Source organism: Bradyrhizobium lablabi (assembly GCF_001440475.1).
In the GTDB taxonomy this organism is placed as follows: Bacteria; Pseudomonadota; Alphaproteobacteria; order Rhizobiales; family Xanthobacteraceae; genus Bradyrhizobium; species Bradyrhizobium lablabi.
In genome coordinates, this window is record NZ_LLYB01000081.1 from 343 (window position 1) to 89772 (window position 89430).

An 89430-nucleotide genomic window follows, 5' to 3' on the forward strand; every position below is an offset into this window, starting at 1 on the left:
CGCTGGTCTATGGCTTTGCCCGGATGAATATCGACGGCCATTTTCCGCGCTGGGGCGTCGGCGCCGCCGAGGCCGAACGGACCGCCGAGGCGATCCTCGATCTCTTCATCGAGGGCATTGCCAAGCGGCCCTGACGCATCCCGTCATTCCGGGTTCGCTTAGCGCTCGGAATGACTACCTCTCCGTATTCACCACTGCGTAGTCCATCGGGGGCAAATTCATTGCGCGTTCATGACGATTCCACTACGTTTTTATGACACGGCGCGGGTTCCGGCTGGGTCGTGCGCCTCCTGGCCCGTCGCCAGCCAAGGCTTTGCATTGCGCCGGGGTCATGTTGCGTATCTCAGATGGCGCCCGCGCCAAATTCAGGGCCTTCCGCCACCACACTTGCCGCCGGCCTTGCCGCGATCGGCTTCTGGCGCCTTTCGGCCGTTGCTGCACCGCACATGGCCGCGCTGGCGATCCTGCTGCACACCGAAGCCGATTTCGGCGGCCGCCTGGGCTTTGCACTGGCCTGGGGAATTCTGAACTTCTTCTTCATTGCGCTGCTGCGGCGTCCGGCGCTGTCGGGCGCCTTGTCGCTGACGCTGGTCGTCGTGCTGGTGCTGCTGTCGCGGCTGAAGCACGACGTCGTGCAGATGACCGCGAACTTCGTCGACCTGATGGTGATCGACCGCGACACCGCGGCCTACCTGTTCACGATCTTCCCGAACCTGCGCTGGAGCGTGGTCGGCGCATCCCTCGTCATCCTGCCGCTGATGTATGCGCTGTGGTGGCTCGATCCGTTCCGCATCCGCCGCCTGCCGGCGGCCGCCGGCCTCCTGGCCTGTCTCGCCGCGCTGACCGGCTATTCCGCCGCCTGGCCCGATGAGGCCTGGCGCGGCTATTACGACGACGGCTATCTCTCCAAATTCGCCCGCTCGGGCGTGACGGCGGTTTCCGACTTCGCCAAATACGGCTTCATGGAATCGGACGCGGTGGTCGCTGAGCGGTTGAAGGTGCCGCTGGAGGATTCCTGCGGTGCCGCCGGCCGCCGCCCGCACATCATCATGATCCATGACGAGTCGAGCTTCGACATCCGTCAGGCCAATGGCGTCAAGGTGCCGCCGGGCTATGGCAGCCACTTCAAGTCGTTCGACGGCCGCGAGCGCAAGTTCATGGCCGAGAGCAGCGGCGGAGCAAGCTGGATGGCCGAATACAACGTGCTGGCCGGCCTGTCGTCGCGCTCGTTCGGCCGCTTCTCCTATTTCGTCACCCGCATCGCGTCGGGAAGGGTGGAGCGCGGACTGCCGCTGGCGCTGCGCCGCTGCGGCTACAGCACCCTCTCGCTCTATCCCGCCTATGGCGCCTTCATGGGCGCGCGCGGCTTCCAGACCTCCACCGGCATCCAGCATTTCTATGATGCGCGCGACCTCGGCGCGAAGGGCATCGAGCCGGACAGCTTCTTCTACGACAAGGCGGTGAGGCTGATCGCCGAGCAGCCGGCCAACACGCCGCTGTTCACCTTCGTCTACCTTGCCGCCAATCATTTCCCCTGGGAAACCAAATTCCGCCCCGACCTGCTGCCGTCCTGGCGCAAACCGGGCAACGAGCCCGTGGTCGACGAATATCTGCGCCGCCAGACCATGAGCGCCAACGATTACGCGGGCTTCGTCGCCAGCCTGAAGAAGAAGTTTCCGGCGCAGCCGTTCCTGATCGTGCGTTACGGCGACCACCAGCCGGAGTTTTCCTCGAACCTGCTGGACCCCGGTCTCGATGAAGCCAAGCTCGTCCGCAAGTTCGACACCTACGACCCGCGCTACTTCACCACCTACTACGCAATCGACGCCATCAATTTCGAACCGGTGAAGAGTTCCGCGGTGATGGACACGATCGACGCGCCCTATCTGCCGCTGGTGATCCAGGAGGCCGCCGGCATTCCGCTCGACCCGTCGTTCGAGGAACAGAAGAACATCATGCTCCGTTGCAAGGGTGTATTCTACGCCTGCAAGGACGGCGCCGAAGCGCGCAGGTTCAATCGGTTACTGATCGAGGCGGGATTTATAAAAGGGCTTTAGAGAACATGTCGGCCGTTGCGGGACCCGGAAGGAGCGAAGGCTCACGCGCCGAAACGCGCGGCGTCCGGTTCTTTGCTCTGGCGGGTCTGGTGGCGGCCATCCACCTGGCGGGGCTCGCGGTCCTCCTGACCACCGAATACGGACCATTTGCGATCATGCTGTCGGTGCTGGCATGGGTCTTCGTGAATTGCTTCCTGCTGGTCGTGCTGCAGCGGCCCGGCGTCTGTGCGGCGATTGCACTGGCCTTCATCGTGGTCCTCATCACGCTGTCGCACTTCAAATTCGGAATTCTGCAGTTAACGCTGACGTTCCTCGACTTCCTGATCATCGACCGCGATACGTTTTCGTTCCTGCTCTCGGTGTTCCCGAAGCTGCAGATGCAGTTGATCGTGGCGGGCGGCGTTGCTGTTCCGCTGTTGTGGCTGATCTGGCGTTTCGATCCGTTCCGCGTGCGCCGCCGCTTTGCGCTGACGGGAGTGGCTGCGTCAGCCGCATTGATCGCGACGATGGCCGTCGCATCGCCCGAGCTGGCATGGGAGCCGTTCCAGGGCGTCAATCATATCTCCAATCTGGCGCGCTCGGGTGTGGTGGCGGTGTCGCGGCTGGCGTCGACAGGATGGATCGAGGCCGATCCGCCCGCGAACCGCCTCAGCCTTGCGCGGGACGCGCGCGCAGCCGGCCTGCCCGCGCTGCCGTCAGACGAGGCCTGCGACGCCACGACCAAGCGGCCGCACATCATTATGCTGCTTGACGAGTCGAGCTTCGACGTCACCTCGGCGCCTGATATCAAGGTGCCGGCGGGATATTCCGACTACTTCAAGTCCATCGACGGCAAGCAGCGGACCATGATCGCGGAATCGACCGGCGGCCCGACATGGTACACCGAGTATAACGTGCTGACCGGCCTGTCGGCGCGCTCGTTCGGCGATCTGAAATTCTACGTCACACGCATCACCGCCGGTCGCGTGACGCGCGGACTGCCGCAGGCCCTGCAGCGCTGCGGCTACAAGACCGTCTCGCTCTATCCGACCTATGGCGACTTCCTCAGCGCGCGCGCCTTCCAGAAGGGAACCGGCATCGACCAGTTCATCGACATGGCCGAGATGGGCGTGAATGAGGACATGCAGCCGGACAAGTTTTATTTCGATCAGGCATTGAAGGTGTTCGCGCGCGAGCAACCGCAGCAGTCGCCGGTCTTCATGTTCGTCTACCTCACGGCCAATCATTTTCCCTGGTGGAGCGTTTATCGGCCCGATCTGACGCCTGCGGGCTGGACGCCGCCGGGCAACACCGACGAGGTCGACGAGTACATCCGCCGCCAGATCATGACGGCACACGACTATCGCGAGTTCACCGAGCGGCTGAAGCGCGACTATCCGGACGAGTCGTTCCTCGTGCTGCGCTTCGGCGATCACCAGCCGGCGATCTCGCAGAAAATGCTCGAGCCGGGGATCGATCGCAAATCGCTGGCGAAGCGCCTGATGGCCACCGACCCGCGTTATTTCTCCACTTATTATGCCATCGACGGCATCAACTATTCCCCCGCCAACCTGTCGTCCGCGCTCGAAACCCTGGACGCGGCCTACATTCCCCTCGTGCTGCAGGAAGCCGCCGGCATCCCGCTCGATCCGACGTTTGCCGAGCAGAAGAGCATCATGCTCCGCTGCAAGGGAACGTTCTACGCCTGCAAGAAAGGTGCGGAGGCGCGGAGGTTCAACCGGATGCTGATCGACGCGGGGCTGATCAAGGGGCTGTGACGTTCGCGAATAGAAGGGTGGGCACGCTTCGCTTTGCCCACGCTACGACGGCAATGACGGGGAGGGCCCGCGGCAACCTCACTTCTTCCCGACCTTCTCCCACAGCCATTGCGCCACCGCATCCGGTGAACTCGCCGCATCGTTGCCGGCGGCGCGCAAATTCGCCTCGCGCATGGTGGCGATGTCGATCTTGCCGAGCAGCGGCGCGAGCGCTTTCTGCAAGCCGTCGTCATCGGCGCGCTTCGGCGCCAGCAGCACGATGGCGTCGTAGGGCGGGATCGCATGCCTGACGTCGCCGAGCGTGACCAGGTCGTATTTCGCGATCAGCCCGTCGCTGGTGTAGCCGGCGATGACGTCGACTTCGCCGGAGGCGACCGCCGCATACATGAAGTCCGGCTGCATCTGCCGTTGCCCGCGAAATGACAGGCCGTAAGCCTTGCGCAGAGCCGTCCATTCGGGGCGCGAGAAGAATTCATAGTCGCCGGCGATCGTCATGTTGGGGGCGCGCGCGACGAGATCGTTGATGGTGCGGATGCCGAGCTGTTCGGCGCGCTGGCGCGGCATCACCAGCGCATAGGCGTTCTCGAAGCCGAGTTCGCCCAGCAGCGTAATGTTCTGCTTTGCCAGCATCGTCTTCAGTTCGGCCAGCAGCTCCTGGCGCGGCCTGATATCGTTGCGCTGGAACTGGTTGGCCCACAGCGTGCCTGAATAATCGACATAGACATCGATATCGCCAGCCTTCAGCGCCTCGAAGATCACGTTGGAGCCGAGTCCTTCGCGCGTCGTCGCGGAATGCCCGGCAGCCTTCAGCCGCTGTCCGATCAAGGCGGAGAGAACATATTGCTCGGTAAAGGTCTTGGCGCCGATGACGTAGCTGGTTTGCGGTCGCGTCATCGCCGGCGCCAGCGTGGCGACGACCAGCGCCGCGATTCCCGCGCCGCCAAGAATCGCCCGCAGACGGCTGCGGTTGCGAAGGCCGCTCTCGATCAACGCCAGCAATTGATCCACCGCCAGCGCCAGCACCGCGGCGGCCACGCAGCCGAACAGCACGAACACCCAGTTCTGGGTCTGCAACCCCGCAAAAATGTAATTGCCGAAGCTGGTCTGGCCGATCGGCGTCGACAGCGTCGCGGTGCCGATCACCCAGACTGCGGCCGTGCGAATGCCTGCCATCATCACCGGCAGCGCCAGCGGCAGTTCGACCGTGAACAACGATTGCCGCGGCGTCATGCCGACGCCCTGGGCTGCTTCGAGAATCGCGGCGTCGACGCCCTGCAGGCCAGTGATGGTGTTGCGCAGCACCGGCAGCATCGAATAGAGCGCCAGCGCCAGCACGGCGGGCAAAAATCCGAAGGCGGAAAAACTGACCCCGAACCACGACAGCGACAGTGCCGCGAGCGCCAGCAGCAGCGGATAGAACAGCGCCAACAGCGCCAGCCCGGGCACCGTCTGCACGATGCTGGCCAGCCCGAGCAGTGCCCCGCGCAGCACCGGCCGGTGGCGCGCAAGGATCGCGAGCGGCAGGCTGACGAGCAGGCCCAGAGCCAGTGCGGCGAGGCTGACGCGGACATGGCTGCCGAGATAGTCGGGCAGGTGGCCCCATGCTTCCGCCAGGCGTGGATCGGCTGACATGTTCATGCCGCACCATCCTGCGGCAGCAGCACGCCCAATCGCTCGGCCTGCCGCCGTGGCGTGCGCAGGAGTTCGCCGACGTAAGCGTCGTCGGAGGAGGACAGTTCCGTCGGCGTGCCCTGAGCCAGCAGTTTTCCGCCACGCATGACGGCAATGCGATCGGCAAGCAGGATCGCTTCCGTCATGTCATGGGTGATCATGACCGTGGTCAGGCCGAGTTTCTTGTGGAGTTCGCGATAATCGTCGCCAAGCGCATCGCGGGTTAAGGGGTCGAGCGCGCCGAACGGCTCGTCCATCAGCACGATGCGCGGCCTTGCGGCGAGCGCCCGCGCCACGCCGACGCGCTGGCGCTGGCCGCCGGAAAGTTCGTGCGGCAGGCGGTCGCGATATGGCGCACGATCGAGCCGCACGAGGTCGAGCAGCTCATCCACCCGCGCGGAAATTTCCTCAGGCGGCGTGCCTGTTAGTTTCGGCGTGATGCCGATATTGCCGGCGACGGTGAGATGCGGAAACAGGCCGCCGCTCTGAAACACATAGCCGATCCGCCGCCGCAGCAGGATCGGATCGACGTTCCGCACGTCCTCGCCTTCGACCGTGATGGTGCCGGTGTCCGCCTCGATCAGCCGGTTGGCGAGCCGCAACAGCGTGGTCTTGCCCGAGCCGGAGCCGCCGACAATGGCGAGGAATTCGCCCTCGGCAACGTCGAGCGAGACATCGTCGACAGCCAAAACGCGGCCATCGTCAAACGTCTTGGCGACACGCGCGTAGGCGATCAGTGGCGTGGTCGGCATTCGGTGCGGTCCCAACCCTTGAGCGTTTCCTCAGGCGATTCCTTGGGCGATTCCCAACGGCTACAGTGATAGCCGATAAATGGCCGGCCGTGAGCCGCACGCGGATCTTTTATGCCGACGGGAGCGCCGGAAGCGAGTCCATCCAGAGGGTCTCTTACGCCAAACCTTGCGGTTCACCCCGCGATGAATGGCTTTGACTTCCGGCGATAACCTACACATCATCCCCGGCCAGGATAGTCGGCAAATCAGCCCTGATGATTGAGCGAACGGGCGTTTGATTCGATGTCAGAGGTCTCAGATACTCCTTTTGGTCGTGTGCTGGATCCGATGGAACGGATCTCGGAGACCTTGTTCGGCCTGATCATGGCACTCACCTTCATCTGCAGCCTCGGTATCGCGACCTCCGGCAACATCAGGATTCAAACGATGCTGATCGGTGCGCTCGGCTGCAACCTGGCCTGGGGCATCGTTGACGGCGGCCTTTATTTGCTGGCGCGCATCAATGAGCGGGGCGGCAAGAACCTGACCCTGCGCGCCATACGGCAGGCCCCGGATGCAAAGACCGCACAACGCGTCATCGCCGACGCGCTGCCGCCGGAACTGGCGTCGGTCTTGCCTGCGGAGCAACTGGAGTTGATGCGGCAAAAGGTGCTGCAGTCGCCTGAGCCCGAGCGTCCTAAGCTGACCGGGCGCGACTGGACCGGAGCGCTGGGGCTTTGCTTATTGAGTTTCCTTGCGACTTTCCCGGTCGTTATTCCCTTCATCTTCATCAGCGACGCCAAATTGGCGTTGCGCGTCTCCAACGCCGTCGCCCTCGCGATGCTGCTTTGCTGTGGTTACGCATTCGGACTGCGTAGCGGAATCAACCCCTGGGCCGCCGGTCTTTCGATGGTGGCCGTTGGCAGTGCGCTGGTCGGCATCACGGTAGCCCTTGGAGGATAGTCGTGCGACAGCGAGGCGCCGCAAGAGTCTGGCACGTCAGCGGCAGCTCGATTGCCGCGTTCGTTGCCCTGTCGCTGGCGCCGATGACCGGCGGCATGGCGCGCGCGCAAACCTCCGAGGTCAGCCCGGGCGGTGCGATCGGCCTTGGCAATCGCGGCTGGTCCGCCTCCGATCCTAACCGCACAACGCCTGCCAATGAGCTCGAATTCAGCGCCCGCGTGGGGGCTGCATCCGACTACATCTATCGCGGCACCACGCTGTCCGATCACGGGCGCGCGGCCGGGGCCGCCGTTGAAGCGCGGTTTGGCGCTCTCTACGCCGGCACCACGGTGGCCACCGTCAAGCTGCCGACCCAGCCGCTCGCGGAGTTCACTTATGCGGCCGGCATCCGCCCGACGATTGCAACGATCGATTTCGATTTCGGTGTCACCTATTTCGCCTATCCCGGCGAGCGGCTTCCTGGTGAGACCGGCGGCATCAATTATTGGGAGGCGGTTTTCCGTGGCGACCGAAAAATCGGCGAGCAGGTCCGCGTCGCCGCCGGCTACGCCTATTCGCCAAATGTCTCAAACACCGGCGCCTGGAGCCAATACGTCGCGGCCGGTGTGGGCTACGACGTGCCGGGCCGTCTGCTCCCGCCGAACCTTGGCGTATCCTTCACCACCGCGGCCGGCTATTCCTGGTTCGGCAATCAGGCGCTGGCCCTCGGCGGCTTCCCGCTACCCGCCTATCTCAATTGGCAGGCGGGCGTGACCTTCACTCACAAGGCCTTCAACCTCGATCTGCGCTATTACGACACCAATCTGTCGAAAGAGAACTGCTTCATCTTCACCGGCGATCCAAACGCGCGGCCGGGCGGCCGTGTCGATCCCGTTACCAACCCGGCCGGCCTCATCTCGAACTGGTGCGGCGCGACGTTCGTCGCCAAGGCCTGGTTTGCGTTCTAGATGATCGACACATTTGTGGTCCCGGTTTCCCTCACGTCATGACGCCGCGTTGAACTTATCCCTGGTAACCGCTAAAGGCATCTCTCCAAATCCTGGGAGGAAAACATGGCGGATACCGCACAGCCGCAATGGCGGCGTCCGAAATGCCACGGTGGCGTTCGTCAAGCGTCCGGCAATTCGCGCTCGAACTGCTCAAGCCTTAGCTTGAGGTTGGTGCGAGTCCAAATGTAAATGACGATGAAGCCGCAGACGAAGCCATAAGCCATCGCCGATATGGCAATAAGTTTGGCGCCCTGAGCCGGACCAATCGCTTTGGCTGCCTCGTTGCCTAGCGTGTCAACAAACCGGATGACATTTTCCATATGCACAAGACCGAGGCCGAGAATTATCTTGGTAAGCCAATCGGATATTTCCTCCAGATTCGTGTTGATCTTGTATCGATTGGCGATCGGCGGGCTCGGCGTCATGGTTGGGTTCGATATGAATTTCGGCACGCCGAACAAAAAGCCTCCGGTCGTGCCGGCGAAGAACGCTGCTGCTGATGCAAACCAGAGCAAAGAGAACGTGCGGAGACCGGACCGCAGGTCAGATTCGGCGGNTGAGCGCATACAGGAGTTCGATAACCCAGCCGAGTGCTACGGCTAACAGAAANGCCTCTGCCGGCAAACGTCGCACCGCCGAAAATTGCGCTAAGTGCACTTAGGAAGCGCGATAACTGGGTTAGGAAGCGCGATAACAGGGAAGGTGGCCGATCCGTCGTATCGTTCTCTGTCATCTGTCCCTCACCGAAACTGCCGACACGATAGTAGTCGCTAGGGAAAGCACCTCAAGATAGCACGAGTCTGGCACGCCGTCCGCACGCATCCGGAGGGGCAAGAACCGTTTTCAGGAATGTCGCTTTATCGCAACAGGGCTTCACCTCAATTACTGGTAGCTTAGCGGAAGGCTGCCACGGGACCGCGTTGAACTTGTCTGTCGTACCCGCTAAGGCATCCCTCCAAACCTTGGGGAGAAAACATGGCGGATACCGCACAGCCAACGGCGGTCGCGCTCGACGATGCGACGGTGGCGTTTCGCGTGGCCGGGGACCGTGTCTATACGGCGGTGGAACGCGCCAACCTGAACGTGGCCCATGGCGAATTCGTCGCCATCGTCGGGCCGACCGGATGCGGTAAATCGACGCTGCTCAATGTCGCCGCCGGGCTGCTGAAGCCTGCGGCGGGATCGGTGAAGATCTTCGGCCAGCCGCTCGCCGGCCTCAACCGCGATGCCGGCTATCTCTTTCAGGCCGATGCGCTGTTTCCGTGGAAGACCGCGCTCGACAACGTCGCGATCGGACTCGAGATCAAGGGCGCGCCGCGCCAACAGGCGCTGCAGCGGGCGCAGGGCTGGCTCACCTCGGTGGGGCTTGGCGCCTTCGCCAACCGCTATCCGCACATGCTGTCGGGCGGCCAGCGCAAGCGCGTCGGCCTGGCGCAGGTGCTGATCCGCGATCCGAAAATCCTCCTGATGGACGAGCCGTTCGGCCCGCTGGATGCGCAGACCCGGCAGATCATGGGCAATCTGCTGCTAGAATTGTGGAACGCCGACCGCAAGGCCGTACTGTTCGTCACCCACGATCTCGAAGAGGCGATCGCGCTCGCCGACCGCGTCGTGATCATGTCGGCAGGTCCCTCGGCGCGGATCATCGGCGACTGGCGAGTGACGCTGCCGCGCCCGCGCGACATCTCGGAAGTGCGGATGGAAAAACAATTTCACGAACTGCACCGCGAAATCTGGAGCGTGCTGAAGGACGAAGTAATGAAGGGTTATGTACAGTCGACGCAAGCGGCGGAGGCAAGCTGATGTCGCGTCTGACGCTGTTGTCGCTGCAATTGCTGGTCGCGGTCGTTGCGCTGGCGATGTGGCACGTCCTCACCACTGTCCCGCTGTTCGGCCGCATTCTGTTGCCGCCGTTCTTCTTCTCCAACCCGATCGATGTCTTCAGCCAGGTCTACAAATGGTTTTCGTCGGGCGTGATCTGGAAGCACCTGATCATCACATTATGGGAATCCGTCCTCGCCTTCGTGATCGGCTCGGTAGGTGGCGTACTGGTCGGATTCTGGTTCGCGCGCAAGCCGCTCGTCGCCGCGGTGTTCGATCCCTATGTCAAGATGATCAACGCGCTGCCGCGCGTGGTGCTGGCGCCGATCTTCGCGTTGTGGTTGGGGCTCGGCATCTGGTCCAAGGTCGCGCTCGGCGTAACGCTGGTGTTCTTCATCGTGTTCTTCAATGTCTATCAGGGCGTCAAGGAAGTCTCGAACACGGTACTTGATAACGGTCGCATGCTCGGCATGAACGAGCGGCAATTGACGCGCCACGTCTACTGGCCGTCGGCGCTGTCGTGGATGTTCTCGTCGCTGCATACGGCGGTCGGCTTTGCCGTGGTCGGCGCCGTCGTCGGCGAATATCTGGGATCGGCGGCAGGCCTCGGCTACCTGATCCAGCAGGCCGAAGGCGTCTTCGACGTCGCCGCCGTGTTCGCCGGCATGTTCGTGCTGTCCGTCTTCGTCATCCTGATCGACATGGGCGTGACGGTGGTCGAACGGCGGCTGCTGGTGTGGCGGCCGGCGGCGGCGGAGGGCAGGGGGTAGGTCTCTCCGCCGTCATTGCGAGCGAAGCGAAGCAATCCATTTCTCCGCGGAAAGAAAGATGGATTGCTTCGCTTCGCTCGCAATGACGGGGAGAGAGCCATTTCTGAGGCGTGACTGCCGGGAACGGAGCGAACTGGGGATGGAACTCAAGCCTGACCTGCAAGTGTCCATATCGATCGCGCAGTCCATTGTGGAGCAGGTCGTCTCCGACCGCACCGTTGCAACGGTCTCCCGGCTCTACGGAGGCGAGATCGCGGCCATCCACGAGATCGCTTTCACGGACCCTGCGCATCGGCCGCTCGTCCTGAAGGTCTATCCCGACGATCTGCGCTGGAAGATGCAAAAGGAGGTGACCGTCACTGGCCTGATCCAGGGCCGTCTCAGCGTGCCTGCGCCGGATATTTTGCTTGCGGACGATTCGAAGAGGCTGCTCCCGCTCAACTTCATTCTGATGACCATGCTCGACGGTTCGAGACTGGGCCAGCTGGAGGAAGACCTGACGCCGGAACAACTCGCTTCAGCTTACGCCCAAATCGGCCGATTGCTCCGCGAGTTTCACCACATTCCGATGGAAGCCTTCGGCTATATCGGTCCAACCGGCATCTGGACGGCGCATTCGAGCAATCACGATTACCTGACCCATCAGTTTCCACGGAAGCTCGCGGAATTCGCCGAGCGCGGTGGCAGCGCCGAGCTTGCGCAACGGATTGCGGGGCACGTCGCGGAGCGCGCTCACCTGTTCAAGGACTGCTCACAAGCCGTGCTGTGTCACAATGACCTGCATGCTGGCAATCTGCTGGCGACGATTGGAAACGAAGGGCTGCGCCTCACGGGCGTTGTGGACTTTGAGGGCGCGCTGGCCGGCGATCCGCTGATGGACGTCGCCAAGGCGCTTTATTACCTGGACGAGGCGTGCACGCACGCGCTGCTTGACGGATATGGAGTGTTGGATCGAGGACATTGGTCCGAGACGCTCGATGTTTATCACCTGTATTTCGTGCTTGAGCTGTGGTGCTGGATGGCCCAGATCGGCAAGAAGGAGCGGCTCGACGAGTTGGCCCTGGAATTGGAGGCCTGCAGCGCAGCGTAGAAATCGTAGGGTGGGCAAAGCGAAGCGTGCCCACCGTCAGGCGATGCGGATGGATGGTGGGCACGGGCGATGCGCCTTTGCCCACCCTGCGATTCTGCCGTCATTGCGAGGAGCGCAGCGACGAAGCAATCCATTTCGCCGCGGAAAGAAAGAATGGATTGCTTCGCTTCGCTCGCAATGACGTGGAGAGAGCTGGCGCCCTCAATTCAGCATCTTCGTATCGTCCGGCGCCTGCGGCGGCGTCTTGATCGCAATCGCCTTCAGCGTGCGACCGTCGGGCTTGGTGCCGCCATGCGCGGTGCCTTTGGGGATCACCACGAGGTCGCCCGGCTTGACCCGCACTTCCTTGTCGCCCAGCCAGATCGTGCCGGTGCCGTCGAGGATGTACTGGATCTCGTTGGTGTTGGGATGCATGTGCTTGCCGACATTGCCGTCCTGGATCGAGATCGTCATGCCGTCGGCCGACACGAACATCTTCGAGCGCATGCCGGTGCCCGAGGCCATGCCGAGCGCGTCGCCTTCGAGCTCGCCGGTGTGGATGACCTGCGCGGTGATGTTCTCGGCGGCGATTGCCGGACGCAGCAGATGGGTGACGCTGCAGCCGGCGGCGAAGGCGGCGGCGAGCGATAAGACGGTGGCGATGCGGTTCATTGGATAGTCCTCCCCTGTTGCGGTTATTGTGGAACGGATGCTAATCCGGCGCCCCACGCCTGACCAGCGGTCGGAAAGTCGCCTTCTCAAGGCGGGTGTGCTGCTTTATCTTGCCGCGCAACGAATGGAGGAAATCATGAAGAAACTGCTCGGCCGGCTGGCCGCCTCGCTGCTGGCGCTGACACTCACGACCGGCCTTGCCGCAGCGCAAAGCAAGGTCACGGTCGCGGTCGGCGGCGGCGCCTGCCTGTGCTATCTGCCGACCGTGCTGGCCAAGCAGCTCGGCGAATATGAAAAGGCCGGGCTGGCCGTCGAACTGGTCGACCTCAAGGGCGGTTCGGATGCGCTGAAAGCCGTGCTCGGCGGCAGCGCCGACGTGGTGTCGGGCTATTTCGACCACTGCGTCAATCTCGCTGCCAAGAAGCAGGAACTGCAGTCCTTCGTGATCTACGACCGCTATCCCGGCCTGGTGCTGGTGGTCTCGCCCTCGCGCACGAACGAGATCAAGTCGGTCAAGGATCTGGCCGGCAAGAAGGTCGGCGTCAGTGCGCCGGGCTCCTCGACCGATTTCTTCCTGAAGTACCTGTTGAAGAAGAACGGCCTCGATCCGACCAGCGCCGCGGTGATCGGCGTCGGCCTGGGCGCGACCGCCGTGGCGGCAATGCAGCAGGGACAGATTGACGCGGCGGTGATGCTCGATCCCTCCGTCACCGTTTTGCAGGGCAGCTATCCGGATTTGAAGATACTGGCCGACACCCGCACGCAGAAGGACACACTGGCGCTGTTCGGCGGCGAATATCCGGGCGGGGCGCTCTACACCACCACGGCGTGGATCAAGTCGCACGAAAAGGAAGTGCAGGCGCTGACGACCGCGATGGTCAACACGCTCGCCTGGATTCATTCGCACTCGGCCGAAGAGATCATGGCGAAGATGCCCGAGGAAATCGTCGGCAAGAACAAGGAGCTCTATCTCGCCGCGCTGAAGAACACGATCCCGATGTATTCGCAGACCGGATTGATGGACCCGAAGGGTGCGGACGCGGTGCTCGCGGTGTTCAGCGAGGGCTCGCCCGAGGTGGCCAAGGCCAATATCGATGTCACCAAGACCTGGACCAACAAATATGTCGAGCAGGTCAAGAAAACCACCGGCTCCAGTGCGAAGTAAGTGCAGATAGCGGGCGGAGCGAAGCGATGAGTGGCGCGAGAGTTCCGGTCATTCATCGCGTCCGCGCGCTCGATCTTGTCGTCGAGGCGTGGACGTGGCCGTTTGCCGAAGCGCGTCGCGCGGAGATATCGGCGCACTTCGCCGACAAGCAGCGCGAAAAGCCGGCGATGTGGAACGGCCGCGTCCTGTTGGGGCGCAATCCGGTGTTTGCCGGCGACCGTCTCAGCGCCAGCTATTTCGAGACTGACTTCGCAAGTTTTCTGGCGTGGCGCGACTGGGGCTTTCCCGATCCATCCGTCTTCAACGGTTTCGGCATGGGCGCCGTGCGCTGTGCCGACGGCGCCTTCGTGCTCGGCGAGATGGGCCAGCACACGTCCAATGCCGGGCGCATCTATTTTCCATCGGGGACGCCTGACCTCGACGATATCAGGGACGGCGCGGTAGATATCTCCGGCAGCGTCGCGCGCGAGCTGGAGGAAGAGACCGGCCTCGCGCCCGGCGAATACGATAGCGAGCTGCACTGGCACTGCGTCTACACCGGGCCGGCGCTCGCCATGATCCGCGTGTTGACCGTCAACATGGCTGGCGATGCGGTGCGCGAGCGGATCGAGCGAGGTCTCGCCGCGCAGGATCAACCGGAGCTATCCGCCATTCACCTCGTGCGCAGCCCGCGCGATCTTAACCCCGCCATGCCGCGCTTTGTCACGGCCTTTCTCGAAGCGCAGTTCGCAGCCTGACTTCGGCTTACGGGCGCGCGCGATCGGCCTACTTCTTTCTCTTGATGTTCGTCTTCTTGACGACAGCTCGCTTCGTTGACGTACCCGTGGCCGACCGTCGCTCGGCGGCGGCGATCGTCGTCCGCCGGTTCGACAGTTTCAGCTTCGTATAATCAAGCACCCGTTCCATCGCGATCCGCGCCTTGTCGGCGTCGCCGCTCTCGATCGCGCGCGCGGCGGCGGCATGATTGGGCAGGTTGTCCTTGAACCAGCCGACGCTGCCGACCGCGACGTCGAAGACCGTGTTCAGGATTGTGTCGATGGCGCCGCGAAAGCCCTGCAGCACCGGGTTGTGCGTGGCGTCGAGGATCGCAAGATGGAACGCCTTGTCCGCCGTGATGGCGCTCGCCTCGTCCTGCGCGGTCTCCATCGCGGCCAGTGCGGTATTGATCCGCCAGCGGTCGTTCCTGGTGGCGCGCTCGGCGGCGAGCGCTGCGGCCGCCGGCTCGATGATCGAGCGGACTTCCTGGATGGCGAGCAGGAGATCGCGGTCCGGCTCCTTCTGGCCGACCAGCCAGCTCAGCACGTCGCGGTCGAGCAGGCTCCATTCGGCGCGCGGCAGCACATGGGTGCCGTGGCGCGGACGGACGCTGACCATTCCCTTGGCGGCGAGCGTCTTGACGGCTTCCCGCACCACGCCGCGTCCGACGCCGAAACGGGCTTCGAGATCGGGCTCGGGTGGAAGCGCGGTGCCGACCGGAATGAGATCCTGCGCGATTTCGCGGCCGAGCGTCGTCAGTACGCTGCGAATGCGCCTTGGCTTGATGCGCCTGTCGGCGGTCCTTGGCTTGGCCACCCCTTCTGCTCCTGATCTCTCACGGGAATTCGCGATTGCCTAACACGCGCCTGCTGTGATACGCAATCATCCGATGTTTAACATCCGATGTTTGCGAGGAACACTCGTGCATCGTTCGGACGGGAGATTGCTACTTTTGGGTGCCGAGGCGCCGCGACAGTGTGGCCTCGGTTATTCGGCTTGACATCGCACGGCGCTGCCCGTGTGATGAGAATAACAACGACAAAAAATAAAACGATAAAAAACAAAAGGTGCATTGCACCATCCAGGGAGGGTTTGATGCCGGGGCGCAAAGCTGCACGCCTGTTCGTTGGGCTGTCCGCCGCAATCGCGGTGCTGGGGATGGCGGTTACCGCCCAAGCCCAGGAAAAGAAAATCAAGATCGGCGTGATTTACGACCTGACCGGACCGCTCGCGGGCGGCGGTTCGGAGCTGCAATATATCGGCGCCAAGATCATGCTCGACCAGTACGCCAAGACCGGCGTCGAGGGTTACAAGGTCGAAGCCGTCTACGCCGACGCCCAGAGCAAGCCTGATGTCGCCATCAACGAGGCGGTGCGGCTGATCGAGCAGGAGAAGGTCAACATGCTGCTCGGCTTCTTCTCCTCGGCGCAATGCGTGCCGGTGGCTGCGCGCGTCGAGCAGCTCAAGAATTTCATGTGGATCACCACCTGCATCTCCTCCGCGGTGCTGGCTGACAAGAACTTCAAATACGTGTTCCGTCCGCAAGCTTCCGGCGATCAGTTCGGCATGATGACGATGGATTTCATCGCGCAGAATTCCAAGGAGAAGCTCGGCAAGGAGCCGAAGGATCTGCGCGTTGCCATCATCCATGAGGACGGCGCCTATGGCGTCGACGTCTCCAAGGGCAACGAGGCCGGTGCCAAGAAGGCCGGCTTCAACATCGTGCTGAAGGAAGGCTATTCCGCCACCGCGCCGGATCTCTCCGCGCTCGTCACCAAGCTGAAGCGCGCGCGGCCCGACGTGGTCTTCCACACCGGCTATAATCCGGACATCACCTTGTTCGGTCGCCAGGCGCGCGAGCAGGGCCTGAAGTTTGCGGCGCTGGTCGGTCACGGCGCGGGCTATGGCGTCTACGAGAAGCTGAAGGAAGGTCTCGGCGCCGATGTCAATTATGTCTTCAACACCGATCCGATCTCGATCTGGCTCGCCAACCAGAAGAGCATGGATTCGAAACTGCCGCCGGTCATCAAGATGGTCGGCGAGGAGTTCGACAAGGCCAAGCCGGGCGTTGCGATCCGCTCTGCCCATGTCGGCATGGCCGCATCCAACACCTATCTGTTCCTGACCGAGGTGCTGCCGCGCGCCATCAAGAAATATGGTGGCGTCGATCCCGATGCGCTGCGCAAGGCAGCCCTCGAGACCGATATTCCGGAAGGCGGCACCATGCTGGGCTTCGGCGTCAAGTTCCACGGCGAGGGCACCCAGATGGCCGGCCAGAACGAACGCTCGTTCCCGGTGGTCATCCAGTATGTCGACGACAAGTCATACGTGGTGTGGCCGAAGAGCCAGGCGCAGCGCGAGGCCGTGCTGCCGCTGCCGAAGGGAACGACGTTCAGCAACCAGTAAGAGCCAGGCAAACGGCTAAGCGGAGGTTCTGGCGTGCTGACGGTAGAAGGGTTGGTGAAGCGTTTCGGTGGCTTCACCGCTGTGAACAACGTGTCGTTCCGGGTCGAGCAGGGCGAGATTCTCGGCCTGATCGGCCCGAACGGTTCCGGCAAGAGTACGATCTTCAACATGCTGTCGGGCACGCTGATTCCGACGGCGGGATCGATCCTGTTCAACGGCGCGGAGATCGCAGGCCACGCGCCGCACCGCATCATCAATGGCGGCATTGGCCGCACTTTCCAGATTCCACGGCCGTTTCACCGGCTCAGCATTTTCGAGAATGTTGCGCTCGCCGGCTATTACGGCCAGGGCCGCCATAGCCGCGCCAGGGCGGATGAAGCCGCCGAGCGCGCGCTTGCCATGGTCGGCCTGCCCACGGACCGTCACGCCAGCGTCGATGGCTTGGGCGCTGCCGGGCTGAAAAAGCTCGAACTGGCGAAAGCGCTCGCCACCGGGCCGAAACTTTTGCTCGCCGACGAAAGCCTCGGCGGGCTCGACGAGCACGAGATGGATCAGGCCGCCGACATGCTGCGCAAGATCCGCGACGAGCTCGGCATCACCATCATCTGGGTCGAGCACATCATGGGCGTGTTGATGCGGGTGGTCGACCGCGTGATGGTGCTGGATCACGGCGAGAAGATTTCGGAAGGCTTGCCGAGCGCGGTGGCGAGCGATCCGCGCGTGATCGAGGTCTATCTCGGCACGGACGCGGATTCGAGCCAGGCTGCGGCGGCGGAAGCGCGCCGGAAGGCGGGAGTCTGACGGATGCTCGAACTGAAATCGCTCGATGCGGGTTACGGCACCTTCCAGGCATTGTTCGGCATCAATCTCGACGTCAAGGCGGGCGAGGCGGTCGGTGTCATCGGTCCCAACGGCGCCGGCAAGACCACGCTGATGCGCGTGATCTCCGGCCTGATCCGCCCCGTCAGGGGCAGCATCACGATGGAAGGCCACGACGTGCTGGCGACGCCGGCGCATCGCATCGTCGATCTCGGCATCGCCCATGTGCCGGAGAACCGCCGGCTGTTTCCGCGGCTCACCGTCGACGACAATCTGAAGATGGGCGCCTACATGCCCGGCGCACGGGCCAAATATGCCGAGCGTCTCGAATTCGTGTTCGATCTGTTTCCGCGCATGAAGGAACGGCGCAGCCAGATGGCCGGCACCATGTCCGGCGGCGAGCAGCAGATGTGCGCGATCGGCCGCGCGCTGATGTCGGACCCGAAATTGCTCCTGCTCGACGAGCCGTCGGCGGGGCTGGCGCCGGTCGTGGTGCAGCAGGTGTTCGAACTGGTGAAGCGCATCCGCGCCAGCGGGCTCACGGTGCTGATCGTCGAGCAGAACGTGCAGCAGGTGCTGAAGGTGGTCGACCGCGCCTATCTGCTCGAAGCCGGCAGCATCCGCGCATCGGGCACGTCGGAAGAGATGATGAAGACCGACACCATCAAGCAGGCATATCTCGGGGTCTAGAGCATGATCCGAAAAAGTGGAAACCGGTTTTTCGAAGAGATCATGCTCAAAAAATAGGGCAAGCGATGCAAGGGTTCCTCGATATCTTCGACATCTATCTGCTCGAGGCCGTGGTCAACGGCATCCTGCTCGGCGGCGTGCTGGCGCTGCTCGCGCTCGGGCTCAACCTGATCTTCGGCGTCATCGACGTCACCTGGATCTGCTACGCCGAGCTGGTCATGATCGGCATGTACGGCATGTACTACATGGTGCAGGTGTTCGGCCTGCCGTACTGGGTGGCGGCGCCGATCGCGATCATGCTGGTGGCGGCGCTCGGCGCGCTCCTGCATTACATCGTCATCGAGCCGCTATTGACCGCGCCGCCGATCAACCAGTTGCTCGCGACCGGCGGCGTGCTGTTCATCCTGCAGAGCTTTGCCACCGTCGCCTTCGGCATCGACTTCCGCAATCTCGGCATCCGCCTGCCGGTGCTGGCGATCGGCGACATGCATTTCAGCTATTCGCGGCTGCTCGCTTTCGTCGCCGCCTTGCTGGGTATGCTGGCGGTCTATTTCTTCATGACGCGCACCTATACCGGCACCGCGATCCGCGCGATCTCGCAGGACCGCCAGATCATGTCGCTGATGGGGGTGGATACCAGGCGCATCTATCTCATCACCTCGGCGCTCGGCGGCGCGCTGGCCGGCCTCGCGGCCTGTCTTCTGGTGCTGCAGTATGACGTCCATCCCTTTGTCGGGCTGTCATTCGGGCCGATCACCTTCCTGATCTGCGTGCTCGGCGGCCTGGGCAATTTCGTCGGCGGCTTCCTCGCGGCCTTCGTGTTCGCCCAGATCATTTCGCTGGGCGGCCTGTTCTCGGACCTCGAATGGGGCTACGTGCTGGCGTTCGCCTTCTTCATCGTCATGATGTTCATCCGGCCCGCGGGCCTTTTGGCGAGGCGCTCGTGAATTTCCGTAACGCTGCCTGGGCCACAGGACTCGTCGGGCTGGTCGCGCTGCCCTTTGTCTATCGCGAGCCCTATCATCTGCACATCCTCGTGCTGATCCTGATCTGGTCGTTTGCCTATACCGCATGGTCGATCATGGGCCGCTTCGGGCTGGTGTCGCTCGGCCATGGCGGCTTCATGGGTGTCGGCGCCTATGTCACCGCGCTGTTGTGGAACCATCTCGGCGTGTCGCCATGGATCGGCATTCCCGTCAGCATGGTGGCGGCGGGGATGTTGGCGCTGGTCGTCGCCTATCCCTGCTTTCGCTTCCGCATCACCGGGCATTATTTCGTGCTGGTGACGCTGGCGCTGTCAGGCATCGTGCTGCAGGTCATCACCGCCACGCGCGATTACACCGGCGGCTCGCTCGGCTACACGCCGAACCGCGCACCCAGTGGCAAGGGGCTGATGGCGCTGCAGTTCGACGACAAGACGACGTGGTACCTGATTGCGCTCGGCATCTGGGTGCTTGGTTTGTTGATCTGGCGCTGGGTCGATCGCAGCATGAGCCGCTACGCCATGGAGGCGATCTCGGAAGACGAGGACGCCGCGGCTGCGGCCGGCGTCAACGTGACGGCCGAAAAGCTCAAGATCACGCTGATCTCGGCGCTGATGACCGCGCTCGCCGGCGCGCTCTACTGCCAGTACCAGATGTTCATCTCGCCCGACACGGTGAGCGGCATCGCGGTGTCGTTGCAGATGGTGTTCGCCGTCATCGTCGGCGGGCTCTATGTCTCGCTCGGCCCGACTGTCGGCGCCGTCATCACCATCCTGCTCGCGGAAGTGCTGCGCATCGGCTTCGGCACCAAGGCGGTGGGCTGGGACAACCTCGTCTATGGCCTTCTGCTCGTCATCTTCATCATCTTCCTGCCCAAGGGCATTCTTGGTAGCATCCTCGACCGATTGAAGACGCAACCGAAGCCCTCCGGGATGAAATGAACAAGAAACCGTCGAAGTCGCTGGCCGATGACCTGAAGTCCTATGTCGCCCCGTTCCGCTACGACGGTGAGGGCGAATTTCACCTGAAATCGCACAAGACCAATGAGAAGGGCGGGCTCGACAAGGAGAGCGCGACCAGGATCATCGAAGCCAACCGCAAGCGGCTCAACGATTTTCAGGAAAGACTTTATGCACAAGACCGCTGGTCGCTGCTGCTGATCTTCCAGGGCATGGACGCGGCCGGCAAGGACTCTGCGATCAAGAGCGTGTTCGAGGGCGTCAACCCGCAAGGCTGCGAGGTCACCGCGTTCAAGCAGCCTTCGACGAAAGAGCTCGACCACGATTTTCTCTGGCGCAGCATGATCGCGCTGCCCGAGCGCGGCCGGATCGGCATCTTCAACCGTTCCTATTATGAGGAATGCCTGGTGGTGAGGGTGCACCCGGAGATTCTTGCGAAGCAGAAGATCCCGCCGCAGCTGGTCACCAGGGACATCTGGACGGAGCGCTTCGAGGACATCTCCGCGATGGAGCGCTACCTCGCGCGCAACGGCACCGTGATCCTGAAATTCTTCCTCAACGTGTCGAAGGAAGAGCAGCGCGAGCGCTTTCTGGAGCGGCTGGAGGATCCCGCCAAGAACTGGAAGTTCTCGATGGCCGATATCGGCGAGCGCGCGCTATGGGCGAAATACCAGGCCGCCTATCAGGACATGATCCACCACACCGCGACCAAGGCCGCGCCCTGGATCGTGGTCCCCGCCGACCACAAATGGTTCGCCCGCGTCGTGATCGGCTCGGCGATCGTTTCAGCACTGGACGAACTCGATCTGCATTTCCCGAAAGTCGACAAGGCCGACCGAAGCGAATTCGCCAGGGTGCGCGAGGCGCTGCTGGCGGAAGAGAAGGGCGGAAAAGGGACGAAGAAGTAGGATGGGTAGAGCGAAGCGAAACCCATCATCCCAATCCCGATGGGGGAGAGCGATGGGTTTCGCTTCGCTCTACCCATCCTACAGAACCCGACGAGTTTCTGGATCGGCCGGCTTCTTCAGAAGGCGGCAGCCAGGCGGCAAGCCGGCATCGTAAACAAATATTAACCAAACAGGGGCGTTGTAAACGAATTATTAACCAATTGGGTTCGGGATTGGTCATGCGACAAACCCGCACCAACGGAGAAGCTGATGGATACCCCAACATCTGCCGCACCCGACGAAAAAGCGCCCTCGGCGGAACCGGCTTTGGCGACACACCCCGGCAAATCGGAACCGCAAGAGAAGTCGAAAGCCTCCGGCCCGCTGGAGGCCAGTGCGGAACGGATCAGCTCTTCCGTCGCTCAGCTGACCTCGAACTCGATAAACGAACTTCAGGGGCTGGTTTCCGAGCTGCAAAAAATGCAGGACTTCCTGAAGTCCGAGGTCAACAACGTGCAGCGCCAGATCGATAGCGCGTTGGCCGGAATCAACATTATCGTCGAGACGATCAGTCCGTGGAAAACTATCGCGGCCTCACAAGCGCATCCATCGGCCATGCGCAATGTCCGCGTAGGGGGACCGGCGGCCAGTGTTGAGCAACGCATGCGCGTCGGAATTTGACGTGTACGGTGCGCACCGGGGAATGAACGCCGGATCGCCACCGCCACGTCACCAAATCGCCTAACGACTCACCGATACTTGTTGCAGCGGGCTGCGGGGCGACGCGCACGAGTGTAGTGATGACGCGCTTTGAGTCCAATCTGTATCGAACTCCGGTCTTTAGCGGGCTGATCGTGGTAGCGCTGCTCGTGTTTGGCGCGATCGTCGTTCGAAGTGTCGGACCGGCCGAGAGAGGTGACACAGTCATCACGGCGTCCGATCACGGCAGGGACCGCACGCGCACCACTGCCGAGAACGGTGGCCGTGTTCCTCCGGATATCGGTGGCATCAAAGGCCTGAGAGGTTCGCTGCCGTAGGATAATTGTTGGACGGTAGCGCGCCATCCTGACGACCGCTGCAGAATGCCGCGACTTTCCGGTGCCCGCAGGGATCGGAATATTTGGGGCATTGAAGCGAGGCGAGAGTCGCGTGAGCGGACCCGTTCGAGGCTTGGAATTGCGCTGGTCCCTCGACGAGTCCGCATCACCGCGCCGCGGGACAAGCCAAAGCCATCCTTCATTCTTCGTCTGCACATTGACGAACACAAAGGAGCGGAACTTCGCTGGTGTGGCAATGCGGTTACGCATGCTCTTCATTCCATTCCCGGCAACTGAAAGGGATGGGCTTCGCTGCGCTCTACCCATCCCACGAGGCTCTACGGATTTTCGCTCACGAAAACGCCGCCAGTGTCACCCGGCGGCTTCCCCGAAAACCATCTGCCAACCCTTTCGCGTGTCCATATACTCGCGAACCTGCTTGATGCGGCCATCCGCGACGACAAAGATGAAACAGTAGTCGTTGTCATATGGTCGTCCTTCCGGAAGCGTCGCCCGCATCCGCTCCTCGATGATCACTGCGTCGCCATCGGTGTGGACGGCGCGGAACGAGATGTCGATTGCGGAGAACAGGCGGTGCATCTCGGTGGCGATGAAGCGCGCGATCTGGTCGGGGCCGATCATGTGATCGGTATGTACAAGCGCCACCGCCGTCGCGTTGTTGCGAGGGGCGATCCATTCGGCGTCCGCCGTGAACAGGGAGGCGATCTGGCCGGCGTCTCGCGTCGAGAATGTCTTCCATGCGTTGAGAACGACGTCCTTGGCTGTTGGATTATCCATGTTGTTGCCTTCCGTGGAGAGAAATCATCGCCGCCGATCTAGGACACTCCCGCCGCCGTCGCTGGCCGGAATCGGACCTCATCATCTGCGCCCGTTTGTCTCCGCCGCGCGATACGCTAGAATCCGGTCATGCTGAGCTTCGACGTCTGCAACGCCGCGCGGCTGAGGCGCGACGCGCGCTATGATGGCCGTTTCTTCACGGCGGTGCGGACCACGCGGATCTACTGCCGTCCGGTCTGCCCGGTGAAACACCCGTTGACGCGCAACGTCAGCTATTACCCGACGGCGGCCGCGGCGGAAGCGGCGGGATACCGGCCATGCCTGCGCTGTCGCCCGGAGACCGCGCCGTTCTGCCCGGCCTGGAACGGCACGCGCTCGACCGTTGCGCGCGCGCTGAAACTGATCGACGGCGGCGCGCTGGATCAGCACTCGGTCGCTGCGTTGGCAGAGAAACTCGGGATCACCCAGCGCCATCTCGCCCGCCTGTTCGAGCGCCATGTCGGGGCAAGCCCGCAACAAGTTGCGACCACGCGTCGCTTGCAGCGGGCGAAGCGACTGCTGGACACCACCAACGATACGATGACGGAAATCGCCTTCCGCGCGGGCTTCGGCAGCTTGCGCCGCTTCAACGCTGCCTTCGCCGATCTTTACGGGCGCTCGCCGTCGAGCCTTCGCGCCAAAGTGCGGGCGCGGCGGGATGGATAAGCGATCGCAAGCGATGGCAGCCCGGATAGGTGTGTGCCGGCAGCATCAGCCGGGCCCGGAAATATGGTGTAGCACCCGCAGTTCCTTTGCCGCGGCTTTCATGAGCGGCCTTGCCTGCTCATCCTCGCGGCCAACGATGATCCCGGAAACATAGGCGCGGGCGCGCCTGTCTTGCGGTGGCGCCTTTAGCGCGGCCTCAGCCGCCATCTTTCGATCGGCAATGAAGTCGTTCAGCGAGCCCAGGGCATCCTGGATCTTCTTTGCATGTTTCGATAGACGCGCGAGCGCCTTTCGGTCGCGTTTGCCGGGAAAAAGACTTTCGAAGAACTCCGTCGCGTACCGGATCTTCTTCATCCTGATCCGGAACTTGTGCCGGTCGGGTGCCGTCATTTCTTGCAGCTTTCCTGCCTCCTTCTGTGCCTTGCGGATGCGCCGATCCAAGAGCTTTGCGGCGAATTCGCCAAGATCGCTGTTTGCGGCGTCCGTCCGGCCGCGCTGTGCCTCGATCCACGCGAGCACATCGACGAGCAGCGCGCGGCATCGCGGCGAATCGACCGCCTTCCTGGCCTGCGCGAGCGCCTCAGCGCGTTTCTCGGCAAACTGCCTGGCGATGGCTTTGCCGCCCCGGCGCGGGGTTATTTCGCGGGCGACAGGACCAATCTTCTCTTCCAGGAACACGTCAAGCTCGCGCGCGCGGGCAAGTTCGTTTGTCAGCCACCTGAGTTCTGTCTTGATCGCTTCGGTTTTCGTCTCGGGCAATGCCTTCGAAAACAGCGAGATGGCGGCGCGCAAGCGGCGCAAGCCTACGCGCATCTGATGCACGCCTTCCGGATCAAGGCTGCGGACGGCATCAGCGTTTCCCGAAAAATGGCGAAGGGCGGAGTGGGCGATGGTTCGGAAGCCCTCGATCGCGGTTGTTCGCTTCCCGAACTCGATTGGCTCGGCAAAAACAGCTTGAGCACGCTTGCCGTCGATGAGATCGTAGCCCTGGTCTGCCTTCGCTCTCAACCAAAGCTCGGCCGAGAGCTTTCGCTCCAACGCCTTCGCGACGCGAAACAGATCGCTCGCCGGTCCGCTTTTTAATTCGAGTTCGACCTCCTCGATGCGGCTTGTGTGGCCGGCCGCGGTAATCCTGCCGCGATCAATGGCAAGTTCCAGTTCGCTCCGTTTGGTGCGGACCGGCATGGTGATGCGATGCACCGAAGTCTCGAAGATCGGCTTCAACTTGCGCCGCAGCTTGTTTGAGGCCAGCTGCTCCAGCGGCGTGCCGTTCGCCTCGTCGAGGTCGGGAGTGCGACCTCCTATTTCGGTTTCCCACTCGCCGCGGCCGAACTGCGCCCCAGAGGTCTTCTTGATCGTTTGAACGTGCTTGCCGTCCGTTTGCCTCACCCGGAGCAGAAGGCCGCGCCGCTTCAGCTTGTGTTTTCGCGTGTCGAAATAGGTCGAGAGCAGATCGCGCTCCGAGCGCTTGCCGATTTTGCAGCCGGGCACCGTCAATCTGGAAGAGGGCCCGAGATTGCGCTTGGGCATACGGAACTTGATTTCGGTCTCAACGCCCATCGGCTGCTCTCTTCGGAGCGATGGGCTGGTAACGCCGGAAAGTGCTTTCTGCTCCCGGCCACTTCGCCGCCCCGTTAGGTCACCTATCCTGACCATCTTTTGGCATTGCGGCCGGCCTCAATTCTCGTCTAGAACAGCCCCGGAACGCCCCGCGGCAACGGACCGTCAATGGTTTTGGCCGAGGATTTCGCGTCCACAAGGGTCTGGCAATGCTGATTCGCAGCGAAAAGTCGGGAGTTTTGGGTGGAGCCGCCAAGGCTGCCCCCGCTCGTCCGGCTGCGTCCGCGCCCACCCTGCTTCTTGGCGGGCTTCTGCTTCTTATCGGCCCCTGAGGGCCGTCTGGGCATTTGCGCCTGGGCACTCAGGGGTTTTGAGCGAGATCACCAGACCCTTCAGCGCCGCTTGAACCGGCGCAAGACCCAAAGGAATACAGAACCATGACCACCGCCAACAAGTCCGAGAAGGACCGCGTCATCATTTTCGACACCACGCTGCGTGACGGCGAGCAGTGCCCCGGCGCGACCATGACATACGAGGAAAAGCTCGAGGTCGCCGAGATGCTGGACGACATGGGTGTCGACGTCATCGAGGCCGGCTTCCCGATCACCTCGGAAGGCGATTTCCAGGCGGTCAGCGAGATCGCCCGCCGCTCCAAGAACGCCGTCATCGCCGGCCTGTCGCGCGCGCACCCGAAGGACATCGACCGCTGCGCCGAGGCGGTGAAGTTTGCAAAACGCGGCCGCGTCCACACCGTGATCGCGACTTCGCCGCTGCACATGCGCGTAAAATTGAACATGACGCCGGAGCAGGTGGTCGAGCTCTCGATCGCCAACGTCACCCGCGCCCGCAACCAGATCGACGACGTCGAATGGTCGGCGGAAGACGGCACCCGCAGCGAGATGGATTTCCTCTGCCGCATCGTCGAGGCCGTCATCAAGGCTGGCGCCACCACGGTGAACATTCCCGACACTGTCGGCTACACGGTGCCGGAGGAATACACCCATTTCATGCGCACGCTGATCGAGCGCGTGCCTAACTCCGACAAGGCGATCTTCTCCGTCCATTGCCATAACGATCTCGGCATGGCGGTGGCGAACTCGCTGGCCGGCATCGCCGGCGGCGCGCGCCAGGTCGAATGCACCGTCAACGGCATCGGCGAGCGGGCGGGCAACGCCGCGCTCGAAGAGATCGTGATGGCGATCAACGTGCGCAACGACAAGTTTCCGTGGTGGAACAAGATCGACACCACGCAACTGACGCGCGCCTCAAAGCTGGTATCGGCGGCGACCTCGTTTCCGGTGCAGTACAACAAGGCGATCGTCGGTCGTAATGCGTTTGCGCATGAGAGCGGCATCCATCAGGACGGCGTGCTGAAGGACGCCTCGACCTACGAGATCATGCGGCCCGAGATGGTCGGCCTGAAGCAGTCCTCGCTGGTGCTGGGCAAGCACTCCGGCCGTCATGCCTTCGTGCACAAGCTGGAAGAGATGGGCTACAAGCTCGGCCCGAACCAGTTGGAAGATGCCTTCGCGCGGATGAAGGCGCTCGCCGACCGCAAGAAGGACATCTACGACGAGGACATCGAGGCGCTGGTCGACGAGGAAATGGCGGCCTCGCACGATCGCATCAAGCTGACCTCGCTGACTGTCATCGCCGGCACCCATGGTCCGCAGCGCGCCACCATGAAGCTCGACGTCGACGGCCAGACCAAGATCGAGGAAGCCGAAGGCAATGGCCCGGTCGATGCCGTCTTCAACTGCATCAAGGCGCTGGTGCCGCACGAGGCCAAGCTGGAGCTGTACCAGGTCCACGCCGTCACCGAAGGCACCGACGCGCAGGCTGAAGTCTCGGTGCGTCTCTCGCATGAGGGCCGCTCGATGACGGCCCGCGCGGCGGACCCGGATACGCTGGTCGCTTCGGCAAAAGCCTATCTCGGCGCGTTGAACAAGATCGTCATGAAGCGCCAGCGCGACATGCCCGCGCAGGCGGCGGGGTGAGACCCAACGTCATTCCGGGGCGATGCGCAAGCATCGAACTATGATACGCAATTGCACATCTGAGAATCTCGAGATTCCCCGATGCGCAACTGCGCATCTGAGGTCTGGTCCTACGGACCATCCCGGATTGACGTCGGAGAGCAATAATAAAACGCGGCGCCGTGGCACCGCGTTTTTTTGTTGAGCGCTCCTTGATGGTGGGCACGCTATCGCTTTGCCCAACCTACGATCCTTACCGCGTCTTTACGTCCGGCTCGCGCCGGGCAACTGGACGGGAATGTGCGGCGAGGTGCTGATGACCCTCGGGCTTCCGTCGGAATTGGCTGGGCCGCGCTCGGCCAGGCTGCGGATGGTTTCCAAAAGCAAAATATATTTTTCGGCTAACATTGGCATTTCCAGTTCTGAAATGGCCTCGCCGCTGGTCTGGCGAGACACAGGCAATTCACGAGCCTCGCATGCTGCCGGACTTCGATTTCAGGAAGTTTTCGTGGAATCAGAAAAATGGCTTCGGCGGTCGGATGAAATGTTTCGTCGCGCCGGCCTGCACGAAGCCGAGATTACCGAATCGTTAATTGCTGCGACGCGGCGTGCCGCCGCCCATGCGCCTCGAGAGCGTCTCGGCGGTTGCCAAGCTCAAAACTGAAGAAAAATTGGAACGAGCAGCACGCTCACGATCGCAGCAACAACCGTGAACGGCACACCCACCTTCACGAAATCGCCGAAACTATATTGTCCAGGTCCCACGACCAGCGTGTTTACCGGCGAGGAGATAGGCGTCATGAAAGCCGCAGACGGGAACATCGCGATTGCGGCCGCAACCGTCAGCAGGATGAGGGCGAGATCGAGGTTCATCAAGACCTCTTTCCATCGGTGGCGGCACCTAGCCACTGATCTGTAAGATGGCTACCGTTGTCCACCGTAGCGGGTGTGCGGTGCCCGGTAAATCGGGCCCGTTCGGTCTCATGGAGTCAATCCAATCGGAGGAGGCTCGTATGGCGAAGATCGGCATCGTCCACACCACCGAATACACCTACCGCAACCCGGTAGGCCTGCTGCGGCACAAGCTGATGGTGCGGCCGGACGAGAGCCACGACCTTCGCCTGCACAGCGCGATGCTGAAGGTCGAACCGGAGCCGAATGCGATCTACTGGAAGCATGACGTCTTCAACAATTCCGTCTGCTACCTCGAATGGCCGGAAGCACTCAGGACCGAGCGGCTCAGCATCGTGTCGACGCTTGACATGACACATCACCCCGACGGCCAGCCGCTGCCGGTCTACAGCCTCGACGCAACCGCCGAGCAGTTTCCGTATTCCTACGCCGCTCATGAGATTCCCGACCTGGCGCGCCTCGCCGAACGCCAGATGCCGGACCCCGAGCGAAAGGTCGACACTTGGGCCCGCCGTGTCGTGTCGGAAGTGGAAGGCAAGCAGACGCTACGCGTACTGGAAGCGATGACGCACGCCATCAAGCAGGAGTTCAATTATCGCGTCCGCTACGAGCAGGGCACGCAGACGGCCGCCCAGACACTGGCGTTAGGCTCCGGCACCTGCCGCGACTTTGCGGTATTGATGATGGAAGCGCTGCGCAGCTTCGGCCTCGCCACGCGTTTTGTCACCGGCTATTTGTACGATGATTCCTCGGGCACGACCGTGGGTGGCGGCAGCACGCACGCATGGTGCAGCGTCTATCTGCCCGGTGCAGGCTGGATAGAGTACGATCCGACCAATGGTTTGATTGCCGGCGCCAACCTGATCCGTGTGGGCGTGACCAGGGAGGCGGAACAGGCCATCCCGATATCGGGTGGCTTCGTCGGCAACTCGGATGATCCGACCGGACTGCATGTGGATGTATCGGTCCACGCCATACCGATACTCTAAGCGCGTGGGGTAGGCAAAGGCGAGCTTCGCGCCGTGCCTACCATCTGTCCCCGATCGCGCGTCTTGATGGTCGGCACGCTTGCGCTCTGCCCACCCCATGGGCTCTCGCAATGACGATATGTGGAGGCAGCAAGTGCGACAAATCAACACGACGCGCAAATCACTTCTGATTTTCCGAAATCGTGTCAAGCCCGGGAAGCAAAAATATTCTGCTTTCGTTTTCACCCAAATCAGTCGCACAACTTCGCCCGTCTCACGGCAGATGAGGGGCGCTTCGCGAACGTCACGAACGCGCGGTGAGATGCGGAGGACGCTGACGGCGCGATAGACGTACGCGCCGGAGGCGTACGGCGAAGTCGTGTGGTTCGGGCGCCGCGGTGCTGGCGTTAAGTCCTAGAGAAGCGAAGCTTCTCGGGGGCGACGGAGGCAAAAGAGCCGTTCTCCGGGAAGAGCACGAAGTAAGCCGTNNGCCATTGCGCAGGGAAGNCGCGCTGCCCTGTATGCTCGTGTGCACTTTTGTTTGCGCAAATCGCACGCGAGACCGCGGGTGCAGCAAGCACCCGGTCTTCCCCGCGCCCTCTGAACAAGGGGGCGGGAAGTTCACAAGCAAACCTCGGGCGATCAGCGCCGCGAGAACGCGAAACTGTATCCCCCGTCACTGCGCTCGCAATGACGTGGAAAGAGCCTCGCCATGCGTCCATCCGCTCACTCTGAGGAGGCCGCGAAGCGGTCGTCTCGAAGAGCGAGGCCACCAGCGGCGCCAACTGCTTTGGCGCCAGAGCGTGCCTGAATCTTGGGCGGACAGAATGTCGCATTTTGCGATGCAGCAAACCATCGAGGTGGCCCCTGCTAACGGGCAATGGCAATTCGGTCCGCTTCTCTGTATTGGTGCAACTGGCATACAAGCTTCGGAGCCATCTGTCGCGCTCCGCAAAAATAACCGGGAGGAATCATGCGCAAACTGATTTTGGCTGCGGCATCGGTCGCAGCATTGGCTCTGGTCGGGCCGGCCGCGGCGCAATCGCCGATCGTGATCAAGTTCAGCCACGTGGTGGCGACCAATACGCCGAAGGGGCTGGCGGCCGAGAAGTTCAAGGAACTGGCCGAGAAATACACCGACGGCAAGGTCAAGGTCGAAGTCTATCCGAACTCGCAGCTCTACAAGGACAAGGAAGAGCTGGAAGCGCTGCAACTCGGCGCGGTGCAGATGCTGGCGCCGTCGAACTCGAAGTTCGGGCCGATCGGGGTCAAGGAATTCGAGGTATTCGATCTGCCCTACATCCTCCCCGACCTGAAGACGCTGCGCAAGGTGACCGACGGCCCGCTCGGCACCAAGCTTCTGAAGCTGCTCGATGCCAAGGGCATGACCGGTCTTGCCTACTGGGATAACGGCTTCAAGCAGATGAGCGCCAACAAGAAGCTGGTGGCGCCGGCCGACTATCGCGGCCTGAAGTTCCGCATCCAGTCGTCGAAGGTGCTGGAAGCGCAGTTCCGCGCGCTCGGCGTCGTTCCGCAGGTGATGGCGTTCTCGGAAGTCTATCAGGCGCTGCAGACCGGCGTCGTCGACGGGCAGGAGAACACCTGGTCGAACATCTATACCCAGAAGATGCACGAGGTGCAGAAGTACATCACCGAGACCAACCATGGTTACATCGGCTATGTCGTGGTCACCAACAGGAAGTTCTGGGACGGCCTGCCGGCGGACGTCCGCGCTCAATGCGAGAAGGCGATGAAGGAAGCCACCGCCTATGGCAACGCGCAGTCGCAGAAGGAAAACGACGATGCGCTCGCCGACATCAAGAAGACGGGCAAGAGCGAGATCATCAAGCTCACGCCCGAACAGGATGCCGCCATGCGCAAGGCGGTGGAGCCGGTCTACAAGGACGTCGCCGGCCGCGTCGGCCAGCCGCTGATCGACGAGTTCTTGAAGGAGACGAGGGGCGCGACCAACTAGGTCAATGTTGATCGGGCTTCCGTGTCACGGCACGGAAGCCCTTCGCGTTTCGGGGCGAGCGGCGCGAGCCGCGGTAGGATCGGGAAGGTGAGGGCGTCAGAGGCCCGGCCTGAAGGGGGAACATATTGATATTGCTTCGCATCCTCGACCGGCTTGAGGAGACCTTGATCGCGACACTGATGGCGCTCGCGACCCTGCTGATCTTCCTCGCCGTGTGCCACCGCTATCTACTCGGCATTCCCTTCCTGTTTCCGATCCTGTTCCCGATCAACCTGTCCTGGGCGCAAGAGCTTTGCATCTACATGTTCGTGTGGGTGGCCAAGTTCGGCGCCGCCTATGGCGTGCGCACCGGCATCCATGTCGGCGTCGATGTCGTGGTCAATCAGCTCAGATCGCCCTGGCGCAACTATGTCGTGCTGTTCGGCTTGCTGTGCGGCGCGTTCTTCACCGTGGTGATCGGCACCATGGGCGCGAAGTTCGTCTACGGACTCTACCATACCGACCAGGTGTCGCCCGACCTCGAGATTCCAAGCTGGTTCGTCTATCTCTGCATCCCGCTCGGCTCCTATTTGATGTGCTTCCGCTTCCTGCAGGTCGCTTATCACTACTTCTTCACCGGTGAATTGCCGCATCACGACCACGCCCATGTCGAGGGAGTCGACGTCGATGAGCCGGGCGTCGGCGCTGCGGAGGTGACGCGATGACATCGATCATCATCTTCGGCCTCCTGATCGCGCTGATGCTCACGGGCATGCCGATCTCGATCGCGCTCGGCCTCACCGTGCTCACCTTCATCTACACGATGACCAACGTGCCGACGGAATCGGTCGCGCTGAAGCTCTTCACCGGCATCGACAATTTCGAGATCATGGCGATCCCGTTCTTCATCCTCGCCGGCAACTTCCTCACCCATGGCGGCGTCGCGAGGCGCATGATCGATTTCGCGAGATCGATGATCGGCCACTGGTATGGCGGGCTGGGGCTCGCCGGCGTCTTGGCCTGCGCGCTGTTTGCCGCGGTGTCGGGCTCTTCGCCCGCCACCGTGATCGCCATCGGATCGATCATGCTGCCCGCGATGCTGAAGCAGGGTTTCCCGAAACGCTTCGGCGCCGGCGTCATCACAACCTCGGGCGCGCTCGGCATCCTGATCCCGCCGTCGATCGTGATGGTGATCTATTGCGTGGCGACCGGCGGCAACATCGCGCTCGATCCGGCCGGCCAGCGCGTCTCCTCCGCGTCCGTCGGCCAGATGTTCATCGCCGGCGTGATTCCCGGCCTGATGCTGGCGACGCTGCTCGGCGCCACCACATTCTACCGCGCCTGGCGCAACGACTATCCGCGGTTGCCCAAAGCGAGCTGGGGTGAGCGCATTGCTGCGTTCCGCAAATGCGTATGGGGGTTGCTGCTGATCCTGATCGTGCTCGGCGGCATCTATGCCGGCATCTTCACGCCGACCGAGGCCGCGGCCATCAGCGCCGTCTATGCCTTCGTGATCGCCGTGTTCGTCTATCGCGACATGACGCTGAAGGATGTGCCGAAGGTGCTGCTCGGCTCGGCCAACATGAGCGCGATGATCCTCTACATCATCACCAATGCGGTGCTGTTCTCCTTCCTGATGGCGAACGAGAACATTCCGCAAGCGATCGCGAACTGGATCACCTCGATCGGTGTCGGCTGGATCGTCTTCCTGCTCGTCGTCAACGTGCTGCTGCTGCTCGCCGGCAACTTCATGGAACCGTCCTCGATCGTGCTGATCATGGCGCCGATCCTGTTTCCCGTGGCGGTCAAGCTCGGCATCCATCCGGTGCATCTCGGCATCCTGATGGTCGTCAACATGGAGGTCGGCATGTGCCATCCGCCGGTCGGGCTCAATCTCTACGTCGCCTCCGGTATCGCCAAGATGGGCATCACCGAGCTGACGATCGCGGTGTGGCCGTGGCTACTGACCATGCTGATTTTCCTCGGCATCGTGACCTATGTGCCGGAAATATCGCTGTGGCTGCCGCGAATGCTCGGTATGCTCTAGCCATGCTGCATTGCGCTGGATCAAACGGCATCACATTACATCTTGGTAAGGGAGGCCTGCCTTGCCAATCCGTAAGTTGAAGGCCGGCTGAGGCCGGCCCATCTTCAAGCAACCTTTCACAGGAGGTTCGCATGAGGAAGTTTGCTATCGCAGCGGTTGCGGTACTCGCCATCGCCGGTTCGACCGCGGTCTATGCCCAGCACCGCCATTGGGGCGGCTTCGGTCATATGCGGATGAGCCCGGAGGACCGGGCGGCCTATGCGGACGCGCGGATTGCGGCCGTTCATGCCGGCCTCAAGCTCTCGGCCGAGCAGGAAAAGCTGTGGCCGCCGGTCGAGGCGGCGGTCAAGGAGTTCGCCAAGCTCAGGATCGATCGCGCCAATGCGCGGATGAATCCGCCGGACGATTCCAGCCAGCAGAAGCCGGATGATCCCGTCGCCCGGCTGCGCGACCGGGCCGAGACCATGGCGGCCTCGGCGGCGGCCATGAAGAAGATCGCGGATGCGGCCGAGCCGCTCTACAAGACGCTGGATGACGGCCAGAAGCGCCGGCTTGCCGTCCTGACCCGGATGGACCACCGGTTCGGAGGCGGGGAAGGCTGGCGCCACCACCGGTTCGAGCGCGAAATGGGCCGGGATCGCGACTTTGACCGGCACCGGGGCTATGACCGCGATCGCTATGACCGGGATGGTGGCCCGGACCGGAACGGCGCCGAACGGCTCTGATGCACCCCCGATCGGGACCCGGTCCAGACATCGGCAGAAGCCGCTGAAATCCAGCGGCTTTTTGCCATTCCGGAAAGCCGCCAAAGCCCGGGAAAACTTCACCCCTATTGCTGGACATCCCGGGATCGCTTTGCTAAACGACGCCCCTCGCAAGGGTTTTCCGGACCTAGAGCGTCCGGGCGCATAGCTCAGTTGGTAGAGCAGCTGACTCTTAATCAGCGGGTCCCAGGTTCGAGCCCTGGTGCGCCCACCAAAAATCCCTTCGCGAGAACAGTGGCTTAGGCCCGTTCGCATTTGTTCTTCGATACCGCATTCGACAGAATTTTCGGGCCATTCGACAAAATGTGCGACAATTCCGTTCGCGCTTCGGTCCGGCCGGAACGGCCATAAACGCATAACTCAACCTCGGCGAGCGTGCTTGGTATACCAGCTCGCGCTGAACAAAATGGGTACGATTGGAGCAGCTGACTCGGCACCCCTATGAGTCAGCTGCTCCAAAAAGAACATTTTGGCACTAACTGCCGGGCACTCCTGAAAACGAAAGAGCCACCCGGTTGGGTGGCTCCGATCATCGACGCAACTTTTGCGATTTCACGAAATCACCTTGACCTCGGGCAGCAGCAGCAGCGACGAGTTGGCGGCGAACAGTTTCTCCATCGCCTGATCGGCGAGCTTGGCGCGGTCGCCGAGATAGTGCTGGTCGAGAATCTCCTGCACCGTCTTGAGGCTGTGCCCGGTGATCGAGGCGATCTCTGGAGCCGCGCAGCCGGCCAATGCGAGCAGCGTCACCGACGTGCCGCGCAGGTCGTGAAAATGCAGGTCGTTGTCCTCGCCGAACTCGGCCCCGATCTTGGCCGCCTTGCAGGCCTTGCCGAACGAGGTGCGGAAGCCATCCTCGGTCCAAGGCTGTCCGCGCGTGTTGAGCAGGATCGTTGCGACCTCGGTATTCTCCCAATCGACCCGCTGCAGCAACTGCCAGAGCTGCGTGCCCGGCATCACCTTGATCCGGATCGCCGTGTGGTTCTTGGTGCCGCGCTTGCGTGGGATGTGGAGGTAGCCATCGCGGTAGGCGCTTTTGGGCAGCGACAGGCACTTGCCTTCGCGCAGGCCAGTGTAGAGGCCGAGCACCACGACGTCGCACACCTGGCTGGACGCCTTGGCGAACAGGCGCTCGAAATGCGGTGCGCGCCAGAGCTTCTCGGTGCGGTCGCTCTCGTAGAGCCGGCCACCCTTCAGACACGGGTTGACTCGCAGCTTGCCGCGATCCGTCGCTACCGAGCAAATGCGCGCCAGCACGGACCACGCCATATCAGCGGTGCGCTTTTTCTCGACGAGGCCGTCGCGCCATTTCTTGAAATCGCCGCGCACTTCTTCCGGCGTGTCCTTGATGGGTTGGATCGGCAGCTTGCCGAACTCGGCCTCGATCATCTTGATGTAGCGGTTGTAATCCTTCTGTGTTCTCTTGCCGAGCGTCGTGTACTCGTCCGACTGTTTGTAGAGCGCGATCAGATCGCGGAACGTGCCGGTGTTGGCATTGGCCTTGGCAAGCTTGGCGGCTTCGACGTTGGCGCACTCCTGAAAATAGGCCGCCATGAATTCGGTCGAGCCTTCGGCGCCGGGCAGCACGCGCTTGGTGGCGCGGAAACTGATGTAGGTTTCGAACTCGCCGCTGGCGAGTTTTTGCTTGTCTCGCTTGAGACCCTTCAGCCGTTTAAGGCTGGTTACGCGACGCTCGTTCTTGGGCACGCTCCTGTCTCCATTTCTCCAGCGCGGTCATCGCTTCGGGCACTTCGCACACCAAGCCCGAGACCTTGTCTAGCGCGAGATCAATCGCCTTGCGGTCCCACCTGTGTGTGCCGGGTATCGGACCCGGAAGAATCCCGCGACGCACCCAATCGTGGAACGTCGACAAGCTTCCGCACCCGGCGTAGACGGCAGCCTCTGATCTCGACAAGCCCCTCGGGGTCACCTGGTTCATACTGCCTCTCTTGCCTTACGCTCCGTTACGTAGTATGTCAAGCATATCAGCGTCGGCCTTCCGGCCTACGTCTTCCGGCTTACAAAAACTTTTGTGGATTCCACGCGGCCATTTCGTGCCGTCACGCACGATTTGCCAGTCGTGGCCGTCGCGGGCTTCCCCGATGATGACCCCGGTGAAGACCTTCGGCTTCCGGTCCGCATAGGGAATCGTGACCACCACGCGATCACCCTTCTTCAGAGCCGGATCGTAGGTTCGGTCAATCATGTCGTTCGGCCTTGAGCTTTTCGTATTCCTCGATCAGCCACACCACTAGGTTGGCGCGATCCGGCAACACGAGATCGTTGCCGGGATGGGCCTCGCGCCAGCGAGCCACCGCGCGCATGTCGGCCTTCCATTGCAGGTCGAAGGTGAACTGCAGGCTCTCGGCGTGCTCCTTGGCCTCGGCCAATTCCTGGCGCAGTGCGCTGAGACGATCCGCCGGCAACAGTTCGAGCTTGAGATCCGCCAACTGCTGATCGTCGACCCGCTGCGTCGCCTTTTCGTAGAGATAATCCTGGCAGATCTCGACCAGCATCAGCGTCTGCCGAGCGGAGGTGACGATCTCGCAGATCGGCTGGTGCCGCTCGGTGAACGCGACGATGTGGATGCCGCAGTTCGGGTCACCGCAGAAGGCAGCGTCGAAGTGATGGGCGCGCGGAGTCTCGGGTCCAGGACGCCAGTTATCGTCGCTTCTGGTCATCCGGCGCCTCCACAAAGAACTTGCACGCCTTCCATTCGGAAAAGACCGGCGGGCCATGCCGATGGGTGAGCCGGAGGAATTCGCGGCAGCCCATCGTCTTGACCTGCTTGCTCTCGATCAGCTGGGTGTGCGGGTTCACTTTGTCCCGACCCTTTCGATAATAACCGCGCCATTTGCAGTCGCCGCACGTCTTTGATGGATCTCCGAGAGATCCAACAAAATGCGCCATGCCCGGCTTGACGTCATCGCGGTCGGGGACGCCGGGTAGTTTTGTCAGGTAGCCCATGTGCTGCATCCCAAATCATGACCTGATAGCGATCCGGATCCAGGCCCATCCGTTCCACCGCGCGCCGCATCGGCTCAGATCCGCCGGGCATCATGCAGATGTCGCGCGCGGTCCAGCCGTAGATATCGACCAGAAACGCGACGCGACCATCGCGGTGCATGTCGCGAATGGGCATTTGGGTCTTGAGCCGATAGTCAACGGTCATGTTGCTCACCTGACGCGCTGTTGCTTGAACAGCGCCTCCATATCCTTCTTGGCCTCGGAGAAGCCGGCATGCAGCTCGCCCTCGATGGCGGCTCTGCCGACCATCAGCGCTGCCAGCATTTTCAAGTTTTCTTCGTTGAGCCGGCCAATCAGCTCATCGTTTTTCATCTCACCGACGATGGCGGCAAGCGCAGTCACGCCAGCCTGCACCAGCAATGGCATCCATGGTGCCGGCGCGATGTCGATGACGCGCCTCATTGTCGCTTCGATGTCGTCAGACATCTTGAGCGTCAGATCGTAGATGATCTTGTCTTCGAGCGGTTGTGGTGCAGGATGCTGATGAACAATCATCCGTCTATTCCTTTTCGATTCTGGATTTGAAGAACCTGGTGCTCTCCTCCAGTGCTTCGTTCTCTGTGATCATGCTGACGCGGACCCGCTTGGTCGGATCGGCGCCGCATGCCAGGAGCAGGGCGCGGCTGGTTGGTTCGAGGGCAGGGTGCTTGTGCGCGTTGGTTTTGACGGCGAACTTCCGGATGAACTCCCTGGCCTCGGGAATCTGCCAAAGCTCGCGCGGGTCTTCGTCGTAGCCGCCGAAATGCACCGTGATGGCGGTCGACGGTTGAACCTTCAGCGCCTGCCAGGACATGACGGCAGTCGCCAGCGCCTTGCGGCTCAGATCGTCCGCGCTGCCAATCGAGAAAAACACCACGGTCCGTTCCAGATCCTGGAGCTTGCCGGAAACAATGCTGTCGTGCGTGGCGTATTCGATCCTGGCCATTAGACTTGCTCCTGGCGCAAATTGACTCGTCCCTTGTCGAGGTACGCCTGGCAAATCCGGCGCACCAATTCGGTCAGCTTGATCCTGTTCATGCGCGCCAACAGTTCGAGCTGTTCGAAATCGTGGTCGTCAAAATGGGCGGCGATCTTGCGACGCGCCGTCATGGGTCTCTCCGCGGTCCGACCAGAATCGACGGGGACATCGGAAACTCCACGCCGATTGGCCTCCACAAGTGGAGACAGAAAGGGTGGCAATCGACGTATGATGCTTTCGGCGGATGAAACTCGACGACGCACTCGTCTTCCCGCCAGAACAGATCCTTGACGAAACACATCTCGGCCCAGTTCGGCGTCCGCCGTTCGGTCGACACCGAGACGTGCTCCCAGCGATATTCGAAGTCGAGCCCGCTGGAGATGATCTTCAACTCGGCGCCCTTCGGTCCCATCACAAAGAAGGCGCCGGCCGGGCCGTCCTGCATCGACGACCCCCAGGGGCCAGCGCGCAAGCGACCGTTTTCCAGAACGGAAGGCAATACGGGCCTCATACCTTCTCCTCGACCTGGACAAACATCCATTCTTCGATGAAGCGCTGGATCGCCAGCGCGAGGTCGTGGCAATAGAGCTGATAGAGTTCAGGATCCCGGCAGCACGGTTCGTCCTGAAGGAAGTGTTCGGCCAGCGCGTAGCAGTTCGAATCGAAGCTCTGAGCCGGCTTCGGTCGGTCCGCCGTCGTCATATCGGTCGCCATTTCCTGTTGACGACGCGCTTGCCGATGAACCATTGGCCCGACGATCTCCGAAACTCGGCTTCGAAGAAGGCTTTGACGTCGGTGCCCGTCGCCTTTTGGGTGGCGAAATCGAGCGGCTGTTGCACCATGTTCCGACAATTCTTGGCGTAAACCAGCGCCAATTGGTTCGGGTCGTTGGTGACGAGGGGTCTTTGAACCTTGACGATGTCGGTCATGCCGACTCCTTCAGCCACTGCTTGCCATAGACGTGCACGACGCGGGTGCCGATCTGCTGCAACACCACGCCTTCCTTGCCTTCCAGCGTCCGATAGTCGCCGATCACGACGCCATTGAATCCGTCGTGCGCGATTTCGTACCGGGTGTGCATGTGCCAGGGTGTTTCCCGCCCGTGGCCGCAGACCCGGCAGTCGCCCTGGGCCTGAAGATCCGGCATGTAGTAGTGCATCGAAACCGTGCCCGTGACGCGCTTGACGCGGCCATTGGCCTCCAGGGCGTCAATGAAGGTCCGCAGCGCGGATTCGTAGAAGTGCCGCGCTCGCGGATAATCGTCGTCAACGACAGCGGGCAGGGCGTTGAAGGTCTTGATCAGCGCCGCCAGGGTGTCGAATTCATCCGTCTGCGCTTGCAGCCGAGCGAGATCCAGGACTGTCATCGACGACACCTCCATCCGTACCGGCCGTCCTTGACCTTGCGCATGCCGTGACGCTGGCAAACGTCGCGCGGTTTCGCTTTTGGTCTTGCCCTTTCCTTGTCCGGGGTTTGCGCCATCACGCGCTTGGTCTTCACCGGCTGCGGCGCCAGGCTGCGCTCGGCCTCTACCGGCATCAGGATACGCTCGACCTTCACCGGTTGCGGTTCCGGCGCGAGCAGCGCGAGACGATCCTGCTTCTTGGCCGGCACCGACGCGACCGGCTGCCAACGGTCATCGAACAGATCCGGCGCGTAGCGCTGGAATTGTGCCAACGCCGGCTTCACCGGCTTCGACTTCGCCGCCAGTACGGCCGCGAACATGCCGGAGAATGCCAGTGCGGCGGCGAGCGCGAGACTGATCGACCATGGCGGGGGCTTGATCCAGATCATGACTCATCCCCACCGCATGTTCAGTTTCAGCTGCAGCCGCAAGGCATCGATAATGGCCTCGACTGTCATGACCACTCCTGTCAGGCGGATCCGGATGTCGGCAGATTGCGTGCAGAGTATTCGACGATGAATCGGCGCAGCTCGGCGTCGATCTGGTCCATGCGCCGGAGGTCGGCGTCGGTCGGCTCGCTGCCGGGATCCAGCAGCCCGCCCGTGATGGAGTGGAAGACGTGCTGGGCGCCGGCAAAGAAAGCGTTGCGCATTTCTTCGAGCTGGATCCGCGGCGCGTCTTCGAGCTTGCAGGCAATGCGAAGGCCGACCCAGCCGGCTTCGATCAGAAGTCCTTCGTCGACCAGTCGCCTGGTCAGCGCTTCGAGATAAGCGCGATCAGCCATCCGCTTTCTCCCTTGGACAGGATCTTCTCAGCTAAAGAGATGGGCGATGAAGGCGCCGCTGATTGACCCATACCAAAATAATTTTGGACGGTCCAATAAAATTTTGGGTCAAAGGATTTTTGGAAGTGACAGCGATTCCGCTTGACCGCAACAAGGGCGGGCGTAGGCTATGGGTGTGAATGCAGGCGCAGGNCATCCCAGGCCGTCGCTATTTCACGCAATAAAAACCGAGAGGGATAACAATCNGGATGCACGTGAATACGACGGGGGAATACGCCAATGAACTCACGGGTGACGTCGTTACGTCTACAGGCCTATGCATGCGTACCTGAATTTCCGCCAGACGCAGATAAGGAAGAACTACTGAAGTTACTTAGCGAGGAGGTTCAAAGAGTCAGAGACGGAAGGACGTCGACATTCTTCGCCGCCGAGTGGCATGGCTTCTCAGACGAAGACGTCTTGGTGATGCTCAACGAGCTGATCGACTTCGTGCAAAACTGCTTTTTTAGGGAACGCTCTTAGTTCAGTACGCTGACGACTTTACGGAACGCTCTAGTTCAGAGAGCTGACGCCTTAGTGAGGCTGGAAGACGAGAAGTATTACCTTCGAATATGTAATCACTAGGGACTTGTCGCTTATCAATTTGAACGCGTTCTAAAATAAGCATCATGACTCTCAAAGTTACTGGAGAGCCTCTTTCAATATTGTTCCAACGATTTGGATGCATGTCTAATAGACGAGCGAACTCTGACTGNTCCAGCCACAAGTTTTCTTAGAGCGACGAGTCTTCGACGGATCGCTNTTTTTGTCATTGCTTGCTTCGGTCATAAACCGAAAATTGCATAGAACTAGAATTCTAGCAACGCCAAAAAGCTCCTTCTCCAAAAAATTTTGGAAAGTGGTGCTCTGTAATGTTCACAAAGTGACTTAAAGAGCGCTTATAAGACACCAAAAAAGTTTTGGAGGAAAGATGTTGCTCCAAAAAAATTTTGGAATTAGGATGTCTCCCGCCTTGGGGAGACATCATGAAAACTATCTCAAATGTCGCGGAAATTGTTGAGGTTTTGGGCGGCATCGAACGGGTGGCCGCCCTGACCGAAGCCAAGGATCCGGCCGTTTGGAATTGGGTCTACGCCTTCGAAGCCTTCCCGGCGAACACCTACTTCGTCCTCATCGAAGCTCTCAAGCAACGCGGTTACACCGCACCTCCGCACCTGTGGAAGATGCGTGGCATTCGTTTGAGGAAGCGGGCGGCGGCTCGTTTGAAGAGGCGGACGGGCACTCGTTTGAAGAAGCGGGCGGCCTAAGCTCGCAACCTTTCGTTGGTCACTTAAAGGAATTTTCCGCGGAGCTTGTCCCTCTCGCGTCGCGGAGAGGCCATCGGAAGGGGCGGCGCGCGTCCCTTTCGGTGGCGAACCTTAAGAACAATAAGGGAAGCTTTTATGACAAAGGTCGCTCACCTCTCCGAAATTCCGTCGAACGGGTCTCTCGACCGTCACGCCGCGATCCTCGCCGACATTCAAAAGATGCGAGACGAACTCGTCTCGACCCACGATACGAATGACCAGCTTCGTGCGGATCTTCATCGTGAGGAAGACCGCGTCGCCCTTCTTGTCCAGGAGCGCGACCGCTGGCGTACCGAAGCGCTGATCTTCCGTAGCCGTCTGATCGAACTCGCCACCGCAATGGCGAATATCGGCCTGCTCACACGGTCCGCCCAAGAGATCGTCCTTACCGTCAACGAGCTGAACAACGCCACCTCCAGCGAAGCGCTGGGCAAGCTGGAGGAGGCTTTCGAACAGGGAAACCACGCTGCGGCATAAGGATCAGCTCCATGAGCGATTTCGATCTCAACGAGTCCCGTAAAGGCCGCGACGACGGCATGGCGCAGGTGATCGGACACAATCTGACCTTCGCGGATGAATTCGCCCAGGCCATCGACCGGCTGCCGCGTGGCTGGGTTGGGACCTGCGAGGACATTCGCAAGGACTGGCGCGGCACTCAGCCGGCGTCGCCGAATGCCTGGGGCGCGTGCTGGAACGCCGCCAAGCGGCGCGGCCAGCTGGTGCAGCTGCAACAGCAGGTCGCCATGACCGCCAACAAGTCGCACGCGCGGAAAACGCATCTTCATCGCAGGGCGTGAGGGAGCGCCGGCATTTCTGGAAGGGCTTCATCATGACCATCACCGACATCGTTGAAGCACGTGTTCGCCCGCATCGGCACCACAACTCGGAATCCGCACCTTGGTATACCAAGCAGGGCATGACCGACAGACTGGTTGCATTGCACCGGGACGGCCTCGGTTTCACCGCCATTGCCCGGATCCTCGCGGAGGAATTCCAGCTCAAGGTTACGAAGAACCAGGTTATCGGGAAGGCCCGGCGCCTGACCTTGCCGCCGCGTCGAGGACCGGACCTGCCGCGGCCGGCGAAGCCACGGAAAAGCCGGGCGAGGCCACACGCTCCGCTGCCGCGTCTCAGCAACGGCCGGTTCGGGCCGAAGCTCTCGGTGCCGTTGCCGGCGCCGGATGTTGTGTTGCAGCCGTTGTTGCCGGCGCTGGCGCTGCCTCGCCAGGACTGGCGGGTCGCGAACCTCCCGGTGCTTGCGCTCAAGCCGGGCGAGTGCCGCTTCCCGTTCGGTGATCCTCCTTTTCAGTTTTGCGGCCGGCCCCAGGTCGGAGGCTGCGCCTACTGCGCTGGACATCTCGCCATCGCTTTCCGTCCGCGGAGGGAGTGGTGATGCCTGACCGTCATGTCATGCCGATGCGCCGCCGCGCCGAGACTTTCGGGATCCAATTCTGCGGCTTCGAGTACACCGTCACCGTCGGCTACTTCGAGACCGGCGCCGTCGGCGAAGCTTTCATTACTGGTGGGAAATCGGGGCAGGCCATCGAGGCGATTGCTCGGGACGCCGCCGTGCTTCTGAGCCTGGCGCTGCAGTTCGGGATGCCGCTCGAAATGATCCGGCATGCCATTACCAGGGATTCTCAGGGGCATCCGTCCAGCATTCTCGGCGCCGTCGTCGACCGGTTGATGGAGGCGGCGGCATGAGCAAATACGCCCTCTGTTCCTGTTGCAAGCAACCGCTGCCGTCACTCAAGCGCGGCGGCGTGTATCTGCCGCCACGAAAGGCGCAGATCTTCGACACCATCGACCGCAACCCCGGCATCAGCGCGCTCGGCATTATCGCCAAATGTTACAATGGGAATGCGACGACCAACGCCGTGCGCGTTCACGTCGCGCAAATCAACTGTCTTCTGATGGAGAGCGGCGTCCGTATCCGCATCAGCGGCGACGGCATCGACATGCGTGGATCGTACCGGATCGTTCGGCCGCAGGAAGGAAAGGTGGCGGCATGATGACGTTCGCCAATGCACCATGGACCGATGAAGAAGTCGTCAACCTGAACCGCTGGCAATCGGTCGGTTGGGTGCATGAATATACTTGCCCGAACGATCATTCCGGCTCGCGTGTCCTGGTCGCCGGCAGGAACGGCTGGTCGTGCCCGAGCTGCGTCTATACGCAGAACTGGGCGCATCCCGGCGCGCTGGAGGGACCGCCGCCGAATCCGTTCGAGACGCACGCCAATCCGGCCTGGCTCAGCCTCATGCTGGAGCTGACGCGGGTCGTCTGCCTGACTCATCGTCGCTTCAACGCCGACGACGTCATGGATCTCTATGATGCCATCGAGCACGCGCCGACGACGCCGGAGGCGCGGGCGATGGGGCCGGTCCTGCAGAAGGCGGCGAAGGCCGGCTACTGCAAGAAGACCAAGCTGACCGAGAAGTCCCGCCGGAAGGGAAGCCGCGGCCGGTCGCTGACTATGTGGGAGTCTTTGATCTGCGAGGTGCGGCGATGATCGCTTTTGCCTGCCGCGTCGATCATGACCCGCGCGAACCGAGCGAGCACAAGCTGCAGACTCAGGTGATCGACCTGATCGATATCGGCAAGACGCATCCGGACATCTTCGCCTTCGCGATTCCGAACGCCGGCCGGCGCGGCTTCCAGACCGCCACCAAGATGAAGGCCGAGGGTCTGAGGGCCGGTGTCGCCGATGTCTGCGTCATGCTGCTGGAAGGCCGCACCGGATGGCTCGAACTGAAAAAGCGCAAGGGCGGCCGGCAGTCGGACGAACAAAAGGGATTCGAAGCCAGGTGCAAACGCCTGGGCCATCCGTATGCGCTGGCGCGCACGCTGGATGAAGCCATCACCGCGCTGGTTCGCTGGGGCGTGCTGAAGCCAACCAATTTCTGAGGGAGACAATCATGCACCATGTGCCAGTAAAGCTCACGCCAGAGCAGGCCGCAATCCATCGCAAGGCGTACCTGAAGAATCTTCATTACAGCAAGCCGGGCGACGCCGACATCATTCGCACCTACCGCCACATTGAGAAGGGCGGATTGGTGATCAAGGCGCTGGAGTCCATTGCGACGGCCGGCGTTGACGAGCTGGGCCTGCCGAAGCTCGCCATCGCTCGCGCCGATCAGAAGGTCTGTCATCTCAGCATGCACGGCAACGGCGGCGCCACGATGTCGCCGGGTGGCCGGACGCGTCGGAACTCGCGGCGCAGTCAAACGAGCTGGTTCGATTTCCCGGCGAAGACGTTCCCGGAGAAGTCTGGCTGGCGCAGCGCCGAGGCAATCGTGCCCCTGGTGCCGCTTAGTCTTCGGCCGAAGCGGGCGCTGGAGGCCTATCACATCCTGTTCGAGGCGGATTGGCGCAAGGCGCCGCCTATCGATCCGTTTTTGCTGAAGCGCCTGAGCACACACGCCGATTTGTGGTTGGTCGTTTGCGCTTGGGATTTGACCGAGGTCGAGCGCGCTGTGCTGGCGGGACGCGTCTGATGGGCAAGGTCAAGCTTCTGCAGAGCGACAGTCAGGCGCCGATGAAGCCGTCGGCGCAGACGCAGAAGCTTGTCGATACCAACCGCCAGATGCGCCGGTATCGCGCCTGGAAGGGCGAGCAGTTCGAGCTGATCGCGCGTGGTGGATCCGGCGAGCAGTGGCGCGAGCTGCGCATGGTGTTGCGCCTGATGTCCTACGAGGAGATCGAGCTGCGCCTGGTCGAGCACATCAGGCACCAGACCTGGCTGCTCGAAGCTGACGAGGAAACTCGCGCAGCGGCCTTGAGCCTGATCCATGGCGCCATCATCAAGCTTCGCATTCGCAACGGCTATGCGCCGCTCAACGACTCGCTGCCTGGCGAGCCGCCGACTGCATTCGAGCGCATCCGTGAACTCTTGCAAGTGACGTAAACCCCGGAGCGCAAACATGGAACGCAGACTCAGGATTATTACGGCAGACGAGCGGATGGCGCAGGACAAGGGCGTCAAGGCCCTGATCATCGGGCCGGCCGGCGTCGGCAAGACGACGCTGCTGCGAACGCTGGATCCGAAGACGACGTTGTTTGTCGACCTGGAGGCCGGCGATCTCGCGGTGCGCGACTGGCCGGTCGCGACGCTGCAGCCGCGGACGTGGGAGGAGTGCCGGAATCTCGCGGCCTATCTCGGCGGTCCAAATCCATCGCTGCCACCTACCGCCTGTTACAGTCAGGCACACTACGACGCCATGGTCGAGGTGATGGGGCCGGCCGACGCGATCAAGCAATACGAGACCTTCTTTATCGATTCCATCACGGTCGCGAGCAGGCTGTGCTTTCGCTGGGCCGAGCAGCAGCCCGAAAGCTTCAACGACAAGGGCAAGAAGAACCTGCTTGGCACCTACGGTCTGATGGGCCGCGAGATGATCGCCTGGCTGACGCATCTCCAGCACACGCGCGACAAGAATGTTTTCTTCGTCGGGATCCTGGAGCTGGTACGCGACGACTACAACGTTTCATCGTGGGAGCCGCAAATCGAGGGCTCGAAGACCGGCAAGGAATTGCCGGGCATCGTCGACGAGATCCTGACGATGCAGTTCATCAATTTCGGCGACGGCGACCTGGTCCGCGCGCTGGTCTGCACGCAACCGAACCCGTGGAAATTCCCGGCCAAGGATCGTTCCGGCAAGCTCGACCAGATCGAGGAGCCGCACCTTGGCAAGCTGATGGCCAAGATCGCCGCCGACAAGCCGCGGCATCCGGTCTCGCATGAACTCCCGCAACTCACCACCACCGAAGCAGCCTAATCAAAGGAGAACGAGACATGCCCATGGATTTCAACAACGCACCGGAGCAGCGCGATTTCAGCGTGATGGATGACGGCACCATCGCCGTATGTCAGATCAACATTCGTCCCGGCAATGCCGGTGAGGGTGGCTGGCTCAAGCGCTCGAAGAACGGCGACAGCATGGGGCTCGATATCGAGTTCACTGTGGTGGGCGGCACCTATGACAAGCGGAAGTTCTGGTCGTTCTGGGTGCTGGAGGGTGTGACGGACGGCCATCAGAAGGCGGCCGACATTTCCGCCGGCCGAATCCGCGCCGTGCTGGAGAGCGCCCGCGGCGTTCGTCCGGACGATCAGAGCGACGAAGCCAAGGCCGCGCGCCGTCTCAACGACTTCAGCGAACTCGACGGCATCCGCTTCATCGGCAAGATCGGGATCGAGCGGGCCGAGGAGGGATCGCGCTACAAGGACAAGAATGTTCTCGATGCCGCGATCACGCCCGACCGTACCGCCTGGACCAAGGTCGAGCAGAACCTGCGCAGCGCTACCGCGGTCGCGGCAATCGGCTCGACACTCGGCGGCGCACAGCCTGCGTTCGCCGGCAAGACTGAAAAGCCGAAGTGGGCCACCGGCTAGGAGCACGCCGATGGCCGCGCCAGTTCAAAAGCTGCGCAACGCCGAGGCGGAGTGGATGGCGAAAGCCACTCAGTCCGCCATCGACGCCATGCGCGACGTGATCTCCGAGCACGGCGTCAACAGCCGCGCGTCGGTCGGATCGCTGTCGGACCTGGAGATGGGCTGGTTCGCCTGCGCGGCCATCTTCGGCTGGATCAAGACCAAGGCGGAGCATGCGGTCGCGGAAGGCGTCGGCTACGACGAGAAAATCATGTTCATGCCGGATTATTTTCCGGAGCCGTGGGATGCCGGCGCGGTTGCTTCGATTCTGCCGGCGCTCGCAGATCTCAAGGGAATCCCTTGGCACAAGCCGATTGGCGAGTGGTCGAGCAAGGAAGTGATCCGTTTCACGTGGAACGCTTATTTCCTGATCGAACGCGCCATCCGCCATCGCGCTGAAGGCGCCGAAGGCAAGCTAACACAAGATTCGCAGGCGCGCACCGAGCGCGAAATGAGCACGCGGCATGGCGGACCGCTGATGTCGCGGAAGGAGATGGACGATGTCGAACCTCCGTTCTGATGAACCACGGATCCGCGTCACACGCACGATTGTCTACGAAGGCCGCGAGAGCTGGGTGCGGCAGACGCTTGAACATTCGTTCATCGGTTCGAGCATCTTCGCCGTCGCCAGTGGACGCATCTTCGAGAGCGGAAGGATTGAGGAACCGCTGCCGGCGGAGGAGGACGACGACAATGCTTGACTTCAACCCACCGCTCTCGACCGAACTCAACAACGCGCTCAACGCCGTTCTGGATACGGCGGCACAGATCCGCGAGCGCGAGGAACAGCGCGACTATCTCGGCGCCTCGGCGATTGGCTCGGAATGTCTGCGCAAGGTGCAGTTTGACTGGATGCGCGACTCCGTGTTCCCGGCGCGCACGCGGCGGATCTTCGACCGCGGTCACGCGTCGGAGGAAAAGATCGCAGCGTCGTTCAAGCTCGCCGGCTTCGAGCTGGAGCGCGGCACGGCGCGATGCGAATATTCGACCGCCGACGGCTCGTTCAAAGGGCACTGCGACGGCATTCTGCACAACGGTCCCAGGATCGGCCTGAAGTTTCCCTGCCTCTGGGAGAACAAGTGCCTGGGATCCTCGGGCTGGAAGAAGATCGAGAAGTACGGGCTGCGCGCGTCGTACCCGGTCTATTACGACCAGTGCCAGCTTTACATGGCCTATCTCGGTCTCGACGAAAACCCGGCGCTGTTTACCGCGGAGAACGCCGACACCTGTCATCTGCTGGCGGTGTTGGTCGATTTCGACGCCGCAGCGGCGCAGGCGGCATCCGACAGGGCCGCGCACATCATCCGCGCGACGCGTGCCGGTGAATTGCTGCCGCGCATCACCGAGAAGGGGCCGGACGATTGGCGCTGCAAGATGTGCTCGCACAGTCCGTATTGCTGGAGCCTGAACCATTAGAGGTTAGGTATCGCTATGGTCAGCGATGACGATATCAAGCGGCGGGACAAGCTGCTCGGCATGCTCAGCAGCAATTTCGACGGCGAGCGCGCGACGGCTAGTGCAATGCTGGCGAAAATGGCGGCATCCTACAAGATGACGATTCCCGAACTGTGCCAGGCCGGCGCCAAGCCGGCGAGTTCGTCGGGGCCACGTCCTGGTCCCGGTCCGTCGCCAGGACCGAAGCCGGGTCCGAAGGATCCGAACGCACTCGACAACGAGATGCTGATGATGCTGCGCAAGGTGATCGATCATCATCTCGATTTGGTCACCGCGTGGGAGGAGGAGTTCCTGGAGAACGTCACGGATCGATATTACCGCGACGCCGATCTTTCGCCGAAGCAAACCAGCGTCGCCATGCGGATCCTGGAGAAGGTGGCGTTGAACGCCGGCAAACCGCGCGATGGATTTAGACCGGTATAGGGATGACTGGCCGTGCTCGACTTCAACGACGCACCAAAGCAGGACGAATTGCGCGCGGAGAAACCCGCGCAGCCGCGTCGTGATGGCAAGGTCGACAAGACCGACATCAAGGAGCGGTTGAACGCCGACGTGCGCGGCTTTGTGCAGTGGCTGTATTCCGGCCGCGCCTTTATGCACCGTACCGAGGCGCGGATCGGCAACATCCTGGGCGAGGCCGGCACGTCGCTCTGTATCGAGCTGGGCGGCGTCAACGCTGGCCAATGGTACGATCACGCCACCGATGAGGGTGGCGATATCATTTCGCTCTACCGCGGCTTTATGGGCTACAGCGGCATCTCCGAATTCGACCGCTCATTGCGCGAGATCGCCGCCGACTACTTCCACGATATCGTGCTGGACCAACCGGCCTGGACCGCGGCGCGACGCACGACACCGAGCGAGAAAATCGCCGTCAACAAGGTCAAGTGGGGCGACAAGCCGCGCGAGGAGGAAGAAGTCCTCGGAGCGCCGATTGCAACGTTCCGCTACTACGATATCGACAACAACCTGATCGCCGCTGTCACGCGCTACGAACCGAAGACATTCAGGCCCTGGTGCTGGCGCACGGTCGACGGCGAAAAGAAATGGATGATCGGCTCGCCGGCCGTCCGGCCGCTGTACCATCTTCCTCAAGTCGCCAAGGCCACCGAGATTGTCCTGGTCGAGGGCGAAGGCAAGGCCGATGACCTGGCCAAGTTCGGCGTCGTCACGACGTCGATCATGGGCGGCGCCAACGCAGTCGACAAGACCAACTGGCTGCCGCTGTCGATGAAGAAGGTCTGCATCTGGGCCGACAACGACGCCGCCGGTAGGGCCTTCGCGCAGGCCGCCATCGCCAAGCTCGCCCAGATCGGCTGCAAGATCTGGGTGGTGCCGGTGCCGGCGGACAAGCCGGAGAAGTGGGATTGCGCGGATTGCATCCGTGACGGCGGAGATCCCATGGCGATTTTGGCGAGCGCCGTGGAAATCAACGGCAAGCCCGACGGGCCGCCGATCTTCGATTATCTCGACGTCAAGGGGATAAAGAGCAAGCCGGATCCGGTCTGGCTGATCGATGGCCTGATCAACGAAATGTCGCTCGGCTTCATCTATGGGCCGCCCGGCAGCCTGAAGACGTTCATCGCGCTCGGCATGGCGCTGAGCTTCGTTAGCGGCCAGCAGAAGTGGTGGGACCGCGACATCAACCGCAACGGCGCCGTGATCTATCTGTGCCGGGAGGGCGTGGCCAGTCTCAAGTTTCGGATCATGGCGTGGGAGCAATTCCACGGCGCCGAGGCTGACGATGCGCCGTTCTTCCTGATCGAGAGCAACATCAACTTCATGGCGGTCGCCGACATCAACATGTTGCTGGCAACCGTGAAGGCGATAGTCGACAAGATCAAGCAGCCGATAGCCGCCATCTTCGTCGACACCGTGAGCCGGGTACTGCCGGGCGCCAAGGAGAATGCCCAGGAAGACATGAGCCTGTTCGTCGCCGCCTGCGACGCCGTCAAGCAGGCATTCGGCTGCGTCGTGATCGGCGTCCATCACAGCAACAAGGAAGGCGGCTTCCGCGGCTCGACCGTCATGCCGGGTGCTGGCGACTTCCTGATCGAAACCCGGCGCGAACCCGGCGCGATGGAGGGCTCGATCTTCGCCGCCAAGATCAAGGATTCGGAGGACGGTTGGGAGCAGACCTTCCGCGCCGAGAAGATCGCCGTCAATCCAGCCAAGCTGTCCCTGGTCGTGGTGCCGGTGCCGGACCAGGGCAAGCGCGACGGCGTCGGCTGGCCGAGCCGGCAGGTCTGCAAGGACATCCTGACAGCCATCCAGAAGCAGTGGACGGACGGCAAGCCGTGGTGCTTCGCAGCGAACAGCTCGCGCAACGCGGTCAACAACATCATGCAACGGTGGAGCCTGAAGCGCGAGGTGGCGGCCGACATCCTGGCCACCTGGACCGCCAAGGGCATCATCGCCGAGGACATCCGCGACGTGCACAGCCACGTCAAAGGCTATCGAAAGCTGTTGGACATTTGAGGCTGGAACCCGGTGGTTCCGGGTTGAAAATGGGATTGGAACCGATGCGAAAGTGCCGAGGGCGGTCGCGCAAGTATCTGGGATCATTGGCGAAAGTAATTTGCGAAAGTGGCGAAAGCGCGGGATGGTTGTGCTGTAACCCATTGATTTCATTGACTGCGAAAGCGAAGGCGAAAGCCCCCTCCTACGGAGGGGGTTTGCGGCCGAAAGCCGCGCACTCCTGTCTCACGTAGGCTTTGCAACTTAAGCGGGAGCGACGGAAATGAGCACAAATCGCAAGCCGCCGGACGAGCTGGCCGACGTCCGGGAGCGGATCAAGGAGCTGAAGGGTCGGGAGGAGGAGCTTCGAGATCTGCTGATCTCGGGCAAGGCCGATCTGGTCGGTGACGACTACGCGGCCAAGGTTTCGACGGTGACATCGGAACGGATCGACGGCAAGAAGCTCCGCCGGGATCTCGGGCACCAGTTCCTGGAGCCGTTCCTGGTCACGGTCGAGAGCACGGTGGTCAATGTCGAGCGCATGCGGGGGGAGGGTTGAATGTCACGACGCAAGAGTCTGGCCCGGCGCGAACCCAGTGGCCGGCCGCAGCGGGTGCATCTGCATCGCGAGCTGCAACTGCCGCCGCCGTCCGAGGTGCGGCGATTGATGGATGCCGCGGTCGCGGGCATGCGGCCGGCGGAGTGGGGCACGATGCTCGGGCGGCTGTATCTCGCCGGGCGTATCACCGAAACCCAGTTCGCGGCCGGGCGGCGCTGGAGTGCGCTGGTCGCGGAATATTCGCAGGCGTGCTGCGCGCCGCGGATGCCACAATCGGCGAAGCTCGAACCCGGCGGCGGCAACGCGGTCGATCCCGATAGCGCCAAGGGCGCCAGGGAAGCCCGCCGGCATGCGCGTATGGTCGAGAGCTTCGAGAGTGGCGCCGAAGCACTTCGACGCGCTGGGATGGCTTCTGTGCGCGTTGTCAGCGCCGTCTGCGAACAGGATCTGGCGCCGGCAGGTCAGGTCGAGATCGAGGCGCTGCGAACCGGACTGCAGACGCTGGCGGCAGCGTGGTCCGCGAAAGTGCGGAGGTCGAAACCCAGCATGATGAGACCCAGCAGCATGCCGAAACCCGGTGCAGCGAAACCCAAGGCCGAAACCCAGTGTGAATAGGGATGCGGAATCCCACTGCCGAAACCCAGGCGAAACTTAGGGCGTGTACTTCAAATTCGCGATGTCCGCTTAAACACCAACAGCGGCGCCAAAGCCGACACGGACATCGACCAGGATTGTGCAAATCTCATTTTTCTCTAGGACTTTATTGCTGTTTGGAGGGATAGATGGGACTCGGAGCATATTTGTGAGCGTCGGCGCAACTTAAGGCATCGTCGAGAGAACCCTAATGACGTTATACCATTACACCACCGCCGCAGGCCTGCAGGGCATAATAGCAAGCAAATCGCTTTGGACCACCGACTACCGATTTCTGAATGACACTTCGGAGTTCCGGTACGGTTGGAAACTAGTGGTCGACGCGATGGACCGTCGCGAAGCAGAAATCAAAGAACGCTCATCGTTCGCCTGGCAGACGATTGAGCTTTTTCTGCGAGATTTGGACAAGGCGTATGCGTTTATTGGTTCACTGACGTCGCAGAGTGATCTTCTTTCGCAATGGCGGGGCTACAATCGTGGACAAGGCTTTGCGATTGGCTTCAACGAGGACTGGCTCGAGCGAAACGCCGCTGTGCAACAATTCGATATTAGTCCTGTNACTCTACGACCCTCACGAGCAGCGAGGGGCCGCTGACAAAACGGTAGACCTCNCTCATCCGGGAGTTGGCGGATGCGGCCGAACCAGCAACTGAACTTGAAAAAATCAACACATGGCGGGTACACGCAGTGAAGACGGCTCTCAGCTTGAAGGATCGTCACTTTTCCGAAGAGCAAGAATCTCGGCTTGTCTGGGCTGGTCACACGTGGCCGGTAGCCCTGAAAACGCGAGTTTCACCGGCTGGACTTGTTCCATACCGAGCATTTCAGTTTAATTTGGCGAGAGCGAGAGGTGTACATCCTAATAACTTCGGAATTGAAGAGATAATCGTAGGTCCTGCACTCGGACAACAACAGGTCATAGCCGTAGAAGCGCTACTGGCGTCCCACAGCATGCGACTGGAGATTCATCGATCCGCGATTCCCTATGTCGCGGATTAGCAATATGATGCAACATGAGCGCTCACAGGCAATTCGGCTGGGCGCCAAATGCCGACATTTGCGCAAATGGCCAGGGGCTTTTATCAGACACCAGATGCGATAACCTGATGATAGGGAGGACCAGCTACATGGCCTGGACAGTGACTAGCATTCAGCCCACTCAAATTCCAACCGGCGACGTCATGCCGGGCTTCAACCTTCAGCAAGAAGGGCACTCGCCCACTGTTACCTTCGTTTTTGAGAACGAGCAGAAAGCAAGGGAAGGTCAACAGTTGTTGGACCAGCTACTCGATATGAGCGCAGCTATCGTTCACCTTGGTGCCCGTTAGGAAACGCCGCGTTCTATCGGGACAGTTCGATGACGTTCACCAGCATCGCGTTCGGATTGGTTTCTGGCTTCGTCGGCTGGATGATAACGGAGTTTCTTGCCAAACCGTTCAGGAAAGGCATTGACCTGATAGCGGAGGCACAGTCGCTGACCATCGTCCACGCGAATGTGCAAGCTCGCTGTCGTGAAGTCGGAACGGCGGGCGATGGCCCCATAGAGCAGTTGCACATTCCCGAGGAAGCTGAACAGCGTCTGCAAACCGCAGAACGCAGCTTTCGAGAGCAAGGGGCGCGGCTACAAGCTTTCGCTCAAACGGACCGCTTCGCTGCACAAACACTAAAACTGTTCAGCATTGACATGCTCGCCGCCGGGGTCGCACTAGTCGCCATGTCGAACAGCATCGGCATTTACGGCGTCAATCGCAATCGCGCACGTACGAATCTTGAGGCCAAGCTGCGAGTCGGTGACTACAGAAAATCTCCCTAGTAGTCCAAGGTCGTGTTTTCTGAGTTGGCGCTTCCTGGCCGAACAAGCCAACGTTGCCGGCCCTGCTGCACCGAAAGCCAAGAGGCCGAAGAACCAAGGGAGGTCCGGATGGATAACATCCTCGGCTGGCTAACAAAATACTCACCACCCGTTGTTCTGCTACTTGCACTCGGCGGGATTTTTATTTTCGTATCCAAGCAGGTGACAGAAAACGCCATCTCGGCACAATTCGAGCAATACAAAAAGGAAGTCGAACTACGACTTCAAAGACGCTCTAACTTTGAGGAGCGCGTGCTTCTAGACCGCTATGTATTGGTCCGAGAAATTCACGCTAAAATTGCGACGGTGATGACGGACCTAAACCGGGCAAAGTCAGGCACAGAAGTAAAAGGATTATTCCAAGGCACCGACATTGTACCTCTAACGACCGCCTTCGAGTTAATCGAGCAAAATCGCCATCTAATCACCGAGCGCTTTCGAAAAATTCTGCGTGACCAAGCCGTGCTTGCGATGGAGTATGCCAACATCCAAGACACTGACGCCTTGAAGAGACATGTGTCTAACTACCAGGAGCTAGACGCGACCTTTGATCGGGCCATGAACGAGGTTTTTGGCCTCGACAGGATCACTTGGGAAACTCGGGATCGAGTAGCGAAACCCTGAGACTTCAGCCAAGAACAGCAGAGAATTTCTGCTTAGACCCCCAGAGTCGCCATCTGCGCTACGCCCCTAGTACCTAAAACCCCAGTGCCGAAACCCAGCATGAAACCCAGCGTGACCGAAACCCTGGCGCAGATCAAAGCGGCGCACTTCGTTGCCGGCATCGTGCTGCACGACGACGTCGTGGTCGAGACTGCGCCCATCGTGCGGCAAATGCGGCGCTGGTCGCGCGATAAGGCTCGGGAGTATTGCCGCAAATGTGGTTGGGATATCCGCGTCGTGAGCCAAACCCAGGTCGAGCCGAAACCCAGCGCGGTAACGCCGGGGATCGTGCAGCATGCGGAATCGTTCGAGGTGATGCACGCCGACGGCCGGATCGAGTTCGTCTATTACGACGAGAATCCCGGCAGCCGCGCGGTCAATGGCCGGCTCAGCAAGCAGGCGGCGTTCGTCAGGGCACAGGAGATTTTGCGGGGCGGAAACCCAGAGCGAAACCCAAAGCCTCTGTCCAGCAGGCACGCAGCCGCCGCCACCCGCGCGTATCCTCACCTCGATTGTTGTAAGCGGAACACGGCGGTGCGATAATGGGGCCGGATGGGGAGTACCGCCCATGCACGCGCCGCACACCAGTTTGCAGCGGCTTGACAGGGCAGCCGGATATGATCCGGCCAACGAACGGGCCTTTGCAACCGCACCAGCACCACGACGCCACGCTCGAACAGACCCCTACGCTCCTTCGTGAAGCCGAGGTCCAGCAGCCAGGATACCGCTTCCGCAGCTGCCGAGCTTCCCAAAGCTCCGCCGCTCAGCACGAGCGCGCGCACTGGTTTTGGCAGGTAATTGACCGAGATGACCGCGTGTTCAACGCCGTAGTCATCTCGGCTGGAGTCCTGACGGTCGTGTTGCTTGCCACAGTAATGTTTTTCCATTGAGGCCGCCAGCGATCCGGCCCTAAAGGTGTTGCGCACCTGTGCCCAACAGCACTACCATGCTCACATTCGACTCCAAGGAAGCTGACGGCCCCCGAGCCCCCGGGGGTCGTTTTTGTTCCGGGAGTCCGGTACCGGACCGTCAAAGGTTCCGGATGGAACTAGCATCCAAGCATCACCGCAGGATGGGCATTTACCGGTGATGAGAACGCTCGGTTGCGCTCCCGCCTTCCTCGAATGGAATGGAGCAGCGCCATGCAGCAACGACGCCGTTTCAAACAGACCCAGTCACTCGAAGAACGTCTTGCCGATGAAGCCAAGCGCTTGCGGGAGCAAGCCGAATTGCTTCCGCCCGGGCCGCTACGCGATGCCGTCGAAAGGAAAGCGCGGCAGGCAGAGACGGACTCGCATGTGAGCGAGTGGTTGCGATCTCCGGGGCTACAGTCTCCCAGTTGAGCAATTGCGGGCCACTCACGGCTGCCCCATCAGTTCAGCCCGGGCGCCGAATATGCCGAATGTTTGGAATTGAAACCCGCCGCTAAGGCGGGTCTTTTGTTTCCCAAAATATTTTTGGAGTTGCTGCCCGTTTGGACTTGATCTAGTACGGACTACGTACTAGATACCAGCCATCGAAACACAAACGAGAGTTAAACAGATGGCAGTCAATCTTTACCAGAACGTGACGGCGCGAATTCTCGCCGAATTGGAAATCGGAACGGCGCCTTGGGTCAAGCCATGGTCCGCGACTCCCGGAAAGAACATTCCGCACAATGCCGCAACGGGCCGGCCTTACTCTGGCGCTAACGTTGTGCTGCTCTGGATGGCCGCGGGACGGTTCACGACTCCCAGGTACCTGACATTCAAACAGGCAAAGCAGCTAGGCGGAAACGTCCGCAAGGGCGAGCATGGCTTTACCATCTATTTCGTCAAGCCAATGGTAGGCAAGGCAAAGGACGGCGACGAGTCCGGAGTCGGCCGGACGTTTACCATGCTGCGCGCCTATACGGTTTTCAATGTCGACCAATGCGAAAACCTGCCGGAACGCGTAACGGTACCGGCGGAGATCAAGCCGCGCCACAATGACGAACGGGACGCAACCATTGATGAATTCATTGCCGCGATTGGCGCCGACTATCGGGACGGGCAAGGCGGAGATAGGGCATACTACAATCACGGCGCCGACTTTGTGGCTATGCCGTCATTTGCCGCGTTCAATTCCGCGGCAAGCTACTACGCAACCGCGTTTCATGAGCTGGGACATTGGACCGGCCACAAGTCGCGGCTTGACCGGGAATTCGGCAAGCGGTTTGGAGATAAGGCCTATGCGGCGGAGGAGCTGGTCGCGGAATTGACTAGCGCCTTCCTTTGCGCGGAATTCGACATTGACGGCGAGTTGCGTCATGCCGGCTATATCGAAAACTGGATCCAGCTGCTGAAAGACGACGCGCGGGCGTTCTTTACCGCGGCGAGTGCAGCACAGAAAGCCGCGGACCATATGCGCGGTCTGGCGCTTGCCGCGGCGGACGATAGCGCGGACGAAATGCCGTTAGCCGCATGACGCGCGCGGTGATCCTAGCGAGAGTGCGCTACGGAACGCGCGTTGGAAGGGCGCGAACGGCACGAACGGCACCGATGGCACGGGGGCTCAAATGGTTCGTGTCGGCGGGAAAGGTAGGAACTTCCGGTCAGCCAGAGCGTCAGTGATCGCTATGAACAGCGACGAAGCCGATGCGGACAGGTTCCGCAGGCAAGCAATGGTATGCCGGCAAGAAGCGGAAAAAGCTGGCAGTCCAGAGGACGCGGCAAGCTGGCTACGACTTGCCGAGGATTTCGACGAGCGGGCGCAGCAACTGCACCGCGCCTTAGAGCGCCGGCTCGCAAACCTCAAACCTTCATAGATGCCGGAGTCGCCCAAACCGGCGCATTTTTTTATGGGCGGTATGAGGGATTGCGCGCCTATCGTCTGGCCAAGGCTAGGCCCGGCTTCCAAAAATCCCTTGGAACCGGCTTGACAGGCGCAAAAATCCGCCGTCTGATAGGCATGCTGACAATAACCCGCCCTTGAGGCGGGTTTTTTGTTGCGGCGAGGGGCACCGAAGCTCGGGCGTCAGATGGAGCAATCTCGATTTCACTTTCGACTTAGTGTCCGCGCGCGTTAAGGATAATCAGCTTCCGATAGTAGGGCGCGCTCCACTGCTTCTATCGCTGTTTGGAATTCCACAAACCGCAACATTGTGGCTTCATATGTGCCTCCTCGCTCGTAGGGCTTTGAGAGAAGCTCGGCGCATAGCCTACGCTCCTTGACCAGCTCGGCGAGCGCGTTCACCAGGTCTTTCTTAGCCGCCTCAGTCATTGTGCGCCTCGTCGGTCAGACGACCGCAGCCACCGCCTATGGCTATCCGCGCGAGCGCTGGCGATGAATAACAGCGGGTCCGAAGACCTTTGGCTATCCGCAACAGGCGCCGTTGTGAACGGCGGGCAATGGCTGCGCGGCATGAGAACGCTGGTCAGCAGAATTTAGTTCCCTGGGCCGGTTGGCGCGCTGCGTCAACACGTTGACTAGGGCGAATCCATTCTTCAATCATGCTAGGAATCTTGTGGCAGTTGCCACTGATACGCGTTGCGGACGACGCTGATACGCTTTGCGTAATAGGGCGGGGACTCACCAAGGGGCCACCGAGGCGGCCCCGGCTGAGCGTCAGGGCCACCAATGCTTCCGGCTGGAGCGATTGGCGGCACAAACCGGAAGCTCGGAATCTACGCAGATCCCGCGTTCTTGTTCCTACCGTTCGATTCTCCCGTGATCATTCTAGGAATGTTTTGGCATGCCATACGAGGCCTATCCCGGTTTGCCCGAGTCGTTTCAGCCGACTCCCGTCAATCCGAAACGCAATCCGAATCTAAACGGTAGGAAGCCGCCGGGCGCCGTTGCCAAGATTACGCGGGATCTGAAACACGGCATCATTGACGCGGCAGTGGCTTACGGAAGCGACGGCAACGGCAAAGGCGGATTGACCGGCTATCTGTTTTTCCTCGCCGGCAAACATCCCAAGGCGTTTGCCGGGCTGCTCGGCAAGATGCTTCCGTTACAGGTCAACGGATCAATTCAAAGCGTCGTCGGACAAATCAACGTCGTTTCCGTTCCGGTGGATCACTACCTAAGTCCGGACGACGTCCGGAAGCTTGCGCCAGCTCCGCCGGCTATCGATCACGAGTCGAGTGACGACGCGGCGCCGCCGTCGTCGGATCCTGGAGTCGCGCGAGACCTGGACGCGGCTTAACGCACCAACCTTTTGCAACGGCCAAGCCATTGATTGCGTGAGGTCCGCGCGCTGTTGCAAAAGTTTTAACTTTCGCACCATGGAAACGGCCGGGAATTCATCGGCGAAAAGCGCGACATTCCGCGGCTTTTCACGGCTATTCCGCCGGATAAGCCTGAATAAGACAACAATATCAATGGATTAAGAGGGGGAGGGGTTTCACCTCCGGTTCCGTTTTCGAGGCGGGCGGCCCCGCACCCACGATTTTCCTCCAAAACCGTACCGGTATCATGATACGCATCGACTTGGTCGAGGAAATCGACCGCGCCGGCGACCACCGTCGTGGCATCTGGCACTGGCGCTGCGAGGCGCTGTCCGGTTTCTCCCGCCAGCCGCTCCTAGATGCCTGCCGCGAGCTGCAACGCATCGGCGCTAATCCCGCCGAGCGCGCAGGGCTATTCCGCGAAGGCAAGAACGTGCCGGATCTCTGGTGCCGGATCGATGTCGGTGCGCGCACCACCGTCGATGAAGCCGGCCCCTGGTTCGCAAAATTCAAACCGTTCGATCCGCAACTCCGGAATCGCGCCTGAGTTTTTTCCAAAATTCCTTTGGTGCAGTGCAAAAAGAAAACCCCGCCAAAAGCGGGGCTGAGCTTAGCGAGAACACCACGCGGCGAGCCGCTGGGCTTTGGCTTCCGGCCCCGGCACATAGGGCAGGGCGTAGCCCTCCTTGAGCAGGACGGCGCCGACATCGACCGTGCCAGCGTAAACGGTGGCGAGTGTCCGGCCGAAGCGGTCGACACCGTTAGGCGTGTAGGACACCTCGCCGCTCTTGAGCAGTTCGATCAGCCGGTTCTTGGCCGCCACACCAAGCTGGTACTCATTCTCGCAGCGCGAGCGAAAGGTTTCCGGCGTGTCGATGGAGATGATCCGGATCCGGACGTTGTCGATGTCCACTGTGTCGCCATCGATGACGGTTACGCCGGCCATCGCCGGAGTGAGCACCGCCAGGGTCGCTAAGGCTGCCAGGGCTACTCGCATGCGATGCCGTCATTGTCGCGGTCAAGATGACGGGCATAGCCGGGCTGGCCGGTCCGCATTCGGGAATAGCCGGCCGCGCGGGCATCCCGGCAGGTGCGGAAATGCAGGATCGCCGCGTCGGGCTCGGCCTTCCTCTCCGGAGGCGCAGCGTTGGCGGTGGCGCCGCCAGTAACCGGACCAGGGCTTGCCTTGATCTGACCCTGCGCCAGCGCTGGAATATAGAAAAGAACCGCCAGCGTTGCAGCGGTGACAAGAAGTTTCATTCGCAATTCCCTTTTGTTTAATAGGGTTCAATCCCTAGTACGTATTATGTCATAATTTGCAACTCAGCTCTTGCGAAATCCCGCCAGAAACTTGTGAGTAGGCCGACATGGTTACCACCGCGTCGAGGGCAATCCGCCGTGGCGCCGCCCAGCAGCAACGGATCATTACCGCTCACGGCGCCTGGCGCCGCGTGGTGTTCGCCGCCGAGTGCGATCCGCTCGGCAACTGCCCGGTCTGCGGCGTCGATTACGCCGAGTGTCCCTGTCCCGGCCCGACCATGGAGGAGGAGTTCGAGTACCGCGAGATGAACGGCGTGCTGTGGGCGCGTGCGCGCCCCGCCGGCAAGCAGGCATGAGCGGCGCCATGTACGCGGCGTTGATCCTGTTCCTGCTCGCGATATCGGTGCTCGCGATCACGCTGGCGTTTGCGCCATGAAGTTTCGTCCTGCCGACGATCCGCGCCATACCGATGCGCCCGACTCGCATTTGGTCGACTGGGAAGACAACGCCGTCAGCAACACCTTCGCCTGGGCCTCGTACAAGTTCCTGCCGAGCTGGTGCGAGTCGCCGGAGCACTGGACCAGCCGGCTGACGCAGTACCTGTTCACCGATTGCCCGTGCTGCCTGTTGTTTCGCGGGATTGCAGTCGGGGTCGTGCTGGGCCTTGCCTTCGGCACCGTCGCCAACCTCGCTGTTATCCTGACCGTGGTGGCGCTGCGATGAAGCCGCGGGGCAAGGCCAGCGCCAAAGCCAGTGCCAAGCCCAAACCGAAGCCCGAACCGGAGATCAAGGCTGCCAAAGCGAAGCTGAAGCCGCAGCGACCGCAGGACCGCTGGCGCCAGCCGAAGACGCTGCTCGATGTCGATCCGATCACCGAGCCGGCGGCGCCGTTCGTGCAGCCGCCGCCGCCCGAGGAGCCGCCGAAACGTGGTCTCACCATCGCGATGGGCGAGAAGTTTCAGCGCACGCTGTTCGCGCCGGCCCGGCACAAGGCGCTGCCCGGTGGCCGCGGATCCGGCAAGTCCTGGTCGGTCGCCACCTATCTGACGGTCCAGGCGCTGCAAAGCCGCAAGCGCATCGTCTGTTGCCGGCAGTTTCAGAATTCGATCCGCGACTCCTCGAAGGAGCTGGTCGAGAAGCGGATCCGGGATCTCGAACTGAACGATCAGTTCTCGGTCCAGGACCGCGTCATCGTCAACAAGGTGACGCAGTCCGATTTCCTGTTCATGGGCCTGGAGCGCAACATTGAAAGCATCCGGTCCCTGGAAGGCGCCGACATCGTCTGGATCGAGGAGGCCCGGACGATCAATGCCAAGTCGATGGAGATACTTCTTCCTACAGTCAGGAAAGCCGGCTCGGAATTGATCTGGACCTGGAATCCCGAGCTGCCGGATGACCCTGTTGATGCTTACTTCCGTGGTCCGCAAGGACCACCACCAAGAAGCATCGTCACCTTCGTCGACTACCGCGACAATCCGTTCTTCCGCGACACCGAAATGGTCAACGAGATGGAGGTGCTGAAGGTTGGCAACCCGGCGCGCTACCGTCACGTCTGGCTCGGCGAGTACGACACCAAGCACGACAGCAAGGTGTTTCCCAACGCCCGCACCGGGCGGATCGAGGTCAATCCGGACACCATGCCGGCGCGCTACGGTCTGGACTTCGGTTTCGGTTCGGATCCGTCGTTCATCACCAAAGTGTTCATCAACGAGGACCGCAAGCAGATCTACATCGCCGCCGAGGCATCCGGCCGGGTCGCGATGGACGAGCTGCCGATGCTGGTGCGCGGCGTGATCGAGAGCGACAAGGATCTGATCAAGGCGGACTCGAGCCAGCCCGGCACCATCGAATTTCTTCGCCGCCGCGGTCTCAACGTTACTGAGGCCAAGAAAGGACCGGGCAGCGTCAAGAGCGGCATCAATTTTCTGCAGAGCTACGACATCGTCATCGATCCCTCCTGCGAGCAGATGCGGGAGGAAGCGCGGCTCTACAGCTGGATGACCGACCGTCGCACCGGACAGATCCTATCCACGCCGGTCGATGCCAACAACCACGGATGGGACACCGTGCGCTACGCGCTGGAGGATTTCTCGCTCGACGGCGACGATCCGAGTGTCGATCCGCATGGCGGCGTCTTCCGGCTTTTCAAGCGCTGGTAACCAACAGAAATCAGGAAAATCAAATGGGATGTGGTTGCGGAAAATCATTCTCCAGCCGGGGCACACCGACGCCCGTGCGTGCTGGACACGCGCCGGCAACGACGATGGCGACCAACTATCGGCCGCAGCCGAACAGCAACACGACGCAGCACGCGCCAAACCGTCAGGTAGTGCAGTCCGCCAGCCTGCAGCAGCGCCGTGCAACGAACAATCGGCGCCAGGTCTAGCTACTGGATATCCACCTGATGGCCCTGTTGGACATCTTCCGCAAGAAAGCGCCGGACCGTCCGGCCGCTGACGAACCGATCTCGCCTATCGTCATCATGGGCGGCCAGCAGGTGCGCTTCCTGTCCAATGCTGCCGTGGTGGCGGCCGATGTCGCGCAGCGCCAGAACCCGCAGCTCTATCGCATCACCAATTTCGTGGCGTCTTCCGTGCAGGCGGTGCCGTGGTTCTGCGAGGCGGATCCGGACGTGGTGGCCGCGGAGCGCGCCGGCAACGCCAAGATCAAGGCGATCAATGACCTGCTCAAATCCCCCAACGACACCTTCACCCAGCAGCAATTCCGCTATTGGCTCGCTCTTAACCTCATGCTCTACGCCCGCGCTCACTTCAAGGTGGGTGTCGGATCGACCGGTTCGCCCAATGGCCTTTACCCTCTTGCTGCAAAATATGTCAAAGGCGTTCTCAACCAACGCGGAACGGTTGACGGCTACGAGTATGGCAGCGGATCGAACATGACCGCGCTGCCGTCGCGGCGCGTCGCCGAGAAGCGCGGCGGCAACATCGCTTACGGCGCCGAGATCTCGTTCCCCAGCCTCAGTGGCCTGGTCGAATACAACAGGGCGCCGGCCGCCATCGAAAGCATCGCGCAGCCGATTGCCATCATCAACGCGCTGATGCAACGCGCGCTCGACACCGCGAGCGGACATCCGAACGTCAAGTACGTCATCACCGCCGAGAAGACGCTGACCAAGCAGCAGCGCGACGCGCTGGCGCAACACCTGGAGGAGGGCGGTCCCGGCGACGAGTATTCCGGCAGCGTGCTGTTCCTCTACAACACCACGATCAAGGTCGATAAGCTCGACAACAACCTCGCCGACATTCACAGCAAGATCCCGCTCGACGACATGACCCGGCAGATTGCCGGCGTCTATGGCGTGCCGATTGCGCTGCTCGGTCTCGGCAGTGCCGACAGCGCCAAATACGCATCGAACTACAACGAGTCTCGTCTGAGCTTCTGGCAGGACACCATCGCGCCCTGTTACCTCAGTCCGATTGCTGCCGGCATGACCATGGCGATCTGTCCGCCCGGCGCGCGGATCTCGTTCGACCTCGACGCGATTCCGGCGCTGTGGGAAGGCCGTGCCAACCTCGGCTCGACGCTGTCACGCGTCAACTTCCTCACCACCAACGAGAAGCGCGACATCCTCGGCTACGAGCCGACCACGGAGATCCCGGCGGTGCTGTTGTCGTCGGGTACCGGGACCGCGAAGGACGTCAGCAACCCGGACGATTCCAAGCCGGCGCCGGACGATAAGCCGGACGACAAGCCAGACGATGAAGACACCAAGACCAGGATCGCTCCCCCGCCGATGCGGGTCGTCAATTAACGGGAGATCGCGAAGTGGAGGCCGACAATGAGTGATCGCAAGCAGTGGAAGCCGGGGGACCGCCTGCAGTTCGACATGGCGTCCGCCGCCCATGCGGTCGAAGATGCGCCAGAAGGCTTCATCGCCGGCATCGCGTCGACCCCGGCGACCGACCTGTACGGCCACAAGGTGCTGGCCGGCGCCTTCGACAAGTCGATCAAGAAGAAGGGCCTGTCCGGCCCGCGCGGCATCAAGCTGCTGGCGTTTCACGACTGGTCGAAACCGGCCGGCGTGATCAAGCGGCTGAAGACGGTCGATCAGGAACTGCGCCTGGAGGCGCAGCTGAACCTCAACGTCTCCTACGTCAAGGATCTCTACGAGGCTTCACGGCAGAATGGCGGCCTGAATTTTTCGGTCGGCTTCGTGCTGGAGGAATTCGAGTACGTCGATGAGAAGGACGCGGAAGACGACGAGTACCTGATCATCAAGCAGGGCGACCTGATGGAAGTGTCCGTCGTCGTCTTCCCGGCTCAGCTTGAAGCCGAAATGACCTTCATCAAGCATGTCGATACGATGGCCGAGTTCGAGAAGGCGCTTGTCGCCGATGGACTCTGCCGGAGTAGGGCAGAAGCGCACCGGTACGCCCTGTTTGCGAAGACCAATGTGCATCTGCTCCAAGGCAAGCAGCCGCCCTTGGCGCCTCCTGCCGAACAGCCCGACCGTCCCTTGCTGGATGTTCAGATGTTGAAGGCCTGTCACGACCTCGCGACCCGCGCCAACCGTGCGCTCCGGTAGCGACAGAGGTCATTCCCACCAAACATTCCCGAAGGAAATCTCACCATGAACACCCACATCCGCAAGGGTGTCTTCCTGACCAAGGAAGCCCCGGCCGACAAGGCGGCTGCCGATGCCGCACTCGAAGTGCTGACCAAGGAACTCGGCGATATCGTCACCGCGCTGGAAACCAACCGTAAGGAGACCGACGCGCACTACACCGAGCTGTCCAACCACTACAAGGGCATGAAGGCCGACAACGAGGCGACCCGTGCCGAAGTCGCCAAGCATGCGGCGGAGTACGCCCAACTGGTCACCCAGCAGCAGGCGTTGCAGCAGGCGCTCGATCAGGTCAAAAAGGAGATCGATGTCCCGCTGCTGCGCAGCGGCGGCGACCTCAAGGACAACGACACCAAGGCGGCCATCGAGCTGCAGCGCCGCGCCTACCTGTTCAAGGGTGGCGACAATGACGACTTCGTGCCCGACATGGAGAACCTGGTCAACGCCGCGCATTACCGCTCGGCGGTGCGCAAGCTGATGAAAGTCGGCATCGAGAGCAAGGCCAAGATCGTCCGCACCTTCGACGAATATGAGCGCAAGGCGTTCGATGCGGCGAGCCTCGACTCCGCGATGTTCTCGCCGGAGATGCTCGGCATCGAGGTCAACTGCATCGTCGAGTGTGCGGAGCTGCTCGATCTCTACGGCAGCGTGACGGTCGGCAAATCGACCTTCATGTATCCCCAGGTGATGAATTACGGCGCCATCGGCAAGTACGACTGCGACGCCAAGTGCGACGCTGAATACGGTCCGGAAGGCAATGTTCAGTTCAAGAACGGCGCGGTGTCGGACTTCCGCGGCGTGTTCTGCCTGCAGCGCAAGGTGCTCGCGGAGGCCAACTATCCGTTGCTCGACTTCATGTATAACGCGGCTTCGCGGTCGTATCGCATCAACCGCAACCGCGCGCTGATGGTCGGCGATGGCATCAACGAGCCGCTCGGCTGGTTGTCGTCGGACTGCTTCACCAAGCTGAAGACCGGCGGTACCACGTTCAACCACATCGACTTCCGGCTGTTCTTCGCTTCGGCGCCGGTCGAGTATGGCGCGGTGACCGCGGTGATGCACCAGAACATGTTCGCCTATCTGGCGGCCATGGTCGATGCCAACGGGCGCTTCATCTTCGGCGACGGTCTGATGACCTACTCGCCGGACGATGTCCGCGAGCGGATCCGGATCTCGAACTGCCTGCCGGATGCCACCGCGGGTCTGACCAAGGGCAGCGCGGCCAACCCGTTCACCACGGGCGACTTCCTGGTCGCGGTCGGCTCATGGGCGCAGGCCTACTACTTGGTCAACAAGCGCGGCTTGTGGATCGAGCAGTGGGAGGGCCAGTCCTCGGCCTGGTGCGTCAAGTACCAGTTCGGCGCCGAAGACGGCGGCTTCACCGGCTGCTGCCCCGCGGCGCGCATCCTGACGGTCGGCCCGTAAGACCGACAGCCCTCACACATCACAGGAGACAACCATGAACATCAACACTGCGACCCAGCATCAGGGGGTGATCGCGTGGGATGGCGCTGCCAGCTATCCCATCGACATCCGCCAGCACGTAAGCTTCTCCTTCACCTTCAAGGCCACGGCCGATCTTCCGGTCGATGCGGTGTTTCATGTGCAGGCCGCGCCGCCCAACTCAGCCGACCCCTGCACGCCCGGCGCCTTTGTCGACGTGCCGGAGGTGCTGACCTGCGTGGCGCCGTATGGCGCGGCCGGGGCCACCCAGTCCGGCTTCACCATTCCGGCCGGCACCAAGAAAGGCTCGATCTGCACGGCGACTTTGCCGTGCAGGCCGGACGCCTTCATTCAATTGGTGGCGACTGCTGGTGGCGCCGCTGTCGAGGCAGTGGCTGTTCTGTCCGGCCCGCGGTGAGAGTAGCCGTCGGTCGAGCGATCAGGGTTGGCCCTGGCGACCAGGTCGTCGTTCGGGGCCAGCTCGCAGCCGCCAAACTCGGGCGGCTGTATGTGTTCGCGTGTGAGCGGGGCAACGATCATTTCTCGCCCTACGTTCCCGACATGTCATCTCTGGTCGGGTCCGAGCCGAAGCTGCTCTCGACCATGGCGCTGCGGCTCACTGAAGATCGTCCCGAGCGTGAGATCAGTTTCGTCTCCGACATAGACGGCTTCGTTCGCATCATGCAGGAAGTCGACACGGCAAAGGATCCGCGCGCCAAGGTCAAGCTGACGCGAACGATCTGCCCGGATCTGCCATGGCCCGAGCGCATGCTTCGCCTGATCACAGGAATACTGACATGGCCGACGTTGAAGCTCTCGTAATCGGCGACAACAAGCGACCGGAAACCGCTGACGGGCGTGTCGGCTGCGTGATGCTGGTCGCCAGCGGTCAGAGCGTCGACGACCAGGGCAACGCCATCAAATTCTTCGATTACCGGCCGGGCTTCTTCCAGGACATCATCCAGGTCCGCTGGGACAAGGACACCATGCACGTGGTGCTGCCGGTGCAGGTTTCGGACTATCTGCTGCGCAATGGCTATGCGCGAGCCATGACTGCGCAGGAAGCGCAGAGCTACAACGCGCAACTATCGGCTGAGCCGACGGCGGCAACGCCCGCGGTTGAGCCGCCCACTGTCGTCGACGAACCGGAAGCCGACGCGGAAAGACCGCGCCGCAAACAGAGGAAGGGAGATTGAGATGATCACGGTCAGGTGCTCGAACGCTTGCACGCCGAACAACGCGACGGCGCTCGCGACGCCGCCATGCTTCCAGTGTCCGGCCGCGGCCGCCCCCTAGCCCCGCCGCGGTTGATGCTGGGTGAAGGCCCGGAGGTCGCAAACCTGCTCCGGGCTCTTTCTTTAGACGGAGGATCGCAGCCATGATGCATTTCAACATCGATGACTTTCAGCCGATCAATAACGGCTGCCAGAAGTGCTGCTGCGAGAAGCTGTCGCTGGAGCCGGGAACGACCAGCAAGGTCAGCGTCGGTTATGCGACCTGGGCGATTCCGATTGGCCAGCTGCATTGTCTGCCGCAATTCTCGCTGGAGCAGATGAATACCTGTCCGGTGCCGGCCAGTGGCAACATGCCGCCGCGGCCCAACGACAACATGATCCGGTTCGATACGCCCGTCGATACCGAACTTGCCGACGATCTAAACGGCGAGGTCACAGATCCCGAAGGCGATGCTCTGACGTTCAAGCTGCTGTCGCTGTACGGTCCGCAGCATGGCAAGCTGATACTCGATCCCGGCGGCACGTTCACCTATACGCCGAACAGCGGCTATAAGGGCGGCGAGCGGTTTTTTGTATCGGTCGCCGACGGCGTCAATTCGCCGGTCGTGATGGAAGTCTTCATCGGCGTCGGTGTCGCATCCGCGGATGCCGACGTAACCCCGCATGTCTCGATTGATCAGGCCGGCGTCGTCGTCGATCAGCGATATTTCACCGCCGCCTTTCCGATCAAGGTTTCGCCGGCCGCGCAGCTTTGCGAGGTGTGGCGGCTCACGGTGCTGCAGGGCGCGCTCGATTGCGACTGTACCTGCTATTCGCGCACCGACTGTTTCGACATCGGGATCGGCAAATGCTGACGGCCACGACCGGCGAACGGCATTACGACCCGAGGCAGCCACCGTTCGAACCGGATCGGCTGGAGAGGTTCGAGTGGCACAAGGGCCTGTCCCTCGACATGATCCGCCTGCACACCAAGACCGATGACGTGCCAGGGGTGACCGACGAGCAGTTGGAGCTGTATCGGGCGTCCTCGATTGAGGCTGCCGAGTTCTATACCGGCATGCTGCTGGCCGGGCAGCGTACCGTGGTTGAGCCGGTCCAGGGTCCGCCCTCGCGGCCCGGAAAGCTGACCTACAGGATGCGGCTGCGCTACCCGGTCGCCGACGGCATGGTCTACCTCTATGGCGGCAGCCATCCCGCCGACAACGTCGTGTTCCAGGTGCCGCCCAACACGCGCTCGATCCGGGTGCCGATCCGCAGCGGTCTGATTGACCTAACGAACTGCTGCGATCCCTGTGCCTCGCACGCGCTCAACCGCGGCATGATGGTGGCCTACAAGGCCGGTTTCCGCTGCATGGAGGACGTGCCGGCGGGCATCGTCGTCGGTTGCCTGCAATACATCGCCTGGATCATCGAACACCCCGGTGACGAGCTGATGACCCAGCGCAACCGCAAGGACAATTCGACCAAGATCGGCGGCGTGTCCGGCTCGAACAACATCGCCATGGTTTCCGGCGCGCTGGAATCCTGGCGCCTCTACGACAGCGAAGCGATCTGATGCCGCTCGACACCAAGATCTCCGACCTGCGCAACCGGATCTCGCTCTGCACCATGCAGGATGTGGTCGAGGAGGGCGGTGTCATGACCTTGGCGCGCATCGAAATCGCCACCGTGTGGGCCGCGATCTACGCGCAGCCGCACCTGCCATCGTTCATTTCGCCCTACGGCTACGCCATCAAGGAGAATGCCGACCGCCGGACCCATCTGATCACGGTGCGCTACAAGGTCGATCTCGACCTCACTTCGGCGGCCTGGGTCTACGAGGTCCGGCGCAAGTCGCCGCCGCGCTGGTACAAGGTGCTCGGCTTCTACGACAACGAGAACTGGATCGTGATGCATTGCCATCTGGTCCAACGCTCGGAGCGCGCGACGCCGCCGCAAAGCAAGCTGGCGGCGGAAGTCTCCCGGATCTGAGCCGTGAACATCCAGTTCTCGTTCGTGCCGTGGCGACCGTTTTATGCCCGCAAGAACGACGCCGAAATCAAGAGTTGGCTGCAGCGCGTGGCGAAGGCGTCGGAAGCCGCCTTCAAGGGCGGCATGGGCAATTATCCGCCGGCATCGGCGCCGGGCGCCTGGCCCAACATCCGGACCGGCAATCTGCGCGGCTCGATCCGTACCGTGGTGACCAACGATTCCATGACCATCGGCAGCAACATGCATTACTCGCGCTGGCTACGGGAGGGCACTTCAAAGATGGTCCGCCGCAAGATGAGCGATAACGCGCTGAAGGCCGGCATGAGCGCCGGCCGGCTCGGACACTGGGTCGAGTGGTCGCGGTGACACCAATGGACGCGCGAACGCCCGCCCAGGAAAAGCGGTTTCTGCCGGCGGCGGCCGAAGCCATTGCGCAATGGTTCTATCCCGAGCTGGAGAATCCGAACGGTCCGCCGCGCTCGGTCGCGGTCAGCGACATCGACATCACCAAGGAAAACATCCCGACCTTGCCGCTGGTGCTGGTGGCATTCACGCAATCGCTCGGTCATCAGCTGATGCGCAGCTCCAGTTCGGAATTCGAGATCACCGATACCTTCGTGGTCGAGTTCTGGATGCCGCCGCAGCGGGTTCAGCACAAGAACAAGGATACGCCGTACTGGAATTATTATCCCTATGAGTACATCCGCGACACGCTGATCGCCGGCTTCGTCAATTGGGAAGGCCCACGCGGCGAGCGCGTCGCCTATCGTGGCCTTCATGTCGAGGCGGATCCGCTGGCGGCACGATTGACCTTCACCTTCGTGGCCACGTTCCAGTGGTGTGTCGACAGCCTCGATATGGGCACCCCGTTCGATGTCGGTTTCAGGCTGTGTACGCCGGCCAGCTGTATCCCTGACTGCACTGAGGAGCAGGAGGTCGACGAATGTCAGCCGTGTCCGTGAGTTTTTCCACCCCGACGAAAAGGAGGCCCGCGATGGCCATGATCTACGTGCGAGCCCGCCCTGGTCGGCGGGCATTTTTCGAAGGTCGCGTGATTCCCGAAGACAAGTTCATTCCGGTGACCGACACGCCGTACATCCGGCGGCTGGTCGACCATTGGGGCGACCTTGAGGTGGAGGGCGATGCCAAGTCATCGCGCCGCTCGGCTTCGCGGTCGACGTCGTCAACCTCCACCGAATAACCATCGGTCGATAAAGGAGTAAACCACAATGTCAATTGATAGCCTGCGGTCCGGCGCCATCCGGATTTGCTTCGATGCTTCGCTGAACGCCTACCCCCATAAGTGCCGCATCCTGCTCGAAGGCCAGATGCTCGACGACGGCACGGCAGCGGATGGCGAGCTGATCCAGATCCCGTCGCTGCGCGATGTGGATGAGTTGTTCGGAGCGGGGTCGGTGATTGCCGAAGGACTCAAGGTCGGATTCGGCTGTTGCCCGAACAATGCCCTGGAGTTCTTTGCGTTGCCGCACAAGGATTTGTCGGTGGGCGCAACGACCAAGGCGGTCTATACGCTGACCTTCACCGGGCCAGCGACCTCCGACGGCCGGGCCGATTTGTTCATGGGTGACGGTCGCTGGAATACCTCGACCCGCATCACCGAGGGAATGACGGCAGACGAGATCGCGGCAGCTGTCACGCAGTCCATCAATCTGGAGGCCGGTTTCCCGTTCGATGCGGTGGCGGCTCTCGGCGTCATCACGCTGACGGCAAAGAACGCCGGCACGGTCGGCAACTGCCTCAATCCGATCTACAACTGGCATCAGCGCCGCGACTATGCGCCGGAGGGCGTGTCGGTAGAGGCCCTCCAGACCATCGTCGGCGCTTCTAGCGCGGCATGGGCACCGCCGGACTATGCGGCCATTCTTGGCGAGTGCTGCTATTGCTGCATCGGCATGCTCTATGACGATCCGAAGTGCCAGGACGCGATGATCGCCTACATCGCCACCGCCTGGTCCTGCGACAAGCCGCAGTGCTTCGGTCACGGCTACACGTATAACACCGGCTCGCTGGGGCAGATCCTTTCCACCGACACCAACTCGGCTGAAGCCAGCCGGCTGGCGCAGTGCTGCGAGGATCCGATTCTCGGCTATCTCAAGGTCGCAGCCTATACAGCGCTGTCGTGCTGCTCGGCGGTCGACAATCCGGAGATGTCGATCCAGGGTCCGAACTTCGGCGTACTGTCGTGCCTGCGTCAGCCAGAATCGTGTTTCCAGTGCTTCACCTTCGAGGAGCAGCAGCTGCTGGAGTCCACCGGGTTTGTTGTCACCGTGCCATTGCAGGGCGGCACGGGTGCGATGACCCAGCCGATGATCGTCAACGACATCACCAACAATCGTTACGACGAGAACGGCCGGGTCAATGCCACGTGGTGGAACGTCAACAGCCGCAGGCTTGCTGCGGCCACGGCGGACGCCGCGGCGATTGCGCTGAACCAGGTGGTCGGCCTTGGCCTGTTCACCAAGAACACCACGATCCCGGCCGGCATTCGCGGGACCAACCCGAAGCTTATCCTCGGCATGTTCCGTGCCTGGGCCAAGGCGAATATCGGCATCCTGTTCTCTGAGTTCGAGAACATCGATCAGGACATCCAGCTCAAGACCGACTTTGAGGTGGCGCCGAAGTGCCAGGGCATCCCCGGCAAGCTCTGGATCGACTTCGTCTATCGGCCGCCGGTCCGCATCACCAACATCATCATCAACGCGCAGCCGGCAATGCTCAGCAACTGCTGAGCCGGCCGCCCTCAATCACCTTATCGAGGAGTGACGCACATGTATGGCGATCCAGAACTTCCCGGAAATGAACCGACACCAGCACCGCCTCCGGCGCCAGAGCCGGTCAAGGAGCCGGAGCCGAAGGAGGATCCGCCCAAGGAGGGCGAGAACGGCGACAAGGGCGAGGATGCCTGACCACCCCCAGGAGGAGAAAGGAGTAATTCGATATGACCTGCACCAATCAAGTCGGGGTGAAGAACATCCTTCTCACCTTCAGGGATTGCGACACCGACGCGGTCTACGGTCCGATTGCGCACAAGCTGGCGACCGAGGATCTGCCGACGTGGCGGCTCTGTCCCTACAACAACGATCCGCTGCCGCACGGCTATGTCAAACGGCAGCCGACCAATCCCGAGCTGGAGATCAACGTCATCCGGGATCTTCGCATCCCTCTTGCGATGTATCAGGGCTGCAGCGACGTCTCGATCCAGGTCGAGTATTACAACGGCCTGGTCTATAGCGCCGTGCAGGGCACCGGGACGGGCGATGACAAGTCCGACACCCATGAGGTGACCATGACTATCTCGTTCCGAGAGATCGACGAGATGTTGCCGAACGGCACGCTGGAGAGTACGCCGAATCCGATCACGCCGACATTCGCGGTGGCGGCGTAGAGGAGTCGACATGGCCGATAAATCTCTGAATGGGGCCAAGCTGGAGAAGATTCCGATTCACTTCCAGCTTGGTGACAATCTGATCGACGGGGCAGTAGTCCGCCCGCTGACGTTTCAAGGCTTCGTCGATTGCATCATCGAAGCGCAGGCGATGAAGCAGCCGACATCATTCGATGCGCGCATGCGACGGGTCAGGATGATCCGGCAGGTCGCCTACCATATCAACGGCACTGTCGTCCCGATGTCGATGGAAGACGTGCTGAAACTGCCGATCCCCGACACGCGGAAAATCTCGGCCAAGCTGGATGACAACGAAGGCAAGGCCGGCAAGATCATTCGCGACGGTGACGGCATCGATCAAGCCATCACCTACGAGCTGGGGACGCCGATTCCGGTTGGTGCGGGCAAGGAGCCGATCCGCGAACTGGAATTCCATGCCAGCACCTATGGCGATATCGAGGACGTGATGGCGGCCGACAATCCGATGGCACAGACCGCCAAGCTGATCGAGACAGTAGCGAAGCCGCTCGGCTCGACGCTGATGCAATTGCCGTCATGGGCGATCAATCAGATCTCGGTCGCGGATGGCATCACCATCTCGAAGGATATCCTGCCGCGTTTTCTCGGGTCGCCGGACGAGTAGCCGAAGTTGTCGAGCAATACCGCTATTACTCGGCATCGGCTGGCGACGTTCGCCCATTAAGCATTCGGCTGTTGACCTTTCGCATCAATAATTTTCACAAGGTGCACAAGGCGGAAACGCGCAATCGCATTCTTCTGGCGGGTGGGAAAGCCTAATCAGACATGGTGTCATTCGTCGAACAAGCCACACTGAAGGTCAACGACCAAAGCTCTGCCGAGATCAAGAGGATCAACGCCGCGCTGAAATCCTTGTTCAAGACGGCTGACAAGCTGAAAGGCGCGACGGCCAACCTTCAGATCAAGACCAAGGGCCTGGCCCAGGCCACGACAATGGTCGGCAAGCTGGCGAAGGACGCCAAGGCTTTGCAGTCCAGCGTCGGCTCGATCAGGGTCAACCTGAACACCACGCAGGCGCAGGCACAACTGGCCCGGCTTCGGGCGCAGGCGCAGCAGCCGATCCGGATGCCGCCGCCGCTTCCAGGCGGAGGTGGTCGCGGTGGTGGCTTCGGTGGCGGTATGTTCGGGACCGGGGGCTACCGACGCCGCGGCTTTGCCGGTGCGGCGCTCAGTGGTGCCGCTTTAGGCTTCGGCATTCCGATTGGCGGCCTGACGGCGGGATTCGCCGCGGTCGAAGTCGCTGCGCGTGCAGCGGCGGAAGCCCTGTCGGCCGTTGCGACAGCCGGCATCAAACGGGATCGTACCAGCCTACAGGGCGCCGCCCTGGCGACCGAGGCACAGCGGCAGCAGCTGAAGGTATCACAAGAGGCTCGGCAGAAGGCGAACGTTCCGTTCGGGATGACGCGGGATGAAAGCGAGCGGCTTGTCTATTCGTTGCTCGGCGATATCCCCGGCGTGGCGAAAAGAGGCGAGACGCAGGCCAAAGCCGACGAACGGCAGATGGGCGCCGCGATCAGGGTTGTTGACGAGTTGCAGAAGGAGTTTGTTCCGAGACTGTTCGCGATTCGGCCGGGCACGACGCGAGAGGAGAACCTGGAGGGGCTGAACCAGATCATCAAGGCTATGAATCTGGCATCGCCTGACCTGATCGATGCCGCCGGTAACCTGACCCAAAGCGCCCGGCGCGTGCTAAGTGCTGCGCAGACGGCGATGATCCTCGATCCGGAGTTGCAGCCGAACCAGATCAAGACCGCCTTGGCGAATCTGAAGACCGCAGCTTACTCGATGAGCGAGGACGCCCTGACGCGGACGCTGCTGAACGTCGGCGCACGCGGCATGCGCGCCGCCAATGAGGCCTATATGGCCCAGATGGTATCGACCGGTACCATCGACGTGAAGAAGGTCAACAATGCGCTGGTCGAGATGGGCCTGCTGCAAGGTGCCCGACGCAACAAGCAAAAGAACGTCGAGGCCGGAACAGGGAAAGCGACGGACGAAGCGACGCTCTACAGCGATCCAGCAAAGTGGTACCGGGAAAACGTCGTCCCGGTCATGAACGATGCGGTCGCCAAGACCAAGGAGGCTCAGAAGCGTGTAGCCGAGGCCAGGGCTGCGGGGAAAAGCGCGGAGGAGATCGCAGAGGCCGCGCTGCCGACCGATCAGGAAGTTACGGCGTTCGTTCACAAGAAATTTGCTGGCGCGTCGAGATCGGCGCGGCAAGGCATCATCGACCTTCTGATGGCGGACAAGCAGCAGACCGCTGCGATTGAGTACGGTAAGCGTCGGCGGGGAGAGCCGATTGATCCAATGATTGAGAAGTCTGCGGCGGCGCAGTGGGAGCGGGTCAAGACCGCACTGACCGACCGGATGGATCAGCTCGGCGAGGCGGCGGTGCGGTCGCTGGATCTGGCCAATGTACTCAAGCAGGTCGAGGCCGCGATTCGGGATCCATACGGCAAGGAAGCGACGAGCCTTTACGAAGGTGCCGGTCGCAAGGCGCTGCAGGCCGGGCTGACGATGGATCCGCTCAACATTTCGGCGAAGCTGCTCAGTGCTGCCGGCATCGATCTGCAGGCTGCCGCGAAGTCGATGCTGTCCGGACTCGCTGACTATTTTGGAATTGGCCAGGGTGGCGCGACGCCACCGACCGATGCGATGGGCACTCCGCTCCCCGGAGCGCCGGAAGATCAACGCAGTCAGACCGAGCAGGCCATTCAAGAAGCGGCCAACGCGGTCGAGCAGAACGCCAAGCAACAAACTGCGACGCAAGGCGCAATAGAGAACGTCAGGAAGCAAGCCGAAGAAGTGCAGCGGAGCATCGACAGTACCGCCGATCCCCAACTGAAGGCGGCACTGCAGGCCACACTGGCCGCGCAGCTCGATTACATCAAATCTGCACAGGCCCGCCTGGAACAGCTGCAAAAGACCAGCGAGGAACTCAAGGCCAAGTCTGCGGCAGCCTATGCTGCAGATGCCGCAGCGAAGGCGACAGCGGATAAGGCGGCGGCAACGGCGGCGACAACGACCGCGCCGGAAGTGATCGATGAAACCGTCAAGGCGGTCTTGCACAAGGTCAAGCTCGGCCTCGGCAAGGACGTGCCGCCGGAATCGCGGATGCGGATGAAGGAAGTGCCGCTGCCGATGGCGCGGCCGGCCGCGGCCGATATGCCCGAGATGCCGACCGACCTGGGGCCGACCGTCGATGCGTTGAAGGAAGCGGCGAACAGCACCAACCAGTCCGGCGAGAAGTTCGCGTCCTCGGTAAGCGGCCTCGGTACCGCCAGCAGCAGCTTTGCGACCGCGTTCGATACCGGCGCCGTCAAGCTCGCCAGTGCCGGCAAGACCGCCGTCGCCGACATGGAAAGCGGCGCTGGCGCCGTCGGCCGGCTGATCGCAGCGGCGTTTGTTGCCGGCGCCTCCGGCCTCAAGATCGGCGTCGATACGTCGGGCGTCGTCCAGGCTAAGGCGGGCGTCGATCAGGGTAGCCAAAAAGCATCCGCAATGGCGGCATGAGGCGATTGAATGTCGCGACGAAACTGTGCCATCGGCAAGGACTACGTCCAGGCCGCTTTCAAGGGCGTGCAATTCTACTGCACCGAAGCCGACGTCGAGGGCGGCCGGCGCGGCGCCGAAGGCGAGTTTCCGTTTGGCGAAGAAACCGCTTATGCCGATCTCGGTCGCAAGATCCGGGTCTACCATCTCACCGCCTGTTTCCGCGAGGACGATCACGTTTCGGATTCGCAGGCGCTGTTCATGGCCTGCGAGTCGCCAGGGCCAGGCATCCTGGTGCATCCGACCCGCGGCACCGTCATGGTGGCGTGCCGGTCAGCCAAGATCTCCGACAAGATCGAGGAGGAGGCCGGGGAGACCTATGCCGAGCTGGAGTTCGTCGAAGCCAATTCGGTTACCGGCTTCGCTGGCGTCCTGTTCGGGATCATCTCGACCGCGCTGAACTCGACCTCGCAGACCTCGTTCCTGCGCGACTATCATCCGACGCAGGTCTCGCAGCCCTGGCGAACCGATGTGATCAACACCGCGCAGCGGCTGGTCGACGTCACCTACAGGGCGGCGGTGCAGACCTTCACGGCGGAGTCCACGGCCCAGGACTGGCGCGACATCCTCAAGCTGGAGGAAGTCGCCACCGACGATGGGCTGGCCGCCAACGGCGTCAACGTCGACCGCGCGCTGTCCAATGGCTTCGTCACCATCGCCGAGAACATCGAAGATCCCGTCACCGAATTCCGGGTGATGCGTGCACTGGCCAATCAGGCTTCCGGTTCCTCGGTTCTCCCTGCTGGAGTTGCCATCGACGGTGAGGAGGCCGTACTGAGCCGGCACCGAGTCCTCGCCGCCATCGGCATGGCCGAGGCGGCGATGGCTCGGATTTATTCCTACGTCGATGAGGCGCTGGCGGCCATGGATGCCGTGCTTGCGGTGCTCGACGATGAGGCCAAGTCGGCCTACGCCAACTGCGACAACGGGCTGTTCCTGGAGCTGCGCAAGTACGCCACGCAGTTCACCGAGATGATGAACAACCTGGCGTACCGGCTGCCGCCATTGATTGCCGTCGACTTCGGCGGTGGAGTGCATCCGCTTGTGGCGGCTTATGCGATCTACAACGACGCCAAGCGTCATCGTGAGCTGGAGACCCGCAACCAGGTCGACGCTAACGGCAGGTTTGCGCCGGTCGTGGTGGGTTATGCACCAACATGAAGCCGGTTGTCATTATCGTCGGTGGTTCAGCGCTGGAGAACTGGACCGAAATGACCTTGCAGCGAAGCAAGGATGAGCTGACCGGATCTCTCACAGTTTCGATCTTTGCCGGCGCCATGCCGCCGACACCGATCAACCGGTCGGCGATGGCGGGTGCCCAGATCCAGGTCTACATCGCCGGTCAGCTGGCGTTCACCGGCACGGTCGACAAGCGCACGGGGACCGGGGACAAGAAAGGCAAGGAAGGTACCGACGACAATCAGGAGACTCACGGCGAGTCTTCGATGTCGGTGTCGATTGGACCGAATGAATACACCGTCAAGCTGACGGCGCGCGGCAAGACCAAGCGACTGATCGATTCATCGCATCAGCACCCCACGACGAACATGCTCAAGCCAACCACCAAGAAGGTGGTCGAGAAGCTGATCGAGCCATGGAAGACGCAGCTCGAATGGAAGGGGGAGGACATCAAGCTGGATAAGGTGCGTTTCCGCGATGGCGCACGTGTCGTGGACGAGCTTCACCGGGTCGCGATGGAGAACTGCTACTTTATGTATGAGACCCGCGATGGGAAGCTGCGAGTTACTGACGGTGTTGGTTCTGATTCTGGCGGCGGCGGCGATCCTCTCATACTGGGGCAGAACATTCTGAGTTTTTCGGCCGAGCAGTCCGAGGACGAAGCCAAGTCGAAGATCAAGGTCAAGGGCCAACGCACCGAGAAAGACAAATGGGGCGAGGAGGCGCTGCTGAAGACCTTCAAGGAGGTGAAGGACTCCTGGGTCAAGGATTTTGTACCGCTGACGGTCCAGCACTACGGCGATGCCGATGATAAGACGCTTGAACGTCGGGCTCGGTTCGAAGCCAACAAGCACAGCGCCGAAAGTAAGAAGATCACCATTGAGGTGTTCCACGTTCAGACGCCGTCGGGGCAGCCGTGGGACATCGGCAATACGCATTATGTCGAGGTGCCGCCGGAAGGCATCTTTGACGTGTTCGAGTGCACCGAACTGACCTACACGGTCGACGCCGACAAGACGCTGAAGACAACGCTGGTGTTGTCGCCGCCGCCATCGGGCGGGGCCGGCGTAGGCGGTGGCGGGTTCGGTCTCGGCAGCCTGCCGATGACCATGGGTAACGCCAGGCGCAGCCAGGCCAAAGTCACCCTTACCGCGGGCGAGTACCCGGCACCGTGGTCGCCGCCGATGCTGGCGGAGCTGCCGCTGATGACGCTGGTCGAGGCCTTGGCCAAGCCGCAGCCCGAGGAAGACAAGAAAGAAAAGTCGCCGCCGATGACCCTGCCACCCTGGTTCGGAGAAATCGTATGAGCTACACGCGCTTTCGCGAGCGATCCCGTGACGTGCAAGACGGCCTGGAGCGCCATGTCTGGGGCAAGCAGAAATACACGGGCAAAGGCTCGATCATCAAGGTGCGCGGGACCGACACCGAGGACCAGGAAGCTGCGGTTCTCGTCATTGGCGGCGTGTCGTTCAACGTCAAGGAGAAGTTCAACACTGAGGTGATGCTGCTGGCGTCATCATCCGACACCAATCTCAAGATGGCGCTTCTGACCATCCCAAAGGACAAGCAGCGACGCTGGATGGAGGGTGACGGCGGCGTGCAGCACCCGACCGATGGCGATTTTGCGCTCGATTTCTCCGACAAGCTCGCACACCTGACCAAGAACAAGTTCGGTGTCGGCGAGGATGGTGAGTTCGAAGTCCGCGGCAAGGAGGGCTATTTCCGCGTCAAGAAACTGATTGTCGACGGCGAACTGATCGTCAACACGCGTGTCAAGACGCCGGAAGTGGTATCGGGCAGCGAGAAGCCGCCGAAGTTCGAGGGCAACAAGCAAGCCGAGATCGAGAAGGACGATGAGGGCGGCGCCGGTGGCGCTGGTACCGCGCAGCTCACCATGGATTTCTGACCATGGCGGTCAGCGATCCCTGCCTTGATCAGAACGCCGGTCGGCGCCGGATCTTCTGGACTACGCGTGCCAGCGCATGCGGCAGCTATGTCATGTGCGGCGTCGAATGTGAGATTCGCGGTCTCGAATACCAGGAAGTCGAGGAGCCGGAAGGCGGGCGCACGATCCGGAATGACGAGTGGCTTCGCGGCCTGATCCTGAACATTCTCAACACACGGGCGCGGACCGACCTGCGTTGCCCGACGCCGGCAGCGGTGTATGGTCACTGGTCGGAATCCTTCCGCAAGGACGGACTCTACATTGGATCTCGGGTGTGGAACGTGGCGGCCAAGCCTTACGTGCGGGTCGCTGACGCAGTCAAGGCGATCAAGGCCGCCGTCGTTGCCGACATGGCGAAGCTGACGGTCATGAATCTGGCCGATAGCGTTGAAGTGGAGGCCGATTATCGCGGGCGCAATCGAGTTGATGTCGTCATCACCGCGGTCACGCGAAAGGCCAGTCACGTTCTCAACCTGTCCGGCACCTATTCCTCAGATAGCTGGGTCTGGCAGTGACGGGTTGATTCAATGTCATGCATCATCTTGCGACCAGATCCGAAGGCGCTGTTTGATCAGCTGCAGTCGATGTTTTCGTCGACCGTACTCGGCGGCGGGGTTGTGGTTCCCGAGTCGAATGAATGGTACGTCCTGGCAAACGACTACGCGATGGCCGAGCAGTTCTATGCCATCGCCGACCAGATGTGGCGGGAGGCGGATCCGGCGCTCGCCTGCTGCGACAATCTCTACAAGATGGCGGCGCAGCATGGGGTCTTTCCGCGGCCGGCGTCGCATGCGGAGGGCTATGCCAAGCTGACGGGAACGCCGGGCACTCCGGTGCCGTCGTCGCTGGAGATCTCGACCAGCCAAGGCATCTATGTGTCGGTCGGGACCGTGCCGCTGACGATCCCGGATTCAGGCGAGATCATCATTCGGGTCCGCGCGCTGACTCCCGGACCGGAATTCAATTCTGCCGGCACGGTCACGACGGGCACGCTGACGACATCCGCGCCGGGCATCAGCGACGATGTCGAGATCTGTGGCCGGCAGTTCTGCGGCGGCGCGGCGGCTGAGACCTGCGAACAGTTTCGCAAGCGCTACCTGGAGCGACTGGCCTACCAGCCGCGAGCAACGATGGCCTGGATCAAGCAGAAGCTGCTGGAGTTTCCGTGCGCGACCCGCGTCTGCGTTCGTGAGGGCGCCTGCTGCCGCTGCACGCCGGAATGCACCGACTGCGCCGATTGCGGCTGCAAGAACTGCGGCACCAGGATGGAGTTCTACGTGCTGTTCAATCGCGTGTTTCCGTGCGGGATCCCGCCGCAGAACGTCGTCGCCGATATCCAGACCTGGCTGTTCGGTGAGCATCAAGGTTACGGCGAGGGTCAAGTCGAAATGGGCGTGTGCGGGCAGATCTACGCGCCCAAGCCGCTGATGGTGAATGTCTATATCGATATCGTCGGCTGCCCATCATCCTCGCAGAAGCAGATCATCAGCGATCAGGTGCGGGCGTTGTTCGAGCGGATCTGTCCGTCGGTGCCGCTCCGAACGCGGCAAGTCGAACTGATCGTATCGTCCGTCGTCGGGGCAGAGGTCAACGTCGCTGTACGGTTTGAAGTGCTGCCACCGGTCGACAACAGCATGGTGTTTCAAGCGGCATGCGGCGACCTTGAACCGGAATGCGATTACTTGCCGTGCTTGAACACGATTTCGTTCACCGGGCCTGACATCAGGGGTGCGCAGTGCTGAGCGCCGATGGCTGTGTCGACGTCCTGGTCCCGGACGACGTCAGCTGTTGCCCGCCGCCGCTGTGCGGCAATGACCTTTGCTGCACGTTCGTGGCCTTTTTTCAGCTGCTGCCATCGGGACCGTTGTGGGATTACTGGAAACAGGCGGCGATCAGCTATTTCCAGCGTTCTGACGACCCGGCGGAGTGTCCGCTGCTCAACGACCCGCAATGCCCGTCGCTGATCCTGCATGCGATCTATACCGTGCTCAAGCTGCGCGGCGTCGTGCACGGCGCGCTGTGGCCGGCGCTGCGCGAGAGCAATCCGTACACCGCGGTGACGACGCTGGATTATCACCTGGAGCGGCTGCAGTGGGAAAATTGCTACGCCTCACAGTGCCGCTCGATGGCGCTTGGCCCGCTGTCGCCGCTGGAGGTGATGGGCGTCTGCGGGCCGGTCTATTGTGAGCCGCCGTTTCCGCCCGAGCTGGTGGCGGCACTCAAGCGTGGTATCGCGATCTCGCTGACTCGCGCCAACATGGGCGTGATCAAGAACCTGTGCGGCATCAACTGGGTGATTGAACCGCTCGGCGCCGAGATCATGCCGATCTATGCTTCCCCGTTGCCGGATCCGTGTCCGCCGGATCCGCCGCCGGAAGGCTGTGAGCCCAACCCGCCGGAAGACGTCGACCTGACGTGCCTGGAGACAGACTGCGATCCATTCGATTGTGAGTCGGCGAAGCAATTCTATCTCTGTCAGTCGCGCGATTGGCTGCAGGGTGTCGGCACGGGCGATGTCTGCGAAAGCAACGTACCGATCCGTGTTCCGGCGTGGTTTGAGTGGCCTTGCTACACCGACAAGGTCGCGGGCATGCCCGACATCATCTGGCCTGGTGTGCTCGCGGCCGAGTGCATCATTCGCTCGCTGCTGCCGTGTTCTGGCGCCGGCATCACCATCACCCGCTGCTGTGAAATCGGAGAGGAAGCCCCATCATGAGCGGCGTGTTTCCTGATGAAGTAACCGGCGGCGTCATCATCCGCGACGATCTCGGCAATCCGACTAACCCGCCTGATGTCCAGAACGCCTACACGCCAGCCCCCGGTTTCGTGACCAGCTGCGAGATGACGGCGAGTCCGTCCAACTGCAACGGACGGATCACGCCGGCCCAGATCAACGCCATCGTCTCCGAGCTGGTCGCGTTGGCCGAGTGCCTCGATCCGGACGGTCCGTGGAATTGCACCGCCGTCACCAACCTCTGCGCCGCGTTCACGGCGTGGTCGGCGACGCATGGCGGCCTGCACGTCGGCGAGGATCCGCCGGATCCGGTGCTCAACCCGTTCTGGTACGAGAGCGACACCGGAATCCTCTACGTCTTTTTCGACGACACGTGGGTGCAGGCCAACGGCGCGGTGGCCGATCAGGTCTCGATCATCGGTACCGGCGTCGCCGGCCGGCCGCTGCAGGTCGGCGTGATCGATAGCGGGGTGTACTGAAATGGCAGCGATTGACTTCCCGGCCGCACCGGCCCCCGGCGACGAGCACACCCAGAACGGCATCACCTACACGTGGACCGGCTCGGCGTGGGTGATCAACGAATTCCCGGCGCTGCCGCTGCCCGCGCCTGTCATGCAGCAGAAGCGCACCTCGACCAACAACAACCCGCCAACGGGGCTGCTGCCGGGTCAGCTCGCGGTCGAGATGGGCACGCCGCTGCGGCTGTGGGTCGGCGTGCCGACCGGCCTCGATCCTAGCGGCAAGAAGTTGCTGGCCGATTCTGGTCTCGACCCGTATGTGAACATCACGGGCGACACGATGACCGGTGACCTTGTCATCCAGAAAGTCACGCCCGGTGTCGCCCTCGACAAACCGGCTTCCGGCTCGATGTCGGTGGTCACCGGCAAGATGGCTGGCAATCTGCGCTGGCTGGTCGCATATGGCAACGCCACGGCGGAAGCTGGCGGCAACACTGGCTCGGATTTCGAGGTCGCACGCTACACCGATGCGGGCGCTTACATCGATAGCCCGTTGGTCATCAAGCGCGACACTGGTCTCGCGGTAGTCAAGGGACCACCAACGGAAGCCGGAGGCATTGCCACCAAAGCCTACGTCGATGCGGCCGGCGTTGGCGCGGTGCCAATGTATACGCGCGGCCACGAAAACATCTTCATCAACGGCGACATGAGCGTGTCGCAGGAACTTGGTGATCTGAGCACCGGCAACATCGTCAGCACCGGGGCCAAGTACGCCTGCGATCTGTGGTGGATCAACCAGCAAAACGCGAGTGCGGGCGTCGTGGCCGGACAGCGGTTCGGCGTGCCCTATGGCGGCCCCAGCGCGAACATTCCGCTGGCGCTCCGGATCAATTGCAATCTGGCTGGCAACTGGAACGCTACCGCGACCGATTTCATGGTCTTTCTCCAGTTCATCGAAGGCAACCGCATGGCCAAATTGAACTACGGCTCGGGTGCCCCGATCACCAGCACCATCTCGTTCTGGGCGCGAGCATCGGTGGCCGGCACCGGCACCTTCTCGATACGCAATTCGGCGATTACCCGTTGCTTCCTGCATGACTTCACCATCGCGGCTCCGAATGTCTGGCAATACTTCTCGTTCGTGGTGCCCGGTTGCATCGATGCCGTGTGGAACATGAATGCTCTTCTCGGGGCTTATGCCGCTTGGTGCTTCGGAGCCGGAACCAACTTCAGGCATGTGACGCAGGATGCGTGGATCGACGTCTCCAGCATCGGGCAGAAGTTCGCCAGCAACGCCATCTCAAATTTCTTCGGCACCGTCAACAACACCGTCGATATCACCGGGTTGATGTGGCTGCCCGGCGATACGCCGCCGACCGCCGCGCAGAATGTGCTGATGTTCAAGGGTCCCGCGCACGAGATGCCTTTGGTGCAGCGTTATTTCCGGCAGCACAAGTGGAGCGTCGAGGGATACACCAACGGGGCTCAAACTCGCGTCACCTGCAATCACGGCATTATCCAGATGCGACAAGCACCAACTGTCACGCGAGTGACCACCGGCACGCACGCCAACATTCGCGGCGGTGATCCGACCACCTTTGTGTCGTGCTCCGGCGTTGATGCCGCCAGCATCGTAACGAATATCGAAAGCAATGCGGCTGGCTATACGCAGGCGAATGGCTTTGTCGATAATCTGAGTGCGAGGTACTGAGCATGGCCGATTACCGCTTGCGTAACCTCAATGGTCTGGCCTACGTGCAGCATGTGCCGACCACCACCCTCATTCCACTGTTCGTGCCCGATTACGACGTGCGCGAGTTTGTGGAGTATCAGGCGTGGCTGGCGGCGGGCAATACGCCTGATCCCGACTTTCCCAGCCTCGATCCGACCGTGCCGCCCGTTCTCGACAGGCGGCAATTCTGGATGCGACTCGCCCTGATGGGCAAGATCAACGAACAGGCCGCCATGAACGCCATGGAAGGTGACATTCCCGATGTCATCGAGACGTTCATCCTGACGCTGTCGGCCGGTGATCAGTTCATGGCCCGGATGTTTTTCAAGGGGGATCGATTCGAGCGCGTGCACGCCTTGCAGGCGCATACCAAAGCGGGTCTCGCGTTCAACGACGCGCAGCTCGATCAGTTCTTCCGCGATGCATTTCTTCTGTAAGGGAGGCCGTAGGCCATGACTGGCATGTTTCCTTCTAGCGGCGTCCCGGCCACGGATGCCCACAACACCATCCTCGACCCCAACACCGTCAACTGCGATGATCTCTGGTACTCGACGACGCGGTGCCAGCCGCGCTTCGACCCGGCGGCTGCCAATGCCACGCTGTCGGAACTGATCAATCTGGTCAACTGCGCCGGCATTCCCTATGACTGCACCAAGTTCGACAACCTCTGTCGCGCGGTCAGGTACCTCACCAAGATGTACTGCGCGCCGCTGACCGGCGGACCGGCGGCCTATGGTGCCGTGTTTGACCCGCCGCTGCTGGAGCTGCCGGACGATTGCTGCACACATTTCACGGTGATACCGAACGTCGAGAACAACGGCGCGGTGACCATCAATCTGCACCCGGTGCTGCGCAACGATCTGCAAGAGTTGCGGCCGGGCGACTTCACCGCCGGCATTCCCATCGAGCTGATCTGGTGTAACGGCAAGTTCGTCGTGCCGTACATGGTCCGGTCGCAGACTCCGGTCGAATTCAAGGGCCAGCTCGACTACTGGGTCCGCCCCGACGGCAGCGATGCGACCGGCGATGGCACCGCCAACTCGCCGAGCAAGGCGTTCCGCACCATCAACTACGCTTTCCAGACCGCGATGAGCCGTTACGTTCGGTCGCCGGAAATGATCCTCAACATCCGGCTCGGCATCCCCGGCGACTACGAGGGTGCGCGCATCTACAAGTTTCCCGGCATCATCAACATCATCGGCGACATCGTCGCTCCGGCCGGCTATCGCATTCACTGCTCGACCGGGGCCGATGGTGGCGTCTGCATCTTCGCCGAAGGCTCCACGGTCCACACGCGCGGCGTCAACCTGATCCTCGATGCGCAGAGTACCCTGACCGGCACCGGGCCGATTGGCGTCTTTGCCTATCGCAATGCGGTCATGAGTTTCAGCCACGGCCGCGCTGAGCTGAACATCAACGGCCACGCCATCTCCTCCGGGTTCTTCGAGAGTGGTGGCGGCGTGCTGCACATCTCCGAGGGCAGCGTGGTGGTCGATGGCAAGGGCCGCCAAATCGCCCATGGCATGGGCTCACAGGCCAATGCGGGCTTCACCGGCTGCACTGGCGCGGTGACGCCCAACCAGCTGACCATCACGTGGATCAACTGCAACTTCATCGTTGCAGCGTATTGGGCCTACGCGCTGGCCGGTGTCGGCGTCTCCAACGACGTCATCTCAGGCGTCCCCGTGGTGACCGTGGTCGATAGCGGTTGCGTGGGTCCGGAGTACAACGCCACCGTCAACGCCTTCGTCTACGGTGGCGGCAAGGTCATCCCCGGTGCCACCGCTGGCTCGGTCGGCAGCGGCGGCGTCTTCCAACCCTGACAGGAGAACAACATGGCGAGAGTACCCTACGCGCAATTGCTCGCGGAGTTCGGCGACGCGCCGAACGCGCGGATACTGGCCGCCGCCAAGTACGGCTCGGAGGCGCAATATTTCGAGCGCGAGCGCGAGGGCGAGCGCAATTTTCACCTCAACGGCGTGCTCAACAGTCCGGCGTGGAACGGCGGCGGTGCAGACACCGTCGATCCGATCTCGGATCATTGATGCGTGTTCTTGTCTGCGGCAGCCGGAATTATCGCGACCGCAATCACGTGTTTCGCGCGCTCGACATGCGCCACGCATCATCGCCAATCGCGGTGATCCTGCACGGCGGTGCGACCGGGGCGGACGCGATGGCGGCGGAATGGGCCAGCGAGAACGCCGTGGAAGCGCTCGAATACCTGGCTGACTGGAAGAAGCTCGGGCCACATGCCGGCCCGAAGCGCAACGCCGACATGATCAAGTACGGCCAGCCGGATCTGGTGATTGCATTCCCCGGCAACTCCGGAACAGAGGACATGGTCGACAAGGCCGAGCGCGCCGGCATCGAGGTCGAACGGATTGATTGAAGGGAGTGAGCCATGATCGTTTTGCAGTGTCGCGGTCCGTGCGTCGTCAATGCAGCTGTCCCGCTCCCGGATCCGCCGCCGGTCTGGACACCACCGGCCGCATTGGCTGCGCAGCGACAAACCAAGAGCAAGTAGGTGATCTCCGCAACCATCATCCTGGCATTGCTGCATGCACCGAACGGTCACGACATTCACGTCAATCCGCGTGAAGTGACCAGTATGCATGCGGCAATTCCTGGCAAGAAGAACGAACTTGTCACTGAGGGTGTGCGTTGCGTGATCAATCTGACCGACGGCAGATTCGTCAGCGTGGTGGAGACCTGCGACGAAGTCAGCCGCCTGTTTCAAACCAAGAGGCCGCCATGAACAGCGTTCCGATCTGCATCGATGTTAGCCACCACCAAGGCGTTATCGACGGCCGACTGTCGCGGCGTCAGGCGTGCGCGGCATGATCCACAAATGCAGCGAAGGCTCATCCTACACCGATCCCATGCGCGCCGAGAACTGCAGCGCCGCCCTCGCGGCCGGTCTCGGGATCTCGACGTATCACTGGCTATCGCCTGGCTCAGATCCGCGCGACCAGATGGAGTTTTACCTGGAGCTGCTTGAGCCTCAGAATGGCGAGAGAGTTGTTGTCGACTACGAGGAAGATGGATGCCAGCTTTCCGATCTGAAGGCCGCAATCGCTGCGATCCTCGACATCAATGATACGCTCCGCGTAACCGTCTATTCCGGTCATCTCATCAAGGAACAATTGAGTGGCCGTGACGACTACTTGGCGGAGAATTGTGATCTCTGGTTGGCGCAGTACACGTCAGGCACGCCGACGTGGGAGACCGCAACGTGGCCGGAATGGGCATTGTGGCAGTATAGCGAGACCGGCGTTATCCCCGGCATCGACGATGCCTATGTTGATCTCAATAACTTCAATGGCGACGAGGAAGCCTTCCTGGCCTGGATCAATCCGGCCGGCGAGGAGCCGACACCGGTACCGCCGCCGATCACACGAGCGGTTACGGTCGACATCGAGGCGCCACCCGGCGTCCAGGTGTCGGTCAACGGCACGACGATGTCCTATACACATCGAGCCCTACGAGCGAGTCTTAAATAATGAATACCCTGGTCTGCTAGGCAAAGGGTCTTTGGAGGTTGAAGACCTGAAACAACATGAAAACGACCTGACCGAACTGCACGGCCAATTGGACGATTTTGCTTGGAAAATGGGCGGGCGGCGCGCCGAGAAAAAGACCGGCCAGACGTGAGATGATTGCACCTTGAGCGGGCGGCGGGGGGCTCCGGGGATAACCGGCGGTCGCTATCCGGCCGACGCAGGATCGACGCTAGTCACCAGTCTCGATCATTCACGCGTTTGCCGATTTTCCAACAACCAGCCATGGACAGGTACTCGGCCTCGAAAAACGCCTTGACGTCGGTACCCATCGCATCCTGCGTGGTGTCATCGAGCTGTTGATGCACCAGCCATTTGCGATCCTTGTCGTAGACCAATGCCAGCGCTTCCGGGTCGCTGCTCGCGAGCGTGGTCTGGACCTTCACGATTTCCATTTGGCGTACCTTCACGGTCCCGCCACACAATGCTGATGCCCGACGTCGGTTCCAAAGCGCTCGTGGCAGAGTCCGGTTACGGGCCATTAAAAAACGGCCCCTGGAGCGCAGGGACCGGTCAGTTGGGGGGAATCTCCATTTTTAGCTTAGGAGCAATATGCCGCAATGGACCGGCGGCACAGACCCGCAACCCATCGAAGAGGGCATCGTTCCTAAGGCTCCAACGAAAAAAAACGGCCCCCACGGGGATCGGGGGCCGTCGGTTCACAGAGTTTGCATGAGTGTGGTGCCGCTTCCACACGACACAGACGACCAACGTGTTCAGGGCCGGATCGTTCCTAGCGAAATCACCAGCCTTGCCTGCCGTACCAGTCGTTGATTTCCTTTTGCGCTCGGTCCTTGGCATAGCCGTAGCGCTCCTGCAGACGCCCCTCAAGCTGTTCACGCTTACCGTCGATGACATCAAGGTCGTCGTCGGTTAGCTTGCCCCACTGCTCCTTGACCTTGCCTTTCATCTGCTTCCAGTTACCTTCGACGCGGTTCCAGTCCATGATGAAGCCTCCAATTTTGATATTGGATTTAACGTCTTGAACGGGGCGCGCGTTCCTCGACGACACCCAAGCCGCTAGAGGTGGTCGGTCGTAGGTCAAAGCTCTAACTAAGATCGGGCTTAAAGCCCGCAGGCATTGCGGGGACGTCGTCCGGATCGGTGGCATTGACCTTGTTGCAGGCGGGGCACGGCGCGCCAGCGCCGCCACAACCGCAGGCCCGTTCCCCCAAGAACGGCCGATCAAGATGGTTCTCGCAAACCCACCGCGTGTTGTCGCATCTGGGGCAGTACTTCACGATATGCGTCCTCCAGGAAACCAATGTCGGAGGATTCATTGTGTTCCGGGGTCTTGCTGCCGATCTAGCGCTGCTTTGCCCAGCCACTCAGCACAACGGTCAGCTAGCTTCTCGTATTCCTCGGCGACCCGAAGCATTCGACGCGATTCGCGGGGGTCGTAGCGCAATTGCTTCGCCTTCATGCGGGTCGCCTTTGCGCGATCTCGCCAGTACTTCGGTTGTTTGATCGGGTCATCCATGCAGCAAGTACTGCAACTTGCGAACCCATCGCTCCCAAACATTTGTGAAGCGGTCGGGAAAAATATGCAAGTTGGCGTTCCGAAAACCGGTAGGCAGCCGTATAATACCGCTGTACGGCAATATGTGTTTTAGTTGCTATAGACGGTTGTAGTCGGGAACTTGTGGCAAACAAGCCAATTACGAAGG

Annotated in this window: 111 protein-coding genes, 1 tRNA gene and 1 pseudogene; 87 read left to right on the forward strand and 26 right to left on the reverse strand. The window is 61.6% G+C overall.

The features are described 5' to 3' along the window. Nucleotides 1-347 precede the first annotated feature (347 nt). Both CQ14_RS20930 and CQ14_RS20935 read left to right on the forward strand, forming a co-directional pair. On the forward strand, nt 348-2057 hold the full coding sequence (locus CQ14_RS20930) for a sulfatase-like hydrolase/transferase (protein ID WP_057859728.1): 1710 nt from the start codon (nt 348-350) through the stop codon (nt 2055-2057). 89 nt (nt 2058-2146) lie between these two features. Then, complete coding sequence (locus CQ14_RS20935) at nt 2147-3814, forward strand: sulfatase-like hydrolase/transferase (RefSeq protein WP_347337151.1); 1668 nt, start codon at nt 2147-2149, stop codon at nt 3812-3814. 78 nt (nt 3815-3892) lie between these two features. Here the strand turns inward: CQ14_RS20935 and CQ14_RS20940 are convergent, their stop codons facing one another. Then, nucleotides 3893-5452, reverse strand: a complete 1560-nt coding sequence (locus CQ14_RS20940; RefSeq protein WP_057859729.1) for a glycine betaine ABC transporter substrate-binding protein — start codon at nt 5450-5452, stop codon at nt 3893-3895. Beyond that, on the reverse strand, nt 5449-6237 hold the full coding sequence (locus tag CQ14_RS20945; protein WP_057859730.1) for an ATP-binding cassette domain-containing protein: 789 nt from the start codon (nt 6235-6237) through the stop codon (nt 5449-5451). Before CQ14_RS20945 ends, CQ14_RS20940 begins: the two co-directional genes overlap by 4 nt. Before the next feature lie 258 nt (nt 6238-6495). Between CQ14_RS20945 and CQ14_RS20950 the strand changes: the two genes are divergently transcribed. The 5 genes from CQ14_RS20950 (at nt 6496) to CQ14_RS20975 (ending at nt 11849) form a co-directional block, all read left to right on the forward strand. After that, nucleotides 6496-7179, forward strand: coding sequence for a VIT1/CCC1 transporter family protein (locus tag CQ14_RS20950; RefSeq protein ID WP_082649970.1), 684 nt, complete (start codon nt 6496-6498; stop codon nt 7177-7179). Nucleotides 7180-7181: 2 nt separating this feature from the next. Further along, on the forward strand, nt 7182-8126 hold the full coding sequence (locus CQ14_RS20955; RefSeq protein WP_057859732.1) for a TorF family putative porin: 945 nt from the start codon (nt 7182-7184) through the stop codon (nt 8124-8126). A 1017-nt stretch (nt 8127-9143) separates the two neighbouring features. Continuing rightward, nucleotides 9144-9971 (forward strand): ABC transporter ATP-binding protein, encoded by an 828-nt coding sequence (locus tag CQ14_RS20965; RefSeq protein ID WP_057859734.1) that lies wholly within the window; start codon nt 9144-9146, stop codon nt 9969-9971. Next, complete coding sequence (locus tag CQ14_RS20970; RefSeq protein ID WP_057859735.1) at nt 9971-10759, forward strand: ABC transporter permease; 789 nt, start codon at nt 9971-9973, stop codon at nt 10757-10759. The genes CQ14_RS20965 and CQ14_RS20970 overlap by 1 nt, the downstream gene beginning before the upstream one ends. 139 nt (nt 10760-10898) lie before the next feature. Then, on the forward strand, nt 10899-11849 hold the full coding sequence (locus CQ14_RS20975; protein WP_057859736.1) for a phosphotransferase family protein: 951 nt from the start codon (nt 10899-10901) through the stop codon (nt 11847-11849). 201 nt (nt 11850-12050) lie between these two features. Here CQ14_RS20975 and CQ14_RS20980 read toward each other — a convergent pair whose 3' ends face one another. Then, nucleotides 12051-12500 carry a cupin domain-containing protein gene (locus CQ14_RS20980; protein WP_057859737.1) on the reverse strand — a complete coding sequence of 150 codons (450 nt, stop codon included), beginning with the start codon at nt 12498-12500 and terminating at the stop codon, nt 12051-12053. Nucleotides 12501-12636: 136 nt separating this feature from the next. On the opposite strand from CQ14_RS20980, the gene CQ14_RS20985 reads away from it, so the two are divergent. Then, complete coding sequence (locus CQ14_RS20985) at nt 12637-13665, forward strand: ABC transporter substrate-binding protein (RefSeq protein WP_057860009.1); 1029 nt, start codon at nt 12637-12639, stop codon at nt 13663-13665. 26 nt (nt 13666-13691) lie between these two features. Then, nucleotides 13692-14402 carry a hypothetical protein gene (locus CQ14_RS20990; RefSeq protein ID WP_057859738.1) on the forward strand — a complete coding sequence of 237 codons (711 nt, stop codon included), beginning with the start codon at nt 13692-13694 and terminating at the stop codon, nt 14400-14402. A 28-nt stretch (nt 14403-14430) separates the two neighbouring features. Here the strand turns inward: CQ14_RS20990 and CQ14_RS20995 are convergent, their stop codons facing one another. Continuing rightward, a complete protein-coding gene (locus CQ14_RS20995; protein WP_199805581.1) occupies nt 14431-15237 on the reverse strand; it encodes a FadR/GntR family transcriptional regulator in 807 nt (268 codons plus the stop codon). Nucleotides 15238-15516: 279 nt separating this feature from the next. On the opposite strand from CQ14_RS20995, the gene CQ14_RS21000 reads away from it, so the two are divergent. From CQ14_RS21000 to CQ14_RS21035, 8 genes are all read left to right on the forward strand, one after another. Then, nucleotides 15517-16827, forward strand: a complete 1311-nt coding sequence (locus CQ14_RS21000; protein WP_057859740.1) for an ABC transporter substrate-binding protein — start codon at nt 15517-15519, stop codon at nt 16825-16827. Between the two features lie 33 nt (nt 16828-16860). Next, a complete protein-coding gene (locus tag CQ14_RS21005) occupies nt 16861-17628 on the forward strand; it encodes an ABC transporter ATP-binding protein (RefSeq protein ID WP_057859741.1) in 768 nt (255 codons plus the stop codon). A gap of 3 nt (nt 17629-17631) precedes the next feature. Continuing rightward, nucleotides 17632-18336 (forward strand): ABC transporter ATP-binding protein, encoded by a 705-nt coding sequence (locus CQ14_RS21010; protein ID WP_057859742.1) that lies wholly within the window; start codon nt 17632-17634, stop codon nt 18334-18336. Between the two features lie 65 nt (nt 18337-18401). Next, on the forward strand, nt 18402-19283 hold the full coding sequence (locus tag CQ14_RS21015) for a branched-chain amino acid ABC transporter permease (protein ID WP_057859743.1): 882 nt from the start codon (nt 18402-18404) through the stop codon (nt 19281-19283). Further along, nucleotides 19280-20260: a branched-chain amino acid ABC transporter permease gene (locus CQ14_RS21020; RefSeq protein ID WP_057859744.1), complete on the forward strand. Its 981-nt coding sequence runs from the start codon at nt 19280-19282 to the stop codon at nt 20258-20260. The genes CQ14_RS21015 and CQ14_RS21020 overlap by 4 nt, the downstream gene beginning before the upstream one ends. Then, a complete protein-coding gene (locus tag CQ14_RS21025; protein WP_057859745.1) occupies nt 20257-21186 on the forward strand; it encodes a polyphosphate kinase 2 family protein in 930 nt (309 codons plus the stop codon). Before CQ14_RS21020 ends, CQ14_RS21025 begins: the two co-directional genes overlap by 4 nt. 249 nt (nt 21187-21435) lie before the next feature. Further along, on the forward strand, nt 21436-21846 hold the full coding sequence (locus CQ14_RS21030) for a hypothetical protein (RefSeq protein WP_057859746.1): 411 nt from the start codon (nt 21436-21438) through the stop codon (nt 21844-21846). Nucleotides 21847-21965: 119 nt separating this feature from the next. Then, on the forward strand, nt 21966-22202 hold the full coding sequence (locus CQ14_RS21035; RefSeq protein ID WP_057859747.1) for a hypothetical protein: 237 nt from the start codon (nt 21966-21968) through the stop codon (nt 22200-22202). Between the two features lie 372 nt (nt 22203-22574). On the opposite strand, the gene CQ14_RS21040 is transcribed toward CQ14_RS21035, so the two are convergent. Beyond that, nucleotides 22575-23000, reverse strand: coding sequence for a nuclear transport factor 2 family protein (locus tag CQ14_RS21040; protein WP_057859748.1), 426 nt, complete (start codon nt 22998-23000; stop codon nt 22575-22577). Nucleotides 23001-23129: 129 nt separating this feature from the next. On the opposite strand from CQ14_RS21040, the gene CQ14_RS21045 reads away from it, so the two are divergent. After that, a complete protein-coding gene (locus CQ14_RS21045; RefSeq protein ID WP_057859749.1) occupies nt 23130-23705 on the forward strand; it encodes a bifunctional transcriptional activator/DNA repair enzyme AdaA in 576 nt (191 codons plus the stop codon). Between the two features lie 45 nt (nt 23706-23750). Here the strand turns inward: CQ14_RS21045 and CQ14_RS21050 are convergent, their stop codons facing one another. Continuing rightward, nucleotides 23751-25265 (reverse strand): CYTH and CHAD domain-containing protein, encoded by a 1515-nt coding sequence (locus CQ14_RS21050; protein ID WP_057859750.1) that lies wholly within the window; start codon nt 25263-25265, stop codon nt 23751-23753. A 437-nt stretch (nt 25266-25702) separates the two neighbouring features. Between CQ14_RS21050 and CQ14_RS21055 the strand changes: the two genes are divergently transcribed. Then, nucleotides 25703-27262 carry a 2-isopropylmalate synthase gene (locus CQ14_RS21055; protein WP_057859751.1) on the forward strand — a complete coding sequence of 520 codons (1560 nt, stop codon included), beginning with the start codon at nt 25703-25705 and terminating at the stop codon, nt 27260-27262. A 295-nt stretch (nt 27263-27557) separates the two neighbouring features. Next, on the forward strand, nt 27558-27905 hold the full coding sequence (locus CQ14_RS43770) for a hypothetical protein (RefSeq protein ID WP_156435215.1): 348 nt from the start codon (nt 27558-27560) through the stop codon (nt 27903-27905). Here CQ14_RS43770 and CQ14_RS21060 read toward each other — a convergent pair. Further along, nucleotides 27896-28114 carry an anion permease gene (locus CQ14_RS21060; protein ID WP_057859752.1) on the reverse strand — a complete coding sequence of 73 codons (219 nt, stop codon included), beginning with the start codon at nt 28112-28114 and terminating at the stop codon, nt 27896-27898. The genes CQ14_RS43770 and CQ14_RS21060 overlap by 10 nt on opposite strands. 140 nt (nt 28115-28254) lie before the next feature. Here CQ14_RS21060 and CQ14_RS21065 point away from each other — a divergent pair, with 140 nt between their 5' ends. The 6 genes from CQ14_RS21065 (at nt 28255) to CQ14_RS21090 (ending at nt 34100) form a co-directional block, all read left to right on the forward strand. Then, nucleotides 28255-29142: a transglutaminase family protein gene (locus tag CQ14_RS21065; RefSeq protein ID WP_057859753.1), complete on the forward strand. Its 888-nt coding sequence runs from the start codon at nt 28255-28257 to the stop codon at nt 29140-29142. Between the two features lie 952 nt (nt 29143-30094). Beyond that, the gene (locus tag CQ14_RS21070) at nt 30095-31096 is read left to right on the forward strand and encodes a TRAP transporter substrate-binding protein (RefSeq protein WP_057859754.1); all 1002 of its coding nucleotides are present in this window, start codon (nt 30095-30097) and stop codon (nt 31094-31096) included. 128 nt (nt 31097-31224) lie between these two features. Beyond that, nucleotides 31225-31800: a TRAP transporter small permease gene (locus CQ14_RS21075; RefSeq protein ID WP_057860010.1), complete on the forward strand. Its 576-nt coding sequence runs from the start codon at nt 31225-31227 to the stop codon at nt 31798-31800. After that, nucleotides 31797-33122 (forward strand): TRAP transporter large permease, encoded by a 1326-nt coding sequence (locus tag CQ14_RS21080; RefSeq protein WP_057859755.1) that lies wholly within the window; start codon nt 31797-31799, stop codon nt 33120-33122. The genes CQ14_RS21075 and CQ14_RS21080 overlap by 4 nt, the downstream gene beginning before the upstream one ends. Nucleotides 33123-33253: 131 nt before the next feature. Beyond that, a complete protein-coding gene (locus CQ14_RS21085) occupies nt 33254-33847 on the forward strand; it encodes a Spy/CpxP family protein refolding chaperone (RefSeq protein ID WP_057859756.1) in 594 nt (197 codons plus the stop codon). Between the two features lie 177 nt (nt 33848-34024). Further along, nucleotides 34025-34100, forward strand: a tRNA-Lys gene (locus tag CQ14_RS21090). Nucleotides 34101-34438: 338 nt separating this feature from the next. Here the strand turns inward: CQ14_RS21090 and CQ14_RS21095 are convergent. From CQ14_RS21095 to CQ14_RS21155, 14 genes are all read right to left on the reverse strand, one after another. After that, nucleotides 34439-35593, reverse strand: coding sequence for a tyrosine-type recombinase/integrase (locus CQ14_RS21095; protein ID WP_057859757.1), 1155 nt, complete (start codon nt 35591-35593; stop codon nt 34439-34441). Between the two features lie 247 nt (nt 35594-35840). Beyond that, nucleotides 35841-36092, reverse strand: a complete 252-nt coding sequence (locus CQ14_RS21100; protein WP_057859758.1) for a hypothetical protein — start codon at nt 36090-36092, stop codon at nt 35841-35843. Continuing rightward, a complete protein-coding gene (locus CQ14_RS21105) occupies nt 36085-36567 on the reverse strand; it encodes a hypothetical protein (RefSeq protein ID WP_057859759.1) in 483 nt (160 codons plus the stop codon). The genes CQ14_RS21100 and CQ14_RS21105 overlap by 8 nt, the downstream gene beginning before the upstream one ends. Beyond that, the gene (locus CQ14_RS44735) at nt 36548-36853 is read right to left on the reverse strand and encodes a hypothetical protein (protein ID WP_199805582.1); all 306 of its coding nucleotides are present in this window, start codon (nt 36851-36853) and stop codon (nt 36548-36550) included. The genes CQ14_RS21105 and CQ14_RS44735 overlap by 20 nt, the downstream gene beginning before the upstream one ends. Then, nucleotides 36810-37058 carry a hypothetical protein gene (locus tag CQ14_RS21115; protein ID WP_156435217.1) on the reverse strand — a complete coding sequence of 83 codons (249 nt, stop codon included), beginning with the start codon at nt 37056-37058 and terminating at the stop codon, nt 36810-36812. Before CQ14_RS21115 ends, CQ14_RS44735 begins: the two co-directional genes overlap by 44 nt. A gap of 5 nt (nt 37059-37063) precedes the next feature. Beyond that, entirely contained in the window at nt 37064-37408 is a 345-nt protein-coding gene (locus tag CQ14_RS21120) for a hypothetical protein (protein WP_057859762.1), read from the reverse strand. A gap of 4 nt (nt 37409-37412) precedes the next feature. Continuing rightward, nucleotides 37413-37838 (reverse strand): hypothetical protein, encoded by a 426-nt coding sequence (locus CQ14_RS21125; RefSeq protein WP_057859763.1) that lies wholly within the window; start codon nt 37836-37838, stop codon nt 37413-37415. Continuing rightward, nucleotides 37838-38002 (reverse strand): hypothetical protein, encoded by a 165-nt coding sequence (locus CQ14_RS43775; RefSeq protein WP_156435219.1) that lies wholly within the window; start codon nt 38000-38002, stop codon nt 37838-37840. The genes CQ14_RS21125 and CQ14_RS43775 overlap by 1 nt, the downstream gene beginning before the upstream one ends. Then, complete coding sequence (locus CQ14_RS21130) at nt 37999-38382, reverse strand: DUF7694 domain-containing protein (protein WP_156435221.1); 384 nt, start codon at nt 38380-38382, stop codon at nt 37999-38001. Before CQ14_RS21130 ends, CQ14_RS43775 begins: the two co-directional genes overlap by 4 nt. Further along, nucleotides 38379-38573 carry a hypothetical protein gene (locus CQ14_RS21135; protein WP_156435223.1) on the reverse strand — a complete coding sequence of 65 codons (195 nt, stop codon included), beginning with the start codon at nt 38571-38573 and terminating at the stop codon, nt 38379-38381. The genes CQ14_RS21130 and CQ14_RS21135 overlap by 4 nt, the downstream gene beginning before the upstream one ends. Next, nucleotides 38570-38800, reverse strand: coding sequence for a hypothetical protein (locus CQ14_RS21140; RefSeq protein ID WP_057859766.1), 231 nt, complete (start codon nt 38798-38800; stop codon nt 38570-38572). Before CQ14_RS21140 ends, CQ14_RS21135 begins: the two co-directional genes overlap by 4 nt. Then, the gene (locus CQ14_RS21145) at nt 38797-39237 is read right to left on the reverse strand and encodes a hypothetical protein (protein ID WP_156435225.1); all 441 of its coding nucleotides are present in this window, start codon (nt 39235-39237) and stop codon (nt 38797-38799) included. Before CQ14_RS21145 ends, CQ14_RS21140 begins: the two co-directional genes overlap by 4 nt. Then, nucleotides 39234-39665 (reverse strand): hypothetical protein, encoded by a 432-nt coding sequence (locus tag CQ14_RS21150; RefSeq protein ID WP_057859768.1) that lies wholly within the window; start codon nt 39663-39665, stop codon nt 39234-39236. The genes CQ14_RS21145 and CQ14_RS21150 overlap by 4 nt, the downstream gene beginning before the upstream one ends. 80 nt (nt 39666-39745) lie before the next feature. Then, nucleotides 39746-40060, reverse strand: coding sequence for a hypothetical protein (locus CQ14_RS21155; RefSeq protein WP_057859769.1), 315 nt, complete (start codon nt 40058-40060; stop codon nt 39746-39748). A gap of 1025 nt (nt 40061-41085) precedes the next feature. Here CQ14_RS21155 and CQ14_RS21165 point away from each other — a divergent pair. From CQ14_RS21165 to CQ14_RS21280, 23 genes are all read left to right on the forward strand, one after another. Then, nucleotides 41086-41367 carry a helix-turn-helix domain-containing protein gene (locus CQ14_RS21165; protein WP_057859771.1) on the forward strand — a complete coding sequence of 94 codons (282 nt, stop codon included), beginning with the start codon at nt 41086-41088 and terminating at the stop codon, nt 41365-41367. A gap of 135 nt (nt 41368-41502) precedes the next feature. Next, nucleotides 41503-41883, forward strand: coding sequence for a hypothetical protein (locus CQ14_RS21170; protein ID WP_057859772.1), 381 nt, complete (start codon nt 41503-41505; stop codon nt 41881-41883). Nucleotides 41884-41894: 11 nt separating this feature from the next. Beyond that, on the forward strand, nt 41895-42203 hold the full coding sequence (locus CQ14_RS21175; protein WP_057859773.1) for a hypothetical protein: 309 nt from the start codon (nt 41895-41897) through the stop codon (nt 42201-42203). Nucleotides 42204-42235: 32 nt separating this feature from the next. After that, the gene (locus tag CQ14_RS21180) at nt 42236-42799 is read left to right on the forward strand and encodes a GcrA family cell cycle regulator (RefSeq protein WP_156435227.1); all 564 of its coding nucleotides are present in this window, start codon (nt 42236-42238) and stop codon (nt 42797-42799) included. Next, nucleotides 42799-43110, forward strand: coding sequence for a TSCPD domain-containing protein (locus CQ14_RS21185; protein ID WP_057859775.1), 312 nt, complete (start codon nt 42799-42801; stop codon nt 43108-43110). The genes CQ14_RS21180 and CQ14_RS21185 overlap by 1 nt, the downstream gene beginning before the upstream one ends. Next, the gene (locus CQ14_RS21190; protein WP_057859776.1) at nt 43107-43418 is read left to right on the forward strand and encodes a hypothetical protein; all 312 of its coding nucleotides are present in this window, start codon (nt 43107-43109) and stop codon (nt 43416-43418) included. The genes CQ14_RS21185 and CQ14_RS21190 overlap by 4 nt, the downstream gene beginning before the upstream one ends. Then, complete coding sequence (locus CQ14_RS21195) at nt 43415-43918, forward strand: hypothetical protein (RefSeq protein WP_057859777.1); 504 nt, start codon at nt 43415-43417, stop codon at nt 43916-43918. The genes CQ14_RS21190 and CQ14_RS21195 overlap by 4 nt, the downstream gene beginning before the upstream one ends. Continuing rightward, nucleotides 43915-44313: a VRR-NUC domain-containing protein gene (locus CQ14_RS21200; RefSeq protein ID WP_057859778.1), complete on the forward strand. Its 399-nt coding sequence runs from the start codon at nt 43915-43917 to the stop codon at nt 44311-44313. Before CQ14_RS21195 ends, CQ14_RS21200 begins: the two co-directional genes overlap by 4 nt. An 11-nt stretch (nt 44314-44324) precedes the next feature. Next, nucleotides 44325-44903 carry a hypothetical protein gene (locus tag CQ14_RS21205; RefSeq protein WP_057859779.1) on the forward strand — a complete coding sequence of 193 codons (579 nt, stop codon included), beginning with the start codon at nt 44325-44327 and terminating at the stop codon, nt 44901-44903. Further along, nucleotides 44903-45313: a hypothetical protein gene (locus CQ14_RS21210; RefSeq protein WP_057859780.1), complete on the forward strand. Its 411-nt coding sequence runs from the start codon at nt 44903-44905 to the stop codon at nt 45311-45313. Before CQ14_RS21205 ends, CQ14_RS21210 begins: the two co-directional genes overlap by 1 nt. Before the next feature lie 16 nt (nt 45314-45329). Further along, on the forward strand, nt 45330-46184 hold the full coding sequence (locus CQ14_RS21215) for an ATP-binding protein (protein WP_057859781.1): 855 nt from the start codon (nt 45330-45332) through the stop codon (nt 46182-46184). 17 nt (nt 46185-46201) lie between these two features. Continuing rightward, complete coding sequence (locus CQ14_RS21220; RefSeq protein ID WP_156435231.1) at nt 46202-46798, forward strand: hypothetical protein; 597 nt, start codon at nt 46202-46204, stop codon at nt 46796-46798. A 10-nt stretch (nt 46799-46808) separates the two neighbouring features. After that, entirely contained in the window at nt 46809-47357 is a 549-nt protein-coding gene (locus CQ14_RS21225) for a hypothetical protein (RefSeq protein WP_057859783.1), read from the forward strand. After that, nucleotides 47338-47538 carry a hypothetical protein gene (locus tag CQ14_RS21230; protein WP_057859784.1) on the forward strand — a complete coding sequence of 67 codons (201 nt, stop codon included), beginning with the start codon at nt 47338-47340 and terminating at the stop codon, nt 47536-47538. The genes CQ14_RS21225 and CQ14_RS21230 overlap by 20 nt, the downstream gene beginning before the upstream one ends. Next, nucleotides 47531-48253, forward strand: coding sequence for a hypothetical protein (locus tag CQ14_RS21235; protein WP_057859785.1), 723 nt, complete (start codon nt 47531-47533; stop codon nt 48251-48253). The genes CQ14_RS21230 and CQ14_RS21235 overlap by 8 nt, the downstream gene beginning before the upstream one ends. 15 nt (nt 48254-48268) lie before the next feature. Beyond that, complete coding sequence (locus CQ14_RS21240) at nt 48269-48715, forward strand: hypothetical protein (RefSeq protein ID WP_057859786.1); 447 nt, start codon at nt 48269-48271, stop codon at nt 48713-48715. A gap of 12 nt (nt 48716-48727) precedes the next feature. Then, nucleotides 48728-50770, forward strand: coding sequence for an AAA family ATPase (locus CQ14_RS21245; protein WP_057859787.1), 2043 nt, complete (start codon nt 48728-48730; stop codon nt 50768-50770). 262 nt (nt 50771-51032) lie between these two features. Further along, a complete protein-coding gene (locus CQ14_RS21250; protein ID WP_057859788.1) occupies nt 51033-51308 on the forward strand; it encodes a hypothetical protein in 276 nt (91 codons plus the stop codon). After that, a complete protein-coding gene (locus CQ14_RS21255; RefSeq protein WP_057859789.1) occupies nt 51309-51923 on the forward strand; it encodes a hypothetical protein in 615 nt (204 codons plus the stop codon). A gap of 1166 nt (nt 51924-53089) precedes the next feature. Beyond that, entirely contained in the window at nt 53090-53290 is a 201-nt protein-coding gene (locus tag CQ14_RS43780; RefSeq protein WP_156435233.1) for a hypothetical protein, read from the forward strand. Between the two features lie 29 nt (nt 53291-53319). After that, on the forward strand, nt 53320-53775 hold the full coding sequence (locus tag CQ14_RS21270; RefSeq protein WP_057859792.1) for a hypothetical protein: 456 nt from the start codon (nt 53320-53322) through the stop codon (nt 53773-53775). Between the two features lie 108 nt (nt 53776-53883). Further along, nucleotides 53884-54438 carry a hypothetical protein gene (locus tag CQ14_RS21275; protein WP_057859793.1) on the forward strand — a complete coding sequence of 185 codons (555 nt, stop codon included), beginning with the start codon at nt 53884-53886 and terminating at the stop codon, nt 54436-54438. 99 nt (nt 54439-54537) lie between these two features. Next, on the forward strand, nt 54538-55020 hold the full coding sequence (locus tag CQ14_RS21280) for a hypothetical protein (RefSeq protein ID WP_057859794.1): 483 nt from the start codon (nt 54538-54540) through the stop codon (nt 55018-55020). On the opposite strand, the gene CQ14_RS43785 is transcribed toward CQ14_RS21280, so the two are convergent. Beyond that, nucleotides 54981-55364, reverse strand: a complete 384-nt coding sequence (locus CQ14_RS43785) for a hypothetical protein (RefSeq protein WP_156435235.1) — start codon at nt 55362-55364, stop codon at nt 54981-54983. The genes CQ14_RS21280 and CQ14_RS43785 overlap by 40 nt on opposite strands. 655 nt (nt 55365-56019) lie before the next feature. Here CQ14_RS43785 and CQ14_RS21290 point away from each other — a divergent pair. From CQ14_RS21290 to CQ14_RS21310, 4 genes are all read left to right on the forward strand, one after another. Then, nucleotides 56020-56922 carry an ArdC family protein gene (locus CQ14_RS21290; protein WP_057859796.1) on the forward strand — a complete coding sequence of 301 codons (903 nt, stop codon included), beginning with the start codon at nt 56020-56022 and terminating at the stop codon, nt 56920-56922. 151 nt (nt 56923-57073) lie between these two features. Next, nucleotides 57074-57262, forward strand: a complete 189-nt coding sequence (locus CQ14_RS21295) for a hypothetical protein (RefSeq protein ID WP_057859797.1) — start codon at nt 57074-57076, stop codon at nt 57260-57262. A 927-nt stretch (nt 57263-58189) separates the two neighbouring features. Beyond that, entirely contained in the window at nt 58190-58645 is a 456-nt protein-coding gene (locus CQ14_RS43790) for a hypothetical protein (protein ID WP_063800393.1), read from the forward strand. A 269-nt stretch (nt 58646-58914) separates the two neighbouring features. Further along, the gene (locus CQ14_RS21310) at nt 58915-59214 is read left to right on the forward strand and encodes a hypothetical protein (protein ID WP_057859799.1); all 300 of its coding nucleotides are present in this window, start codon (nt 58915-58917) and stop codon (nt 59212-59214) included. Between the two features lie 63 nt (nt 59215-59277). Here CQ14_RS21310 and CQ14_RS21315 read toward each other — a convergent pair whose 3' ends face one another. Next, the gene (locus tag CQ14_RS21315) at nt 59278-59664 is read right to left on the reverse strand and encodes a thermonuclease family protein (protein WP_082649972.1); all 387 of its coding nucleotides are present in this window, start codon (nt 59662-59664) and stop codon (nt 59278-59280) included. Next, nucleotides 59655-59927, reverse strand: a complete 273-nt coding sequence (locus CQ14_RS21320; protein ID WP_057859801.1) for an excalibur calcium-binding domain-containing protein — start codon at nt 59925-59927, stop codon at nt 59655-59657. Before CQ14_RS21320 ends, CQ14_RS21315 begins: the two co-directional genes overlap by 10 nt. A gap of 107 nt (nt 59928-60034) precedes the next feature. On the opposite strand from CQ14_RS21320, the gene CQ14_RS21325 reads away from it, so the two are divergent. The 34 genes and pseudogenes from CQ14_RS21325 to CQ14_RS21485 form a co-directional block, all read left to right on the forward strand. Next, the gene (locus tag CQ14_RS21325) at nt 60035-60283 is read left to right on the forward strand and encodes a hypothetical protein (RefSeq protein WP_057859802.1); all 249 of its coding nucleotides are present in this window, start codon (nt 60035-60037) and stop codon (nt 60281-60283) included. 76 nt (nt 60284-60359) lie between these two features. Beyond that, nucleotides 60360-60650 carry a hypothetical protein gene (locus tag CQ14_RS21330; protein ID WP_057859803.1) on the forward strand — a complete coding sequence of 97 codons (291 nt, stop codon included), beginning with the start codon at nt 60360-60362 and terminating at the stop codon, nt 60648-60650. Then, entirely contained in the window at nt 60647-62086 is a 1440-nt protein-coding gene (locus tag CQ14_RS21335) for a PBSX family phage terminase large subunit (RefSeq protein ID WP_057859804.1), read from the forward strand. The genes CQ14_RS21330 and CQ14_RS21335 overlap by 4 nt, the downstream gene beginning before the upstream one ends. A gap of 245 nt (nt 62087-62331) precedes the next feature. Next, nucleotides 62332-63699 carry a phage portal protein gene (locus tag CQ14_RS21340; protein ID WP_057859805.1) on the forward strand — a complete coding sequence of 456 codons (1368 nt, stop codon included), beginning with the start codon at nt 62332-62334 and terminating at the stop codon, nt 63697-63699. A 27-nt stretch (nt 63700-63726) separates the two neighbouring features. After that, nucleotides 63727-64473: an HK97 family phage prohead protease gene (locus CQ14_RS21345; RefSeq protein WP_057859806.1), complete on the forward strand. Its 747-nt coding sequence runs from the start codon at nt 63727-63729 to the stop codon at nt 64471-64473. 45 nt (nt 64474-64518) lie between these two features. Further along, a complete protein-coding gene (locus CQ14_RS21350; RefSeq protein WP_057859807.1) occupies nt 64519-65937 on the forward strand; it encodes a phage major capsid protein in 1419 nt (472 codons plus the stop codon). A gap of 34 nt (nt 65938-65971) precedes the next feature. Beyond that, nucleotides 65972-66373: a hypothetical protein gene (locus CQ14_RS21355; RefSeq protein ID WP_057859808.1), complete on the forward strand. Its 402-nt coding sequence runs from the start codon at nt 65972-65974 to the stop codon at nt 66371-66373. Further along, entirely contained in the window at nt 66370-66777 is a 408-nt protein-coding gene (locus tag CQ14_RS43795; protein ID WP_156435238.1) for a M29 family metallopeptidase, read from the forward strand. The genes CQ14_RS21355 and CQ14_RS43795 overlap by 4 nt, the downstream gene beginning before the upstream one ends. Continuing rightward, nucleotides 66753-67151, forward strand: coding sequence for a hypothetical protein (locus CQ14_RS21365; RefSeq protein WP_057859810.1), 399 nt, complete (start codon nt 66753-66755; stop codon nt 67149-67151). Before CQ14_RS43795 ends, CQ14_RS21365 begins: the two co-directional genes overlap by 25 nt. 182 nt (nt 67152-67333) lie before the next feature. After that, a complete protein-coding gene (locus CQ14_RS21370; protein ID WP_057859811.1) occupies nt 67334-68044 on the forward strand; it encodes an Ig-like domain-containing protein in 711 nt (236 codons plus the stop codon). Beyond that, complete coding sequence (locus tag CQ14_RS21375) at nt 68038-68745, forward strand: hypothetical protein (RefSeq protein WP_057859812.1); 708 nt, start codon at nt 68038-68040, stop codon at nt 68743-68745. Before CQ14_RS21370 ends, CQ14_RS21375 begins: the two co-directional genes overlap by 7 nt. Next, nucleotides 68745-69161 carry a phage head completion protein gene (locus CQ14_RS21380; protein WP_057859813.1) on the forward strand — a complete coding sequence of 139 codons (417 nt, stop codon included), beginning with the start codon at nt 68745-68747 and terminating at the stop codon, nt 69159-69161. The genes CQ14_RS21375 and CQ14_RS21380 overlap by 1 nt, the downstream gene beginning before the upstream one ends. Nucleotides 69162-69164: 3 nt before the next feature. Continuing rightward, complete coding sequence (locus CQ14_RS21385; RefSeq protein ID WP_057859814.1) at nt 69165-69527, forward strand: hypothetical protein; 363 nt, start codon at nt 69165-69167, stop codon at nt 69525-69527. A 5-nt stretch (nt 69528-69532) separates the two neighbouring features. Continuing rightward, a complete protein-coding gene (locus tag CQ14_RS21390; protein WP_057859815.1) occupies nt 69533-70123 on the forward strand; it encodes a hypothetical protein in 591 nt (196 codons plus the stop codon). A gap of 32 nt (nt 70124-70155) precedes the next feature. Beyond that, nucleotides 70156-70362, forward strand: coding sequence for a hypothetical protein (locus CQ14_RS21395; protein WP_057859816.1), 207 nt, complete (start codon nt 70156-70158; stop codon nt 70360-70362). Nucleotides 70363-70390: 28 nt separating this feature from the next. Then, nucleotides 70391-71911 (forward strand): hypothetical protein, encoded by a 1521-nt coding sequence (locus CQ14_RS21400; RefSeq protein ID WP_057859817.1) that lies wholly within the window; start codon nt 70391-70393, stop codon nt 71909-71911. Between the two features lie 39 nt (nt 71912-71950). Then, entirely contained in the window at nt 71951-72088 is a 138-nt protein-coding gene (locus tag CQ14_RS43800; RefSeq protein ID WP_156435240.1) for a hypothetical protein, read from the forward strand. Nucleotides 72089-72120: 32 nt separating this feature from the next. Then, complete coding sequence (locus CQ14_RS21405; protein WP_057859818.1) at nt 72121-72567, forward strand: hypothetical protein; 447 nt, start codon at nt 72121-72123, stop codon at nt 72565-72567. Nucleotides 72568-72577: 10 nt separating this feature from the next. After that, on the forward strand, nt 72578-73210 hold the full coding sequence (locus CQ14_RS21410; RefSeq protein ID WP_057859819.1) for a hypothetical protein: 633 nt from the start codon (nt 72578-72580) through the stop codon (nt 73208-73210). A 161-nt stretch (nt 73211-73371) separates the two neighbouring features. Next, nucleotides 73372-76119: a hypothetical protein gene (locus CQ14_RS21415; protein WP_057859820.1), complete on the forward strand. Its 2748-nt coding sequence runs from the start codon at nt 73372-73374 to the stop codon at nt 76117-76119. Between the two features lie 9 nt (nt 76120-76128). Then, nucleotides 76129-77319, forward strand: coding sequence for a DNA circularization N-terminal domain-containing protein (locus CQ14_RS21420; RefSeq protein WP_057859821.1), 1191 nt, complete (start codon nt 76129-76131; stop codon nt 77317-77319). Next, nucleotides 77316-78644: a phage baseplate assembly protein gene (locus CQ14_RS21425; RefSeq protein WP_057859822.1), complete on the forward strand. Its 1329-nt coding sequence runs from the start codon at nt 77316-77318 to the stop codon at nt 78642-78644. Before CQ14_RS21420 ends, CQ14_RS21425 begins: the two co-directional genes overlap by 4 nt. After that, the gene (locus CQ14_RS21430; protein ID WP_057859823.1) at nt 78641-79243 is read left to right on the forward strand and encodes a hypothetical protein; all 603 of its coding nucleotides are present in this window, start codon (nt 78641-78643) and stop codon (nt 79241-79243) included. Before CQ14_RS21425 ends, CQ14_RS21430 begins: the two co-directional genes overlap by 4 nt. Before the next feature lie 2 nt (nt 79244-79245). Then, entirely contained in the window at nt 79246-79797 is a 552-nt protein-coding gene (locus tag CQ14_RS21435) for a phage GP46 family protein (RefSeq protein WP_057859824.1), read from the forward strand. Nucleotides 79798-79809: 12 nt separating this feature from the next. After that, entirely contained in the window at nt 79810-81024 is a 1215-nt protein-coding gene (locus CQ14_RS21440) for a baseplate J/gp47 family protein (RefSeq protein WP_057859825.1), read from the forward strand. Beyond that, nucleotides 81018-81998, forward strand: coding sequence for a hypothetical protein (locus tag CQ14_RS21445; protein WP_057859826.1), 981 nt, complete (start codon nt 81018-81020; stop codon nt 81996-81998). Before CQ14_RS21440 ends, CQ14_RS21445 begins: the two co-directional genes overlap by 7 nt. Then, nucleotides 81995-82495, forward strand: a complete 501-nt coding sequence (locus tag CQ14_RS21450; RefSeq protein ID WP_057859827.1) for a hypothetical protein — start codon at nt 81995-81997, stop codon at nt 82493-82495. Before CQ14_RS21445 ends, CQ14_RS21450 begins: the two co-directional genes overlap by 4 nt. Nucleotides 82496-82586: 91 nt before the next feature. Then, on the forward strand, nt 82587-84185 hold the full coding sequence (locus CQ14_RS21455; protein WP_156435242.1) for a hypothetical protein: 1599 nt from the start codon (nt 82587-82589) through the stop codon (nt 84183-84185). A gap of 2 nt (nt 84186-84187) precedes the next feature. Next, nucleotides 84188-84643, forward strand: coding sequence for a hypothetical protein (locus CQ14_RS21460; protein ID WP_057859829.1), 456 nt, complete (start codon nt 84188-84190; stop codon nt 84641-84643). A 15-nt stretch (nt 84644-84658) separates the two neighbouring features. Further along, entirely contained in the window at nt 84659-86029 is a 1371-nt protein-coding gene (locus CQ14_RS21465) for a hypothetical protein (protein WP_057859830.1), read from the forward strand. 12 nt (nt 86030-86041) lie between these two features. Further along, complete coding sequence (locus CQ14_RS21470; protein WP_156435244.1) at nt 86042-86251, forward strand: hypothetical protein; 210 nt, start codon at nt 86042-86044, stop codon at nt 86249-86251. Then, the gene (locus tag CQ14_RS21475) at nt 86251-86595 is read left to right on the forward strand and encodes a DUF2493 domain-containing protein (RefSeq protein ID WP_057859832.1); all 345 of its coding nucleotides are present in this window, start codon (nt 86251-86253) and stop codon (nt 86593-86595) included. Before CQ14_RS21470 ends, CQ14_RS21475 begins: the two co-directional genes overlap by 1 nt. A 135-nt stretch (nt 86596-86730) precedes the next feature. Further along, nucleotides 86731-86961 carry a hypothetical protein gene (locus tag CQ14_RS21480; RefSeq protein ID WP_057859833.1) on the forward strand — a complete coding sequence of 77 codons (231 nt, stop codon included), beginning with the start codon at nt 86731-86733 and terminating at the stop codon, nt 86959-86961. Between the two features lie 70 nt (nt 86962-87031). After that, a pseudogene (locus CQ14_RS21485) lies at nt 87032-87706 on the forward strand (glycoside hydrolase family 25 protein); the annotation flags it as partial. Nucleotides 87707-87939: 233 nt separating this feature from the next. On the opposite strand, the gene CQ14_RS21490 reads toward CQ14_RS21485, so the two are convergent. Together CQ14_RS21490 and CQ14_RS21495 are read right to left on the reverse strand one after the other, a co-directional pair. Further along, on the reverse strand, nt 87940-88158 hold the full coding sequence (locus CQ14_RS21490) for a hypothetical protein (RefSeq protein ID WP_057859835.1): 219 nt from the start codon (nt 88156-88158) through the stop codon (nt 87940-87942). A gap of 347 nt (nt 88159-88505) precedes the next feature. Continuing rightward, nucleotides 88506-88709: a CsbD family protein gene (locus CQ14_RS21495; protein ID WP_057859836.1), complete on the reverse strand. Its 204-nt coding sequence runs from the start codon at nt 88707-88709 to the stop codon at nt 88506-88508. Nucleotides 88710-89430: the final 721 nt, after the last annotated feature.

Coding starts and splice junctions, on each gene's coding strand:
- CQ14_RS20930 (WP_057859728.1), top strand. CDS start 348: ATGGCGCCCGCGCCAAATTCAGGGCCTTCCGCCACCACACTTGCCGCC.
- CQ14_RS20940 (WP_057859729.1), bottom strand. CDS start 5,452: ATGAACATGTCAGCCGATCCACGCCTGGCGGAAGCATGGGGCCACCTG.
- CQ14_RS20945 (WP_057859730.1), bottom strand. CDS start 6,237: ATGCCGACCACGCCACTGATCGCCTACGCGCGTGTCGCCAAGACGTTT.
- CQ14_RS20965 (WP_057859734.1), top strand. CDS start 9,144: ATGGCGGATACCGCACAGCCAACGGCGGTCGCGCTCGACGATGCGACG.
- CQ14_RS20970 (WP_057859735.1), top strand. CDS start 9,971: ATGTCGCGTCTGACGCTGTTGTCGCTGCAATTGCTGGTCGCGGTCGTT.
- CQ14_RS20975 (WP_057859736.1), top strand. CDS start 10,899: ATGGAACTCAAGCCTGACCTGCAAGTGTCCATATCGATCGCGCAGTCC.
- CQ14_RS20980 (WP_057859737.1), bottom strand. CDS start 12,500: ATGAACCGCATCGCCACCGTCTTATCGCTCGCCGCCGCCTTCGCCGCC.
- CQ14_RS20985 (WP_057860009.1), top strand. CDS start 12,637: ATGAAGAAACTGCTCGGCCGGCTGGCCGCCTCGCTGCTGGCGCTGACA.
- CQ14_RS20990 (WP_057859738.1), top strand. CDS start 13,692: ATGAGTGGCGCGAGAGTTCCGGTCATTCATCGCGTCCGCGCGCTCGAT.
- CQ14_RS21000 (WP_057859740.1), top strand. CDS start 15,517: ATGCCGGGGCGCAAAGCTGCACGCCTGTTCGTTGGGCTGTCCGCCGCA.
- CQ14_RS21010 (WP_057859742.1), top strand. CDS start 17,632: ATGCTCGAACTGAAATCGCTCGATGCGGGTTACGGCACCTTCCAGGCA.
- CQ14_RS21015 (WP_057859743.1), top strand. CDS start 18,402: ATGCAAGGGTTCCTCGATATCTTCGACATCTATCTGCTCGAGGCCGTG.
- CQ14_RS21025 (WP_057859745.1), top strand. CDS start 20,257: ATGAACAAGAAACCGTCGAAGTCGCTGGCCGATGACCTGAAGTCCTAT.
- CQ14_RS21030 (WP_057859746.1), top strand. CDS start 21,436: ATGGATACCCCAACATCTGCCGCACCCGACGAAAAAGCGCCCTCGGCG.
- CQ14_RS21035 (WP_057859747.1), top strand. CDS start 21,966: ATGACGCGCTTTGAGTCCAATCTGTATCGAACTCCGGTCTTTAGCGGG.
- CQ14_RS21040 (WP_057859748.1), bottom strand. CDS start 23,000: ATGGATAATCCAACAGCCAAGGACGTCGTTCTCAACGCATGGAAGACA.
- CQ14_RS21045 (WP_057859749.1), top strand. CDS start 23,130: ATGCTGAGCTTCGACGTCTGCAACGCCGCGCGGCTGAGGCGCGACGCG.
- CQ14_RS21050 (WP_057859750.1), bottom strand. CDS start 25,265: ATGGGCGTTGAGACCGAAATCAAGTTCCGTATGCCCAAGCGCAATCTC.
- CQ14_RS21055 (WP_057859751.1), top strand. CDS start 25,703: ATGACCACCGCCAACAAGTCCGAGAAGGACCGCGTCATCATTTTCGAC.
- CQ14_RS43770 (WP_156435215.1), top strand. CDS start 27,558: ATGACCCTCGGGCTTCCGTCGGAATTGGCTGGGCCGCGCTCGGCCAGG.
- CQ14_RS21060 (WP_057859752.1), bottom strand. CDS start 28,114: ATGAACCTCGATCTCGCCCTCATCCTGCTGACGGTTGCGGCCGCAATC.
- CQ14_RS21065 (WP_057859753.1), top strand. CDS start 28,255: ATGGCGAAGATCGGCATCGTCCACACCACCGAATACACCTACCGCAAC.
- CQ14_RS21070 (WP_057859754.1), top strand. CDS start 30,095: ATGCGCAAACTGATTTTGGCTGCGGCATCGGTCGCAGCATTGGCTCTG.
- CQ14_RS21080 (WP_057859755.1), top strand. CDS start 31,797: ATGACATCGATCATCATCTTCGGCCTCCTGATCGCGCTGATGCTCACG.
- CQ14_RS21085 (WP_057859756.1), top strand. CDS start 33,254: ATGAGGAAGTTTGCTATCGCAGCGGTTGCGGTACTCGCCATCGCCGGT.
- CQ14_RS21100 (WP_057859758.1), bottom strand. CDS start 36,092: ATGATTGACCGAACCTACGATCCGGCTCTGAAGAAGGGTGATCGCGTG.
- CQ14_RS21105 (WP_057859759.1), bottom strand. CDS start 36,567: ATGACCAGAAGCGACGATAACTGGCGTCCTGGACCCGAGACTCCGCGC.
- CQ14_RS44735 (WP_199805582.1), bottom strand. CDS start 36,853: ATGGGCTACCTGACAAAACTACCCGGCGTCCCCGACCGCGATGACGTC.
- CQ14_RS21115 (WP_156435217.1), bottom strand. CDS start 37,058: ATGACCGTTGACTATCGGCTCAAGACCCAAATGCCCATTCGCGACATG.
- CQ14_RS21120 (WP_057859762.1), bottom strand. CDS start 37,408: ATGATTGTTCATCAGCATCCTGCACCACAACCGCTCGAAGACAAGATC.
- CQ14_RS21125 (WP_057859763.1), bottom strand. CDS start 37,838: ATGGCCAGGATCGAATACGCCACGCACGACAGCATTGTTTCCGGCAAG.
- CQ14_RS43775 (WP_156435219.1), bottom strand. CDS start 38,002: ATGACGGCGCGTCGCAAGATCGCCGCCCATTTTGACGACCACGATTTC.
- CQ14_RS21130 (WP_156435221.1), bottom strand. CDS start 38,382: ATGAGGCCCGTATTGCCTTCCGTTCTGGAAAACGGTCGCTTGCGCGCT.
- CQ14_RS21135 (WP_156435223.1), bottom strand. CDS start 38,573: ATGACGACGGCGGACCGACCGAAGCCGGCTCAGAGCTTCGATTCGAAC.
- CQ14_RS21140 (WP_057859766.1), bottom strand. CDS start 38,800: ATGACCGACATCGTCAAGGTTCAAAGACCCCTCGTCACCAACGACCCG.
- CQ14_RS21145 (WP_156435225.1), bottom strand. CDS start 39,237: ATGACAGTCCTGGATCTCGCTCGGCTGCAAGCGCAGACGGATGAATTC.
- CQ14_RS21150 (WP_057859768.1), bottom strand. CDS start 39,665: ATGATCTGGATCAAGCCCCCGCCATGGTCGATCAGTCTCGCGCTCGCC.
- CQ14_RS21155 (WP_057859769.1), bottom strand. CDS start 40,060: ATGGCTGATCGCGCTTATCTCGAAGCGCTGACCAGGCGACTGGTCGAC.
- CQ14_RS21165 (WP_057859771.1), top strand. CDS start 41,086: ATGAAAACTATCTCAAATGTCGCGGAAATTGTTGAGGTTTTGGGCGGC.
- CQ14_RS21170 (WP_057859772.1), top strand. CDS start 41,503: ATGACAAAGGTCGCTCACCTCTCCGAAATTCCGTCGAACGGGTCTCTC.
- CQ14_RS21175 (WP_057859773.1), top strand. CDS start 41,895: ATGAGCGATTTCGATCTCAACGAGTCCCGTAAAGGCCGCGACGACGGC.
- CQ14_RS21180 (WP_156435227.1), top strand. CDS start 42,236: ATGACCATCACCGACATCGTTGAAGCACGTGTTCGCCCGCATCGGCAC.
- CQ14_RS21185 (WP_057859775.1), top strand. CDS start 42,799: ATGCCTGACCGTCATGTCATGCCGATGCGCCGCCGCGCCGAGACTTTC.
- CQ14_RS21190 (WP_057859776.1), top strand. CDS start 43,107: ATGAGCAAATACGCCCTCTGTTCCTGTTGCAAGCAACCGCTGCCGTCA.
- CQ14_RS21195 (WP_057859777.1), top strand. CDS start 43,415: ATGATGACGTTCGCCAATGCACCATGGACCGATGAAGAAGTCGTCAAC.
- CQ14_RS21200 (WP_057859778.1), top strand. CDS start 43,915: ATGATCGCTTTTGCCTGCCGCGTCGATCATGACCCGCGCGAACCGAGC.
- CQ14_RS21205 (WP_057859779.1), top strand. CDS start 44,325: ATGCACCATGTGCCAGTAAAGCTCACGCCAGAGCAGGCCGCAATCCAT.
- CQ14_RS21210 (WP_057859780.1), top strand. CDS start 44,903: ATGGGCAAGGTCAAGCTTCTGCAGAGCGACAGTCAGGCGCCGATGAAG.
- CQ14_RS21215 (WP_057859781.1), top strand. CDS start 45,330: ATGGAACGCAGACTCAGGATTATTACGGCAGACGAGCGGATGGCGCAG.
- CQ14_RS21220 (WP_156435231.1), top strand. CDS start 46,202: ATGCCCATGGATTTCAACAACGCACCGGAGCAGCGCGATTTCAGCGTG.
- CQ14_RS21225 (WP_057859783.1), top strand. CDS start 46,809: ATGGCCGCGCCAGTTCAAAAGCTGCGCAACGCCGAGGCGGAGTGGATG.
- CQ14_RS21230 (WP_057859784.1), top strand. CDS start 47,338: ATGTCGAACCTCCGTTCTGATGAACCACGGATCCGCGTCACACGCACG.
- CQ14_RS21235 (WP_057859785.1), top strand. CDS start 47,531: ATGCTTGACTTCAACCCACCGCTCTCGACCGAACTCAACAACGCGCTC.
- CQ14_RS21240 (WP_057859786.1), top strand. CDS start 48,269: ATGGTCAGCGATGACGATATCAAGCGGCGGGACAAGCTGCTCGGCATG.
- CQ14_RS21250 (WP_057859788.1), top strand. CDS start 51,033: ATGAGCACAAATCGCAAGCCGCCGGACGAGCTGGCCGACGTCCGGGAG.
- CQ14_RS21255 (WP_057859789.1), top strand. CDS start 51,309: ATGTCACGACGCAAGAGTCTGGCCCGGCGCGAACCCAGTGGCCGGCCG.
- CQ14_RS43780 (WP_156435233.1), top strand. CDS start 53,090: ATGGCCTGGACAGTGACTAGCATTCAGCCCACTCAAATTCCAACCGGC.
- CQ14_RS21270 (WP_057859792.1), top strand. CDS start 53,320: ATGACGTTCACCAGCATCGCGTTCGGATTGGTTTCTGGCTTCGTCGGC.
- CQ14_RS21275 (WP_057859793.1), top strand. CDS start 53,884: ATGGATAACATCCTCGGCTGGCTAACAAAATACTCACCACCCGTTGTT.
- CQ14_RS21280 (WP_057859794.1), top strand. CDS start 54,538: ATGAAACCCAGCGTGACCGAAACCCTGGCGCAGATCAAAGCGGCGCAC.
- CQ14_RS43785 (WP_156435235.1), bottom strand. CDS start 55,364: ATGGAAAAACATTACTGTGGCAAGCAACACGACCGTCAGGACTCCAGC.
- CQ14_RS21290 (WP_057859796.1), top strand. CDS start 56,020: ATGGCAGTCAATCTTTACCAGAACGTGACGGCGCGAATTCTCGCCGAA.
- CQ14_RS21295 (WP_057859797.1), top strand. CDS start 57,074: ATGAACAGCGACGAAGCCGATGCGGACAGGTTCCGCAGGCAAGCAATG.
- CQ14_RS43790 (WP_063800393.1), top strand. CDS start 58,190: ATGCCATACGAGGCCTATCCCGGTTTGCCCGAGTCGTTTCAGCCGACT.
- CQ14_RS21310 (WP_057859799.1), top strand. CDS start 58,915: ATGATACGCATCGACTTGGTCGAGGAAATCGACCGCGCCGGCGACCAC.
- CQ14_RS21315 (WP_082649972.1), bottom strand. CDS start 59,664: ATGCGAGTAGCCCTGGCAGCCTTAGCGACCCTGGCGGTGCTCACTCCG.
- CQ14_RS21320 (WP_057859801.1), bottom strand. CDS start 59,927: ATGAAACTTCTTGTCACCGCTGCAACGCTGGCGGTTCTTTTCTATATT.
- CQ14_RS21325 (WP_057859802.1), top strand. CDS start 60,035: ATGGTTACCACCGCGTCGAGGGCAATCCGCCGTGGCGCCGCCCAGCAG.
- CQ14_RS21330 (WP_057859803.1), top strand. CDS start 60,360: ATGAAGTTTCGTCCTGCCGACGATCCGCGCCATACCGATGCGCCCGAC.
- CQ14_RS21335 (WP_057859804.1), top strand. CDS start 60,647: ATGAAGCCGCGGGGCAAGGCCAGCGCCAAAGCCAGTGCCAAGCCCAAA.
- CQ14_RS21340 (WP_057859805.1), top strand. CDS start 62,332: ATGGCCCTGTTGGACATCTTCCGCAAGAAAGCGCCGGACCGTCCGGCC.
- CQ14_RS21345 (WP_057859806.1), top strand. CDS start 63,727: ATGAGTGATCGCAAGCAGTGGAAGCCGGGGGACCGCCTGCAGTTCGAC.
- CQ14_RS21350 (WP_057859807.1), top strand. CDS start 64,519: ATGAACACCCACATCCGCAAGGGTGTCTTCCTGACCAAGGAAGCCCCG.
- CQ14_RS21355 (WP_057859808.1), top strand. CDS start 65,972: ATGAACATCAACACTGCGACCCAGCATCAGGGGGTGATCGCGTGGGAT.
- CQ14_RS21365 (WP_057859810.1), top strand. CDS start 66,753: ATGGCCGACGTTGAAGCTCTCGTAATCGGCGACAACAAGCGACCGGAA.
- CQ14_RS21370 (WP_057859811.1), top strand. CDS start 67,334: ATGATGCATTTCAACATCGATGACTTTCAGCCGATCAATAACGGCTGC.
- CQ14_RS21375 (WP_057859812.1), top strand. CDS start 68,038: ATGCTGACGGCCACGACCGGCGAACGGCATTACGACCCGAGGCAGCCA.
- CQ14_RS21380 (WP_057859813.1), top strand. CDS start 68,745: ATGCCGCTCGACACCAAGATCTCCGACCTGCGCAACCGGATCTCGCTC.
- CQ14_RS21390 (WP_057859815.1), top strand. CDS start 69,533: ATGGACGCGCGAACGCCCGCCCAGGAAAAGCGGTTTCTGCCGGCGGCG.
- CQ14_RS21395 (WP_057859816.1), top strand. CDS start 70,156: ATGGCCATGATCTACGTGCGAGCCCGCCCTGGTCGGCGGGCATTTTTC.
- CQ14_RS21400 (WP_057859817.1), top strand. CDS start 70,391: ATGTCAATTGATAGCCTGCGGTCCGGCGCCATCCGGATTTGCTTCGAT.
- CQ14_RS43800 (WP_156435240.1), top strand. CDS start 71,951: ATGTATGGCGATCCAGAACTTCCCGGAAATGAACCGACACCAGCACCG.
- CQ14_RS21405 (WP_057859818.1), top strand. CDS start 72,121: ATGACCTGCACCAATCAAGTCGGGGTGAAGAACATCCTTCTCACCTTC.
- CQ14_RS21410 (WP_057859819.1), top strand. CDS start 72,578: ATGGCCGATAAATCTCTGAATGGGGCCAAGCTGGAGAAGATTCCGATT.
- CQ14_RS21415 (WP_057859820.1), top strand. CDS start 73,372: ATGGTGTCATTCGTCGAACAAGCCACACTGAAGGTCAACGACCAAAGC.
- CQ14_RS21420 (WP_057859821.1), top strand. CDS start 76,129: ATGTCGCGACGAAACTGTGCCATCGGCAAGGACTACGTCCAGGCCGCT.
- CQ14_RS21425 (WP_057859822.1), top strand. CDS start 77,316: ATGAAGCCGGTTGTCATTATCGTCGGTGGTTCAGCGCTGGAGAACTGG.
- CQ14_RS21430 (WP_057859823.1), top strand. CDS start 78,641: ATGAGCTACACGCGCTTTCGCGAGCGATCCCGTGACGTGCAAGACGGC.
- CQ14_RS21435 (WP_057859824.1), top strand. CDS start 79,246: ATGGCGGTCAGCGATCCCTGCCTTGATCAGAACGCCGGTCGGCGCCGG.
- CQ14_RS21440 (WP_057859825.1), top strand. CDS start 79,810: ATGTCATGCATCATCTTGCGACCAGATCCGAAGGCGCTGTTTGATCAG.
- CQ14_RS21450 (WP_057859827.1), top strand. CDS start 81,995: ATGAGCGGCGTGTTTCCTGATGAAGTAACCGGCGGCGTCATCATCCGC.
- CQ14_RS21460 (WP_057859829.1), top strand. CDS start 84,188: ATGGCCGATTACCGCTTGCGTAACCTCAATGGTCTGGCCTACGTGCAG.
- CQ14_RS21465 (WP_057859830.1), top strand. CDS start 84,659: ATGACTGGCATGTTTCCTTCTAGCGGCGTCCCGGCCACGGATGCCCAC.
- CQ14_RS21470 (WP_156435244.1), top strand. CDS start 86,042: ATGGCGAGAGTACCCTACGCGCAATTGCTCGCGGAGTTCGGCGACGCG.
- CQ14_RS21475 (WP_057859832.1), top strand. CDS start 86,251: ATGCGTGTTCTTGTCTGCGGCAGCCGGAATTATCGCGACCGCAATCAC.
- CQ14_RS21490 (WP_057859835.1), bottom strand. CDS start 88,158: ATGGAAATCGTGAAGGTCCAGACCACGCTCGCGAGCAGCGACCCGGAA.
- CQ14_RS21495 (WP_057859836.1), bottom strand. CDS start 88,709: ATGGACTGGAACCGCGTCGAAGGTAACTGGAAGCAGATGAAAGGCAAG.